This window comes from Hymenobacter taeanensis, assembly GCF_013137895.1.
GTDB classification, from domain to species: domain Bacteria; phylum Bacteroidota; class Bacteroidia; order Cytophagales; family Hymenobacteraceae; genus Hymenobacter; species Hymenobacter taeanensis.
The window spans coordinates 4227385-4342727 of record NZ_CP053538.1 but is presented as its reverse complement, the minus strand read 5'-3'; the positions used below and the strand labels follow the sequence as shown (position 1 = coordinate 4342727).

Annotated in this window: 98 protein-coding genes, 1 tRNA gene, 1 pseudogene and 1 riboswitch (2 of these 101 only partly in view); of the genes and pseudogenes, 37 read left to right on the top strand and 63 right to left on the bottom strand. The window is 56.2% G+C overall.

Features of this window, described 5'->3' with window-relative positions; genetic code table 11:
- From purE to HMJ29_RS18190, 6 genes are all read right to left on the bottom strand, one after another.
- Positions 1–139: the 5' portion of a 5-(carboxyamino)imidazole ribonucleotide mutase gene (gene purE, locus HMJ29_RS18215; protein ID WP_171592832.1), read on the bottom strand. The gene continues 374 nt to the left of window position 1, outside the view; only the first 139 of its 513 coding nucleotides appear in the window; it begins with the start codon at positions 137–139; its stop codon lies beyond the left edge, outside the window.
- Positions 140–395: 256 nt separating this feature from the next.
- A complete protein-coding gene (locus tag HMJ29_RS18210) occupies positions 396–758 on the bottom strand; it encodes a hypothetical protein (RefSeq protein ID WP_171592831.1) in 363 nt (120 codons plus the stop codon).
- A gap of 90 nt (positions 759–848) precedes the next feature.
- Positions 849–2126: a dihydroorotase gene (locus HMJ29_RS18205; protein WP_171592830.1), complete on the bottom strand. Its 1278-nt coding sequence runs from the start codon at positions 2124–2126 to the stop codon at positions 849–851.
- A 78-nt stretch (positions 2127–2204) separates the two neighbouring features.
- The gene (locus HMJ29_RS18200; RefSeq protein ID WP_171592829.1) at positions 2205–3188 is read right to left on the bottom strand and encodes an aspartate carbamoyltransferase catalytic subunit; all 984 of its coding nucleotides are present in this window, start codon (positions 3186–3188) and stop codon (positions 2205–2207) included.
- 873 nt (positions 3189–4061) lie between these two features.
- Entirely contained in the window at positions 4062–4754 is a 693-nt protein-coding gene (locus tag HMJ29_RS18195) for a spheroidene monooxygenase (RefSeq protein WP_244679063.1), read from the bottom strand.
- A 164-nt stretch (positions 4755–4918) separates the two neighbouring features.
- A complete protein-coding gene (locus HMJ29_RS18190; RefSeq protein ID WP_171592828.1) occupies positions 4919–5428 on the bottom strand; it encodes a pyridoxamine 5'-phosphate oxidase family protein in 510 nt (169 codons plus the stop codon).
- Positions 5429–5524: 96 nt separating this feature from the next.
- On the opposite strand from HMJ29_RS18190, the gene HMJ29_RS18185 reads away from it, so the two are divergent.
- Entirely contained in the window at positions 5525–6136 is a 612-nt protein-coding gene (locus tag HMJ29_RS18185; protein WP_171592827.1) for an acyl carrier protein phosphodiesterase, read from the top strand.
- A 13-nt stretch (positions 6137–6149) separates the two neighbouring features.
- Here the strand turns inward: HMJ29_RS18185 and HMJ29_RS18180 are convergent, their stop codons facing one another.
- Together HMJ29_RS18180 and HMJ29_RS18175 are read right to left on the bottom strand one after the other, a co-directional pair.
- Complete coding sequence (locus HMJ29_RS18180; protein WP_171592826.1) at positions 6150–6743, bottom strand: hypothetical protein; 594 nt, start codon at positions 6741–6743, stop codon at positions 6150–6152.
- 69 nt (positions 6744–6812) lie between these two features.
- The gene (locus tag HMJ29_RS18175) at positions 6813–7328 is read right to left on the bottom strand and encodes an FKBP-type peptidyl-prolyl cis-trans isomerase (protein WP_171592825.1); all 516 of its coding nucleotides are present in this window, start codon (positions 7326–7328) and stop codon (positions 6813–6815) included.
- Between the two features lie 240 nt (positions 7329–7568).
- Between HMJ29_RS18175 and HMJ29_RS18170 the strand changes: the two genes are divergently transcribed.
- The gene (locus tag HMJ29_RS18170; RefSeq protein WP_171592824.1) at positions 7569–8702 is read left to right on the top strand and encodes an SMP-30/gluconolactonase/LRE family protein; all 1134 of its coding nucleotides are present in this window, start codon (positions 7569–7571) and stop codon (positions 8700–8702) included.
- A gap of 192 nt (positions 8703–8894) precedes the next feature.
- On the opposite strand, the gene HMJ29_RS18165 is transcribed toward HMJ29_RS18170, so the two are convergent.
- From HMJ29_RS18165 to HMJ29_RS18150, 4 genes are all read right to left on the bottom strand, one after another.
- Positions 8895–9824 carry an isoaspartyl peptidase/L-asparaginase family protein gene (locus HMJ29_RS18165; RefSeq protein WP_171592823.1) on the bottom strand — a complete coding sequence of 310 codons (930 nt, stop codon included), beginning with the start codon at positions 9822–9824 and terminating at the stop codon, positions 8895–8897.
- 361 nt (positions 9825–10185) lie between these two features.
- Positions 10186–12168, bottom strand: a complete 1983-nt coding sequence (locus tag HMJ29_RS18160) for an AAA domain-containing protein (protein ID WP_171592822.1) — start codon at positions 12166–12168, stop codon at positions 10186–10188.
- Between the two features lie 99 nt (positions 12169–12267).
- Positions 12268–12810, bottom strand: a complete 543-nt coding sequence (locus HMJ29_RS18155) for a hypothetical protein (protein ID WP_171592821.1) — start codon at positions 12808–12810, stop codon at positions 12268–12270.
- 45 nt (positions 12811–12855) lie between these two features.
- Positions 12856–13221 (bottom strand): VOC family protein, encoded by a 366-nt coding sequence (locus HMJ29_RS18150; protein WP_171592820.1) that lies wholly within the window; start codon positions 13219–13221, stop codon positions 12856–12858.
- Between the two features lie 147 nt (positions 13222–13368).
- Here HMJ29_RS18150 and mgrA point away from each other — a divergent pair, with 147 nt between their 5' ends.
- On the top strand, positions 13369–14358 hold the full coding sequence (gene mgrA, locus HMJ29_RS18145) for an L-glyceraldehyde 3-phosphate reductase (RefSeq protein WP_171592819.1): 990 nt from the start codon (positions 13369–13371) through the stop codon (positions 14356–14358).
- Positions 14359–14720: 362 nt separating this feature from the next.
- Here the strand turns inward: mgrA and HMJ29_RS18140 are convergent, their stop codons facing one another.
- The 3 genes from HMJ29_RS18140 to HMJ29_RS18130 all read right to left on the bottom strand — a co-directional run bounded on the left by HMJ29_RS18140 (position 14721) and on the right by HMJ29_RS18130 (position 20953).
- Complete coding sequence (locus HMJ29_RS18140; protein ID WP_171592818.1) at positions 14721–18056, bottom strand: UTP--glucose-1-phosphate uridylyltransferase; 3336 nt, start codon at positions 18054–18056, stop codon at positions 14721–14723.
- 341 nt (positions 18057–18397) lie between these two features.
- Entirely contained in the window at positions 18398–19357 is a 960-nt protein-coding gene (locus HMJ29_RS18135) for a UTP--glucose-1-phosphate uridylyltransferase (protein WP_244679065.1), read from the bottom strand.
- 468 nt (positions 19358–19825) lie between these two features.
- Positions 19826–20953, bottom strand: a complete 1128-nt coding sequence (locus tag HMJ29_RS18130) for a VWA domain-containing protein (RefSeq protein ID WP_216634068.1) — start codon at positions 20951–20953, stop codon at positions 19826–19828.
- A 531-nt stretch (positions 20954–21484) separates the two neighbouring features.
- On the opposite strand from HMJ29_RS18130, the gene HMJ29_RS18125 reads away from it, so the two are divergent.
- Entirely contained in the window at positions 21485–23920 is a 2436-nt protein-coding gene (locus tag HMJ29_RS18125) for a zinc-dependent metalloprotease (protein ID WP_244679066.1), read from the top strand.
- Between the two features lie 210 nt (positions 23921–24130).
- On the opposite strand, the gene HMJ29_RS18120 is transcribed toward HMJ29_RS18125, so the two are convergent.
- The 8 genes from HMJ29_RS18120 to pxpB all read right to left on the bottom strand — a co-directional run bounded on the left by HMJ29_RS18120 (position 24131) and on the right by pxpB (position 32150).
- A complete protein-coding gene (locus HMJ29_RS18120) occupies positions 24131–25039 on the bottom strand; it encodes a DUF6089 family protein (protein ID WP_171592816.1) in 909 nt (302 codons plus the stop codon).
- 354 nt (positions 25040–25393) lie between these two features.
- Positions 25394–25756, bottom strand: a complete 363-nt coding sequence (locus HMJ29_RS18115; protein WP_171592815.1) for an Imm51 family immunity protein — start codon at positions 25754–25756, stop codon at positions 25394–25396.
- 281 nt (positions 25757–26037) lie between these two features.
- Positions 26038–26577, bottom strand: a complete 540-nt coding sequence (locus HMJ29_RS18110; protein WP_171592814.1) for a peptide deformylase — start codon at positions 26575–26577, stop codon at positions 26038–26040.
- Positions 26578–26620: 43 nt separating this feature from the next.
- Entirely contained in the window at positions 26621–28051 is a 1431-nt protein-coding gene (locus tag HMJ29_RS18105) for an amidohydrolase family protein (protein WP_171592813.1), read from the bottom strand.
- A gap of 395 nt (positions 28052–28446) precedes the next feature.
- Positions 28447–29637, bottom strand: coding sequence for an NRAMP family divalent metal transporter (locus HMJ29_RS18100; protein WP_244679067.1), 1191 nt, complete (start codon positions 29635–29637; stop codon positions 28447–28449).
- On the bottom strand, positions 29634–30413 hold the full coding sequence (locus HMJ29_RS18095) for a LamB/YcsF family protein (protein WP_171592812.1): 780 nt from the start codon (positions 30411–30413) through the stop codon (positions 29634–29636). The genes HMJ29_RS18100 and HMJ29_RS18095 overlap by 4 nt, the downstream gene beginning before the upstream one ends.
- The gene (locus HMJ29_RS18090; protein WP_171592811.1) at positions 30410–31417 is read right to left on the bottom strand and encodes a 5-oxoprolinase subunit C family protein; all 1008 of its coding nucleotides are present in this window, start codon (positions 31415–31417) and stop codon (positions 30410–30412) included. Before HMJ29_RS18090 ends, HMJ29_RS18095 begins: the two co-directional genes overlap by 4 nt.
- Positions 31407–32150: a 5-oxoprolinase subunit PxpB gene (gene pxpB / locus HMJ29_RS18085; protein WP_171592810.1), complete on the bottom strand. Its 744-nt coding sequence runs from the start codon at positions 32148–32150 to the stop codon at positions 31407–31409. Before pxpB ends, HMJ29_RS18090 begins: the two co-directional genes overlap by 11 nt.
- 50 nt (positions 32151–32200) lie before the next feature.
- Here pxpB and HMJ29_RS18080 point away from each other — a divergent pair, with 50 nt between their 5' ends.
- Positions 32201–34822 carry a M1 family metallopeptidase gene (locus HMJ29_RS18080; protein ID WP_410780005.1) on the top strand — a complete coding sequence of 874 codons (2622 nt, stop codon included), beginning with the start codon at positions 32201–32203 and terminating at the stop codon, positions 34820–34822.
- 102 nt (positions 34823–34924) lie between these two features.
- A complete protein-coding gene (locus HMJ29_RS18075; RefSeq protein ID WP_171592809.1) occupies positions 34925–35335 on the top strand; it encodes a response regulator in 411 nt (136 codons plus the stop codon).
- 167 nt (positions 35336–35502) lie between these two features.
- On the opposite strand, the gene HMJ29_RS18070 is transcribed toward HMJ29_RS18075, so the two are convergent.
- The 7 genes from HMJ29_RS18070 to HMJ29_RS18040 form a co-directional block, all read right to left on the bottom strand.
- Positions 35503–37869, bottom strand: a complete 2367-nt coding sequence (locus HMJ29_RS18070) for a DUF5682 family protein (RefSeq protein ID WP_171592808.1) — start codon at positions 37867–37869, stop codon at positions 35503–35505.
- 114 nt (positions 37870–37983) lie between these two features.
- Complete coding sequence (locus HMJ29_RS18065; protein WP_171592807.1) at positions 37984–38541, bottom strand: hypothetical protein; 558 nt, start codon at positions 38539–38541, stop codon at positions 37984–37986.
- Positions 38542–38589: 48 nt separating this feature from the next.
- Positions 38590–39687, bottom strand: coding sequence for an ATP-binding protein (locus HMJ29_RS18060; RefSeq protein WP_171592806.1), 1098 nt, complete (start codon positions 39685–39687; stop codon positions 38590–38592).
- 59 nt (positions 39688–39746) lie between these two features.
- Positions 39747–41351 (bottom strand): DUF5691 domain-containing protein, encoded by a 1605-nt coding sequence (locus HMJ29_RS18055; RefSeq protein WP_171592805.1) that lies wholly within the window; start codon positions 41349–41351, stop codon positions 39747–39749.
- Positions 41352–41353: 2 nt separating this feature from the next.
- Positions 41354–42811 carry an SWIM zinc finger family protein gene (locus tag HMJ29_RS18050; RefSeq protein WP_171592804.1) on the bottom strand — a complete coding sequence of 486 codons (1458 nt, stop codon included), beginning with the start codon at positions 42809–42811 and terminating at the stop codon, positions 41354–41356.
- A 58-nt stretch (positions 42812–42869) separates the two neighbouring features.
- Positions 42870–43220 (bottom strand): hypothetical protein, encoded by a 351-nt coding sequence (locus HMJ29_RS18045; protein ID WP_171592803.1) that lies wholly within the window; start codon positions 43218–43220, stop codon positions 42870–42872.
- A 403-nt stretch (positions 43221–43623) separates the two neighbouring features.
- Positions 43624–44205: a hypothetical protein gene (locus tag HMJ29_RS18040; RefSeq protein WP_171592802.1), complete on the bottom strand. Its 582-nt coding sequence runs from the start codon at positions 44203–44205 to the stop codon at positions 43624–43626.
- Positions 44206–44767: 562 nt separating this feature from the next.
- On the opposite strand from HMJ29_RS18040, the gene HMJ29_RS18035 reads away from it, so the two are divergent.
- Positions 44768–45010 carry a hypothetical protein gene (locus tag HMJ29_RS18035; RefSeq protein WP_171592801.1) on the top strand — a complete coding sequence of 81 codons (243 nt, stop codon included), beginning with the start codon at positions 44768–44770 and terminating at the stop codon, positions 45008–45010.
- Between the two features lie 436 nt (positions 45011–45446).
- A complete protein-coding gene (locus HMJ29_RS18030; RefSeq protein WP_171592800.1) occupies positions 45447–46244 on the top strand; it encodes an alpha/beta fold hydrolase in 798 nt (265 codons plus the stop codon).
- 416 nt (positions 46245–46660) lie between these two features.
- On the opposite strand, the gene HMJ29_RS18025 is transcribed toward HMJ29_RS18030, so the two are convergent.
- The gene (locus tag HMJ29_RS18025; RefSeq protein ID WP_171592799.1) at positions 46661–48961 is read right to left on the bottom strand and encodes an efflux RND transporter permease subunit; all 2301 of its coding nucleotides are present in this window, start codon (positions 48959–48961) and stop codon (positions 46661–46663) included.
- Positions 48962–49137: 176 nt separating this feature from the next.
- Between HMJ29_RS18025 and HMJ29_RS18020 the strand changes: the two genes are divergently transcribed.
- Together HMJ29_RS18020 and HMJ29_RS20745 are read left to right on the top strand one after the other, a co-directional pair.
- Positions 49138–49359, top strand: a complete 222-nt coding sequence (locus HMJ29_RS18020; protein ID WP_171592798.1) for a hypothetical protein — start codon at positions 49138–49140, stop codon at positions 49357–49359.
- 233 nt (positions 49360–49592) lie between these two features.
- Entirely contained in the window at positions 49593–50093 is a 501-nt protein-coding gene (locus HMJ29_RS20745) for an energy transducer TonB (RefSeq protein WP_366670727.1), read from the top strand.
- 44 nt (positions 50094–50137) lie between these two features.
- Here the strand turns inward: HMJ29_RS20745 and HMJ29_RS18010 are convergent, their stop codons facing one another.
- Positions 50138–50746, bottom strand: a complete 609-nt coding sequence (locus HMJ29_RS18010; RefSeq protein ID WP_171592796.1) for an HD domain-containing protein — start codon at positions 50744–50746, stop codon at positions 50138–50140.
- Positions 50747–50945: 199 nt separating this feature from the next.
- Here HMJ29_RS18010 and HMJ29_RS18005 point away from each other — a divergent pair, with 199 nt between their 5' ends.
- From HMJ29_RS18005 to HMJ29_RS17995, 3 genes are all read left to right on the top strand, one after another.
- Positions 50946–53174, top strand: coding sequence for a hypothetical protein (locus HMJ29_RS18005; RefSeq protein ID WP_171592795.1), 2229 nt, complete (start codon positions 50946–50948; stop codon positions 53172–53174).
- A 29-nt stretch (positions 53175–53203) separates the two neighbouring features.
- A complete protein-coding gene (locus HMJ29_RS18000; RefSeq protein WP_171592794.1) occupies positions 53204–53659 on the top strand; it encodes a Crp/Fnr family transcriptional regulator in 456 nt (151 codons plus the stop codon).
- A gap of 244 nt (positions 53660–53903) precedes the next feature.
- Positions 53904–54971: an SDR family oxidoreductase gene (locus tag HMJ29_RS17995; RefSeq protein WP_171592793.1), complete on the top strand. Its 1068-nt coding sequence runs from the start codon at positions 53904–53906 to the stop codon at positions 54969–54971.
- A gap of 84 nt (positions 54972–55055) precedes the next feature.
- On the opposite strand, the gene HMJ29_RS17990 is transcribed toward HMJ29_RS17995, so the two are convergent.
- The 4 genes from HMJ29_RS17990 to HMJ29_RS17975 all read right to left on the bottom strand — a co-directional run bounded on the left by HMJ29_RS17990 (position 55056) and on the right by HMJ29_RS17975 (position 58395).
- A complete protein-coding gene (locus HMJ29_RS17990; RefSeq protein ID WP_171592792.1) occupies positions 55056–56102 on the bottom strand; it encodes an adenylate/guanylate cyclase domain-containing protein in 1047 nt (348 codons plus the stop codon).
- Positions 56092–56487 (bottom strand): response regulator, encoded by a 396-nt coding sequence (locus tag HMJ29_RS17985; protein WP_171592791.1) that lies wholly within the window; start codon positions 56485–56487, stop codon positions 56092–56094. Before HMJ29_RS17985 ends, HMJ29_RS17990 begins: the two co-directional genes overlap by 11 nt.
- Positions 56488–56577: 90 nt before the next feature.
- A complete protein-coding gene (locus HMJ29_RS17980; RefSeq protein WP_244679075.1) occupies positions 56578–57975 on the bottom strand; it encodes an ATP-binding protein in 1398 nt (465 codons plus the stop codon).
- 105 nt (positions 57976–58080) lie between these two features.
- Positions 58081–58395 (bottom strand): hypothetical protein, encoded by a 315-nt coding sequence (locus HMJ29_RS17975; RefSeq protein WP_171592790.1) that lies wholly within the window; start codon positions 58393–58395, stop codon positions 58081–58083.
- Positions 58396–58632: 237 nt separating this feature from the next.
- Between HMJ29_RS17975 and HMJ29_RS17970 the strand changes: the two genes are divergently transcribed.
- Positions 58633–59427, top strand: a complete 795-nt coding sequence (locus HMJ29_RS17970; protein WP_171592789.1) for a thymidylate synthase — start codon at positions 58633–58635, stop codon at positions 59425–59427.
- 572 nt (positions 59428–59999) lie between these two features.
- On the top strand, positions 60000–60197 hold the full coding sequence (locus HMJ29_RS17965) for a hypothetical protein (protein WP_171592788.1): 198 nt from the start codon (positions 60000–60002) through the stop codon (positions 60195–60197).
- Between the two features lie 67 nt (positions 60198–60264).
- Here the strand turns inward: HMJ29_RS17965 and HMJ29_RS17960 are convergent, their stop codons facing one another.
- The 4 genes from HMJ29_RS17960 to HMJ29_RS17945 form a co-directional block, all read right to left on the bottom strand.
- The gene (locus tag HMJ29_RS17960; RefSeq protein WP_171592787.1) at positions 60265–61104 is read right to left on the bottom strand and encodes an aminotransferase class IV; all 840 of its coding nucleotides are present in this window, start codon (positions 61102–61104) and stop codon (positions 60265–60267) included.
- A 78-nt stretch (positions 61105–61182) separates the two neighbouring features.
- Positions 61183–62310 (bottom strand): DNA-processing protein DprA, encoded by a 1128-nt coding sequence (gene dprA, locus HMJ29_RS17955; protein ID WP_244679076.1) that lies wholly within the window; start codon positions 62308–62310, stop codon positions 61183–61185.
- Between the two features lie 329 nt (positions 62311–62639).
- The gene (locus tag HMJ29_RS17950; protein WP_171592786.1) at positions 62640–63002 is read right to left on the bottom strand and encodes a MerR family transcriptional regulator; all 363 of its coding nucleotides are present in this window, start codon (positions 63000–63002) and stop codon (positions 62640–62642) included.
- A 120-nt stretch (positions 63003–63122) separates the two neighbouring features.
- The gene (locus tag HMJ29_RS17945; protein ID WP_171592785.1) at positions 63123–64229 is read right to left on the bottom strand and encodes a glycoside hydrolase family 53 protein; all 1107 of its coding nucleotides are present in this window, start codon (positions 64227–64229) and stop codon (positions 63123–63125) included.
- A gap of 178 nt (positions 64230–64407) precedes the next feature.
- Here HMJ29_RS17945 and alaS point away from each other — a divergent pair, with 178 nt between their 5' ends.
- The 6 genes from alaS to HMJ29_RS17915 all read left to right on the top strand — a co-directional run bounded on the left by alaS (position 64408) and on the right by HMJ29_RS17915 (position 72787).
- The gene (alaS, locus tag HMJ29_RS17940) at positions 64408–67092 is read left to right on the top strand and encodes an alanine--tRNA ligase (RefSeq protein WP_171592784.1); all 2685 of its coding nucleotides are present in this window, start codon (positions 64408–64410) and stop codon (positions 67090–67092) included.
- Between the two features lie 201 nt (positions 67093–67293).
- Positions 67294–68157 (top strand): energy transducer TonB, encoded by an 864-nt coding sequence (locus HMJ29_RS17935; RefSeq protein WP_171592783.1) that lies wholly within the window; start codon positions 67294–67296, stop codon positions 68155–68157.
- 63 nt (positions 68158–68220) lie between these two features.
- Positions 68221–69189, top strand: coding sequence for an LIC11966 family surface protein (locus tag HMJ29_RS17930; RefSeq protein WP_171592782.1), 969 nt, complete (start codon positions 68221–68223; stop codon positions 69187–69189).
- Positions 69190–69357: 168 nt separating this feature from the next.
- Positions 69358–70815, top strand: coding sequence for an Asp-tRNA(Asn)/Glu-tRNA(Gln) amidotransferase subunit GatB (gatB, locus tag HMJ29_RS17925; RefSeq protein WP_171592781.1), 1458 nt, complete (start codon positions 69358–69360; stop codon positions 70813–70815).
- A gap of 103 nt (positions 70816–70918) precedes the next feature.
- Complete coding sequence (locus HMJ29_RS17920; RefSeq protein ID WP_244679077.1) at positions 70919–71437, top strand: TlpA family protein disulfide reductase; 519 nt, start codon at positions 70919–70921, stop codon at positions 71435–71437.
- A 198-nt stretch (positions 71438–71635) separates the two neighbouring features.
- Positions 71636–72787 (top strand): TlpA disulfide reductase family protein, encoded by a 1152-nt coding sequence (locus HMJ29_RS17915; RefSeq protein WP_171592779.1) that lies wholly within the window; start codon positions 71636–71638, stop codon positions 72785–72787.
- A 90-nt stretch (positions 72788–72877) separates the two neighbouring features.
- Here HMJ29_RS17915 and HMJ29_RS17910 read toward each other — a convergent pair whose 3' ends face one another.
- The 3 genes from HMJ29_RS17910 to HMJ29_RS17900 all read right to left on the bottom strand — a co-directional run bounded on the left by HMJ29_RS17910 (position 72878) and on the right by HMJ29_RS17900 (position 75171).
- Positions 72878–73714: a hypothetical protein gene (locus HMJ29_RS17910; protein ID WP_171592778.1), complete on the bottom strand. Its 837-nt coding sequence runs from the start codon at positions 73712–73714 to the stop codon at positions 72878–72880.
- Positions 73715–73780: 66 nt separating this feature from the next.
- The gene (locus HMJ29_RS17905; RefSeq protein WP_171592777.1) at positions 73781–74299 is read right to left on the bottom strand and encodes an acyl-CoA thioesterase; all 519 of its coding nucleotides are present in this window, start codon (positions 74297–74299) and stop codon (positions 73781–73783) included.
- Positions 74300–74517: 218 nt separating this feature from the next.
- Positions 74518–75171, bottom strand: a complete 654-nt coding sequence (locus tag HMJ29_RS17900) for a protein-L-isoaspartate(D-aspartate) O-methyltransferase (protein ID WP_171592776.1) — start codon at positions 75169–75171, stop codon at positions 74518–74520.
- Positions 75172–75285: 114 nt separating this feature from the next.
- On the opposite strand from HMJ29_RS17900, the gene HMJ29_RS17895 reads away from it, so the two are divergent.
- The 3 genes from HMJ29_RS17895 to HMJ29_RS17885 all read left to right on the top strand — a co-directional run bounded on the left by HMJ29_RS17895 (position 75286) and on the right by HMJ29_RS17885 (position 77770).
- The gene (locus HMJ29_RS17895; RefSeq protein ID WP_244679078.1) at positions 75286–76779 is read left to right on the top strand and encodes a sugar transferase; all 1494 of its coding nucleotides are present in this window, start codon (positions 75286–75288) and stop codon (positions 76777–76779) included.
- A 106-nt stretch (positions 76780–76885) separates the two neighbouring features.
- Positions 76886–77476 (top strand): riboflavin synthase, encoded by a 591-nt coding sequence (locus tag HMJ29_RS17890; protein WP_171592775.1) that lies wholly within the window; start codon positions 76886–76888, stop codon positions 77474–77476.
- An 87-nt stretch (positions 77477–77563) separates the two neighbouring features.
- Positions 77564–77770 (top strand): hypothetical protein, encoded by a 207-nt coding sequence (locus tag HMJ29_RS17885; protein ID WP_171592774.1) that lies wholly within the window; start codon positions 77564–77566, stop codon positions 77768–77770.
- A 70-nt stretch (positions 77771–77840) separates the two neighbouring features.
- Here HMJ29_RS17885 and HMJ29_RS17880 read toward each other — a convergent pair whose 3' ends face one another.
- The 4 genes from HMJ29_RS17880 to HMJ29_RS17865 form a co-directional block, all read right to left on the bottom strand.
- Positions 77841–78431: a phosphatase PAP2 family protein gene (locus HMJ29_RS17880; RefSeq protein ID WP_171592773.1), complete on the bottom strand. Its 591-nt coding sequence runs from the start codon at positions 78429–78431 to the stop codon at positions 77841–77843.
- Positions 78428–79387: an oxygen-dependent coproporphyrinogen oxidase gene (gene hemF / locus HMJ29_RS17875; protein ID WP_171592772.1), complete on the bottom strand. Its 960-nt coding sequence runs from the start codon at positions 79385–79387 to the stop codon at positions 78428–78430. Before hemF ends, HMJ29_RS17880 begins: the two co-directional genes overlap by 4 nt.
- A gap of 306 nt (positions 79388–79693) precedes the next feature.
- Positions 79694–80302 (bottom strand): outer membrane beta-barrel protein, encoded by a 609-nt coding sequence (locus HMJ29_RS17870; RefSeq protein WP_171592771.1) that lies wholly within the window; start codon positions 80300–80302, stop codon positions 79694–79696.
- Positions 80303–80388: 86 nt separating this feature from the next.
- Entirely contained in the window at positions 80389–80910 is a 522-nt protein-coding gene (locus tag HMJ29_RS17865) for a GNAT family N-acetyltransferase (protein ID WP_171592770.1), read from the bottom strand.
- Between the two features lie 212 nt (positions 80911–81122).
- On the opposite strand from HMJ29_RS17865, the gene HMJ29_RS17860 reads away from it, so the two are divergent.
- Positions 81123–83231, top strand: coding sequence for an alpha-ketoacid dehydrogenase subunit alpha/beta (locus HMJ29_RS17860; RefSeq protein ID WP_171592769.1), 2109 nt, complete (start codon positions 81123–81125; stop codon positions 83229–83231).
- 227 nt (positions 83232–83458) lie between these two features.
- Here the strand turns inward: HMJ29_RS17860 and tamL are convergent, their stop codons facing one another.
- A complete protein-coding gene (tamL, locus tag HMJ29_RS17855) occupies positions 83459–86080 on the bottom strand; it encodes a translocation and assembly module lipoprotein TamL (RefSeq protein ID WP_171592768.1) in 2622 nt (873 codons plus the stop codon).
- On the opposite strand from tamL, the gene HMJ29_RS17850 reads away from it, so the two are divergent.
- The gene (locus HMJ29_RS17850; RefSeq protein WP_171592767.1) at positions 86071–86817 is read left to right on the top strand and encodes an RNA methyltransferase; all 747 of its coding nucleotides are present in this window, start codon (positions 86071–86073) and stop codon (positions 86815–86817) included. The two genes, tamL and HMJ29_RS17850, sit on opposite strands and share 10 nt — an antisense overlap.
- Before the next feature lie 110 nt (positions 86818–86927).
- Here HMJ29_RS17850 and HMJ29_RS17845 read toward each other — a convergent pair whose 3' ends face one another.
- The 8 genes from HMJ29_RS17845 to HMJ29_RS17810 form a co-directional block, all read right to left on the bottom strand.
- Positions 86928–88073 (bottom strand): porin family protein, encoded by a 1146-nt coding sequence (locus HMJ29_RS17845; RefSeq protein WP_171592766.1) that lies wholly within the window; start codon positions 88071–88073, stop codon positions 86928–86930.
- Between the two features lie 24 nt (positions 88074–88097).
- Positions 88098–88949, bottom strand: a complete 852-nt coding sequence (locus tag HMJ29_RS17840; RefSeq protein WP_171592765.1) for a hypothetical protein — start codon at positions 88947–88949, stop codon at positions 88098–88100.
- Entirely contained in the window at positions 88930–89514 is a 585-nt protein-coding gene (locus HMJ29_RS17835) for an RNA polymerase sigma factor (RefSeq protein ID WP_171592764.1), read from the bottom strand. The genes HMJ29_RS17840 and HMJ29_RS17835 overlap by 20 nt, the downstream gene beginning before the upstream one ends.
- Positions 89515–89758: 244 nt before the next feature.
- The gene (locus tag HMJ29_RS17830) at positions 89759–90187 is read right to left on the bottom strand and encodes a hypothetical protein (RefSeq protein ID WP_171592763.1); all 429 of its coding nucleotides are present in this window, start codon (positions 90185–90187) and stop codon (positions 89759–89761) included.
- Positions 90188–90363: 176 nt separating this feature from the next.
- Positions 90364–90729: a CoA-binding protein gene (locus tag HMJ29_RS17825; RefSeq protein WP_171592762.1), complete on the bottom strand. Its 366-nt coding sequence runs from the start codon at positions 90727–90729 to the stop codon at positions 90364–90366.
- 110 nt (positions 90730–90839) lie between these two features.
- Positions 90840–92414 (bottom strand): NAD(P)/FAD-dependent oxidoreductase, encoded by a 1575-nt coding sequence (locus HMJ29_RS17820; protein ID WP_244679080.1) that lies wholly within the window; start codon positions 92412–92414, stop codon positions 90840–90842.
- 186 nt (positions 92415–92600) lie between these two features.
- The gene (locus HMJ29_RS17815) at positions 92601–92906 is read right to left on the bottom strand and encodes a hypothetical protein (RefSeq protein ID WP_171592761.1); all 306 of its coding nucleotides are present in this window, start codon (positions 92904–92906) and stop codon (positions 92601–92603) included.
- Between the two features lie 141 nt (positions 92907–93047).
- Positions 93048–93464, bottom strand: coding sequence for an acyl-CoA thioesterase (locus HMJ29_RS17810; RefSeq protein WP_171592760.1), 417 nt, complete (start codon positions 93462–93464; stop codon positions 93048–93050).
- A 188-nt stretch (positions 93465–93652) separates the two neighbouring features.
- A riboswitch (cobalamin riboswitch) is annotated at positions 93653–93845 on the bottom strand.
- Between the two features lie 240 nt (positions 93846–94085).
- Here HMJ29_RS17810 and HMJ29_RS17805 point away from each other — a divergent pair.
- Together HMJ29_RS17805 and HMJ29_RS17800 are read left to right on the top strand one after the other, a co-directional pair.
- Positions 94086–95387, top strand: coding sequence for an MFS transporter (locus HMJ29_RS17805; protein WP_171592759.1), 1302 nt, complete (start codon positions 94086–94088; stop codon positions 95385–95387).
- Positions 95388–95587: 200 nt separating this feature from the next.
- Entirely contained in the window at positions 95588–96142 is a 555-nt protein-coding gene (locus HMJ29_RS17800; RefSeq protein WP_171592758.1) for a DUF2911 domain-containing protein, read from the top strand.
- A gap of 99 nt (positions 96143–96241) precedes the next feature.
- On the opposite strand, the gene HMJ29_RS17795 is transcribed toward HMJ29_RS17800, so the two are convergent.
- From HMJ29_RS17795 to HMJ29_RS17785, 3 genes are read right to left on the bottom strand one after another with little or no spacing between them, the layout of a single operon-like run.
- A complete protein-coding gene (locus HMJ29_RS17795) occupies positions 96242–96982 on the bottom strand; it encodes a M23 family metallopeptidase (RefSeq protein ID WP_171592757.1) in 741 nt (246 codons plus the stop codon).
- 50 nt (positions 96983–97032) lie between these two features.
- Positions 97033–97788 (bottom strand): peptidoglycan DD-metalloendopeptidase family protein, encoded by a 756-nt coding sequence (locus tag HMJ29_RS17790; protein ID WP_171592756.1) that lies wholly within the window; start codon positions 97786–97788, stop codon positions 97033–97035.
- Between the two features lie 41 nt (positions 97789–97829).
- Positions 97830–98816, bottom strand: a complete 987-nt coding sequence (locus HMJ29_RS17785; protein WP_171592755.1) for a tryptophan 2,3-dioxygenase family protein — start codon at positions 98814–98816, stop codon at positions 97830–97832.
- Between the two features lie 271 nt (positions 98817–99087).
- Between HMJ29_RS17785 and sdaAB the strand changes: the two are divergent.
- From sdaAB to HMJ29_RS17755, 6 genes and pseudogenes are all read left to right on the top strand, one after another.
- Positions 99088–99767 (top strand): annotated as a pseudogene (gene sdaAB / locus HMJ29_RS17780) (L-serine ammonia-lyase, iron-sulfur-dependent subunit beta).
- Positions 99768–99930: 163 nt separating this feature from the next.
- Positions 99931–101439, top strand: coding sequence for a TolC family protein (locus HMJ29_RS17775; protein ID WP_171592754.1), 1509 nt, complete (start codon positions 99931–99933; stop codon positions 101437–101439).
- 144 nt (positions 101440–101583) lie between these two features.
- Positions 101584–102993, top strand: a complete 1410-nt coding sequence (locus HMJ29_RS17770; protein ID WP_171592753.1) for an efflux RND transporter periplasmic adaptor subunit — start codon at positions 101584–101586, stop codon at positions 102991–102993.
- Positions 102994–103230: 237 nt separating this feature from the next.
- Complete coding sequence (locus tag HMJ29_RS17765) at positions 103231–104220, top strand: NAD(P)H-dependent glycerol-3-phosphate dehydrogenase (RefSeq protein WP_317241770.1); 990 nt, start codon at positions 103231–103233, stop codon at positions 104218–104220.
- Between the two features lie 233 nt (positions 104221–104453).
- A complete protein-coding gene (locus HMJ29_RS17760; protein WP_171592752.1) occupies positions 104454–104846 on the top strand; it encodes a DUF4259 domain-containing protein in 393 nt (130 codons plus the stop codon).
- 10 nt (positions 104847–104856) lie between these two features.
- Positions 104857–105285, top strand: a complete 429-nt coding sequence (locus tag HMJ29_RS17755; protein WP_171592751.1) for an EamA family transporter — start codon at positions 104857–104859, stop codon at positions 105283–105285.
- Between the two features lie 385 nt (positions 105286–105670).
- On the opposite strand, the gene HMJ29_RS17750 is transcribed toward HMJ29_RS17755, so the two are convergent.
- Positions 105671–107437: an ATP-binding protein gene (locus tag HMJ29_RS17750; protein WP_171592750.1), complete on the bottom strand. Its 1767-nt coding sequence runs from the start codon at positions 107435–107437 to the stop codon at positions 105671–105673.
- Positions 107438–109231: 1794 nt separating this feature from the next.
- Between HMJ29_RS17750 and HMJ29_RS17745 the strand changes: the two genes are divergently transcribed.
- Positions 109232–109444: a hypothetical protein gene (locus tag HMJ29_RS17745; protein ID WP_171592749.1), complete on the top strand. Its 213-nt coding sequence runs from the start codon at positions 109232–109234 to the stop codon at positions 109442–109444.
- 102 nt (positions 109445–109546) lie between these two features.
- On the opposite strand, the gene HMJ29_RS17740 is transcribed toward HMJ29_RS17745, so the two are convergent.
- Entirely contained in the window at positions 109547–109984 is a 438-nt protein-coding gene (locus HMJ29_RS17740; RefSeq protein WP_171592748.1) for a VOC family protein, read from the bottom strand.
- Between the two features lie 1131 nt (positions 109985–111115).
- Here HMJ29_RS17740 and HMJ29_RS17735 point away from each other — a divergent pair.
- Positions 111116–112639, top strand: coding sequence for a hypothetical protein (locus HMJ29_RS17735; protein ID WP_171592747.1), 1524 nt, complete (start codon positions 111116–111118; stop codon positions 112637–112639).
- Positions 112640–112787: 148 nt separating this feature from the next.
- Positions 112788–113132: a hypothetical protein gene (locus HMJ29_RS17730; RefSeq protein ID WP_171592746.1), complete on the top strand. Its 345-nt coding sequence runs from the start codon at positions 112788–112790 to the stop codon at positions 113130–113132.
- Positions 113133–113380: 248 nt separating this feature from the next.
- Here the strand turns inward: HMJ29_RS17730 and HMJ29_RS17725 are convergent.
- Together HMJ29_RS17725 and HMJ29_RS17720 are read right to left on the bottom strand one after the other, a co-directional pair.
- A tRNA-Thr gene (locus HMJ29_RS17725) sits at positions 113381–113453 on the bottom strand.
- 267 nt (positions 113454–113720) lie between these two features.
- On the bottom strand, positions 113721–115343 hold the 3' portion of the coding sequence (locus HMJ29_RS17720; RefSeq protein WP_171592745.1) for a DUF349 domain-containing protein. 672 nt of this gene lie beyond the right edge of the window; 1623 of the gene's 2295 nt are visible here — the last part of the coding sequence; the start codon falls outside the window, past its right edge — the gene reads right to left on this strand; the stop codon is at positions 113721–113723.

The following is a 115343-nucleotide window of genomic DNA, read 5'->3' as shown; positions in this document are numbered from 1 at the left end:
ATACTACGCGCGCTTCGTGGGCCACGCCAAATTGCGTAAGAATCTGCACGGCATGCTGCATAGTATCCCAGTCGGTGCTGGAGCCCATAACCACACCGATTAGTGGCTGAGGATTGTTGGAGTTGGAAGAAATACTCATCGAAATTAGTTAATCGTCATGCTGAGCGTAGTCGAAGCATCTCTACCGCTTCGCTTGAGCTTGAGGAAAAGACGGGCATTAAACACCTCGTTTACTAAAACAAATACCTTGAAGGAGCATCGTATCAGATGTAAACGCAACTTCATAAGCCGTATCGTAGTCACAGTCAAGCACAGCTACATTCCACGGTGTAGCTTGGTCTACTGCATAGAGTGATGTGAAAGGCAAAATGGCGCCGGGTACCGTAAGAGCGGCGTCAAAAAAAACAAGTCCACCCTTTCAGCTTTATAGAGGCCTGAGTGTCAATATCACAATTGAAGGCTAGGCCGCTCAAAGGAATTGCCGCGTCTTCCTCTATGGATATAATTTCCGCAATCACCAGTTCGGCCCCATCCGTAGACCGGTATAAAGCAAAATTGCCGGTTTCGGTATTAAAAAAGCAGTGTGTTGCATCAAACTGAAAAAGCTGCATCTGCCCGATGCTTTGAATTACATCCCAATAAAGTGGTTGCTTGTATTCGGTGCCGCACCAAGCTTTTGCATCTTCCAGCGAGCAAATTCCGACCGGTGCTCCTGACGTTTCGCAATAAGCAAACAACTGGCACAAGCGTGTTTCCATGTTCGGGTCAGAATGCAAGCTCGAACGAAGCGGTAGAGATGCTTCGACTACGCTCAGCATGACGCTCTGTTTCTAGCTAGGCTCTAAATCTCAACGCTCCAGCAGGATTTCCGCACCTAAAATCACCAGGTCAACCCGGCCTTTCAGCGTCTGGTCGATGAAGGGTGTGTTCTGGGATTTTGATTTCATGAAGTCCTTCGTAAAAGTTGTTTCCGCCTCAGTGTTGAACAACACGCAATTGGCTTGCTGACCGACTTCGATGGCTGCTACCGGTAGGCCCATCAGGCGGCGTGGTTCCGCCGAGTAGCGTTTCACCACTAAGTCCCACCCAAATTTTCCGGGCTCAACGAAGAAGTGATGGAGCGTCACCAGGGCCGTATCCAGGCCAGTGATGCCATTGGGGGCGCTAATAAAATCCTGGGCCTTTTCGAACGGGGTGTGCGGCGCATGGTCGGTGGCAATGAGGTCGAAAACGCCTTCAATCAGTCCCTCAAGCAGGGCATCGCAATCGGCCTGCGTCCGCAGTGGCGGGTTCATCTTGTAGTTTGTGTCGTAGTCGCCGATGTGCTCGTCGGTGAATAGCAGGTGGTGCGGGGCCACTTCCGCCGTTACCTTCACATCACCGCGGGATTTCCACCAGCGGATGGTTTCCATACCCAGCTTGCTGGACACGTGCTGAATATGTACGTGCGCGCCCGCCGCCCGGGCCAGGCGAATGTCGCGGTCGATGATGATTTCCTCCGCGCAGGCTGGTGAGCCCTTGATACCGAGCCGGTAGCTCATCACCCCTTCGTTCACGGCGCGCGGCCCAGCCAGCTCCGGTACCTCGCAGTGGCTGGCGAAAAACATCCCAAACTCAGTGGCGTACTGCATTGCCCGCAACAGTACGGCCGGGTCGCTGGTAGTATCTCCGTCGTCGGTGAGCATTTTCACGCCTAGCTCGCGCATGCCCTCAATTTCCGCCAGTTCCTTGCCCTCACGGTTCTTGGTAACGCAGCCGGAGGTGTACACCGGAATGCGGGCCCGGTCCTTGGCATTCTCCAGCACTGTGGCCACCGAAGTTGCCGAGTCGAGGGCCGGGCGGGTGTTAGGCATCATGACCACGCCGGTAATGCCGCCGTTGATAGCTGCTTCGCTGCCGGTGGTAATGGTTTCCTTGTTCTCAAACCCAGGGGCGCGGAAATGGACGTGGGCATCAAACATACCCGGCATCAAAACGCGGCCACGCGCGTCGATAACGCGGGCGCCCTCGGGAATAGCCAGGTTGCTACCGATATCCTGAATTTTTCCTTCGACTATAAGGACATCGCCCTCGAGCAGTACGGGTGAGTTTTCGGAGGCGATGCGGGCGTTTTGAAGGAGAAGCATGAAGTGAGAATTGCTGTAAACCGGCTAGGGTTATGGAAGATATGAATGCGAAATAGAGTCAGCCGCCGTGTCAGGCGTTTAGGGTATGCTGACTGGCGAGCTAGCCCGCTGCCGCGCGGCATAGATTGATTCCTGCCGCGGAAATTCTCCACCCGGCGTGAGCCAGTCGAGTACGGCCATACGGACGGAAATCCCATTTTCTACCTGGTTGGTAATAAGGCTGCGCTCATAATCCATGACGGCGTCGCAGAGTTCAACCCCCCGGTTCACGGGGCCAGGGTGCATAATGTAGAGGCCTAGGTCGCTGATTTCCGCCAGCCGGGCGGTAGTAATGCCGTACACCCGGTGGTATTCCCGTACGCTGGGGAAGAACTGCACATCCTGGCGCTCCATCTGCACCCGGAGCAGGTACACTACATCGGGCGCCCAAGCCATGGCCGCCTCGTAATCGGTGAAGCGGCGGATGCTTTCCGGGACGTATTTGGGCACTAGTGAGCCCGGGCCCAGGTAAGCAACCTCAATACCCAGTTTTTGCAGCAGGGTGCTGGTAGAACGCGCAACGCGGGAGTGCAGAATATCCCCGATGATGAGGACTTTCTTCCCCTTGGGATCGGGGAATTTCTCCCGGATGGTGAAGGCATCCAGCAGGGCCTGGGTGGGGTGCTCGTGCGCTCCGTCGCCGGCATTGATGACCGCCGCCGTGGTTTGGCGGGCAATCATGCCGGGCAGGCCGGGGTGACTATGGCGCACGACGATGTAGTCGGTACGCATCGCCTGGAGCGTCTCAATGGTCTCGCGCACCGACTCGCCCTTGGTTATGGAGGAGTGGGCGACGTCGAAATTCGTTACCTCCGCCGAGAGGCGTTTGGCCGCAACCTCAAAGGAAGAGTGCGTGCGGGTGCTGGCCTCGTAGAACAGCATGAGCACCGACTTGCCCTCGAGGGCGGGGATTTTTTTCACCGAGTGGGTGAACAACTTTTTAAAAGACGTGGATTGGTCGAGCAGAAACTCGATTTCCTCACGGTGAAGGGATGCGATGTCGAGGAGGTCTTTACGTGCCATACCGGAGTTGAGGAAAAGTGAGGTTGTCGAGCTGAAATAATGAAGTTGAAGTCTTATCTGCCGCTACCCATGGCGGCGAAACGCTCTACCGTATGAGTAGGGGAGTAGCGTAGGAGTTATGAGGTAGGAACTAGCTGCGGGGCAGGAACCCACGAACTCAACGGACATAAAAAAACCGTTTCGGAAGCCGAAACGGTAACAGGGCAACACCTAGAAAAGACAACAGAAATAGCAGAGGCAAAATCGGGAGAACCGATGGCGACGAAGACCTTCCGGTCTACTCGCGGTTCCTTGCTGAGCAGGGCCCCACGCTTCATCAACAGGTTTTTTGGTTGAAGCATGCTGCAAAACTACGGCATTGTTACGTATCCTTTCAGCATGTGAAGCAAAAAATTCCGTTGAGGCGAACGTAGGTATCACCAAAAAACGAGCAAATGCTTTCGGTTTAATTCATTATGCTAAAGGCATTTGGGCCGATCAGTGGCCTGCATCTTAGTAAATAGAAGGGGCGTCGGCTTTCTACTAAACGGCTAAACTGAATGTGCATGTTGCTCCAGCAGCTCTAGGCCACAGCGGGCAGCGGGCACCTGTAGGATTGTGTTACGCTCCACTTCCAGCACCTGTGCGGACGATGAGCAAAACGGTACGTTGCCCTATTTTAGGCCGTTTTGCTGAGCTTGGCAAAGCATCTCTACCCCTGACTATTCAACCGCCCTAGCACCAGCCTAACGTAACGGAAGAGGTGCTTTAGCAAGCTCAGCAAAACGGACAATTTTGTCGGGGCTCTCACATACCCTGGTCAGCCGTTCAACGCCGAGACGCGAACCAAAGGTCGGCGTAACCAAGTATCGCGTCTCTACAGTGCAAACAAACTTATTCATCAGCCAGAAGTGTGCGGCCGTCCCAGGTTCCTTCGGCGCTTAGCACCCGGAAGCGGGCGAATAGCTCCTCGCCGTACCACTTCTCCTGGCGGGTGAGCTTGATGACTTCCTTGTGCTTCTCGCTGCGGTAGGCGTAGTCCTGCATGGCCTGCGCCGATTCCCAGAGGCTCACGGTTGCTTGCCGCACTACGGGCAGTTCGCCTAGGCCTATGGCAGCGCGCACGCCGGGGGCATCGGCCACGGTGGCGCTGGTGGGGGCCACGTAGCGCCAGAAACGGGGCGTTTTCTGCCACCGGATGGAGGCGCGGGTGAGCACGGCGACGGGGCCGTCAGGAGCCGTATCTTCCGTGGGGTAGTCGAAGGGGTTTACCCCATCCCAGAGCCCGTGCGATTTAATCGGTGCCAACTCGGCCGTCCAGATTTCCTCGGTGCGCTGCTGATACTCCTGCCACAGCGGGTGCGTGGTGAAAAAGGCTTCGGCGGCTTCGGGGGAGTCCCACACGGCCATAAAGCCGTAGCGGTGCAGGTTGGGCATAAAGCCAAAGCCGCCTGCGCCGCTGCCTAGTAGCTTCTGAAACCGCAGGCCCGGTACCCGCTGCAGTGGCCGTTGCGCCGTGCCCATCTGGGCCAGCCCCCAGCGGACGTTGCCCGGCTTCAGCGTAAGAATAGAAAGAGTAGTAAGCAAAAGAATACTAGTTAGAAAGAACGACTCTGCGTCCTCCGCGAAAACACTGCGTCTTCCGCGGGAACCATCGTCGGCACGAAGTAAGGAATGGCCGCCTGCCCGAAACAACAAAAAAGGGCCGGAATTGCTTCCGACCCTTACAGTTTACTGAAGTGGCCTACAGGCTACTTGGGGTTCACCTGAGCGTGCTCGTCGCCGGTGGGCTGGTACCGCTCGCCGGTAGCTACGGCTTTCACGTAGCCGAAGGCGCGCACCAGCACGTTGCTAGGCTGGTCCCAGTACTCACCACGGTCGATGTTAATCTTTAACAGGGCAATGTTGGGGTCATCGGAGCCCTTGGGGAACCAGGCGCGAAGGCCTTCCGTGTACAGTTCTTTGATTTTGGCCTGATCCGTTACGATAGAGGCAGTGCCTGAAATCGACACGTACAGGTTATCGTCGGGCTTGGAGTAGCCCAGGTTTACGTGCTGGTCTTTACGCACTTCGTAAATCTTAGCCGAGTCTTTCTCAGTGAAAAACCACAGCGTACCATCGGCCTCGGGCTTCTGGGTGTACATCGGGCGGCTATGGAGGCCACCGTCTGCATCGGCGGTGGTCAGCATGGCAATCTTAATATCTTTGATTCTATCGATCAGCTTAGTCACATCGTGACTTTGGGCAACTTGCTCAGCCATTGTCTTCGGGTTTTGGTGGTATAGGATGGAGGTAGGAAATACGGCCGAGGCGGCTGAAGGTTCAGCTACAGTATTTTTGCCGACCTTCCGCTGCCCATGAATTTTCTTGCTCATCTGCTGCTCTCCGGCACCCCCGCCACTACACCCGACTACGAAGATATTGTAGTGGGCAACTTTGCTGCCGAAGCCGTACGCGGCCGGGCCGGCCTACTGGCCTACCCACCCGCCGTGCAGCGCGGCATCCAACTGCACCGCTTCATCGATACCTTCACCGATGCCCACCCCGTGGTGCGGCGCACCACGGCCCGCCTCCGCGAAGCCGGCCTCGGCAAGTGGGCCGGTGTAGTATCCGATGTGGCCTACGACCACCTACTGGCCCGCGACTTTGCCCAGTACCACTACCACTCCGCCGAGCCGCTGCCTGCTTTCGCCCAACGTATGTACGCCCTGCTGCACGCTCGCCGCCACGAGCTGCCGGAGCGCCTGCAGCAGATGTTTCACTACATGCGCCAGGGCGACTGGCTCACCGGCTACGCCCACCCAACTGGCCTAGAGCAAGCCTTGCTAGGCCTCTCGCGCCGCGTGCCCACCGCCACGGTGTTAGCCACCGGAGCAGCGGCGTTCCTGAAGGAGCTGCCTGCGTATGAAGCAGATTTCGCGGAGTTCTGGCCGGAGCTGCATGCGGCTGTGGAGGCTAAGGATTATTGAAAGACATTTTCTTTTAGAAGTAAAGTATATTGGTATTTGTGCCCCAATTTCTATTCCTGTTGGTGCGCAAAACCTGGATAATCTGGTTCTTAGTTAAAGCATCGCTTCTTAAGTATCCAGTCCAGAAATCTTTAATAGAATTATTATCCATCTCGAAAAGAAGGACCCGCTCAGATAAACCAAATCCGCCTAAATAGTAGGCTATTATAATCGTTTTCTTGCCTACCCCTAGGTAAAGTAATTGTCGGTTTGAACGCTCCTCAATGATATTGTCGGTAGCATTAAATGGTTGGCCATAATCAGCTATAGAGAATGAAGGGCCACCGTAATGCTTTAAAAATGAGGAAATAATCGGAGGGATAGAACTCACCTTTCTGCTCTCAATTAAACTATCCTGTTCTATTTTCTTAAGTATTTCCTCTAAATGTAGGTTGGTTAAAATAGCGGTTGTATCAATAGAAAATACTTGAGGTGGTGATTTAGGAGAATCATTTACAAGTGTTAATTTATTATGCTTAGCACGTTGGACCGGCGCTTCTTGGGTAGATTCCTGACAAGCAGATAGCAAGAAAAGGCAGCCAATAGTTAGACGGTAATATTGATTCATAAAACAGGTTATAAGAATAAAAACGGGGCCATAATGGCCCCGTTTCACTACCAATAAAGCGCAATTAGCTTAGTGCTGATGTCCGCCTTCGCCGTGTACGTGGCCGTGGTCTAGCTCTTCGCGGGTGGCTTCGCGTACTTCGGCTACTTTGCCGTCGAAGTGCATTACCATGCCGGCAAGGGGGTGGTTGAAGTCCATTTTGATGGTGTCGGCGCCGATGTCGACGATTTTGCCCTGCATGTGGTGGCCCTGGTTGTCGGCCATTGGCAGAAAGTTGCCTACCTGCACCATCTCGTCATCGATTTTACCATCGATTTCGAATACGTTTTTGGGGATATCCACTACGGCTTGCTGGTCGTAGTCGCCGTAGGCCTGCTCGGGAGTGAGGGAGAAGTTGAACGTGTCGCCGGCCTGCTTGCCGTCGAGCTGGCGCTCAAACTCTTCGGGTAGGCCACTCTGGCCAAAGAGGAAGACCATCGGCGCATCTTCTTCGGCCGATTCTACGAGAACTTTCTCTTGGTTTTCGTCGGTCACACTTAGGTCGTAGGTGATGGTGACGACTTTGTTGGGGCTGATCTGGGCCATAATACTGGAAAGGACGCGGGCGTCCGGGGGATGGGTGAGAAATAGGTTCGGCTGGCTAGTTACGGAAATGACCGCTAAAAACGAGCCCCGAACCCTTTGTCATACTTCAACCCGGCCGGGGGAGTTGTGGCTAAGTAAAATTTTGGCATTGCCTAACAGGGTTATCCGCTGGCCGTTAAGCTCAAGAATACACTTGTATTAACCACGTTCGGCCTTTCTAGCCCTTCCCTCATCTTTCCCATGAAAACTATCTTTCCTGCGCTTCTAGTAAGCGGCGCCTTGCTGGCTAGCTGCCAGTCTAACTCCACCAACTCCGAGAATAGCACCCCCGCCACCCAGCCCGGTGACTCCACCGCCACTGCGCCTGCCTCGGCTGATACTGTAGCCAACATCGGTAGCCCCAAGCTGCTACACACCCTCGACGAGGCCCACAACACTCCTGATGGCCTGGCGCTGGCGCCCAACGGCAGCCTCATTCTGTCGGTGCCCAACCTGGCCAACAACTCCTACCCGGCGGTGCTCATGGAGATGACCGACACTGAACTCAAGCCCTACCTCACCAACCTGCCCGTAGAACCCACCACCAAAAAGGCCGCGCCTATGGACCTGGCCTTCGGGCCCGATGGCAACCTCTACTACGCCGAAAACCAGTACGAAAACAGCAAGGATTTTAAGTCTCGGCTGATGCGGGTGCAGGTGCAGAACGGCAAGCCCGGCAAGGTGGAAACGGTGGTCGATAACTTTGCCCTGGCCAATGCGGTGGTCTGGAAGGGCAACACGCTCTACGTGACCGACAGCCAGTGGGACATGCCCGACAACGACAAGGGCAGCGCCATCCTGCACTTCACGCTGGCCGAGCTCAGCAAAGGCCCCATCCACCTGAAGCCTAAAACCAAGGACCCGCACGTGCTGGCCATGTTCACGACCACCGTGAACGAAACCGGCGTCGATAACGGCGCCGATGGCATGGACTACGACAGCCAGGGCCGCCTTTACACTGGCTCCTTCGGCGACGGTAAGTTCTACCGCGTCACGCTCAAGCCCGATGGCAGCCTGGATAAGCAGGAAACTCTCACGCTCACCGGCAAGCAAATCCCCTGCATCGACGGCCTCATCATCGACCGCAAAACCGATAAGGCCTATGTGTGTAACTCGCGCGAAAACGCCATTGAGGTAATCAACCTCAAAGACAACTCCGTGACCACCCTCGCCCAAAACGGCGACACCGACGGGGCAGGAGGCCTACTAGACCAGCCCGCCGAAGTACTGCTGAAGGGCAACCGCTTGTACATTTCTGATTTCGATAAGCCGGAGAAAAACTTCGTCAATAAGAAGTCCGACGCCCCGCATACTATGTCGGTGATTGACCTGTAATAGTGAACGAAGAAGCTTATCACCTAAGCGCAAAGAGTTTTGCTTCTAAGGGTAGAGACGCAACATTTTGCGTCTCGTCGTTCGTTGCTGACATTGTTTAGCCATTGCCTCTAGGCCGGTCTACACCAGTCGTTCAACGACGAGACGCAAAATATTGCGTCTCTACACCTATGCTTCAGCCCTGAGAATGTTCTAGGCCTGTTTATCCAGCTCCTCGTGCCATACAGCCACAAAGGGCTCTGCTTCGCCGATGCGGTAGGCGCAGCGCATGATGTTGGTGTTGCTCTCGATGGCCACGTGGCCGTCTTTGTCGATGGCGATGAAGCCTTTGTCGCCTTTGAGGTCCTCGTCGCGGAGCTTTAGGGCTTCGCGGCAGGCTTCTGGGGCTGAGAGGCCTTTGTACTTAACGAGGGCATACACCTCATGGGCCAAGGCGCCGCGCATGATAACCTCACCGTCGCCGGTGCAGGAAACGGCGCAGGCCTCGTTGACCGCGTAGGAACCGCCGCCAATGATAGGACTGTCGCCGACGCGGCCTTTGAGCTGGCCCTCAATGCCGCCCGTGCTGGTGGCCACGGCCAGGTTGCCGTCCTGGTCGAGGGCTACGGCCCCAACGGTGTCGTGCCCCTGCGGTTCTTTTTCTTCCTGCTGAATGATTTCCAGCCACTCCTTACGGGCCTTTTCCGTCTCGAAGTAGTGCACAGCCTCCATCTCTAAGCCATGTTGCAGGGCAAACTCAACGGCACCTTCGGCGGAAATGTACACGTGCTTGCACTTTTCCATTACGGTCCGGGCCAGGGTGATGGGGTTTCTCACGTACCGCACGCTGTTGACCGCGCCGGCGCGTAACGTCCGGCCATCCATTATAGAGGCATCCATCTCTACCTCGCCCTGTATGTTGAGGCTGCTGCCGCGGCCGGCGTTAAAGTGCTCGTTGTTTTCGAGGGTGCGCACGGTGGCTTCCACGGCATTGAGGGCGCTGCCGCCACCGTTCAGCACTTCCCAGCCGGCTTGTAGGGCTTGCTGAAGGCCTTCCCGAATGACGGCTTCCAGATCGGGCGTCATCTTGCTAGGGTCCATGGTTACGGCCCCGCCGTGGATTACAATGGAATAGGTAGGCATGGGTGGAACTGCTAGGTGAAATTGTGCTAGCAGGTACGTGCAAAAAGAAGCCTCGTTCCTTGGAATAGGGCTTTTTAGTGTTCGTACGAAGGGCTGAATAGATACGGAGGGGCAGGTGGTGATTGAGTGAAGTGGCCTAGGCCTGTTGTCATTGCGAGGAGGCACGACGAAGCAATCTTTTTTATTCAACGCGCGAATCCTTCTAAATCGAAAAGCCCTTACCTCCAGCGTGGACGTAAGGGCTTTTCTCATCTTAGGGTAACATGTGCAGAGGGCTAAGGAAGGATTGCTTCGTCCTTCGTCCTCGCAATGACAACAGGCCTAGGCCACTTCACTCAATCACCACCTCACCACTTCACCGCTACTGCAGTTCCCAAGCGGTGCGGTAGGCTCCAATGCTTTCCACATAATCTAGGAAGGCTTTGTAGAAAGGGTGGGAGCCCAGCGTGCTGGAATCACCCACCAGCAGCAACTTGCGGCGGGCGCGAGTCATGCCCACGTTCATGCGGCGGATGTCCGACAAGAAGCCGATTTCGCCCTGCGTATTGCTGCGCGTGAGACTGATGGCAATGATGTCGCGCTCCTGGCCCTGGAACGAGTCGACGGTGCCGATGCTCAGCATGCGGTGCTCCAGGAGGCCTACCAACTCATCGTTTTCCTCTACAGCATCCTTCAAATAGTTGATTTGGGCGCGGTAGGGAGCAATGACGCCGATGGTGAGCAGATCGGCTTCGTGCTCGGCCTGGTCGTAGGGCTCTAGCAGCTGCGAGAGGCGCTTGAGCAGCAGGTCGGCTTCCTCGGGGTTGGCGGTAGAGCGGCTTTCCTCGATGGTGATTTCCTGGAAGCCGAAACCAGCCGTATCCAGAAACTCCACGGCCATGTCGGGGGCGAAGCGCAGGTCGTAGTCGGGCAGGTCGGCGTGGGCCACGCTGGGCGCGGCTTTCAGGCGACCTTCGTAGAACTGCTCCGAGCTGAACTCCATAATCTGCTCGTGCATGCGGTACTGCACCTCCAGCATGCGGGCCGTATCGGGCTGGCGCTTGATGCACTTCTCGAACAGCGTCTCGCGTAGGCCACCTTGGGCGGCTTTCTCGCTCTTCACCGTAGGAGGCAGCTGCTGATGGTCGCCGGCCAGCACCACGCGGTTGGCCTTGGTAATCGGAATCCAGCAGCCGGGCTCCAGCGCCTGGGCCGCTTCGTCGATGAACACGGTTTCGTAGTTCAGGTGGCGGATGGCACGGTTGCTAGCGCCCACCAGCGTGCAGGTAATCACCTGCACCTGCTCCAGCAGATCCTCCGTGATGTAGCGCTCCAGCTGATCGGACTCCTGCAGCAGCAAGTGGGCCTGCTCCTTCAGGTGGCGGCGCTGCTCACGCTCTTCCCAGCCAAAGTGGCGCTTGAATTTGCCGGCTTGCTCGCGGTACTGCTCCGCCGTCTGGCGCAGGCTTTTCAGCTCCGCATAGCTCTTATGGTTCATGATCTGCGCATCCAGCGTGTGCTGCAGCAGCAAATCCGACACCCGCGAAGGGTTGCCCATCCGAATCACGTTCACGTTACGCTCAGCCAGTTTTTCCGTCAGCAAATCCACGGCCGTGTTGCTGGGGGCACACACCAGCACCCGCCGCTCCCGCCGAATGGTTTCCAGAATGGCCTGCACTAGCGTAGTGGTTTTGCCGGTGCCGGGCGGGCCGTGAATGATGGCTACATCCTGCGCCGCTAGCACGTGGCGCACTGCGGCCAGCTGGGAGTCGTTGAGGGGAGAAGGGTAGTAGAGCTGTATTTCTGACTCGTGCTTGTAGCGAGCTGGCTTGGCGCCGAGCAGCACGTCGCGCAGCTCCGCCAGGCGGCCATCGTAGGCCCCCATTACTTTGCCCAGGGCGTACTCCATCTCGCGGTAGCTGACCTCATCGAAGGTCAGATCCACGCCTAGCTTGCCCTCGTCTACCCAGTCGGGGAGGTCTTCCTTGGTGGTGGCCAGCAGGATTTTGTTGCGCTTTACGCTGGTAATAACGCCGTTGAGCGTAGGCCTGTCGGAGCCCGAGCGGCCCGGAATATTCCCGAACAGGGCCGCGTTTTTGCCCACCTGAAACAGGTGTAGGCCTCCTAAATTAGCGGGGCGCTCCAGCTCAATGACGAGCTTACCGCCGAAGCCGATATCTTCCTTGGTTATTTTGACGGGATACCACGTCAGGCCGCGCTGCTGGCGTTCCGCAATGGAGGCCTTGGCGCTCTTGATTTTGAATTGTTCCAGGTCCTCCTGCTGCTCGAGCTTCATGAGGCCTTCCACCTTGCGCAGCTCTTTCTCTAGCGCGTAAGGGTCGGTATAGGTAGGTTGTTCAGACAAAAGAAGGGAGTATTTGTAGATTCGTTGATAACAACGAAACAGGCAAAAGAGTGGCCGAAGGTCGGGGAGATTTTCGAGAAAGAGCCAGGAGGTGGTAGGCTAGTTATAGCTTAGAATCTTCGTGTAATGCTGCTGCACCTTTCCATCTGCGCCAAATACTATCAGGTATAAGAGTGACTGATCAAACGTGGAAATAATATGATTTCGACCTGTGCCATCTTCCCCATTGTCGCTGACTTCAGCTAATAGCATGTTATTGTGCAGCCTCGAGAACATGATAACCATGCAGCCTTTTTGGCTACCAGAAGCCCTAGTTAACGAGGCAGTTACTGCGGAATAGTATGGCTTGTGGTACGTTAACCGATCAACCGTCTCCAGCGAGTCCAGCAAGCGGTTCTCCTTTTTATAGCCTGTGTACCCCCATTGTTTGCCCAGCTCATCCAGAAATATTAACTGGTTCTGATGAACAATACTGTCAAATACAGCCACGCAGTTGCTATTGCCTCGCATCCTGAGATATTCAGAATCGGACTTGATGTATTGGAAAGCCTTCAGATATACATTTTCTGGCCTAGGCCTAGGCGATTGACCAGAAGCTAAGATGGGAAACAGTGCCAGTGCAAAAGCAAATAATAATTTCATGTGCAACAGGCTAAACAGATATAAGTAGCATAGGAGAGCTATGCTTTAGTTAAACTCGCCGATATGCCAAAGCACGCCGGAGGGGTCGTGCACGAAGCCTTCCTTACCCCAGTCCTCGTGCCGGATGGGCAGAACCCGCACCCCAGCGTAGCGGCCGGGCAAATCCAGCGCCATTAGCTCAACCCAGTACTGCTCTACGTCTTTAACTTCCAGAAACAGCATGGTGTTGCCTACCCATTCGGGCGCATAGTAATCCTGCAGGTAAAAGCTTACGCCCTCGCGAGAAAAGACAGACATGGCCGGCGACAGCACCGTTTCAGCGAAACCCCAGGCTTGGTAAAAGCTGCGCGAAACGGCAAAATCTTTGGCACCAATGAAAGGACGGAGGGAGCGGATTTGAGGGGTAGTCATTACGTCAAGAAATGGGTAGATCGTATCACTAGTAAAGGTTTCGCGGAGAAAGATAGGGGACCCTTCGCAAAAAAATGGCTGCTGCTGAGCTGGCATTGTTCTGGTTCCTGCGTACTTACTGCCTTGATCCTACCATATACTTTCTAGATGCCCTACAAACCCAACCCCTCCCGTTATTCTTCCATGCTCTACCGGCGCTGCGGCCGGAGTGGCCTCAAGCTGCCGGCTGTATCGCTAGGCCTCTGGCACAACTTCGGCGACGTGGATGTACTTAGTAACTTCCGCGCCATCCTGCACCGGGCCTTCGACAGCGGCGTGACGCACTTTGACCTGGCCAACAACTACGGTCCGCCGCCCGGCTCTGCCGAAACCAACTTCGGCCGCATCCTGAAGGAAGATTTCCGCGGCTACCGCGACGAGCTCATCATCTCCACCAAGGCCGGCTACCACATGTGGGAGGGGCCCTACGGCGAGTGGGGCTCCCGCAAATACCTCATATCCAGCCTCGACCAGAGCCTCAAGCGCATGAAGCTGGACTACGTGGACATCTTCTACTCGCACCGCCCCGACCCAGACACGCCCCTGGAAGAAACCATGGGCGCCCTCGACCATGTGGTGCGCCAAGGCAAAGCGCTGTACGTGGGCATCAGCAACTACCAGCCCGAGGAAGCGGCCCGGGCCATGCAGATTCTCAAGGAGCTGGGCACGCCCTGCCTCATTCACCAGCCCAAGTACTCCATGTTTGAGCGCTGGGTAGAAGGCGGCCTGCTGGACCTGCTAGGCCAGGAAGGCGTGGGCTGCATCCCATTCTCTCCCTTGGCCCAAGGCCTGCTCACCGACAAATACCTCCACGGCATCCCCGACGACTCGCGCGTGGCGAAAGGCGTGGGCTTCCTCACCGAAAACCAGCTTACCCCAGAGCGCCTCCAGCAAATTCAGCAGCTGAACGCGCTGGCCCAAGAGCGCGGTCAAAGCCTGGCCCAAATGGCGCTGTCGTGGATTCTGCGCGATGAGCGGGTAACGTCGGTGCTCATTGGAGCCAGCAAACCCGAGCAACTCACGGATTCTTTGCGCTGCCTGGAGAATATCCAGTTTAGCGAAGAAGAGTTAGGTCGGATTGAGCACATATTGGGTTGATAGGGTAGTTAGCTTCTTTTCTTCAACCAGTCCTGCTTGATCTGGCGTCCGCGGAGTCGAAGCATCTCTACCGCTTCATTACTGTGCTAGGCCAGTTGATTAGCCAGAGGGAGAGATGCTTCGGCTGCGCGGACGCCAGATCAAGCAGGACAGTGAGCGTTGCCGCGTCTACACGCGAGATGCCTCGGCATGCTTGACATGACGTTTTAAACAGGTAGTTGCAAACAGCTAGGCCAGGTGAGTACCAAACGTTGGTATTCAACTGGCCTAGCTATTTGTCATTCTAAGCTAAGCGAGGAATCTGAGTTCACCATACGGCTGACTCAAATTCCTCGCTTAGCTCAGAATGATAATTCTATCATCTATTCAAACGAACCCAACGACTCCACGTGGGCTTTGCTGCCATCCGTTACCCAGGAGTCAAGCTGGGCGGGGTCTTTCATCTGCTGGCCGCGGCTGCGGGGCACTACCAGGTAGCCACACTTCACATCCGGCAGGGCCGACATGTCGCTCCAGAGCTTCTCGATTTGTGCTACGGGGTAGATGTCCTCCTGACCGTGACCCCAGCGGTACTTCACGTCTTTGATGGTGACGTAGGTAGGAATGCGCTGGGCGACGCTGCGCACGGCGCGGGCCAGCTGGGCCTCGTCGCCAGTTTGTAGGTCTTGGCGGGTGAGGCCGAAGAGCGCCAGCAGCGGGTCTACCTGAATCCAGGTGGTCATGGAGTTGTAGTAGCTCAGGGCTAGCTCGTCTTCCTCATGAGGTTGGGCAAGGCCTTCCAGCAGGCGTACCTGGCCGTTTACGCGGGCTAGTCCGCCGCCGCGGTCCTCAATGCGGCGCGGTATCACCTCAAAGGTGAGCACGTTACGCGAGGCCAGGTGGTAGCCCAGTGCCGCCGCGTGCACGTCGGCGCCCAGCGTATCAATGTTGTGAAGCATGAGGGTTTCCACCTGCGGGTTTTCGCGCAGCAGCTGGGCCAAGGTGCCGTTGCGTAGCAGGTTCGATACCTCGTACCAGTGGCCTAGGGGCGAAAACCGCTGGGCCGCAATGTTGTCGACGTAGTCGGTGCCTTCGCCCTTGCCTTTGGCCCAGTTGATCATGCTGCCGCGCACGGCGTCGCGCACTTTCTGCTTGTTCTCGTCGAGGGTCTCCTGAGGCATTTCCTCCCACATAAAGCGCAAATCCCGCTCGGTGGGTACGAAACGCTGCCCAATGCTGCGGCCCTCAGAGAGGTACACCGGCCCCGAATACCCGAAGTTGCTGGTAGAGGCCAGCTGCTTGCGGATGGGCTCGTGGGTGAGGTAGCTAGTGGCCACCACGTGTGGAATAACCGCGCCGTATTGCTGGGCCACGCGGCGCGTTTTGGCCATGTGAATCTCCAGGAAGCTGCGGTGGCGGCCGTTGAACTCCACAAAGGGGTTCAGGGCCTTGATAACGCCGGCACCTTTGGTCCAGCGGCTGCCCACGCCGGCGGCCAGGCTGAGTACGGCCACTTTGCCCCCGCGTATGGCTTCTTCGCCAGCGGCTTCATACTGGCCTAGCGTATCAAACTGCACTACGTCGGGCGTTTGTACGTCCTCAATGGTTGTGTCTTCGGAAAGGCGGTTGCGGGAGAGGCCAATGCGGCCCTTTTGCAGCTCCTCCCGAATGTCTTCGTGCTGAATGTAGTCGAAGCCGTTTTCCTGCTTGATGCGCTCCGCCTTCTCGTTCTCCACGCTACGGTTGCCCTGGGCTGTGGGGTCTGATACCTTGAACAGGTTGCTGACGATGGTGCGCAGCAGGGGGTAGGCCAGGTTATTCTGCTCGCAATGGGTGGTGAAGAAGTCGATTTCCGCCCGCCGGATGTAGGCAATGGTTTCGGGCTCCTGTTTCACCAGCTGCGACACGTGAATAGCATAGTACTGCTCCGGCATCAGCGCCTCCGCGCCCTGGTGCAAAGCAGCCCAGGTGCCGCGCTTGTTGATGCTCCAGTTGTAGACTACCGGCTCCATGGCAAACGGCAGCGAGGCCGACAGCTCCTGCTTGGTCTGGCGCAACAGTTCCAGCACCCGCACCTTATAGTGCTCGTACTTGTCGGGGTTTACGAACATGCCCATGCCGCCGCCCGACATACCGCCCAGCATCAGGAAGCCGTAATAATCGGCCCCAAACTCCTTTTTTGCCTTGGCAATCAGCTGCTCGGTAAAGTACGTAGTAGCCCAGGGAATGATGGTTTTAATGGGCCCCTCGAAGTTGCGGGCTGTGTTGGCGCCCAGCTTCTGAATATCACCCTCCCGGATGGCGGCCAGGATGTTGTCGAACACCTCGTTGGTTTGCTGACGGGCGGCGGTTTCCTGCTCGCCGCGCAGCAGGTACTTCTCGGTCACCATCTCCAGAATGGGACCCACGTTGGAGGCCATGCCGCCGTGCATGAGCACCAGCGACTTCATAATGCGCTCCTCCATTTCGGGGTGCACTTCCTCGCCCTCCAGCACCCGGTGGCGCGGCAGCAGCGTGCCCCGACTGATGTCATACTCCGGGTCGCCGGGCTGGGCGAAGGTGCCCTGAATGGCCTTGATGCCCGGCCACACGCCGCCGGAATCCTGCCAGCCGCCGCCCGAGCCGCCAATCCATTCGCCCAGAATAGCGCGCGAGGCCACCAGGCGCCGCTCGCTTTCCTGTAGGCCACCCGTCAGCTGCTGGGTCTGGCCGGTGGCGCGCATCAGCAAACTGATGATAGAGCCCAGCAGGTTGGTAGATACGGCAAAGCGGGAGCCTTTCGGAATGTCGTTGACCTTGGTTACCAGCTCAATACCCATGCCCGGCGCCACCATGCGGGCCAGAATATCGGGCAGGCTCTGGTTGGTGCCTTCGAAAGACGGTGGAATCAGGCCAGCGGCAATAACGCCGGCCTTCACCAGACTCAGGTAGTCGTTGCCGAAGTTGAACAGGTCGGCCAGGTCGTGGATGTCCTTGGTGGTGTTCAGGTCGATGCTGGTTAGGCGCAGCACGGGGTCCGGAATCACGCGCACATAGGCGTGCAGGGGCGGCAGAATGTCTTTGTCGCGCCCAAACATGCCCAGGTCGATGGAAAGGTTCACCACGCGGGCCCCCTCGGGATAGTCCATGCCCAGAAAGAAAATATCCGACCAGCCGCTGTGCGTGAGGTCCATGCGCACGGAGGTGCTCTCGTGCAGGACGGGGTAGAACAAGCTGCCTTCCTGGCGCTGCAGCAGCTGCGGATGAATCCGGATGGGATGCTCTTCCTGGTGGCCTACCCGGAACATCCACTGGTTGCCCTTGCTGGAGCGCACACTCTTGCGCACCTGGTCGGCCAGAATCTGGAAGGAGAGGTGGTGGTAGCTCTCGGCCAGAGCGCTGAACAGCGTGGCGTTGGAGCCATGCGTGTCAAGTTCCTTCAGGAAGGTACTAATGGCGTGCTCAAACCGGCGGCCGAGCAAATCCTCAAAACCCGCATACGGAATGTTGCCCACCGGCGAGATTTCCGGCGACTCCTGCAAAAAAAATCGAAAGCCGGCGTACAGAAACAGAATGGCCCGCACCTTGTCGTAGAGGTTGGGCGTGGCCTTCCGGAACTCGTCCAGCTCCCGCAGATGCTGCAGCAGCGCCCGGGCCGGCAGCCCGCGGCTCAGGTCGTAAAACGACCGGTTCCGCACCGCCGGGTCGGTGGAGGTAATAGTATCTATGAATGCATTCATGAAGAAGCGTAAAGTTTATAGCGTAAATTCTCAGGTAGGAGTGGCCTAGAAGTAGAGTTAGGGTCCCTGCCTTAGATGGAGCATATCGAGCAAGAGAGGCTGTGGGGTGGTTGATGCTAGTGGAGCAACACTCGAGTTCGTTATGCTTGATCTGGCGTCCGCTTGTCGAAGTATCTCTACCACTTCGTTGTAGTGGCCTAGGCCAGTTGGTTAGCCAGAGGTAGAGATGCTTCGGCTCCGCTCAGCATGACGGCCTGAATAAGCAACGATTAGTCAACCACTCCCAGCCCCTCCTTGCTTGATGCGCAACATTACCTGAGGAGGAAGCTGATGCTTCGACTCTAGCTCTGCTGAGGCTTGCGGGCATTGGCTTCGGCCAGCAACTCTACTAGGGTAGTGAGAGTTTCGTCGTGGGCTTCGCCGGCCAGGCCGAGCGCGATTTGGGCCCGGAGCAGGCCCTGCTTACGGCTGAGGTCGTAGCGGCTGCCTTTCACTTCCAGGGCCAGGTACTTATCGGAAGCGGCCAGCTCCTGCAGGGCAGGCGTGAGCAGCACGTTGGCGTTATCCTGGGTTAGCTGCGACTCCAGGATGGTGAAAATGGCGGGCGTAAGTACGTGCATCCCGAAGAAGCATAGGTAGTACCCAGCGCGTAGGCCAGGGGTTTGCAGCTCCAACTCAGCCAGGCTCAAGGAAGGCTTCTCGATGATTTTATCAATCTGATAAATACCTACTTGGCCTGCCAAGTGCTTGCCCGTAACGGTGCCATAGCGGCTTACCTGGTGCTCAATAGTGGGGTTTACGGCCGATACGGCGCATTCTTCCTGTCCGGCCAACTCTAGTAGCTGAGCGGCGCAACGCTGCCGGGGTACATCGGAAACGTAGAGATAATCACCCAGCATCAATAGGAAAGGCTCGCCGTTTACGAAATCCTTGGCGCAGTACACGGCGTGGCCGTAGCCACGGGACTCCTGCTGCTCCGCGAACTGCGTGCGGCTGAGCAGGTGGTCAATTTTCTCGGCTTCCTGCTTCGCCCAATCAATACCTTGGTACGACTTCAGCAGGTTGTTGCGCAGGGAGTGGAAGGCGGCCAGGTACCGCTCCCCGTCGCCGGGGGCGCATACAATGCACAACTCCTCAATACCGCTGCTAAAGGCCTCCTCCGCAATTATCTGAATGACCGGCTTGTGCAGGCCATCCACATCCACCACGGGCAGCATAGATTTTTGGATGGTATCAGCAACTGGGTAGAGCCGCACGCCGCGGGCTGCCGCCGTAATCACGGCCTTCTTTATCTTCATCATAAGGAGTTTGTAGTCAAAGCGTCGGTGACCTAGCTTCCTGAAATCAATCGTTTAGGAGATTTCAGACGGGCAGATTTCCTCCGAAAGAGAGGTAGATCAACTGGTTGTAGGGCACAAATAAACGGTGAAAATGGAAGCTATTCTCACGCGCACAGCATCTTATTGCCGCCCAAACCCCAAATCATATAGCGCAAAGAATAAGCTACTTGCTATCGTAAACGTTACCGGTAGCAAGCTTGCGTAGGAGGTTGGCTTCGGCTGCATACTGGACCAATTGCACAGCAGCTATTCTCAAAGTTGAGCCATTGATAATAGAGGCATAGCACCCAGAAATACGCCCGCGAAATATTGGCGCATACTGCCAATAAGCTCTTTTGTGGGAGGGGCTAGCTCTTACTACAGCAGTTGCCCGTTACGTTATCCAGGGCCGCGTGGCATCTCTCTCTTACACACGCGCATCAGGCCACGTCAGGCTTGCCCATAGCTGCCTTTGAGCTCCTGCCCCTGAATGGCAGCCGCCATCAGTTCCGGAAATTGCGCTGGGGTGCAGGCAAAGCTAGGAAGGCCTAACGCAGCTAGTTTCTCCGCCATCCGCCGGTCAAAGCTCGGGGCGCCGTCGTCGGAGAGGGCTAGTAGAGCTACTACCGTTACGCCGGTCGCTTTTAGGGAGGCGGCGCGCTTGAGCATTTCCCGCTCGTTGCCGCCCTCATACAAGTCGCTGATGAGTACCAAGATGGTGTCGGTGGGGCGGGTGATGAGCTGCTGGCAGTAGGTAAGGGCCAGGTTGATATCGGTGCCCCCACCGAGCTGCACTCCGAATAACAGATCTACGGGGTCCTGCAGGTTCTCGGAGAGGTTAGCTACAGCCGTGTCAAACACTACCATATGGGTTTTCACGGCTTTGATGGAGGCCAGCACCGCGCCAAATACGCCCGCGTACACCACTGAGGAGGCCATGGAGCCGCTTTGGTCTACGCACAGCACAATTTCCTTGAGGGCCTGGCCGCGCCGTCCATAGCCGATGAGCTTTTCCGGGACCACCGTTTTGTAAGCGGGTTGGTAATGCTTGAGGTTAGCCCGAATGGTAGCGGCCCAGTTTATTTCGGCGTAGCGGGGGCGTGGGTTGCGCACCGCCCGGCTCAAGGCACCCTGCACTGCCTGGCGTAACGGGTTGGCCAGTTTCTGCTCCAGCTCGTGCACTACCTTGCCCACCACCTCACGGGCCGTATGCTTGACCTTCTGCGGCATCACGCGGCTCAACGCCATCAAGGTGCCTACCAAATGCACATCGGCCTGCACCGTGCGCAGAATCTCGGGCTCCAGCAGCAGTTGCTGCAGGCCCAGGCGGTCCATGGCATCCTGCTGCATAACGGCTACAACCGAAGAGGAGAAATAGGTGCGGATGTCGCCCAGCCAACGGCTCACCCTGGGCGCCGAGCCGCCTAGGCCTGCTTTTCGCTCGCCGTCGCCTGTGCCATAAAGCGCCGTCAGCACCTCATCCATGCGCCCATAGTCCGGCGATAGTGGAATTTCATTGGCCGCATCAGCAGGCGAGCCTAACACAAGTTTCCAGCGAGCAGCAGAGGAAGATGACAAAGAGACTAGAATAATGTAGCGGGAGTAATTCCAAGTAACAAGATTATCCGCAATTACCCGCATTTTACCGCTAGAAGCGAGAGCTAGTTCCCCTCCTCAGATGATTCCGCACATCCAGCGGCGGGGGGGTAGGGGTGGTTGATGTGGCCTAGAAAGACACTCTTATAGCGTCATGCTTGATCTGGCGTCCGCTTGCCGAAGCATCTCTCCCTCTGACTAACTACTAGCCTAGGCCTATTGCAACAAAGCAGTAGAGATGCTTCGGCAAGCGGACGCCAGATCAAGCATGACAGTTACGTTAGTAACGTTAGCACGCGAGATGTCTCTCGACCAGCTCGACATGACGTTCTCTGTCAGCCACGAATGATCAAGCACACCTGGCGCCTTGTTCATTGATTAGTACTTCCAGAACACACTCCTCTCCCGGAGGTAATGCGCATTAAGCATTTGCGGGGCCGGGGGTGGGGTTTTTCGCAAAAATTATCGCTTCCCTTTCTACCTTAAGCCGATTTCATTCTATCCTTCCATTGCATGAAGAAACTGTACTATCTACTGGTTGGCTCCCTGCTGGTCAGCTCGCATCTTGTCTCAGCCCAGACCCTAGCCGAGAAAACGAAAGGAATGCAGAAGTTCTCGGGCTTCTTTCCGTTTTACTGGGATGAGAAAGGCGGACGCATTCTGCTGGAAATTGACAAGCTCGACCAGGAAATCCTCTACGTCAGCACGCTGCCGAACGGGGTAGGCTCCAACGACCTGGGCCTGGACCGCGGCCAGATTGGGCAGCAGCGCATCGTGAAGTTCGTGAAGAGCGGCCCCAAGATTCTGATGCTGCAGCCCAACTACGACTTCCGGGCGGTGAGCCAGAATGCCGACGAGCGAAAATCAGTGGAGCAGGCGTTTGCGCAGTCTGTTATCTGGGGCTTCAAGGCCGAGGCGCAGGAGGGAGGCAAAGTATTGGTAGACCTTACGCCCTTCCTGATGCGCGACTCGCACCAGATCGGCGACAAGTTGGAAGACCTCAAGCAAGGGGCCTACAAGGCCGATGAAAGCCGCTCGGCGGTGTTCATGCCCAATACCAAAGCCTTCCCCGAAAACTCGGAGTTCGAGGCCGTGATTACTCTGACGGGCAAAGCCAAAGGCCGTGAAATCAGTTCTGTTACACCCGACCCGAACGCCGTGACGGTGCACATGCACCACTCGTTCATTCAGCTACCCGACGGCAAGTACCAGCCTCGCGCGTTTGACCCACGAGCCGGCTACTACGCCAACGAGTACATGGATTACGCCACGCCCATCGACCAGCCCATCATGAAGCGGCAGCTGGTGCGGCATCGGCTCCAGAAGAAAGACCCCACCGCAGCCGTGAGTGACCCAGTAGAGCCCATTATCTACTACCTCGACCGGGGCGCGCCCGAACCCGTGCGCTCGGCCCTGATGGAAGGTGCCGCGTGGTGGAACCAGGCATTTGAGGCGGCCGGCTACCGCAACGCCTTCCAGGTGAAGCTGCTGCCCGAGGATGCCGACCCCATGGACATCCGCTACAACCTAATTCAGTGGGTGCACCGCTCCACCCGCGGCTGGTCGTACGGCGCCTCCATCACCGACCCGCGCACAGGCGAAATCATCAAGGGGCAGGTGTCGCTGGGCTCCTTGCGGGTGCGGCAAGATTTCCTGATTGCCGAAGGCCTCCTGCAGCCTTACGAGGACGGCAAGCCCACCAGCCCCGAAATGCTGCAAATGGGCGTGGCGCGCCTGCGCCAGCTGGCCGCCCATGAGGTAGGCCACACCCTAGGCCTCTACCACAACTACTCGGCCAGCACCAAAGACCGCTCTTCGGTGATGGACTACCCCATGCCCCGTATCAAGACGCGCTCAGACGGCAGCATTGACCTGAGCGATGCCTACGCCGTGGGCATCGGCAGCTGGGACAAACGGGCCATCCTCTACGGCTACCAGGATTTTGGTCCGCAGGCCGATGAGAAAGCCGCACTGCAAGGCATGATGAAGCAGACCTTGGCCGATGGGTACGTGTTTATATCCGACGCCGATGCCCGTGCCCCCGGAGGCGCCCACCCTGCCGCTCACCTCTGGGATGAGGGCTCCAATGCTGCCGATGAGCTCAACCGCCTGATGGATGTGCGCAAACAGCTGCTGGCCCGCTTCTCCGAGAAAGCCCTAGCCCCCGGTCAGCCCATGGCCATGCTGGAGGAAGTGCTGGTGCCCATGTACCTGCTGCAGCGTTACCAGGTAGAAGCCGCGTCTAAGGAACTAGGCGGGCTCTACTACACCTACGCCGTAAAAGGCGACGGCCAGACCATCACCAAGTTTGTGGAGCCCGCGGAGCAGTGGAAGGCCTTCGATGCTCTCATGCGCACGATTTCGCCCCAGGAGCTAGCCCTCTCCGAAGAGCTACTGGCCAAAATTCCGCCGCGCCCCGTGAACTACGGCCGCTCCCGCGAAACTTTCCCCAGCCGCACCGGCCTCACCTTCGACCCCACCAGCGCCGCTGAATCGGCGGCGGCAACCACCCTGGAGTTTCTGCTGAACCCCCAGCGCGCCGCCCGCCTCGAAGAGTACCACGCCCGCCACGCTGAGCAGCCTGGCCTAGCCGCCGTGCTCGACAAGCTGCTGGCCCAAACCTGGGGTGCTAAGCCCGAAAACGGTTACCCCGGCGAGCTGCAGCGCTTAGTAAACACCCTTACCCTGCAGAAGCTGCTTGCCCTGGCCGCCGCTCCGCAGGCCCCCGTTAATGTGAAAGCGCTGGCTGCCCTAAAAGTAGAAGAGCTGAAGAAGGACCTGCGCAAAGAGCAGAAGTCGGGCAAGGATGAAGGCCGCCGCGCCACCGCCTTTGCCGCCTTGCGCACCATCGGGCAATTCGAGGAAGCTCCCGAGAAATTCCAGCCCGCCCCCACACTCCCCATGCCTGACGGCGCCCCAATTGGGGATGATGGGTGCGAGGCTTTTTGAAACAGGCCTAGCGCTAGAATTGCTCGGCGCTTACATGTGGCATAAAATTATTGTGAGTGAGAAGCCGTAATTAGTTCAATACCCTTACGCTGTAGGATACGCATTGGCATCTCTACAACGTAAGGGTATTGTGTGGGGTGTGAAGGAGATTGAAAGAATTAAATTTCTCTGACTCCGACCTCCTTCAACATTTATTGGCAGTGGGGTATACTAGCGAAATTTCGACCCTTCAACGTTGGTAGGCAGAATGTAGTTGAGGGTAATGCCTGTGATAATATACCAATCTTGGTGGTCACGGTTGCCACGGGCGCTTCCTGGGGCATTGAAATTCGGAAAGCGGTTGGGGTCATTGTCCAAACGCGTAACATCATGGCCGAAGTAGCGTGCTGCATCCGATTTCAAGTTGGTTACGCTTGTATAATTGCCGCTAACGTCGTCAAGATAATCTGTGAAAGTCTTACGCCAGCCGAGTTCCAAGTTAGCGTCTAACTGCTTATTAATACGGTAACGAAGTCCCGCGCCAAAGGGTAACGCGAATTGCGTCCGGTTGTAGGGTTGCTGCTGGCCTTCTGTGCGTAGAGGTTGCAGAGCCACATAGCTGCCTTCTTCTAATGATGCCGGAATAGTACCTCCTTCAACCAGGCCCTTGGGATTGTGGTGAAAAACCGCAACTCCTCCAAACAGATAAGGCACAAAGTTAGGGCGCTGCATAAAAGCGTAGTGATTCGGAATAAGATCAAGAATACCTACGGCGGAGAGTTCTAATAAATCATTCCGGAAAGTAAAATTACGGTGGTGCCGGTATGACTCGTTTGGGTCGGTACTGGAAGCTTGGTTGTCTGAACCGACTACCCGACCATACGTCAGGCCAGCCCGTACGGAAATACGGGAGCTTAGCCGTCGAGTAGCACTAAGGCCCAGCCCAGCCCGTGAAGCTCCCAGGCGCATACTACTAACGTTGGCTTCCGGAACAATATCGCCGAAATAGTTAGTTGCATTCAGGCTGGCGCCCAAAGATGTATATCGGTACTTCGCCTTAAAGCTCTGTGCATTAGCTTCTGCTGAGAGAAGGCAGGTTGCTGCACATGTCAATAAAGACAGGGTAAAAGTTGGTTTCATACAGAGTCAAAAATGGTCAAACACACACACAGTTCGTGACAGCACGGTGACACAGAGCAAAAATACACGCTAATCGTTTCACTTTTATAACTAAAAAAACTTTCCTAATATGGGAAAAGGGGGAATATATAGGCTAAAATCTCGTTTTAACGCCTTATTTTTTTTGTAAGTACTTGTATATTAGTACTTTAACAGATATGACAGGCGGGTGTGCTAAGTAGATTAAGAAATTGTGATTTATCTTATTTTGCCATAGTGAAAATTTCCGCCTGCACGTGAAGTGCAAACCAATCTTGGTAGGATCGTAGGAACACATATCTCTCGTTGTTGGGCAGCAGTTAGTTCTTCAAGGGCCTACTCGAAAAAGTCGCCGGGGTCTGCTTGGCTGAGGTACTTGCTTAGGCTGCCTAGGTCGGCGAAAATGGGATGAACGAGGCTCAGGAACTGCTGGGCACTGGCACGGCTGTCAGTGTAGGCGCTGAAGACTTCGCTTTCGCCCGCTAGCTCAATATGTTCCAGCAGCTCGGGGGCGTGCTCTTCCACAATGGTTTCGATGTGCTCAGCCCAGGAAGCTCCGCTGCCGCTAAAGCCGTACCGCTCGAATACCGTGTAATAGTCGTCCATGTCGGATAAATCTACCACAATGCGGTACTGGCGCTCGGGCGTAGCCTGCTGCTGCAGATCAAAAACAACAAAGGGGTAATAGACATTAGCCATTAGTCCAAAGGTACAGGTACTAATTGGGTAAACGCTTACCACCCCAGAGAGTCATGCTGAGCTTGCTGATTGGCGCTCGAACTGTAGTAGAGGCACCTATTTTGTGTCTCCTAGTTGCTGATGTTCTTCAATTGTTGTTCTAGGCCAGTCGTTCAATGAGTAGACACAAAATAGGTGTCTCCACAACCAGCCGCATCAGCACGAAAGGTACTTCAGCAAGCTCAGCATGACGGGCTTGTTTGGGATAAAACCACAAAACACCACTTCACAACCTCACAATTTCACTTTTGGGCATAGGGGCTATCGGCGCGGTGCTGACGTTCGAATTCTTCGCGGGAGCAAAGGCTTTTCACGTCCACCATCCGGTCAATGGAGAGGGTGCCGTCGAGGTGGTCGATTTCGTGTTGGAGTAGCTCGGCGAGGTCGTCTTCGCGGCCGGCGCGGGTTTCGTGCCACTGGCCTAGCAGGTCCTGGTAGCGCACGGTAATCCACTCATAGCGCTCCACTTGCATGAAGATGGAGAGGAAAGACAGGCAGGCATCCCACACAACCAGCTTTTCGGGGCTGTAATCAATGATGCTGGGGTTGATGAGCGGCCACACCGGCTGGCCCGGCAGGCGCAGCAGAATCACGCGCTGCAGCTCGCCAATTTGGGGTGCCGCAATGGCGCGGCCGTAGCCGGTAGTGTCGCGCCAGTGGCCTACGGTGTCTGCAAGGTCCGTTACGAGGTCAGCCACGGCTGGCGCGGTGGGGTCGGGTACGGGCTGGGCTATCTGGCGTAGCACGGGGTGGCCGAGCTGAAGAATTTCGCGGATGGGCATATTTCTGTTGTTTGACAGTGGGTAACTACCTGCTGCGTTACATTTAGTGCTTTACCGCCAGCATCATCTGGCGTAAGTCGGCGGCGGTGTAAACCTGACCGTGGGCAATAACCGTGTTGATCTGGCGCAGGCTGCGGATGTCAGTTAAGGGGTTTTGGTCTAGCAGTACCAAATCAGCTTCTTTGCCAGCCTGTATGGTGCCGGAGCGTTGGTCGGCTTTTAAAAAACGGGCACCGTTGATGGTGGCGGCTTGCAGAGCCTGGGCTGGCGTTAGGCCGGCTTGCACCAAGAGCTCCAGCTCACCCAGCAAGGAAGTGCCAGGGTACACGTAGGAGTTGGAGGCACCGCTGTCGGAGCCAGCCAGCAGCGTAACGCCCGCCTTCTGCATGGCGGGTACCAGGGTCATAAACTTCGCGCCGAGCTGTTTATTAAAGGCTTGGGTAGCGGCTGACTGGCGGCGGGCCCCGTTCAGTCGGCCGGCGTAGGTGCGCTGAATTTTGGGGTCGATGTAGGCCAGGAGTGTATCGCGGGAGTGGTCAGTTACGGGAAGTTCGGCCAGTAGCTTCTGAATGTAGAGCGTAGGCACCACGGCCGTTTTGTTTTTCACCAGCGTCTGGTAAATGCGGGCCTCGGCGGCCGGGTCGAAGGTGCGGTAAATGGCCGGCAGCGCCGCAAACAGGCCCAGGGGCTTAGGGGTGCCCAGGCTGCGCTGCACGGCCGTGGTGATGCTGTCTTCCTTGCTGGAGCAGGCTTTGAACACGTAATACAAGTGCTCCGAGGCATCCAGGCCCCGGTCCGATGCCTCGCGCAAGGTGGCGGTGTAGGGCATGTGGCCGGTGGTGGTCAAGCCCCGCTTCTCGGCGGCTGAAATAGTATTCAGGAAGGCATCCCGCGAGATGGTGCTCTCATAGATCTTGACATAATCAACCTTTAAGGCCTGTAGAGAGTCCAGGGCCTTGTCAATATCTGCTTGCGTCACGACTGGCAAAGAGCCTGCCCAGGTGGGGTTGGGGCCATCAATTTTAGGTCCCGAAGTATAGATGGTAGGCCCTGCCAGCTTGCCAGCCCGAATTTGCTTGCGCCATTCAAAAACCGCCGGAGTCAGGTCGCCGCCCGCGTCGCGGACGGTGGTGATGCCGTGGGCCAGGTAGAGCGGGAGCAGGTTGCGGTTGGCCGTAATCAGGGAGTCGCCGCCGCGAAAGTGCACGTGCATGTCCCAGAGCCCCGGAATCAGGTACTTGCCGTGGGCATCAATGGTGCGCTTAGCAGTTAATGCTAGGCCACTCGCCTTGCTTACCTGCCGGATCTGGCCGTCGGTAATGGCTAGAGTTTGGTCGGGCCGGATATGGCCGGTTTCTATGTCCACCACGTTAGCGTGAGTGATGACGAGGTCGTAGGCCTGTTGGGGAGGTTGGGTGGCGCAGCCTGCCAAGATGGGGAAGGAGCAGGCAAGTAAGCGGGAGAGAAGCTTCATATTAGTACAAGGTAAAGCCTTGAAGACTAACTCCCCTCCTTAGGTAAGGAGGGGCTGGGGGTGGTTGAGGTGGCCTAGAACGACTAGGTGAACAGACTCATACTAGACTGTCATGCTTGATCTGGCGTCCGCTTGTTGAAGCATTTCTACCTCTTACTGATTACTGGCGTAGGCCTCCGCAACGAAGCGGTAGAGATACTTCGGCAAGCGGACGCCAGATCAAGCATGACAGTTAGCATTGCAATGTCAGCACGCGAGATGTCTCGGCAAGCTCGACATGACGCACTGGTATGGTCGTTCTTTCAGCAGTCAACCACCCCAACCTCACGCCGCTTGATGCGCAGAATCATCTGAGGAGGGGAGCTAGTATTTAGCCTTCTAGACACAGAGAGTTATTATCCTAATAGCGCCATTACCTGTTGCATTAGCACCTTTCCGCTCATGAAGGTCATCACCAGAACTACCAGAATGCCAAAGGCCGTCAGCCAAATTGGGTGGCGGTAGGTGCCGACTACGCTAGGACGGTAAGCAGCCACTAGCAGCGTGCCAAGGGTGATGGGTAGGATAAAACCATTCAGCGCGCCGGCCCACACCAACAGGCTCACCGGTTTCCCAACCCCGACAAATACTAGGGTAGATAGAACGATGAACCCGATGATCCAGCGGTTTTCGTGCCGGGCCACGCTCGGCACCATCGACTTCAGGAAGGATATGGAGGTGTAAGCCGAGCCGATAATGGACGTGACTGCCGCCGCAAACATCACTACGCCAAATAGCTTATAGCCCACTTGCCCGGCGGCCAGCTGAAAAACTGAAGCGGGCGGGTTGCTGGCGTCAATGGCGAGGCCTCGGCTGACTACTCCCAGCGTAGCCAGAAACAGAAACACCCGAATCAGGGAGGCTACTGAAATGCCCATCACGGCGCTTTGGGTCACTTGGGGCAAGGCGGCGGAGCCTTTCACGCCGGCATCGAGCAGGCGGTGGCCGCCGGCGAAGGTGATGTAGCCGCCCACCGTACCGCCCACCAGGGTGATGATGGCCGTGGGGTCGATGCGGGAAGGCGCGAAGGTGCGTAAGGCTGCCTCGGCTACTGGCGGGCCCGTAGTGACGGCCACGTAGATGATGACCACAATCATGACGAGTCCCATGAACTGGGCAAAGCGGTCCATGACGGGGCCGGCCTCCCGCACCAGAAACACCGTGAGAGCCACGGCCGCCGCCAGCACCGCGCAGAGCGTGACCGGTAGGCCCGTGAGTACCTGCAGGCCCAGGCCGGCGCCGCCCACGTTCCCGATGTTGAAGGCTAGGCCACCCAGTACAATCAAGGCCGAAATAAAGCCGCCCAGGCCCGGCAGCACCCGGTTAGCAATATCCGGGGCCCGCAGCTCCGACACGGCAATAACCCGCCAAATGTTCAGCTGCACCCCAATATCAATCAAGATGGAGGTAAGAATAACGAAGCCGAAGCTGGCACCCAGCGACTGGGTGAAGACGGTGGTTTGGGTCAGGAAGCCGGGGCCAACCGCGGAGGTAGCCATCAGGAAGGCGGCGCCCAGCAGCACGCCCCAGTTGCGAGCCGGCCTCACGCGGTGTGCAGCTGACGAGCCCGCACCGTAATGCCCTCTTGCTGGAGCGTACCCCTGATTTGCTGAGCAAACTCCAGGGCGTGCGCTCCGTCGCCGTGAATACACACGGTATCCGCCTGAATTGCCACCTCTTCGCCAGACAAAGCCTGCACGCGGCCTTCTTTCACCATGCGCACCACTTGGGCAATGGCCCCCAGTGGATCCGTGATGAGGGCGTTGGGCTGGCGGCGAGGCGTGAGAGTACCGTTGGGCTGGTAGGTGCGGTCGGCGAAAACCTCGTGGGCGGTGGACAGGCCTAGCTTCTGGCCGGCGCTGATGAGGGCGCTGCCGGCCAGGCCGTACAGGCAGGCTTCGGGCTGCACCCGGTACACCGCTTCGGCAATAGCCTCGGCGAGGGCTGGGTTTATGGCGGCCATATTGTAGAGGGCGCCGTGGGGCTTTACGTGGTGCACGGTGCCGCCCTCCACCAGCACAAACGCGGCCAGAGCGCCCAGTTGGTACACCGTCATGTCGTAGGCCTCTTCCGGGGAAACGGCCATTTCGCGGCGGCCGAAACCAACCAGGTCCGGCAGGCCGGGGTGGGCCCCAATGGCGACGCCGTGCTGCAGAGCTAGGCGCACGGTGCGCTTTATCACGGCCGGGTCGCCGGCGTGGTAGCCGCAGGCAATATTGGCGGAGGTGATGAAGGGCAGAATGGCTTCGTCGTGGCCCAGGGAGTAGGCGCCGAAGCTTTCTCCCATATCACAGTTTAGGTCGACGGCGTAGGGGTGGTTCATGGATAGTGGAGCAGGGCAAGGGCCCGTTGAAGTTGCTGAAATTTTTTTTCCTGGCGCAGATACCAGTACTGCGCCTCGGTAAGCCCGATCTCCTGAAAACGCAGCCGTGCGCCCGGCGGCACTTGGGCCAGCAGGGGAAAATCGGCTGAGATGACTTGGCCAATCCGAGGGTAGCCGCCGGTGGTTTGGTGGTCGGCCATGAGCACGATGGGGTGGCCGCCGGCTGGTACCTGCACCGTGCCGAAGGTAACGGCCGTGGAGAGAATTTCCCGCTCGGTGTGGTGGTGTAGCTCCGGCCCCGCCAGGCGGTAGCCCATGCGGTCAGAGTGTGGGGTTACGGTGAAATCCTGCTGCCAAAAGTCCTGCTGGCTCTCGTCGGTAAACAGTGCATACTCCGGCCCCCGAATGGCGCGCACAGTAGTAACTGTACCGGAAGCAGGAGCAGGTGCTACTTCCGGATACCACGGCGCAGCAACCCAGCGCTGGTCAGGCGAGTGCGCTAAAAGGCGCTGGTGCAGCTGCTGCCCGGCAGGAGTGGGGCCAACTGCCGGAACTACATCTCCCGCCTGCAGGGATCGGCCCTCCAGGCCACCCAACTGCGCCCGCAAGTACGTAGATTGACTGCCGAGCACTGTTGGCACCGCGAATCCGCCGGAAAGGGCCAGGTAAGCCCGGCAGCCCGAGCGCGCGGCGCCAAAGGCCAACGTGCTGCCTTGCCGCACCGCCATGGCCCGGTTCAGGGGTAGCTTCTGGTCATCAAGCGTGGCGGATAAGTCAGCGCCGCTTATGCAGATCAGATGGTCGGCTTCAAAGCGAATGGTGGGGCCCAGCAGCGTTATTTCCAGCCCGGCGGTGCCGGCCGGGTTGCCCACTAGCAGGTTGGTCAGGCGCTGGGCCCACGGGTCCATGGGGCCGCTTACAATAACGCCAGCCTGCTGGTAGCCGTAGCGGCCGGCATCTTGAATGGTTGTGAGCAGGCCGGGGCGAAGGATGCTACAGCTCATGCTCCAGCAGGTGTTCGTACTGCTCCTCGGAAATAGCCACGAACCGCAGCCGCTGGCCCGCCCGTAGCAAACTGGGCGAAGCGGCTGCGGGCGTAAACAGGCGGCGGGGCGTGCGGCCGATCAGTTGCCAGCCCCCGGGCGTAGGCAATGAATACACACCGGTTTGGCCGCCGGCAATGCCCACCGAGCCGGCGGGTACCAGCGGGCGAGGCTGCGCTTTGCGTGGGGTGGCAAGCTGCTCGGGCATGCCGCCCAAGTACGGAAAGCCAGGGGCGAAACCAATCATGTACACCAGGTATTCCGGCTCGGTGTGCAGCCGTATCACCTCGGCGGGTGCTAGGCCAGTGTGCTCCGCCACCACGGCCAGATCGGGGCCGAAGCGGCCTCCGTAGCACACCGGTATTTCTACGACGGGTTGGGGCTGGGTTTCAGCAGTAGCGGGTAGCTCACGTAGAAGTGAGTGAAGCCGGTCAGCTACGGCGTTGTAGGGGTTGCGTTTACCATTCCGGCTTACTATCCACGGGTCGTAGTACACGGTGAGGGTGGTGAAAGCTGGCACGAACTCTCGTAAGCCGGGGAAAGGGGCCTGATCGAGGGAATGGCCTAGGGCCTGGATGGCGCGGTGGGTGGCCTCACTGATTGTATGGCCGAGCTGCAGCACCACGGCCGCATCGCCGAGGGGGTACAGCTGCGCGGTTGTCCGCAGATCGTTGGGGGGTGAAGGCTGTTCCATCGGTGGGTTTGCTTTACCTTGGGTGTTCGACCTGAAGGAACTCCTCTCGAATGATGCTTCAATATAGTAATGGTGCGCGCACCAGTGTATTTCTGCTCAGCCTAGGCCTGTTGGGCTGCTCCAAAAAGCTTATGGTTTCTGATACGGCTGCTCTACCCGCCTCGCCCGCCGCTACTCCCGTAGCCGTAGTGCCCGGCGTCAGCCAGCAGTTGGCTCAGGACCGCGCTAGCCGCATCTCCCGTCTGGCCTACAACCTGCACCTAACTATCCCAGCCCGCAAAGCCGACCCCATTGCCGCCACTGAAACCGTGCGCTTTCAGCTCTCTTCCGCCAGTCAACCCGTGCAGCTTGACTTCAAGGAGCAAACGAACAATCTGAAAAGCGTAGCGGTGAACGGCCAGCCAGTCGCCATCGACCATCATGATGAGCACCTAGTGCTGCCGGCCGCTAGTCTGAAAACTGGCCTGAATGAAGTCCAGATTGCGTTTGTGGCTGGTAACCAGAGTCTCAATCGCAACGAGGACTATCTGTACACGCTGCTAGTGCCCGACCGCGCCCGCACAGTATTCCCGGTCTTCGACCAGCCCAACCTCAAGGCTTCCTTTGGGCTGACCCTCACGCTACCGAAGACCTGGCAGGCAATGGCCAACGGGCCGCTGCAGGATTCTACCCTGACGGCCGACAACAAGACATACCGCTTCGCACCCTCAGACACCATTAGCACCTACCTATTCTCGTTTGCGGCGGGCAAGTTCACGCGGCTCTCGCGCACACTAGCTGGCCGGGAAATGCAGTTTCTTCATCGGGAAACGGATAAGGACAAGCTGCGCCTGAGCCTGGACCCCATCTTTCAGATTCACGCTGATGCGCTGAAGTTTCTGGAGAGTTACACCGGCATTCCGTACCCGTTTCGTAAGTTCGATTTTGTGGCCCTACCCGATTTCCAGTACGGCGGCATGGAGCACGTGGGCGCCATCGACTATAAAGCCAGCACCCTGTTTCTGGACGAAGGCGCCACGCAGGACCAGAAGATCAGCCGATCTAACCTGATTGCCCACGAAACCGCCCATATGTGGTTCGGGGATTTGGTGACCATGCAGTGGTTCAACGACGTGTGGATGAAGGAGGTGTTTGCCAACTTCATGGCTGATAAAATCACGCAGGTGGCCGTAGCCAACTCCAACTACGACCTCAAGTTCGTTATCGACCACTACCCGGCGGCCTACGGCGTTGACCGCACTACCGGCGCCAACCCCATCCGGCAGGAGCTGGATAACCTCAAGGATGCCGGCTCGCTCTACGGCAACATCATCTACGACAAAGCGCCCATTATGATGCGGCAGCTGGAGCGCCTTATGGGAGAGGAGCCCTTCCGCCAGGGCCTGCAGGAGTACCTCAAAAAGTACAGCTTTGGCAACGCCACCTGGCCCGACCTCATCCAGATTCTCGACGCCCGCACCCCCGCCGACCTGCAGGCCTGGAACCAGGTGTGGGTGAACCAGCCCGGTCGCCCCATCTTCGACTATCAATTGCTCACCAAAGACGGCCGCAGCACCGAGGTGGTTATTACCCAGCAGGCCGAGGATAAATCGGACCGGCTGTGGCCTCAGCTGTTTGAGGTGCTGCTGGTGTACCCCGATGGTCGAACGAAGGAGGTGACCGTGAATATGAACCAGCGCCAGGTGGAGCTGCCCCAGCCGGAAGGCAAGGTGGCCCCAGCGTTTATCCTGTACAACTCTAGCGGCCTGGGCTACGGAGTTTTTCCGGTTGATAAGCAGCTGACGACTGGCCTAGGCCAGTTGCGCAACCCTGTGGCGCGGGCCGCAGCCTACGTAAACCTCTACGAGAACATGCTGATTGGCCGCAGTCTGGCGCCCCGGCAGCTGCTAGACGTGTACCGCAAGGCACTGCCGCAGGAGAAAGAGGAGCTGAACCTCAAGCTGCTGACGGGCCAGCTGACCGATATTTACTGGAAGCTGCTGAAGCCCGCCGACCGCCTGGCCCTGGCGCCGGCCCTAGAGCGAGAGCTGTGGCATGCTATGCAGCAAAACCCGGCCGCCAATTCCAAAAAGCTGCTATTCAAAGCATATCAGTCGGTGGCGCTGACCAAGGATGCCCAAACGCGCCTCTACCAGATCTGGGACAAGGAGCAGGCCCCCGCGGGCGTGAAACTTACCGAAGACGACTACACCGCCCTGGCGCTGGCCCTAGCCGTGCGCGACTACCCCGCTAGCACGCCCATTCTGCCCAAGCAGCTCACCCGCATCCAAAACCCCGACCGTAAAAAGCGGATGGAGTTCCTGATGCCGGCCCTCTCGCCCGACGTGCAAACCCGCGACGCCTTCTTTGCTTCCCTCTCCGATGAAAAGAACCGGGAGAAAGAAGCCTGGGTGACGGCGGCACTGGCCTACCTGCACCACCCGCTACGGGCCGCCACCTCCGAGAAGTACCTGCCCCAGAGCCTAGCCCTGCTCGAAGAAATTCAGCAGACCGGCGACATTTTCTTCCCATACTTCTGGCTGCAGGCTACGCTGGGCTCTTACCAAACGCCCACCGCCGCCCGCACCGTGCGGGATTTTCTGGCGGCTCACCCCGGCTACAATCCTAAACTGCGAGCTAAGCTGTTGCAGGCGGCCGATGATGTGTTTCGAGCCGAGAAGCTAGTACCATAAAAGTGGCTCTAAGCTCGACAGGAAGCTTTTTGAGTAGGTAAGCATACCTTTGAGAGGGCGTGATTTTCATGTCTGCCTGAAGAAATATCCCGCTTATTTTAGATGGAGAAGCTTTCCAGCATTCTATTAATTGATGATGACAAGACGACTAATTTTCTCAACCGCCTGTTGCTGGAAGACTTACAAGTAGCGCATCAGGTTTTAGTGGCCGAGAATGGGCAGCAGGCCCTGCACATTATGACACAGGGCCAGCAGCAGAGCCGTCCGGCCCTCATTCTGCTTGATGTGAACATGCCGGTCATGAATGGCTTCGAGTTTTTGGAAGCCTACGCCACCTTGGAAGAGGCCTACCGGCAATCCATCATCTTGGTTATGCTCACTACCTCATTGCATCCGCGCGATATTGCCCGCCTCCAGGAGCTGCCCATTCAGGGTTTCTTAAGCAAGCCCCTCACCAAGCAAATGGTGCAAGAGTTATTGCAGACGCATTTTCAGCGGGTGTTACCAGATTAGTAGTCAATAGCAGAATAAGCAATACACAGAGGGCAACAGCAACAAAGGGAGACGCGACACTTCGCGTCTCCCTTTGTTGCTGTTGTTCGATTGACCTCTCCGGGCCAGGCGCTCCAACGTAGTCGTTTAGCGCCAAGACGCGAAGTGTTGCGTCTCTACATTGTATGCTAGGTCAATATACCCAGCAACTCCCGTAGTACGGGCAGCACCCGCAGGCCACGTTCCAGGTCGAAATCGGCTTCCAGTGCGGCTTGGGGCGCGGCTCCACCTACGGCCAGGGCTAGTACCTGCTGGCGCTCAGGTTGGCTGAAGTCGGCGAAGGAGCGGCGGAGCAGGGGCACTGTTTCTTGGAAAACCGCTTCATCAAGGCCAGAAAGCCACTCGTCCAGCAAGTCAAACAGCACCCGGTTGTGGATGAGCAGCAGGCCGCTGCCTCGCAGGAAACCTTCAATCCATGCGGTGGCGTAGTCGGTGGGTTGGGCTGGGGCCAGCGCTAGGCCTAGCAGGGTGGCTGTTTCCTCGGGTGCTAATTGTTGGGTGTCGAAGAGCAGGCGAGCTGCCACGCCGGCTAGTAGGCCACTGCTGGCCGGCTGCCGGCTAATGATATGCAGGGCCGCGTACCAATGAGCCTGCTGGTCTTCGTTGGGGAGCAGGCGAATGGCTTGGTGGGCGGCTTCGAGGCGCTCCAGCAACTGACTGGCGGCATCACGGTCGAGGCCGGTGCAAGCCAGGGGGAGCGAAATGCACAGGCGCGGCACCAAGTGGTGAACCACGTGCGCCACTTGGGCCGTTTCGGTACGACGCACGTTGCCGTAGCGCAGCACGTTTACCAGCGGGGGCAGGGCTGAAAGTAGGTGGGCTACGTCGCGGGTGCCGGCGCTGAGGGCTTCGAGGCGGGCCACCAGTGCGGGCAGGGCCGGGGCCAGGTCGGCGCGGAGGGCTTCTTCCAGCAACTGGCTGACCTGGCCTAGGTCGGTGGCCTGCTCGGCGCGATGATTGGCTGCGCCGCTAGCGGCACTCAAAATGGTGTTGCCCCAGCGGCCGGCTTCCAGTATGCCCAGGACCATTTCGGGGCGCCACTGCAGTTCCCATACCTCATGGAAGGTGCCACTCTTGCCCTGCACTTGTTGGGGCTTGCCCCACCGGATGCTGAGTAGCTGCAGGCGGTGCAGCAAGTGGCTGCGGCTTAGGTCGAGGTCTTTGCGCAGGTCGAGGGCCAGGGTTTTGGACGTGGCTTCGGGCTTCAGGCGTAGCGCCTTTTGCTGCTGGGCTAGGTCTTGCTGCAGGGGCGAGGCTGGCAGCTCTTCAGGCACTTCGCCCAGGGCTTCCCCCACCACCAGCTGCTGATGCACCAGCTCCAGGGCCTCGGCGTAGCCACCCCCGAAGATGCTCACCGCGGCTTCCTCCAGCTCCTCAATACCGGGCAGGGCTAGCCCGCGCACGGCGGCCAGCGTCTCCGCCAGGCGCACCCCCTCAATAGCATGCGCCGACGAGGCATCCATCTGCTGGGCACGCAGCAGGTGGGCGGCGCGCACCATCCAGTGCGTTACCACCCGGTCGTGGGGCTCCGCGAACAGCAGCTCGTACCAGGCCGGCGAGAGTACCCCCGCGCCGTACCCCGATTGGAAAGCCAGGCGCTCATAGGTCCAAGGCACCCAGGTGGCTTCAGTGGGCGCTTTCTTCAACCCCTTCAGGCGAGCTTTGTCTTCCTTGGCGTAGCGCGGCAACTCCTCCAGGCGCAGCACCGGTGCGTGCCAGGCCCCGCACACCACCGCCACCCGCTGGTAGCCCTGCTTGAGGGAGGCGCGCATGGTTTCGCGCATGTAGGCCTCCCGCAGTAAGGTTTCTTCCGATTCAGGCTGGGCCAGCTCTTCCCGCAGGGCCGTCATCGTGTGCAGTACCACCTCAAATGTATCGGCGTGGCCGGCGCTGTGCTCAATGCGAGCTTCCCACCACCGCTCCCCATCGGTGTACCCATCGAGGCGGGCGAGGTGGGCAATGGGGTCGTGGCGGAGGGGAACCTCACCCCCTAGCCCCCTCTCCTCAGGGAGAGGGGGGACTTGTTCTAGGGTTTCTAGATCAGCTTCTGGCTTTTCTGGACCAGTCGGGTTATCGGCAACTTGGTCGTCTGCTTTAGAACTAGTGGCTGGTTCCCCCTCTCCCTGAGGAGAGGGGGCTAGGGGGTGAGGTTGCATTTCAACGGTATCCGGCAAGGCAAACCGCAGCGTCATTGGCAGATCGAAGCAGCGCAGGTGGGCGCCATGCTGCTGGCACCACTGCGCCGCCTGCCACTCCGGCGAGAAGTGCGCAAAAGGAAAGAAGCTGGCCTGGGCATGCTGCTTGGGGTTATAAATCAGCAATGCCACGGGCGGCTTCAGCTCCGGATTGGAAGCCAGCGCCAGGGCTTTCTCCCCATCAGCGGGGCACTCCATCAGTACCAAATCGGGCTGAAACGCATCCAGCGCCTTCAAGAGGCTGGCGGTGCTGCCAGGGCCGTGGTGGCGGATGCCGTATAGGCGCAGGTCAGTGGGCATAGGTTAAAATAGGCTTATTATAGGAGCTTTGGTATTCGCGCCTTTCTGATAGCAGCCGCTGATATCACTTGGTATCTGTTGCCATATATGTTCAGGAATTCTGGGAATAATCACCTAAAACAAGAGCAGCTGTTCCAAATAATAAGCTGCTATCAGCAGCATCAACCAAAAAAGCCACTGGTAAGATTGGCGCGATGGGGCTGACGGAGAAACTGTGCTAAGCTTAGGTGGGGCCTGCACCTCCATTGCTGCCCGAATGGCCTTGAGCCTTTCCGCCATATTACCAGCATCATCATCGTACTGCCGCCGGTATTCTAGCAATTCATCAATGCTGACAGCTTCCAACTCATCTGTGTCATTCCAGAAATAGCTATGCCAGCCAGGAATATAAAAGAAGGAACCCTCCTCCCCGCTGATGTACGTGTTCAGGCACTGCGCTATCTGCATGCCTTTTAGGTGTCGGCTCATTTCAAGGTCTTCTTGGCCGAAATAATGCAGGGCATTGCTGTGGGCGCAACCTCGTTCATCGAGCCAGAACAATGGCTCCCAATGCTGATGGTTCTCGTTGTAGAACTCTATCTCTCGGTTGCTAGGCTTACCACTGAGGCGGGTGCCTTCTAGTTTGCGCACACACGCTTCCCATTCAGCAGCTTTAATAGGTAACTCGTGCATTAGGTCGGCACCTAACCGGCTTAATGTGATAGAATAAGACATCGTTCTTTACTCTACCACCTCCCGGCAGGCCCGGTACAAGTCCTTCCACCCGTCGCGCTCTTTTACTACGGTTTCCAGGTACTCCAGCCATACCACGCGGTCTTGCACGGGGTCTTTGATGACGGCGCCGGTGAGGCCGGCGGCGAGGTCGGCGGCTTGCAGGGTGCCGTCGCCGAAGTAGGCGGCCAGGGCTAGGCCACTGTTGAGCACCGAAATGGCCTCACCGGTGCTGAGGGTGCCGCTCGGGCTCTTGAGCTTGGTTTTGCCGTTCTCCGTCACACCGGAGCGCAACTCCCGGAAGACGGTCACGAGGCGGCTGATTTGCTCCAGGGCCGTGATGGTGGGTGGCAGCTGTAGGGCCCGGCCGGTTTTCTCCACGCGGGAGTGGACAATCTGCACTTCCTCGGCCACGGAGGTAGGTAGGGGCAGCACCACGGTGTTGAAACGGCGGCGCAGGGCGCTGCTCAGCTCGTTTACGCCCTTGTCGCGGTCGTTGGCAGTGGCAATTACGTTGAAGCCGCGGGTGGCTTGGATTTCGGTAGCCAGCTCGGGCACGGGCAATACCTTTTCGGAGAGGACGGTGATGAGCGTGTCCTGCACGTCGGAGGGGATGCGGGTGAGCTCTTCTACCCGGACCAGGGCGCCTTCCTGCATGCCTTTGAGCAGGGGTGAGGGCACAAGGGCCGCCGCGGAGGGGCCTTCGGCAATGAGGCGGGCGTAATTCCAGGAGTAGCGGATGGCATCTTCACTGGTGCCGGCCGTGCCCTGAATCAGCAGGTTGGAGTGCCCACTGATGGCGGCAGTCAGGTGCTCCGAAACCCAGCTTTTGGCCGTGCCGGGTACGCCCAGCAGCAGCAGGGCGCGGTCGGTGGCCAGGGTAGCCACGGCAATTTCCATTAGGCGCCGCTGCCCAATGTACTTGGGCTCAATCTCGAATCCATTGTCCAGCTTGCCACCCAGCAGGTAGGTGACCACGGCCCAGGGCGAGAGCTGCCAGTTCGGCGGCTTCGGGCGGTCGTCAATGGAAGCCAGAGCGGCGAGTTCATCGGCGTATTGCACCTCTACGTGGGGGCGCAGCACTTCGGAGGTAGACTTGTGTGACATAGGAGCACGTAAGCTAGGCGGGTGAGAGCAAGAAATGAAGGAAGAAACCTGGCGGGAGGTTAGTCTAGGCCAGGTGGCTCAGTAAGGGCCTCCGTAAGCTGCTGGCGGAAATGGAGCGTGCTGAGCAGACGGGAAAGACTGTTATGGACGTAAGGCACGTCATGCAGGAGTGGCTCCAGGCTACGGGCGCAAAGGACGTACTGGCTAGCCGGCACCACCTGGGCCATATGCTCGAATAGCTGACTGGCGGCGTAATGCATGCGGTGCAACTGCTCAGGCCGAACGAGTGCCTCAAGCAGCACTTCTACAACCCGGCGCGTCAGGGTTTCCGACCACGGAGCGGAGCCCTGCAGAAGCACGGGTAGCCAGCGCACCTCAGGGCTGAAGTTTGGAGCAGCTGCCAGTAGGGGCAAAAGCAGGCTGGTGAATTGGGCAGGGGAGAGTTGGGCCATCAGCCTCCCAAGAGCCTGTAGAGGGGGCAGCTTCCGGGGCTTCTCGTAAAGCCATTCTAATAGGGCAGCGGCCCAGCTGGCATCCTGGTGCAAAATGGCCGCCTCGGCCCAGCCACTAATGAGCAGCGCCCCCCACTCTGTATTGGCTGCCAGGTCTAGCAGTTTAGGAGTAGTGAGCCGGAAGTGGGTTGTCCAGCGCTGGGGCGGAATGAGGGACAGCATCTGGCCTAGCAAAGTAGCCCGGTCGCCTTGAAAACGGCTGTCGTGCTGCTCAAGACCATCGGCCAACCAGGTTTTTTCCCAGGGCTGGTCTGGAAGCTCTACCACCAGCTTCTTGGTGAGGAGAGAGGTTTTTAACCGAATAAGTGGCTCAGCGCGCTGCCACACCCGCTCAAGCAGCCTACTGCCCGGCACCTTCGCCAACAGGGGGCGCACCACGAGTCGCACATCCTTGTTTTTTGACGCGAGATACTGCTCCAGCAACGGCATGTCGTTGGCCGACAGCCCTGTACGCAGGGTTTCCAGCAAGTGGACCTGGTTTTTGGCGGGTTCCTGTGGAAGAACTGCCGCCAGCAGCTCCCGCGCCTGAACTGGCGCGGTGCTCCGGAGCTGACTCAGAAAGGAAGCTCGCTCGGCGGTGGTGCCCGTTTCCCAGGTGGTACTAGCAGGCGTAGCGTTAGTGCTTACCAGCATAGGCAGCCAACCCGGGTGCTGCTTTGCCAGCCAGGTACCCCGCTCACCCAGCACCTGCGCGGCGGGACCGTGCAGCTCGCGGCGGGTGCGGGCCAGCTCCAGCAAAGGCACCAGCAGCGCATGCGGTACCCGCCGGCCCTGGGTATACATGTCTTCTAGAAAGCCAACAAGCAACGTTTGGTGCGTGCCCTCTAGCAGCTGCTGTAGCAACTGCGCGCCCTGGGTACCAAGCGGCGGGGCAGTATCGGGGGGGGCTGGTGCTGCGCCCGGAGTTGCTACTGGGGCCGGCACAAAGTGGTAGCCTGCTTTGCGCACCAGTGATAAGGCCCCAGCCGCCGCCAGAGCCTGTTTTTCTCGGTGGTCGGGGTCGGTGGGTGCGGCGGGCAACGTCAGGCCACCAGTCGGCAGAGCATCGGGAATCTGGCGGGTTCCTAGCAAGGCCACGCGCAGCAGCCGCTGCCAGTCGGCGCTGGGTTGCACGGTTGGGCCTGGGGAAGTGGTGGAATGAGGCTCCGGCATAATCAGGCAGAGAAAGGAGCGGTAAGGGGACTAGGCCAGTGGGCAAGCGGACGCAGGGCGGCCCCCGTCCATTCGCCAAATACCGTGAGCGGATAGCCACCACTCACCGCGCGCAACTGCCAGCCATGAAGCTCATCGCAGGCCAGAGGCATGAGGATGTCGTTGAGCTTAGGGGGCGCGGTAGGGGCCGGTAGGCCAGTAGGAACGCTGGAGGCATCAGGAATGACAGATGCAGAGGCTTTAGCAGGTGCAGCGGCGGCCGGAAACTGAAGTGCCCAGGCACCGGTGGTGGTTTGTAGTGGCACCCCGCCGCTCAGCAGCACTGGCAGCTCTTGCAGCCACGGCAGCTGGGCTAGCCCGGCCGCGTAAGCCTCCAGCAACTCATCGGGCGTGGTGCTGCCTACTGGGGCCAGGGTGCTGGTGCCCACAAAAGTGAGCTCACCGGGTACTGCCCGCAGCGGAAACAGGCTTGGGTAAAATGTTACGCTGCCAGCAAAGCGGCCCTCTGGTACCAGGGACGTAGTGAAAGCCTGACCTCCAAAGGAAAACTCTACCACCAGGGCATAGCGGCTGGTTGTTTGGCCCTGCAACCAGGAACGGCGCACCAGCAGGCGCTCCTCCTGCGTGGTAGTCTGACTTAATACCAGCCACTGATCAGTAACGGCGGGCTGCGTGGCGAGAACTTCTTCTTTTTTGCTAGTCACGCCAAGTTGCTGCAGCACTTCTCGGCGGGTTTCAGCAGGCAACTGCCCTAGGTTGCGGGTGGTGCGGGTTAGCAGGTACAGTTCCCCTACCTGGCCTAGCAGTAGCTCCGGCCAGGTGGGGCCTTGGTGGCGCAGACTGGGCAGCTCGCGCAGTACGGCGGCTAGCCCCGGCAATTGATTATCAACCAGCCGCGCCGCCTGGTTTTCCCAGAAGCTGAGCGGCTGACTTTCGGCCGTAGCTAGCCCGGCCCGCATAAGATCTGCTAGCCAGGTTTCCAGCTCTTCAGCGCCCTGCTGCATTCGGCTCAGGCGTTGTGCCTCTCGTTTCTGGCGTGCTAGCTCAGCATCGGCGGTGGTGGCAGGAGCCAGGCTGGGTGCAGCCAGTAAAGTCTCTTCCGGCGCAGTTTGTACGGCCTTTTTGCCTTGCGTTTGCTGGCGCTTATGTAGCCACTCCTGCAGCCAGGGCGGTGGAGTGGTACCGCTGAGCAGCTGGGGCTGGCGAGCCAGCAGCAGGAGCAGGGCGGCGCCGTGCTTGCACGGAAATACCCGGCTGGGGCAGGAGCACTTAAAAGCAGGCTCCGTGAGGTCGAGGCCGGTTTGATAGGGCTTGCTGCCGCTGCCTTTGCACTCACCCCATGCAGCAGTGGCGGTCTGGCCCAGGTGGCTCCAGTTCGTGGGGGCGGCAAGCTCCTGGCCGCGTTTAAGCGTGCCAGCATCAGTAATAAGGGCGCGGGCCTGTGCTTCGGTCCAGGTCAATTGCTTACAACATTACGCCTGTGATATAGCAGGCCGGATACCGCGGCAAAGTAGTAGTTCAGGCCGGAAATTCCTTACCGCAATCGGCACATTTGTGGAGAGTAGTGCCGGCGTAAAACACGCGTTTCCACCAGGGCAACTGCCGCAGCAGGAGGTGGTTTTGCGAGTCGCACCTGGGGCAGCGCAAGGCTGGCGGCGCGGCTCGCTGCTTCGCAAAGGCCTGCAGCAGCTCCTGAGCATCATTCACGGCATATTCCTCAATCAGAAGCTGGTAATACATGCCGTCGCCGAAAGGAAAAGTAGGCGGGCCACAGGTTTTTACCAGGGCCTCAATTTCAAGCGCCCGGAGTTGGGAATAGAGCACAACTGCCTCGCGGTAAGTCAGAAATTCGGCAGCGGTAACTAGCATTACTGATTAATTTTCAGGTCACAATTGAAGCATAAATCTACTGGCGTACGCCAAGCGTGCTAAGTGAAATGGCGTCCTTTTCGAATTCAACAATAAATATTCGATAGACTTTATGTTTGTGAACTGGCCTACTGCCGGGGCGTTGGCATGTCACAAATGCGAAGGGTTCTTCCTTTACACCTACGCTCAAAAGTTGTCTCTTTGAAAAGAGTTCTTAACTTCTGCCTCCCGTGCTAAAGCTACGCTGTGTCACCTGGCAGTTGCTACTCTTGCACTTTTTTGGAGACCTAGCTGAGTGACTGGTTCTTCATCTCAAAAAGCCCCTTTCTGCAAAAAGGGGCTTTTTAATGACCTCTGGTGTAGATAGCAGCCACATTTTAGAACCAGGCTGACTGTAAGCATATTACTTGCGGCGCCGGGGGGGCGGGGTTGCCAATCTGCTACGGAGCTTAAGCACATAAGCCAGCAGGGCAATAGACAGTACGGCCAAGCCGGCGGCCAGCAGCTCGCGACTGGTGCGGGCCTGCGTGGCTTCAGCGGCAGATGCTTGTACGTCCTGAAGCTTTTTCTCCCGCTGCTTGTCGCGCAGCTGCAGGTTGGCAATTTCGTTCTCCAGGTCGTAGAAGCGCTGGCGGGTACTGGTTTGGTCTGTTTGAGCCACTGTTACTTGCTGCTTGGCCTGCTGGTTCTCGGCCACAATGGCGGCCGTGCGGCGCTGCGTGGCGTCCTGTACGGCCCGCACAATTTCAGTATCCTTCCTGATAATGCCTTTCAGAGCATCTACCACCTCCTGGAGGTCTTTTTTGCTGGGCTTATTGGCCAGGAATGCATTTCGCTGGGCATTAGCCGCTTCGTACTGACGGATCAGGGTTTCACGTTCCTGAATCAGCCGGGGCAGCGGATCGGGGCTGGGGGCCGGGGTTTGGGCACCACTGAGGAAAGGCAGAAACAGGAAAGCGGCAGCAAGCAGGCGGGAGTGCATCATAGTCGCAAAGAAACGATGAAGTAGCCGAGCAGGATACATTTCCCTGTGGCTGCAGCCCTATCGGCAGCCCTAGGCCACTCCGGCTCAATGGCTGCGCAGAATAGGCGAGTATCAGCCGCAGAGGCGGCACAACCAGAGCCATTCACCAATTGGTGCGGGCTGTCTTAGAAATCGGCAGTTTATCATTCACCTGGCCTATTTCCGGTTGCATGGTAGCAAACCCTGCGGCACTTGCTTCTTAAGCTAGCTTGGAGCAACAGCCAGAGTGGCCTGAAAAGTCGGGTATGTTAGTACATGAAATGCAACAAGGTTAGAATTAGTTGAAGTATTTGGATAATAGGAGGTTAGGTGAAGCAAGGGCTAACTCGTGATAATAAAACTAAATGCGGTTGTTTAAAAGTTTAGCTCTATATTTTGCCATGCCTATCTGCTGTAAATCAGCTATATAACAAGTTTTTCATCGCTGAATCATAATTGCGTTTTGACGTTATGAGTGAGCCAGGAAAAAATTGAATATAACAAGGTGGATGGTCAGTTCATTAACTCACTTACTTGCACGCTTATGTCCATTTCTACCAAGCACCACGACGTAATTAATGTTGAAGTAGTCAGACAGCTTTTGCACCACAATCAGGAGGAGCAGTTGCTGACGGGCTTGTATCAGAAATTGCAGGGAATTAGCTGCCCTGAGCACGGCACGCTGCCGCAGCTGCAGCTTATTCCCGAACCAGGAGGCTACTCCGTTGATTTAGTAAATGACTGCTGTCCGGCCTTTACGGATATGTGCTCAGCCAAAATTCAGTAAACCCAAGCCATACTCAAACCAGCCCCACCTCTCAGGTTGGGGCTGGTTTGCGTTTATACCCTATCCATTGCCCTGCTATTTTCGGCAGCTGGTGGGTAATGTTGATGGTAACGGCCACTGCGCTGGGCAGTGGAGCAGCATGGTGCATGTTCGGTCTGCGTGTCCCATATCAGGAAAGCCCTTGCAGTGTTATTCGGGCCTCGGCTTGACAGTAGCAGCTTAAAGCCGGGTAGGGGTGCCTGTCAGGGAGGCTTCCTATACCGCCGACTCAGATTAGCAGTGCCGCCCCAGAAAAGGAGGGAGGTGCTATGTTGGGAAATACTTGCTCAGGCTCCTGAATATGACCAGCTTACTCTTAAGCTAGGTTACAACGAGGGCGGAGGCCTCCAGAGTAGCAGGCTCAATTAGTTGTGCGGGTTGCTTAGCTCAGAGTTATATGGATATTCTTCGTCGTCATTGTGTTTCTACGTACGGTGCTGCCGGGCCGCCCCTGCTTTTTGGCCATGGCTTTGGCACTGACCAGCAAGCCTGGCGCTACGTAGCACCAGCATTTGCCGCCCGGCACCAGGTAGTACTGTTTGATTTGGTAGGGGCCGGCCGCTCCGATGTCTCGGCATATGATTTTGCCCGCTACCAAACCCTTGATGGCTACGTGGGGGATTTACTGGAGCTAATCCGCACGTTGAAGCTCCCTAAAGTGGTGTATGTAGGCCACTCAGTGAGTGGCATAATCGGGGTGCTGGCGGCCATTCAGGAGCCTGAGCTGTTTGAGCGGCTGGTGCTGGTGGCGGCTTCTCCGTGCTACCTGAACGATGGCGACTACCGGGGCGGCTATGACGCTGCGGACTTAGAAGAGGTGCTGGGATTCCTCGACCGGGACTACCGCGGGTGGTCACACGCCATGGTTCCCAATCTAGTGGGTGGAGATATGCGGGCGGAGCTGGTTGAGGAAGTGCTCCAGAGCTTTGTGGAGGTTAAGCCAACCATTGCCCGGCAATTTGCGCGTGCCGCCTTCCTCTCTGACTATCGCGCCGAGCTCTCAAAGGTGCAGGTGCCAGCGCTGGTGGTGCAGTGCGCGCAGGATACCGTGGCCCCTTCTGAGGTAGGCCAGTACCTGCATGCGCACCTTGCCGGAAGCCAATTGGAAATTCTGAACACCACGGGGCATTACCCGCACCTGAACGCGCCGGTAGCCACTATTTCCTCGTTAGAGCGGTACTTGGCTTCTGCCTAGGCCACTCTGGCGGCGTCCTGCGTCGCCCGGGTAAATTCTGTGTCTTTGCGGATAATGTGTAAGTAACAGCATCCTGTTTGCATTGGGGACAAAACCAACCCTAAAAGCAGGAATGTGTTTGGCTATCTGAATGCTTCGAGGGGACCCCAAGGTCAGGATATCAGTTACCGGAGATTGGGAAGCTGCTTGTCCATTCCAGACCCCTAATGGCACTGTAGAAGGTATGGCTGTACTAAATGTCTAGGAAATTACGTGGGCTGACAACCCCCAGTTGATGATTGTATATATCGATAACTGCGATAAAGGCACTCTCGCTGCCCCTCCAGGGCTTACACTTAATACGTCTTAATCAAGCAAATTAACAGCGAAAACCGGCCATTACTTACTAATACATAATGGGTCGTTCGTTTGTATGCCTACCCGCCGAGGGCTGGCACTGGCTGCCGGATTTCCTTGGGGCGGTGCTTATAGAAGGCAAGAATCAGGATGGGCAGCAGGGTGAGTTCGGCTACTACGCCAAAGAGCAGCGTGAGCCCGATGAGCAAGCCAACGTAGAAGGTGCCATCGAAGGAAGAGAAGATGAGCGTGGAGAAACCGCCTACCAGAATGAGGGAGGTGACAATAACGGCTTTACCAGCCATGAGATAGGTTTTGCGTACTGCTTTAAACAGGCTGCGTTCCTTCAAAAGCGTGAGTTTGAGTTTGCTGATGAAGTGGATAGTATCATCAACGGCAATACCAAAGGCAATGGTAAAGATGATACTGGTACTCACCTTCATGTGCACGCCCGCCAGGCCCATCACGCCCGCCACAATCAGAATGGGCACCAGGTTGGGAATAAGCACTACCAGCGTCATGCGCAGGCTCCGGAACAGGGCCAGCACAATGAGCGTGACCATTACGATATCAATGCTCATCCCGGTAATCATATTCAGGGTGAGGTTCTCATTGTTCTTGTCGATGAGGTTGGCCGAGCCGGTGAGGCGGGTTTGCAGTACGGTAGAGTCGGAGTGCTGGCGCAGGAACTGGCGCAGGTCGGCGTTGAGCTTATCGGCTCTGATGCTGCCTACGTCGGGCATGCGGCCGGTTAGGCGGCCCTCGGAGGCATCAGGCAGCACGAGGGCCCGAAACTCTGGCTTCTTGCGGAACAGCTTAATTCGGGAAACCAGGCGTTTCAGCTCCGCATCGGAGTCGGGTAGGCGGTATTCTTCGAGTAAGCCACCATTGAAGGCCTTGCGCACTGATTTCACCAGCGTAACCGGTGAGGCCACGAAGCTGAGGCCGTACTCCTGGGTGAGGTAGCTCTCAATCTGCTCGGTCTGGCGCAGCACCTGCAGGTCGTAGATAGAGCGGCCGGGAGCGGGTTTAAGGTCGAGCTCGAAGGGGCGCACGCCGGCGAAGTGGTCTTCGAAAAACCGGAAATCCAGCTTCACGGGGTCGTTTTTGGAGAGGTCGTCGAGCAGGGCCGAGTTGATGCGTATGCGCGAGGCCGAGGCCACCGAACCAATCAGGAGCAGGGCACTAATGGCCACTACCCACTGGCGGCGGGCCAGCACCGTCCGGAACATGCGGCCCAGCACCCCGTCCCAGCTGTGGCCCTCCTCGCGCGGAATCCGCAGCTGAGGCTTGCGCAGCAGCATGAGCATGGCCGGCAGCAGCGTAAAGCTCAGCACGAAGGTGAGCAGTACCGAGATACCCGTAAACAGCCCGAAGTTGTAAATCGGGCGGATGGTGCTGGTCATCAGGGTGAAAAAGCCAATGCTTGTGGTAAGGGCCGAAAGCCCCGAACCAAAGCCCGACTCTTTGAGCGTAATCAGCAGCGAATCGCGCTTGGAAGTGCCGTAGCCCAGCTCCGTAACGTAGCGCGTAATGATGTGGATGGTATCCGACATGCCCACCACAAACAGCATCACCGGCAGCAGGGCCGTCATCAGGTCAATGCTTACCCCGCACGCCGACATCAGCCCCAGACCCCATAGAATTGCGCCCAGCACTACCACCAACGGCAGCACCACGCCCCACCACGTCCGGAAGGTAAACCACAAGAGCCCCGTCACGAGCACCACCGACAGCGACATAAACACCATCAGCTCCCGCTGCAGCCGATCCACGAACACCGACTGTGCCACCAGCTTACCGGCCAAATGATAATCGGCTTCGGCAACGCCCTGACGGCTTAGCTCAGTGCGCACCGCGGTCAAGAGCGAGTCGCCGGGGGGCTTGCTGAGGTTGGGGGAAGTTTGCAGCAGGATGGTAACGGCGCGGGCATCCTGGGCGATGAGGTTGCCCACGAGGCCCAGCGTGCGGTACACCAGCGCCGAATCCTGGGCGCGGCGCGCGGGTTCCTCGGGGTGGAGGTAGGGGATGTTGAATACGCCCAGTCCCTCAACCACAGGGTTGGTAGCGTTAGTGGGTGAGGTAACGTGCACCACGTGCGGCCGGGCCTGAATGAAGCGCGTGAGAGAGTCAACGCGGGTCAGGAACTGCGGCTCAAATACGGTGCGCCCGGCCGGGGCCTCCAGGCCTAGCAGCACGTAATCGTTGTCGTTGCCGAACCGGCCGGAGTACTGCTGGTAATAGTCCAGATCAGGGTCGCCGGCGGGGTAGAAATCGTTGAAGTTGTAGTTGAAGCGCAGCTGCGCCACGAAGTACACGCTCACGGCCGATAGCAGGGCCAGGACGAGCAGAATACTATAACTGAGTTTGCGGAGGGGCATAAGCGGGGGCGCGGGTCCGGCGGGGCGCAATGGAAAAGTGGCCTAGGCCAGGTGTAACAACCGGGGCTTCTCGTCAGATTAGTAGGCCGTGGTTCAGGCCAAGAATGTTATCTTAGAGTCGGCCGTAAGCCAACCCTCAATTTCCCGCTTTTGTTTCCCCTTATTCCTGTACTAATATGAAAAACGTACTGCTCGCCCTGTCGCTGTTTGCTTTTGTAGGTTCTGCCGCGGCCCATGAGGGACACAACGGTGACAAAACCAAGAAAGGCAAGAAAGAAGTCAGCTCTACCGGCTGCTCAATGGACAAGAAAATGGCGGCTGGCGGCTCCTGCTGCATGAAGAAAGGCGCCAAAACCGCTGCCGTAACTCCCTCACCAGCGCCCGTGAAGTCTTTGTAAATATCAGATAAACGCATAGCAGAGCCACCCTTCATCTAGGAGGGTGGCTCTGCTATTACTGCCTGTTCTTTTACTGTAGGTACAAGTGCCAAGCTTCGACGTAGTTACTCACATCTAAGCTCTACCAAGAGTATGTATACACTGGCGCTAACTACTTGAGAGTGACACATAGCGAGAAGTACTGTAAACTAATGTGCCAATGACCTGCATAGAGGCTATTCCATTATCTTGATATGAGAAATTGCTTCTCTTTGCTTCTGGTAGCCTTTTCATGTATTGTGAAACGAGGAATGGCGCAAACGACCTATAACCGTTGGGAGGCCCGACCGGTGGCTCGGGCCAAGCCTCAGCAGACTAAGATGCAGCAGGACTCTATGCGAGCTGCTTTATTTTGGTCAAAAACGCCATTGCTCAAGCGAGGTATAGGCCAGCGCTTTGAGCGTAAGCAGCTTATTCCAGAAGACAATACTTATTTTAGTTACATAGCACGCATGATTAGCTTTCCTGTGGAAGCCATGCGTGCTATGACGGAGGGTACGGTTACCATGCGTTTGACAATAGATGCTGCAGGCAGGGTAGTGGATAGCAAACTCGTGGAAAGCACAATCCCCACGGGAGCAGCGGGTGAGGCCAGTATGGTGCAACAGGCTCAATGTGTTCTACGGCAAGTACGCTTTGAACCTTCTACAGGAGGTAGTGAGGAGGTGTTGAGAGTTTCGTACGCTGTAAACTAAAATTCGCTACGAGAACTCATGGGCGTTTTGGCCCAATCCTACGACTAGGCCACTCCATCGCCTCCCAACTGCGCCAGCCGCACCTTAATCTCTGCTAGGCGAGCCTGTGTTTCAGCTTCGCGGCGGGCAATGGCGGTGCGCGTCCAGAAGCGATGGGCGCTGAGGAACTTCACCTGAATCTCGTACCAGTGCTGCTCGTCGCGCACCATGTCGCGGGCTTGCCACTCCTCGCGCAGGGTTTGGCTGATAGTCCAGAAATCGGGGCGGCCCAGGTAATCTAGGTCGGCGTCGCAGAGGATTTGGGCCAGGTGCAGGTCGTCGGGGTTCTGGGGTACTTGGGTAGCCATAATCATGCGGCAGATCAGCTCAACCTCGCTGGGTGAGTAGTCCATGTCAGGCAATATTTCCCGGGCCAGTTCGCAGCTGGCGGACTCGTGGCCCTGGTAGGTGGTCATGAAGCCGGCATCGTGGTAGAGGGCGGCCGTGCGGAGCAGCGCAAGGTCGTCGGGGTCAGTTACGCCCTCAGCGGCGGCCAGCGACTCGGCCTGGGCTACTACATCAAGGGTGTGATGTACGCCGTGGTAGGCCAGGGTGGGCGAGAGGTGCTGGCGCAGCTGGTCAAGCACGTAGGTTTCGGCGCGTTGAGAGTCCATGGGGTGGGCAGATTGAGTAGGGAGGTGTAATTACAGGAAAAAACCCGTGCCATGCCGGGCTAGGCCACTATCTTGCGTCTTCTCATTTTAGTTGTTGAGGGGTGAGGGCTGCTTGTTATTGGTTGGTTGCTAGTTTTCAAACCATCTCCAGCACCAGCAAACCATTTCCCCCTCCGCAACCAGCAATCAATTACTAAGAATGACACTACTTGAACGCTGGCAGCAACTGCTGGGCATTCGGCCCGATGAGGGGCGCACGGTGGGGCTGTTCTTCCTGCACAACTTCCTGCTGGGTATCGGCACCATTCTGGTCTACGTATCAGCCAACGTAATTCTGCTCGAAAACAACCCGGAGCGCAACCTGCCCCTGGCCTACGGTGTGGCGGCGCTGCTCATGATTGGGGCCGGCAAGGTGTATGCCCATTATGAGCATCACCTGGGCCTGCAGCGGGTGGCAGTACGGGTGTTGCTGGCCGTGGTAGCCCTCACGGGCGTGCTGGGGGTGCTAGTAGCAGTAGGCCACTCCGTGGCGGCGGCCGTGGCCATTATGGCCGGCTACCGAGTTATTTATCTGCTAACTAACCTAGAGTTCTGGGGCGTGTCGGCGGTGGTGTTTGATGTGCGCCAAAGCCGCCGCCTGTTCAGCGTAATCAGCTCCGGCGACATGCCCGCCAAGGCCCTGGGTGCCGTGCTGGCCATCCTGATTCATCATCACACTGATTTACTTTGGCTGCTGCTCACCGCGTTTGGGGCTTACCTGGGCGCTCTGCTGGTGCTGCAGGCTACTGGCCGTTCCCACGTAGTGGAGGCCCGCTCAGCCGCCCGGGCCCAGCGTACCACGGCCGTAACACCGGGCTTGCAGCGCTGGTTTGGCAGCAGCCGCTTGGTGCTGACCATGTGTTTGAGCATGCTGGCCATTGCAGCCGTTACAACGGGTATTGAGTTTTCCTTCTTCGTCAACGTTAAGCACCGCTTTCACGACCAATCAGAGGTGATGCGCTACGTGGGCAGCGTGCTAGCTCTCACGTATTTGCTGGCCCTGGTATTTAAGCTGCTGCTCACCAGCCAAACGCTCGACCGCATGGGGTTCCGGGGTACGCTGCTGGCGTTGCCTGGTACGGTGCTGGTAGGCCTAGGCCTGTATGCCGTACTGCAAACCACCGGCTCCGACGACAGCCTGATGCTATATTTCTGCGGCCTGTTTCTGGCCCTGGAGGTGCTGCGCCGGGCCGTGTTTGACCCGGTTTTCCTGATTCTGTTTCAGCCGCTGCCCGCTACTGAGCGCCTGCAGGCCCATACCCTGGCAAAAGGCGTGTATGAACCCCTGGGTATGGCGCTGGCCGGCCTGCTGCTGTTTGCTTTGCACACCCGGCCTGAGTTCAGTGAGCAGCTTACCTTCGGCTGGATGGCTGTGCTGGCGCTGTTGGCTCTGGTGCTGCTTTACCGCACCTACGGGCATTACCTGGCGGAGCTGCAGCACGCAGTGAGCCGCCGCTTTGCGCCCGTTGAAGAGCCCGGCACTCCGGTAAACGGCCACGCGGCGGCCGGTAGCGCAAAGGACCAGGTAGTGCCTGACTCAGCAGGAATACAGGCCCTGATCATGGGGTTAACGGATAAAGCCACCCGGCCCCACGCCACTGATCAGCTCCTGCAACTGGGAGCAGCTGCCCTGCCGGAGCTCACCAGCACCCTGCGCACCAGCCCTGATGAAGCGCTGATTCGGCGGGTGGCTCAGCTCTGCGGCCACGTGCCGCAACCCGCAAGCCGGGAGGCTCTGGTGGAGCTGGCCCGGCAACCTAACCTGTTCCGGCGCGAGGCAGCCCTGCGGGCGTTGCGCAACTTTGAGCCACGGCCTGCCGATGCGGCCGTGTTTCAGGGGCTGGTGCAGGAGGAGATGCGGCTGGCCCAGCAGCTATTGCTAGGCCAGGCCGCCACGGCTAACCCGGGGTTGCAGGCTAGCCTGGAGTATGAGCTGACGCGGGTACAGCAGCGCCTGTTTGGGCTGTTGCTGCAGCTCTATCCGCCCCAGATTATTGCCGATGCCCAGCGGGGTGTTGCACACGCCGCCCGGGAGCGGCAGGCCAACGCCCTCGAAATGCTCGATAACCTGATTCCCAGGCCACTGTACCAAGGCTTGCAAACCTTGCTTGATGTGGTGCCAGTAGCCGAAAAGGTGCGCCGGTTTGATGCCCTGCTGGGGCCAGTTGCCGGTGGCGCCTCCATAGTACCCAGCATTGTGGAGCGCGGCGAGGTGGCCTACACCGATTGGACCATCAGTAGGGCCCTAGACCAGTGGCGGCCCACGCCCTACACCGTAGGCCAGGTGTTGCCGCTGCTGCACAGTGCTAACCCCCTCATTCAGCAAAGTGCCACCGCTACCTTAGAGCGCTTTGGCCATAATGCCCCGAAGATTATCAGCATCTGCTAGAAGCACATCCTCACGTACTTTCCCTACTTATGAGCCACCACGCCACCACGTCCCGCATCTCGGCCACGGAGCGGGTTGCCCTCCTGAAAAACACCGCTCTGTTTGCTGAAACCCCCGAAAACGTGCTCAGCAGCATTGTGCCCATCATGAAGGAGGTGGCCTTTCAGGAGGGGGAGCAAATCTTCGCCAAGGGCGACCTAGGTACTTCCTTGTTTATTGTGCAGGAAGGGGAAGTTCACATCTTCAGCGGCACGCAGCAGCTAGCCACCTTCCGCCCCGGCGACTTCTTCGGCGAGCTGGCCCTGCTGGATGCTGAGCCCCGCTCGGCCTCGGCAGTGGCTCACGGCGCTGTAGTTACTTTCCGCCTCGACCAGGAAGATTTCTATGACGTGATGGAAGAACGGGGCGAGGTGCTGCGCAATATTTTGCGCGTGCTTTGCCAACGCCTGCGCCGCCAAAATGAAAAAATGCAGCTGCCTCAATAGGGAAGCCTGTGCCTTGGTGTGCAGCGGGCAGACAGGCCTGATAGCTTGGTGTTTATCCTTTCTGCGGCCCCGGTTTCCGGGGTAGTTAAGCTCAACAGGCAACCAACAGCTGCTAAACAAAGCGGGGGCTGGTTGCTTGTTTGGCGTATAGCCAGGTTCCTGGATGCCTACAAGGCTAGTTGGGAACCACCGTTAGCAACCCTACCGGCAGGGCTACACAAGCGCACTAAACACCAGAATTTATATGAATAAGATTGCATTAGTAGTAGGCGCTAGCGGCATTATTGGAAGCAACCTGGCTCAGGAGCTACTTGCCAATGGCTGGACCACCTATGGCCTCGCCCGCAGACCCAGCACCGATATTCCCGGCCTCCAGCCCGTAGCCGCCGACTTGCTTGAGGTTGCCGGTCTGGAAACCGCTCTGCAAGACCTGGCCCCGACCCACGTGTTTATCACGAGCTGGATGCGCAACGACACCGAGGCGGAAAATATCCGGGTGAACAGTGCCATGGTGCGCAACCTGCTCACGGTGCTGGCTCCTAAACATTCCGTGCAGCACGTGGCGCTGGTAACCGGGCTTAAGCACTACCTGGGGCCATTTGAGGCCTATGCGAAGGAAGGAGTGCTGCCCCCCACGCCCTTGCGCGAGGAGCAGCCCCGCCTGCCCGTTGAGAACTTCTACTACGCTCAGGAAGATGAAGTGTACGCCGCCGCTGAGCGTGATGGGTTTACCTGGAGCATTCACCGCCCCCACACCATTATCGGTAAAGCCGTTGGCAATCAGATGAACCTGGGTACCACCCTGGCCGTGTACGCCAGTATCTGCAAGGAAACCGGCCGGCCGTTCCGCTGGCCCGGTTCAAAAGCGCAGTGGGAAGGCCTCTCCGATGTAACTGATGCCCGCGTAATTGCCAAGCAGCTTGTGTGGGCCGCTACCACCGAGGCCGCCAAGAATGAAGCCTATAACATTGTAAACGGCGACGTATTTCGCTGGAGCTGGCTGTGGGGCAAGATTGCCGACTGGTTTGGCGTAGAGGCTGTGGGCTTTGATGGAACTATTCACCCACTGGAAGCGGAGATGGCGCAGTATTCTGATGTGTGGCGCGATATTGCCACCCGCCACCAGCTAACGGAACCCAACCTGGACCGCCTGGCTTCTCCCTGGCACACTGATCTTGACCTGGGCCGGCCCATTGAAGTAATGACCGACATGGCCAACAGCCGCCAGCGGGGCTTCGCCGTGTATCAGCGCACCGAGGAATCCTTCTTTGATCTGTTTAAGCAGTTGCGCCACGACCGACTACTACCCTAGATTACGTACTATACAACGCCAAAAAGCCCCTCAGCCTGTGCATCTGCATAGCTGAGGGGCTTTTGGGTACTGGCTGCACAGCGGCTAGGCCACTACTTCATAAATCATAACGGGCTGCACCTTATTCTTCAGCGTGACTTCCTTGATTGGGCGACACTGAAACGACTCTTTTACCCGCTCATAGGTGGCCTCCGTGATGATGATCTGACCGGGCAGAGCGGCCGCCTGCAGGCGCTGGCTCACGTTTACGGTGTCGCCAATAACGGTGTAGTCGAGGCGCTTGAGGGAGGCCGAGCCAATATTACCGGATACCATTTCACCAGTGTTTACCCCAATGCTCACCTGGGGCTGATAGGGTTTCCCATCGGGCAGGGTGTGCTGGTTGCTGTGCACCACGTTGCGCACCGCCAGCGCCGCATCAATGGCGCGGTCGAGGTGGAAGTCGCCCCGGAACACGGCCATTACGGCGTCGCCCATAAACTTGTCTACGTAGCCGCCCTGGGCAATTATCTCTTTCACCATCTGGTCGAAGTAGGTGTTGAGCATACCCACCACTTCAGCCGGCGGCAGCACCTCCGACAGCGACGTAAACCCGCAGATATCCATAAAGACCACGGTGGCCTCTACGGTTTCGCTGGCCATGAGCTTGTTCTCAAAGCCGGGCCGACCCATGAAATTGAGCACCGTTTCATCCACGTACATCTTCAGGATGTTGTTTTCCTGAATGGCCTGCAGCGTTTCGCGCAGCTGGCGCACCTGCTTGGCAGTTTTCTCCATGGTCAGCTCCAGATCCTGAAAATCTACGGGCTTGCACACGAAGTCAAATGCCCCCCGGTTCATGGCCGTCCGGATGTTCTCCATGTCACCGTAGGCTGATACCATTACGGTTTTCACAATGGGGTTGGCCTCCGGCATTTTGCTGAGCAGGGTCAGGCCATCCATCACCGGCATATTAATGTCGGAGAGTATGATGTCCAGGTCGGGGTTGGCCTGCACCGAATCCAGCGCCTCCTGGCCGTTGCTGGCAAACACAAATTCGTACACGTTTTCCCGGATCTTGCGCCGGAACTTCTGCTTGATGAGCAGCTCCAGGTCTGCTTCATCATCCACTACCAGTATTTTAGTTTTCATAGCTCGAGAGCGAGGTCAGTTTTTCTTTGAGGGCCGCAAAGTCAACGGGCTTGGTCAGGAAATCATTCGCCCCAAGCTGCATGGCCTGCTGATAGCTCTCCTCGTCGCCGTAGGCCGTGATCATCATCACCTGCGGCGGGGCGGGCGGAGGAGAGGTGTATTGCTGTTTAATGTGCTTGAGGAGCTCTAGGCCACTCATGCCCGGCATGTTGATGTCTGACAGAATCAGTACTACCTCCGAGGCATGATCATGCAGGTAGGCCAGGGCATCCTCGCCGGAGTAGGCGAAGGAAAAGGAGAATTGCCCACTCCGTATTTCCCGACGGAAGCGCTGCTCAAACAACGTACGCACGTCGGTTTCATCATCTACAACCAATATCTTCATCGTTTACAAATCTAGGTGAAATAGGATGTGGAGAAGGAAAAACCAGAAACAAGCCTGAGCCACCCGCCACTGCTGCGCTTATCTGTCGGCTCAGGCCGACTCCGGGCTATCGGCGCGGGGAAGCGTGATGACAAATTCAGTGCCTTCACCCTCCGTGGTTTCTACGGTAAGCGTGCCGTTATGGCCCTTCGTTACAATGTCGTAGCTCAGGGAGAGGCCTAGGCCTGTGCCCTCACCGGTAGGCTTGGTGGTAAAGAAGGGTTGGAAAATTTTCTTCTGCACGGCCTCTGGTATACCCGTGCCGTTATCGCGCACCCGCACCTGCACATCGCCGTCGGGCTGGTGGTGGGTGGTTACGCTCACGGTGGGGGTGTAGCCATCAGGGCAGTGCTCTTTCCGCTTCTGCACGGCGTAAAAGGCATTGGTAAACAGGTTGAGGAGCACGCGGCCCAGATCCTGCGAAACCGCCTGAATGGTACCCAGCTCCGGATCGAAGTTGGTGACGAGGGTGGCGTTGAATGATTTGTCTTTGGCCCGCAGGCCATGGTAGGCCAGGCGCAGGTACTCATCGGCCAGCACGTTAAGGTCTACGGGTTGCCGCTCGCCGGTACTGGCCCGGCTATGCTCCAGCATGCCCCGCACAATGCTGGCGGCCCGCTGCCCGTGGTGGGTAATTTTCTGCAGGTTCTGTTTTAGATCTATCAGCAGCTCAGCTTCCAGCTCCGGGTCGCGGTCGGGGCGTTGGCGCTCCTCTTCCAGCTCATCAATCAGCTCCGCCGATACATCGGAGAAGTTGGTGACGAAGTTGAGCGGGTTTTGAATTTCGTGAGCAATGCCCGCCGTCAGCTCTCCCAAAGAGGCCATTTTCTCGCTCTGGATGAGCTGGGTCTGCGTAATCCGGAGCTCTGTGAGGGCCTCGCGCAGCTCCTCCGCTTGCTGGGTGAGCGTGGCCGTACGCTCGCTCACCAGCCGTTCCAGCTCTACATTCTGGGCCTCAATGAGGCGTTTGGCCTTTTCTTCTTGCTCGCGCAGCAGGCGCTCTTTTTCTAGCTGCTTCTTCTGGTTGCGGGCAATCAGCAGAAACGTAAACAGCCAGATGAGGGCAAAGCCTTGTGAGGTGCCAAAGGCATCATCGTACTCCTTCAGCCAGGCACTATTAGTAAGGGCCAGCTCCAGCTCAAGGGCTGAGTACAACGTGTAAGGCAACAGGGCCAGCAGCACCGTGCGCGCCGGGCGGTACTGCTGCAGCCGCAGCAGTACCACTACTATGGCTCCTAGTACCAGCAGCAGGTATATCTCATCCAGCTGATCAGTCTGCCACTTCAGCACCAACGCCACCAGATATAGAATCACGCCGGGCACCCAGATCATGTTCAGCGCCCTATTACTATGGGGCAGCCGGGTATCAAGGTCAAAAAAGCGCCGCATCGCTCGCACAATCAGCATAGCGATGGGGATAGTAAAGAAAATGGTAGTGTTAACGCTCATAAGCAGAAGCTAGTCAGGCGCGGCGGGAATAGGGAGTGGGAGACTTGATGCCATTCGGGCAACTAGCTGGCTTAGGTCAGCTAGTTGCCTTGGAGAGACAGAAAATTAGTTTTTTTCAGCACCCTTTTCACCTTTCTTGCTTCCCCAACCTTTGGGCAGGTCAATGGTGAATTCAACGGTAGGGTTGCTGGTGCGCGTCTTGCGCCCTGAAGTCAGGGTTTTGAGCTTATCGGGGTGGCTGGAAAAGAGGGCTCGGGCGTAATCACTCATTACCGCTACCGCCGTGGGTAGCGTAACCTGCACCGTTAGCTGCTGCTGGGCAGGTGCCGCTGGCGCCCTCCCTGGTGGTGACTGCGCATGGCCGCTGCTGGCCATAAACAGTAGCACTGTAAGCAGGAACGTAGATTTAGAAATATTCATCGAATAATAATTAATGGCCTAAAGATGCCATTATAAAGTAGTTTCTAAAAAGCTTTTGTCCAGCTTGTGAGGCTAGGTCACCAGAATACCTCATGGCATAAGGCCCCCGGGGCTCTGCTAGCCGGCCCTCTGCCGCCGGGCCAGCTGGTGCAGCCGCCAGGTTTTCCTATTTTTGGGCTACTACTAGTGAGAACTGGCGGTTGCCGGCAGTTTCCATTGCTTTTCTAGTTTACACCCATGCGCCAATACCTCGACCTCGTTCGCCATATTCTTGACCACGGCACGCAGAAAACTGACCGCACCGGCACGGGCACGCTTTCAGTATTTGGCCACCAGATGCGGTTTAATCTGCAGGAGGGCTTTCCGCTGGTTACTACCAAAAAAGTACACCTGCGTAGTATTATTCACGAGTTGCTGTGGTTCCTGCGCGGCGATACCAACATTGCCTACCTCAAGGAGCACGGCGTGAGCATCTGGGATGAGTGGGCGGATGAAAACGGCGAGCTGGGGCCCGTGTACGGCCGGCAGTGGCGCGCCTGGCCCGACGGCCACGGTGGCACCATTGACCAAATCAGCGAGGTGGTGCGCCAGCTGCGGGAACAGCCTGACTCGCGCCGCATCCTCATCTCGGCTTGGAATGTGGCCGACTTGCCCCTGATGAAGCTGCAGCCTTGCCACGCGCTGGTGCAGTTTTACGTAGCCGATGGGCGGTTGTCGTGCCAGCTGTACCAGCGCTCCGCCGACGTGTTTTTGGGCGTGCCTTTCAATATTGCCAGCTACGCCCTGCTCACGCTCATGCTAGCGCAGGTAAGTGGCCTAGAGCCCGGTGAGTTCATCTGGACCGGCGGCGACACCCATCTGTACAGCAACCACCTGGAGCAGGCCCGCCTGCAATTGACCCGGGAGCCGCGCCCATTGCCCCAGATGCGCCTAAACCCTGCTGTGCAAGACATTTTCCGCTTTCAGTACGAAGATTTTACCCTGGAGAATTACGAACCCCATCCTGGTATTAAGGCCCCCGTGGCCGTATAAAGCAGGCTCAGTTTCTTTCAACGCCCCGCGCCCACTACGCACGCCTTCCGGACACGTAGTGGGTGCGGGGCGTTGGCATTACACTAACTACCTAACAACAGGAAAGACTAAGCCAATAGCAACTGAAACTGGATTGGCAGCGCTATGAAGTAACCAGCCGGTAGGTTTTGCTGCTTATGGAGTAAGACACGGCTTATAAAGCCTCGTTTGCTAAAGCAGACTGATATGTGAAAGGACTTACACATACTACAGACTGTTCAGGTAGCTTAGTAATATGTACCAACATGCTTGTATGGGGGTTTTTGTCTTTTCTAAAGATCACCGCAAGTGACGTTAATGCATGCATCGATGAAGATGCCCGGAAATTTGCTATTAGCAGTTGCAGCGGGATGCTGTATGTTAGATATAATAAAGTTAAAATTGTATTATTAATAAAATTTAGCTGAATTTAACATGGCGTATTTGGTTTCATAACGCTGTAATGCAAATAGTTATATGTATTAATCGACTAACGGTAAAATTAAATTATCAAGCAAAAATCTAATTTATACTGTAGCTTCGTATAAGCTGCCATGATAACTGTTACCGCAAAAAAGCCTGCTTCTACTCAATTACCCCTGCGCCACAGGGCCTGGATTGCCCTGTACTCTATTGCCAATAATCCTGTTAATCGCGCTGAAATTATGCGTATTAATAATGTAACAGAAACTGATTTAGAGGAATATGAAGAAAGCTGGCGCCGGATGCGGCGGCGGGTGCCACCAGGTTAAGCTGGTTACCACTAATGCACTGTATGGCTAAAGGCGTAACTACTGTAGTAGATACGCCTTTCGGTTTTTAGCCTAGCGCTTCAGCGGCGCGTAGCTGCTGCAATACGGGGTGTTGCTCTGAAGTAAACCGCACACCTGCTACTTCCTCCACAGGCCTGATGCCGGCAATATTGGCGGTAAACACGGCCTCCGCGGCCAACAGCTGCTGGGGAAAATATAAGCCTTCATGCCAAGGGAGCCCTAGTGTTTGGCTTACCTGGTGCAAGTGAGCCAGCCGCACGCCAGCAACACAACCGGTACCGAGTGCCGGCGCATAAATAGCACCTTCCCAAATCCAGGCTACCGCCGAGGAAACGGCTTCGGCCACATAGCCCTCCGCGCTGGTTAGCAGTATTTCCTTGAGTTGGCGCTGCTCTCGCTCCTGGGCGGCCAGCACGTAGGTGAGGGCGTTAGGGCCTTTACAAAAGGAGTAGACTGAGAAGTTTGTATGTACAGCTTGCGCAAAGTCGGCGCGGGTGATGGGCGTCTCGAGCGGGGAAAACGGCTGGCTTGTAGCTACCCACGCGCAGCCCGCAGTAGTGGGTGAGTACAATCCGCCACCTTCGCGCCAGAGTTGTAAGCGCAGCCGCGCCACTGGCAGCTCATTAACGGCTGCCAACTGGCCTAGCGTTTGGCTCAGGGCCGTGGCCGTGGCTACTTCAGGAGGCAACTCTAAGCTTAACACTGCCGCCGCCCGCTGCAACCGTGCTAGGTGCTGAGGCAGGTAGCGCAGGCCAGATTCGTCCCACACCATGGTCTCGAAGAAGCCATCATTGAAATACAGCCCGCGGTTAGGCAACGGGAGCATGAAATCCGCCGCCGGAAGCAGCTGACCGTTAGAGAGCAAATAAGCGGAGCCGGAAATCATTATGTGCACAGATGAGAGAAGGCAAATTAACGGTAGCAACGCTCGTTGCAGGCGGCTGCAGTGCGCCACCAAGCCGCATCAGCCAAGCAAAAACCGTTTGCCAGGCAACGCTTTCACCACTCCCCGAAACTCAAGGCCGAGCAGGAGAGAAGCCACCTGATGGACCGGCAATTGCGCTTTCCAGGCAATAGTATCCATGTGCTCTTCCTTGGCAACCTGCAGCACCTCCAGAATACTGAACTCTTCAACGCTGAAATCTGCGGGGTCAAAGCTAGTCGGGCCTTTGAACTTGCCGGTGAGCTGCAGGGCCGCATCCCAATTCAGGAGCTGCTCCAGGTCCTTGGGCTCAGAGTACAGCGCGGCCCGGTTGGTCTTAATGAGCTCGTGGCAGCCCTCGGAGGCCACCGAGCCCAGCGGGCCGGGTATGGCCAGCACATCCCGGTCGTAGCCGTGGGCTAGGTCGGCGGTAATCAGGGCGCCCCCTTTGCGGGCCGCTTCCACTACCACGGTGCCGTCGGAGAGGCCTGCAATTATTCGGTTACGGGAGGGGAAGTTGTACTTGTCAGGTTGGGTGCCGAAGGGAAATTCCGTGAGTAGGCCACCTTGCGTGAGCATTTTCTCGGCGGTTTTGCGGTGGGCGGCGGGGTAGAGCACGTCTAGGCCAGTAGCCATAACGCCCACCGTCTCCAGGCCCTCCTGCAAAGCGGCGCGGTGAGCGGCAATATCAATTCCGTAGGCCAGTCCGCTTACTACCAAGGGCCGGTGCGCCACAAATCCTTTCACCAGCCGCTCCGTTTGCTCGCGGCCATAGTCAGTGGCTTGGCGGGTGCCCACAATGGCCACCGTTTTGGGGTGGTTCAGGTCGGAGGTGCCTTGGTAGTAGAGCAGCACGGGTGCGTCGGGGAGCTGCTTAAGCCGCGCGGGGAACCGTTTACTGGTGTAAAACAGAATCTGCACGCTTTCCTTTTCGGCTTTCCGCAGGCTTTCCTCGGCCTGTTTTAGGGCTTTGGTGCGCTCCAGGCCAGTCAGGATAGCCACGGTGGCCGGCCCCACGCCCGGAATCTTGCGCAGCTTGCCCGGCGGCAGGTGCAGCACGTTCCGGGCCGAGCCTCCGTAGCTCATCAGCTGCCGCGTGAGCTGCGGCCCAATATTGGGGAAAAGGGTAAGGGCTACTTCGTAGTAAAGATCTTGGTTAGCTACTTCCACTACCGTACTTTGTTATTAGCGTAGAGACTTAACTACAAAGCAGCCAAGAAGCCACAGCATGGGTAATCCGCCTAGAGCAATGCCAACAAGTCGGCTTTTAGGCCGTTGATTACGTTGCCAATACAGGCCTAGCAGCACTAGAATCAGGAGGTAGCTAGCCAAGATAACCTTGGTTATCAGTTCCTCAGAAGAGTAGTTGCCGTTTGTCTTATCTCCCAGAATAGGGAGGACCGACACGAAAACAATAACCACATCTGCCAACAGTATACACGCCGTTGTAATTAGGGCTTCACCAATAGAGTTGAAAGGTTGGGGGAAAAGCTGGCTCATTACCCCTGCTGCGCCTTGCCTATGACATCCAGCTCTTTCTTCATCTGCACCAGAAAGCCGCGCACTTTTTCCAGGCTCTGGATTACATCGATTTTCTCCTTGAGCTGCGGGCCTTTTTGCTTCAGCATGTCGCGGGCACCGGGGATGGTGTAGCCGCGCTCCTTCACCAGGTGGTAAATGGTGCGGAACGTGTCAATATCCTGGGGAGTATAAAGCCGGTTACCCTTTTTGCTTTTGCGCGGGCGCAGCTCCTCAAACTCCGTCTCCCAGAACCGGATCAGGGAGGGGGCTACATTAAATTGGGCCGCCACCTCGCCAATGGTGAAGTACTGCTTCTCGATGTCGCGCTCTTTATAGGGCATAGTTAAGTAGAGTAGAACCTGAGAGGCCGCGCTACTTGAGGTAGGATACGGCTAGCATAAGGTGCAAGCTAAGGCTTGGGAGTCAATTCAGAGGAGGTATTTGCCCTCACGCTTGAAAATCTACTTCACCTTAAACTTTTTGTGTATTTCATCATATACGCCTAGCAGCTCATTGGCCTTGCCTTCCTTGTCAAATACCTGCTCCCAGGTATTAAGCGGCTCCCAGATAAAGGTGCCCTTGCCCTTATGGTTAGGCAGGGTGAAGGCGATGTTATTTACCTCCCGCTTCAGCTCAGAGTATTCCACCACCACAATATCCTGGGGGTAACGGCGGGCTAAGCTGGTGAGGTTGCGCTGCAGGTCAGGGAGGGTACGGTGCCACCTGGGGTAGTACGACTGGCCTATGACGTCGCAGGTAACTCCGCGCGCAAACATATTATCGAGCCAGTACACTGACTGTTCATTCTGCCCGCCCAGGGCAATGTGCATTATAATCAGGCTTTGCGGAGCAGTTTCCCGTACGGCCGCAACGCCTGCTTTTAGTAGTCCGGCCAGGTTATCAAGGCGGGCCACGCTATCGGCGCTGTGAATATCACCATCTGGCCAAAGCAAGCCATGGTTAATCTCGTTGCCTACCTGCACCATATCGGGCAGGGTGCCCTGGGCCTTGAGGGCCAGCAGTACGTCGCGGGTATAGTTGTGCACGGCTTGCTCTAGCTGGGCTCCGTGCAGATCTTTCCAGGCTTCGGGCTTAAACTGCTTCTGCGGGTCGGCCCAGGTGTCGCTGTAGTGAAAGTCGAGGAGGAACTTCAGGCCCGCCTGCTTAACGCGAGTGGCCATCTGCTGGGTGTGGGCCAGGTCGCAGAAGCCCTTATCAGGGGAGTAACCGCTGTCGGCCGCCGGGTTATGAAACAGGCGCAGCCGCACGTAGTTGAAGCCATGGTCTTTCAGGATCTGGATGGCATCCTTCTGCTTTCCCTTATCTGAAAACGTAATCCCCCGGGCTTCCAGCTGTGGCAAAAACGAAATATCAGCCCCCAGCATCTTCCCTGGTTTTGCCTGGTCTGCGGCTGAGCGTACTGGCAGCGAGGAGTGAGCCGGCTGTTTAGCAGATTGGGCCTGGCCTGAGAAAGCCCCAAGCCACAGCAAAACAAACAGCGAGCAGAATACTCGGGTGGCTGGCCATGACGGGGTAGTACGGGAGCGTGGCAGCAGAGTTGACTTCATGGGAGCAGAGCAAGGGCTGGGGCCGGGCTTCTGCTGCCCAGGCAGTGCTTCGACTTCCGAGCGAAGTGGCTACCTTTGCAGAAATGCCTTTTAGCCCGGTTATTTGGGGTTCTGAAGTTGCAAAATAGCCAATTTTGCTGCCGTCGCCAATCTGGCGGCGCGGTCTTACATATCCTACATGTCACTCCCTACCGCCAGCCACGTCCGCCAGCAGTTCCTGGATTTCTTCGCTTCTAAAGGCCACCACATTGTGCCCTCGGCACCTATCGTGGTGAAGGACGACCCCACGCTGCTCTTTATTAACTCGGGCATGGCTCCGTTCAAGGACTACTTCCTTGGTAACAAGCCCGCCCCGTTTAAGCGCATTGCCGACACCCAGAAGTGTCTGCGCGTATCGGGCAAGCACAACGACCTGGAAGAGGTAGGGTATGACACCTATCACCACACCATGTTCGAGATGCTCGGCAACTGGTCGTTTGGTGATTACTTCAAGAAGGACGCCATTGCCTGGGCCTGGGAGTTACTTACCGATGTGTTTAAGCTGCCCAAGGACCGCCTCTACGTAACGTATTTTGAAGGCGACAAGGGCGACGGCCTGGGCCCCGACACCGAAACCCAGAACCTGTGGCGCCAGTACGTGGCCGAGGAGCGCATTTTGCCCGGCAACAAGAAGGATAACTTCTGGGAGATGGGTGACACCGGCCCCTGCGGACCCTGCACGGAAATCCACATTGACCTGCGCGACGAAGCCGAAGTAGCCCAGAAAGGCGGTGCCGGACTGGTAAACGCCGACCACCCCCAGGTAGTGGAAATCTGGAACAACGTGTTCATGGAGTTCGAGCGCCGCGCCGACAAGTCGCTGCTAAAACTGCCTCAGCAGAACGTAGATACGGGCATGGGCTTCGAGCGTTTGATGATGGCCGTGTCGGGCGTGAAGTCGAACTACGACACCGACGTATTCCAGCCGCTTATTCAGTTCATTGCCTCGCAGGTAGGCCTGCAGTACCACGGCACGGCCCCGGCCACCGTGAACGACCAGCCCGCCACCGAGAACGAGAAGACCGACATTGCCATCCGCGTTATTGCGGACCACATCCGGACCATCAGCTTCACCATTGCCGACGGCCAGCTGCCCAGCAACGTGAAGGCCGGCTACGTGATTCGCCGCATTCTGCGCCGTGCCGTGCGCTACGCCTTCTCGTCGCTGAACCAGAAGCAGCCCTTCCTGTATAAGCTGGTACCCGTACTAGCCGACCAGATGGCGAACATTTTCCCCGAGCTTAAGCAGCAGCAGCAGTTTGTGCAGCGCGTAATTGAGGAAGAGGAAATTGCTTTCTTAAAAACGCTGGAGAACGGTCTGCGTCGGCTTGATGCCTTGGAGGAATCTGCCCGCGCTAACGGCAACCGCATTGACGGTAAAACCGCTTTCGAGCTGTCGGATACGTTTGGTTTCCCGCTAGACCTTACCGCCCTTATTGCCCGAGAGAAGGGCCTGACGGTGGACGAGGAAGGCTTCAAGAAAGAACTGGAGGCCCAGAAAAACCGCTCCCGCAACGCCCAGGAGGCTGAGCAGAGCGACTGGACCATCGTAACCGAATCAGAAGAGCAGCCCGTATTTGTGGGCTACGACCAGGAGCAGGCCCCAGCCCGTATCCTGCGCTACCGCCGCACCGACCGCAAGGGCAAAACCGAATACCAAGTGGTGCTCGACCAGACGCCGTTCTACGCCGAATCAGGTGGACAGATTGGGGACACCGGTTACCTGGTATCGCCGCTGAGCAAAGTGCGCGTGCTCGACACGAAGAAGGAGAATGACCTCATTGTGCACACCGTGCTGGAGCTGCCCCAGGACCTAGATGCTGACTTTAGCGCCGAGGTGGACCACGCTCGCCGCGACCAGATCCGTCGTAACCACACGGCCACGCACTTGCTGCAGGCGGCCCTGCGCGAGGTTGTGGGTACGCACGTGGCGCAGAAAGGCTCGTTGGTGAACGAGAAGCTGCTCCGCTTCGACTTCAGCCACTTCACTAAGGTAACCGACGACCAGCTGCGGCAGGTGGAAAACCTGGTGAACCAGCGCATCAGGCAGCAAATTCCGCTAGACGAGCGCCGCAACGTGCCCATCGACGAGGCCAAAGCCCTGGGCGCAACTGCGTTGTTTGGTGAGAAGTACGGCGAGTTTGTGCGCGTTATCACCTTCGACCGGGAGTTCTCGGTGGAGCTTTGCGGCGGCACCCACGTACGCACCACCGGCGACATTGGCTTCTTCAAAATTACCTCAGAAAGCGCAGTAGGCGCCGGCGTACGCCGCATCGAGGCCGTAACGGCTGAGGCGGCCGAAGCCTTCGTAAACCAGCAGCTAGATCTGCTAGGCCAGGTGCGCGAAGCTCTGGGCAACCCCCAGCACCTCATCCCCAGCATTGAAAAGCAAACCGAGGAAATTGCCAACCTGCGCAAGCAAATTGACCAGTTTGCCCAGCAGAGTATCAACCAGCAGAAAGACCAACTGGTAGGCCAGGTAAAGCCGCTCAACGGTGTGAGCTTCATTGCTGCGCAAGTACAGGCGACTTCAGCCGATGGCCTCAAAACCCTGGCCTTCAACCTGCGCCAGTCGGTGCCTAACCTGGTGGCCGTGCTCGGCGCCGAAATCGACGGTAAGCCCCAGCTGGCTGTTATGCTCGATGATGAACTAGCCAAAGGCGGCAAGCTCAACGCTAGCACACTGGTGCGCGAACTGGCCAAGGAAATTCAGGGCGGCGGCGGCGGCCAGCCGTTCTTTGCTACGGCCGGTGGCAAGAACGTAGGTGGCCTAGGGGCCGCCATTGGCAAAGCGGAGGACTTGATCAGCAAGTCACTGGCCTAGGCTTACACAGCTTTGCCATTAGGCCAATAAAGGGCCTGCATAATATCAACATTTGATATTATGCAGGCCCTTTATTCTTTTTAGATTCACTTCTCCCAAAAACAGGGAAGTATAGCAAACCTGTAATTAATTCATCTAAGCGCCTCTGGGTTTACTTGTTATATTTATATTTGAGGAGATATTTTTATTTACGTGAATACAATGAAAAAACATCTGCTGTTTTTTGGCCTTGTGCTAAGCAGTATTGTCGCTCAAGCTCAGGAGCCTACTAGTAAATATTTCAACAAAGTAGGAGAGGAGCAGCCCACCGCTGAAGGAGCTTATTACAGGAAGGAAGTTGAGTCTAAGGGCGGAACTGCCGCAATAGTTCGCACCTTTTACATTAGCGGTAAACCTCGCTCAGTGGCCTTCTATGAAGATTTTGTCCGTAATACGGAGCATGGCATTAGCGAGGGCTGGCACGAAAACGGCAACTTGAGCTGGCGTTCGGCATATGAGCATGGTAAGTCTGTGGGGACTCACGAAAGTTTTTTTCCTGATGGTAAGCTGAAGTATCGCCAGCAGTACTCCGCCGGTAAGCGAGAAGGAGAACTACTACTTTATTATGCCGATGGTCAACTGAAACGCAGAGAAATGTACGTGGCAAATGAGCGCACTACAGGCATTTGTTACAGCGCACAAGGTCAGGAAATACCATTTTTTGAGTACGAAAAAATGCCGGTTTTTCCAGGTGACCAACAAGCTCTTCTGCAATACATAGGTCAGAATGTCCGGTACCCCGGTAAGGCACTTCGGCGGGGTGTGCAAGGCAAGGTGCTTATTAAGTTTATTGTAGACACAACAGGTGTTGTCAGCCATGTACGTGTAGCCAAAGGCTTAGATCCACTGCTTGATGCAGAGGCTTTACATGTGGTAGAAAATCTGCCGCGTTTTGAGCCAGGTAGACAGGATGGTTGTCCGGTGCCAGTGTACTTTACGGTTCCTATAACCTTCGCTATTAATAACGAACCGTTGTTTAAGCCGCGCTCCGCCACTAAGCGTCTTTCTCCACCAATCCCTTATTAGAGCCAAACTTAGCGCCTCTGCCTCTCAATTTATAGCTGTTCATTTCACCTTTACCCATATTCTATGCGCATTTCTACCTTTCTACTTACCGCAGCCCTGCTGACTGGCCTAGCCACCACCGCCTCGGCCCAGACTTTTACTGACCCTGGTGCTTACAACAACTTTATCGTGGCCGAGCAGCGGGCCATGCTCAAGAAGAATCTGCGCTACATCAGCAAAGCCGCCCACTCCGACAACGAGAAGAAGATTGACTCAAAGCGCCAGGACCTGATCAAACAGACGGAGCTTTCCCTGAACAAGGTGGCTAAGATGCCGGCTTTCCAGGATGATAAAGGCTTCAAGGAGCAAACTACTGAAGCCTTATATCAGCTCCTGAAAGTGTACTCAGAGGACTATAAGGCCGTGGACATGCTGGCCGCCACTCGCACGGCTACCGTCGAGAACATGGAGCAGTACTTTCGGCTGCAGGAAATCGCCGAAGCGAAGATGCAGGTAGTAAACGACTCAGTGGACGCAGCCCAGAAGCGGTTTGCCCAGCGCCATAAAATGACCATTTCCGAAGACCCGGAGGGCAAGCGCCTGGCCAACTACATGCGCCAGGTATCGGAGGTGAACAGCTACCAGCACAAGGTGTATCTGGCGCAGTTTCGCATGGAGAAGGCCTCGGCGCGCCTTTTGGATGCGCTGAATGCCCAGGATGCTGCTGCCTTTGAGGCCGCCCGCCAGCAGTTGGTGCTAGATACCCAAACGGCTACCAAGGAGCTAAGCGCCATTGCGCCGTTCCGGGGCAAGGATGCCCAGTACCGCGACGCCGCCCGCAACTTGGTGAAGTTCTACGGGGCCTTTGCCACCAACCAGGCCACGCAAATGCAGGGCCTGATGGAGCACAAAGACCGCCTCACCAAAGTGGAAGCCGACAAGTTTAATGGGTTTATCAAGGGGTATAATACCCAGAACCAGAAGCTGGTAGCCGCCTACAATCAAGCCGGTAGCAACTTCCAGGCAACCTACATTCCGGTATTTAACGACTAAGCTACGCGGGAAGTACGCGGGCTTCGGTTCGTAGCGAATGGTACCGGGCCTTGGGGCTGCGAGCACCTATCCGCTACGGGCCGAAGCCCGCTTGCGTAAAAGCCTTCACATAAAAGGTGCCATTGCCGTATCTTGCAGCCCCGGCGGCCTACCCGCCCGATTTTTTCTATGGACGAAAGCATCAAAGCCAAATACCAGCCCGTAATCGGCCTCGAAGTGCACGCGCAGCTGCTCACCCGCAGCAAGATGTACTCTTCTGATGAGAATGAATACGGCGCGCTTCCTAATAACAATCTCAGCGTGATTACGCTAGGCCACCCCGGCACGCTGCCGCGCGTGAACTACACGGCCGTGGAGTACGCCATGAAAATGGGCCTGGCTACCAACTGCCAGATTCGGCGCGACAACCTCTTTGCGCGCAAGAATTACTTCTATCCTGACCTTCCCAAAGGGTACCAGATTACCCAGGACAAAACGCCCATTTGCACGAATGGCCACGTAGAAATCCGCTTGGCAGATGGCTCAACCAAGAAAATTGGCATCACCCGCATTCACATGGAGGAAGACGCGGGTAAGTCGATGCACTTGGCGGGTGAGGTGGAAACCCTCGTGGACCTGAACCGCGCCGGCGTGCCTCTGATTGAGATTGTATCGGAGCCCGACATTCGGACCGCTGAAGAGGCCTACGCGTATCTCTCCGAAATTAAGAAGCTGGTGCAGTACCTCGATATCTGCGACGGCAACATGGAAGAAGGCTCACTACGCTGCGACGCCAACATTTCGGTGATGCTGAAAGGCGCCGATAAGTTTGGCACCAAGGTGGAGGTGAAGAACATGAACTCCTTCCGCAATGTGCAGCGCGCCATTGAGTATGAGATTGAGCGGCAGATTGCCATGGCGGAAGCCGGCGAGGTGATTGATAGCGAAACCCGTGGCTTTGATGCGCAAACCGGCACCACCAACGGGCAGCGCAGCAAGGAAACCATGAACGATTACCGGTACTTCCCGGAGCCCGACCTGCCCCCGGTAGTAATTGACGATGAGTGGCTGCACCGTGTGCAGGCGGAGCTGCCGGCCCTGCCGCAGCAACTTTACGCCCGCTTTACCGGCGAGCTAGGCCTCTCAGACTATGATGCCAACGTGCTAACGGCCGATAAAGAAGTAGCTCTGTATTTCGATGAGCTTACCCGCCTGACCGCCAACTCGAAGGCTGCGGCTAACTGGGTAACTGGCCCCGTAAAAGCGTACCTGAATGAGCGCGCCCTCACACTCGACCAGTTTCCGCTCACGCCCCAGCACCTCGCCGATATCATTGCTCTCATTGATGAAAACAAGGTAGGCCACTCGGTAGCCAGCAAGCAGCTGTTTCCCTACCTGCTGGATAACCCCACGCAGACGGCCGCTGCCGCAGCGGAGGCCCAAGGACTATTGCAGCAATCTGATGCTGGCGAGCTGGAAGCCAAAATTCAGCAGGTGCTGGAGGCCAACCCAGCCAAAGTAGCCGAGTATCGCGCCGGTAAGAAGTCCCTGACGGGCATGTTTATGGGTGAGCTGATGAAGCTTACCGGCGGCAAAGCCGACCCCAAACTGGCCAACCAGCTACTCCGCCAGCAGCTAGAGGCGTAGTTACTGTCACGTTAAACAAAAAACCACCGGCGGGTTTGCCGGTGGTTTTTTGTTGCAGGATGGTCGCTCTCTTTTGATGACACGCCAGTTCTACTTTCATACGATGCGCCACCTCCTGCTCCTACCTCTTTCGTTACTGAGTGGGGTAAGCTGCCAGCGTTCTGCTGGCGGCCTCACAGCTCCAACCACAGGTGCTAGCTCAAGCATAAAGGCAGCGCCCGACCTCAATCTGCCCCAGCCTGATGGGAGCAAGCTGGCTCTAAGCAGCCTGCGCGGCAAATATGTGCTCGTTGATTTCTGGGCCTCCTGGTGCGGTCCGTGCCGAGCCGAAAGCCCTAACCTGCGTAAACTTTATAGGCAGTTTCACAGCCGTGGGCTGGAAATCTATAGCGTATCGTTGGATGTAAATCAGGCCCGGTGGCACGAAGCTATTGCGGCCGATGAATTAACATGGCACCATGTCTCGGATCTGCGTGGCTGGCAGAGCGCTGGGGCCCAAGCCTATGGCGTCCGTTCTATTCCGTACTCCGTGTTGCTAGACCCCGAAGGCTACATACTGGCCCTCAATTTGCGCGGCCGGGCCCTGGGGCAAAAGATTTCTGAATACATTCCCCTGGATTAACTGTTGGTGTGCGTGCCCACTGGAACTGAAGCGGCAGCGGGGGGTGTATACGATGTATAGAAAGCCGGCGGGCAGGTACAGAATCTGGTGCGGGGCCCGCAAATACGCAGGGAAATAGGCAACTTGCAACCTCAACGCTTGTCTTTAGCCAAACGGTACGCTGGCCCGCAGCCGGCACGCACTTCGAAGATGCATAAAATGAAGAGTTTTCTGTTTATGGGCGCCCTGCTAGGCATGGTGAATGCCTGCAACAAAAATACAACTCCCACTACCAGCACGGCCGGATCGGCGGCCGGTACCTACCAGATTAACGGTCAGCTGCAGAACGCCCCGGCCGGTACCAAGATATACTTAGCTGAGCTAGGCGAAACCCAATTTGTGTCACGTGATACGGCTACCGTTGGGGAAAATGGCAAGTTCACCTTCTCTGGTACGGTGCCCGAAGCCGGTATTTATCAGGTAAAAACTACCGACAAAAACCAGGTGCTGCTGGCCCTGAGCAATGGCAGCCGCGTGGAGCTGACCGGCGATGCGGAGAAGCTAGGCGACACCTACAGCGTAAAGGGCTCTCCCGACTCTGAGCTGTGGCATCGCTACAGCCAGGCGCTGCAGAGCACCCAGCAGCAGATGCAGCAGGCAATGCCGCGTTTAGAGGAGCGCTACAGCCGCGCCGCCCAAGCCGGCCGCACCGACTCCATGCGGGCGATTCAGAGCCAGGCCGAACTGCTGCAAAAAACCAGCCAGCGCCCAGTGCAGCAACTGGTTCGCCAAAACCCCAACTCCATTGTGACGGCTTTTGTGGTGACCAGCATTCTGAACCCCGAGGAGAACTTCACCCTCGCCGATTCAGTGGCCACGCAACTAAAGACGTCGCAGCCAAACTCACGCTACACGAAAAGTCTGGTAGCCCGGCTAGATCCGCTGCGGGCAACCGCACTGGGCGTACAGGCCCCAGAAATCAGCCTGCTGGCTCCCGACGGTAAACCCGTAACCCTGACCAGCCTGCGCGGTAAATACGTGCTGATTGACTTCTGGGCCTCGTGGTGCCGTCCTTGCCGACAGGAGAACCCCAACGTGGTAAAGGCTTACAATAAGTTCAAGGACAAAGGCTTCGAGATTTACAGCGTAAGCTTCGACCAGGACCGCGACAAGTGGCTGAAAGCTATTCAGGCCGATGGCCTTACCTGGACCCACGTTTCTGACCTGAAAGGGTGGGAGAGTGCAGCCGGCCAGACCTACGGTATCAAATCGATTCCTGCTTCCTTCCTGCTTGATCCGCAGGGGCGCATCATTGGCAAAAACCTGCGTGGTGATGCCTTGGCCGCCAAACTGGCTACTGTTTTGAAGTAGAAGTGGCCTAGCCCCTTCCTCCCAGACATACAAAGGCCGCTACTCTAAGCAGGGTAGCGGCCTTTGTATGTCTGGGAGGTAAAAGAAGACTTACATAAACATGCGCTGCATGGCTTGCCAGAGCTGCTTTTTGCGGCCCGCATCATACTCCAACATGCTGATTTCGCCGGCCCCGAGGAAGGCGGTATCACCGAAGAGCAGCACGGGCTCATACGGCTGGGTAGTGTACACGGCCACATCAAGCAGATTTTTGCCGAACGCTAAGAACTGGCGTGCGCCCAGCGTTTGCCGCAGCGTGCACAGGGCCACGGGGTAGGTGGGGTGTTCTACATTCACCAATACCACGTCTTCCACAATCAGGCGGATGGCCTTGAGAATATTATTGAGGAATACATTGCGCGGAAGCTTGCGGAACTCAGTCTCGGGCAAACGCACCAGAATAATGAGGCCATTGGGGTTGCTGCCCAACGTGGAGAACGGAATGTGTGCTACCGGCGACTGAGTAGGCGTGGGCTGCACGCGCCCCGCGGGAGCGGCAGCCGCAGCGGGCAACTCGGCCAACACGGGCACAATTGGCTCCCGGGCGCTGCCCGCTGCCGCCGGTGGCGCTTGTTCTGACTGCAAGTTGGCTAATGAGGGCAACTTAACCGCCGCAACGGGTGCCACTGGAGTGCCAGGAGACGCTGCGCTCTGGCTTGCGGCCGCTGTATTAGCGGTGACGATAGGTGCTGCTGCCACTGGCGGGACGGGTACTGGCCTGGCCTGCGCCGTTACTGGTGCTGGTGCACTACTGGTAGGCAGCTCGGCGGGTAGTAAGGCTGGGCTCATACTGGTAGGGCTCTCGCTGGGCGTTGGCTCAGCCACAACATACAGCGAAACCCCATCGTACAGGTTCTGAAAAAAAGCAAGATCAGCAGCAGGGTTCATAGCGCGCGAAACGGAATAGCCAGTACTGGAAATTAGGCAAAAAGGAAGCCTGTTGCGCTAGGCCACTTAAACTAAATCGAAGAGCGCTTTTAGCTCCGTAGCTTCTGCGGGCTTAAGACGGCCAGCAAGTACCAAGCGCAGTTGGCGGCGGCGCAACGCCCCATGGTACAATTCCTGCTCTACGGCCGTTTCGGGTAAGGCATCAGGCACGTCAATAGGCCGCCCCGACTGATCTACCGCCACAAAGGTGAAGAAGGCCTCGTTCGACTTTACTTTGGTGCCGCTGGGAATGTCTTCTGCCCACACATCAATGTGCACCTCCATCGAGGAGCTGAAGGCCCGCGTTACTTTGGCTTCCAGCGTTACTACGCTGCCCAGGCGAATGCCTTCCCTGAATGAAACGTTGTCAACGGAAGCCGTTACCACAATGCGGTTGCTATGGCGCTGCGCCGATACAGCCGCGGCAATGTCCATGAGGTGCATCATGCGGCCGCCCATCAGGTTGTTGAGCGTATTAGTATCGTTGGGCAGCACCAATTCGGTCATGCTGACGAAGGATTCTTGAACGGGCTTTTGTTTGCGCATTGTGCAGCAGAGTATGATTGGGTACAGGGCCGCAAAGATAGCACCGAGCCGCCCGGTAAGCATTATACCCACCAAAGCTGCATTTAAGAGGAGGTAAGAAGGCTTTTGACCTTTTCCTCAATGGGCGACAGCTGCGAGGTCATGACGAGCAGCGGGCCTTGCTTATCAAACCGTATGTTAAAGGTTAGTATACTGCAGGCCTACTCCATTAAAAAAACCTATTCATTCCAGCCGGCCTGGCCTAGCAACGGCACAAAGCGAAACTCCTCAAACACTTGCCGGGAAAACTCCTCCTCACTTTCACGCACTACTCGCATCATGCGTTGTGTATGAGCATCGCCCACGGGTATGACCAGTGACCCGCCCACGCGCAGTTGCCGCAGTAGGGGCCGAGGAATGGTAGGAGAGCCCGCCGTAACCAGAATCTTATCAAAGGGAGCATGTTGGGGGAGGCCCAGGGAACCGTCGCCGCAGAACAGGTGCGCCGCCCGATGCAGCGCCGCCATACGTTTGCGGGTGCGCTCAAACAGCACCGGTTGGTACTCTATGCTAAACACATGTGAGGTAAGCTCCAATAACACGCAGCACTGGTAACCTGAGCCGGTACCAATTTCCAGTACCTGATCATGTGGGCGCAGTTGCAGCAGCTCCGTTTGATAGGCTACGGTGTACGGCTGCGATATAGTTTGGCCTTCTCCAATGGGGAAGGCTTTATCTTGGTAGGCGTGGGCTTGAAAGGCCGGGTCGAAAAACAGGTGGCGCGGCACAGTGCCTATGGCCGCTAGCACCCGCTCATCGCGGATGCCTTTGCGGCGGAGCTCCTCCACAAGGGTGCGGCGCAAGCCACGGTGCCGATAGCTATCAGTGTGCATGAGCGTAAGAAAGGTAGTAGGGGGCTAGTGCAAAGCGCACACTTCTGCGAAATGCCGCTAATCCCTACCTTTGCTCAGCTTTAAATTAAGCCCGTAGGGGCTTTTAAAGCCAAAATGAAGCACGAAACTACAGTTTCGTCGCCACAAAACCGTCCTTCCTCCCCCGGCAACCAGTCAGCTAGTACCCTCTTGATTCGCACCTTCCAAAAACTGAAGCTGATAGCTGCCGACTTTCTGGCCGCTTTATTGGCGTGGGTTTGTTTTTTCTTAGTGCGCAAATACTTGCTCCAGGAAATTACTGAAGGCTACCACTTCACCGAAGGCGCCCTCTTCTTTTTAACGGGCTCTGCCCTGATGATTGCAGCTTTCTGGACGGTGCTCTACACATTGTTTGGGGAGTATCGGGATATTTTCCGCAAGTCCCGGCTGGCTGAGATTATCCGGCTGGGTCGTGTTTCCTTCTTGGGGGCCGTAGTCATTTTCTTTGCCCTGCTGCTGGATGATGAAGGAGTTCGGAACTACCAGGCCTACTACCTCACGTTCCCGGCATACTGCATTATTCACTTCACCATTACGGCGGTGCTCAGAACCTGGGCCGTAACCAGTGTGCAGCGCCTGGTCCGGGGTGGCGTAATTACCTTTAATACCTTACTGGTAGGCTCTAACGCCCTCGCCCGCGACACGTACCAGGAGCTACGCCGTACGGGCCGCCACCTGGGCCTCAAGATTGTGGGGTTTGTGCCCACCAGCGAAACGGTAGACCCGCAATTAGCCGCCGAACTACCCGCCCGCGGCACGTACCGCCGTTTGCCAGCCCTGATTCGGGCCATGCACATAGAGCAGGTAATCATTGCTATTGAGCCCGCTGAGCACCGCCTGACGGAGGAAATTCTGGCGCTTCTGGAGGGTACGCCCTCTAGGGTCAGCATCCTACCCGACCTATATCAGATGCTGCTGGGCTCCGTGAAAGTCACCCACGTATTCGGAACTCCGTTAATTGAAATCAAGCAGGATTTGCTGCCCGTGTGGCAGCAGATATCGAAGCGGGTGGTAGATGTGGTGGCCTCCGTGTTGTTTTTGCTACTGGCCTGGCCCGTATATCTGGTTACGGCCGTAATGGTCAGGCTCTCTTCACCGGGACCCATTTTTTACTCTCAGGAGCGCATTGGGCGTTATGGGCACCCGTTCCGGATTTATAAATTTCGCTCTATGTATGTAGATGCGGAAAAGCAGGGCCCAGCCCTCAGCTCCGACTATGACCCCCGCATTACGCCCTGGGGCCGCTTTATGCGCAAAGTGCGCCTTGATGAGCTACCTCAGTTCTGGAACGTCATCAAGGGCGATATGAGCATTGTGGGCCCGCGCCCGGAGCGGCAATTTTTCATTGACCAGATTATGCGGGTAGCGCCCCACTACCGGCATTTGCACCGCGTGCGCCCCGGCCTCACCAGCCTGGGCCAGGTGAAATATGGCTACGCCGAAACGGTATCCCAAATGGTAGAACGACTCAAGTTTGATATCCTCTATATTGAAAACATGAGCCTTTCCATGGACTTCCGGGTGCTGCTGTACACCCTCAAAATCATTATTGAAGGCCGGGGGAAGTAAGATTTAACCGACAAGTGCGGCGGGGGAATAAAGAAAAGTAGGCTGGGCCGCTACCTGAATACCTTTGCACTTGTTTACTGCTAACTTTTCATTGCTCCCTGACACTATGTTCACCGGAATTATAGAAACCCTGGGTACCATCCAGGATGTGCGCCGCGAAGGCTCTAACATTCACTTCACCGTTTCTTCTGCTTTTGCGCAGGAGCTTAAAATAGACCAGAGTGTGGCCCACGACGGCGTATGCCTCACCGTAGTGGCCATGGATGGCCACGCGAATACTCACGTGGTTACGGCCATTGATGAAACGCTGCAAAAAACCAACCTAGGCCAGTGGCAGCCGGGCCGGCGCGTGAATCTTGAGCGGTGCCTAGCGGCCAACGGGCGCTTTGATGGGCACATTGTGCAGGGCCACGTAGATCTTACGGCCGTGTGTGAGTCGGTGGAAGACCAGAACGGCTCCTGGCTATACCGGTTTCGGCATGAGCCTGGGCCCGGCCGCGTAACGGTAGAAAAGGGCTCCATTTGCATCAACGGCACCAGCCTTACCTGCTTCAACAGCACCGATGATGGCTTCTCCGTTGCCATCATTCCGTACACCTACGAGCACACCACTTTCCAAGACCTGCGCCCCGGCGACCAAGTGAATCTGGAATTTGATATTGTGGGCAAGTACGTAGCTAAGCTGCTGGGTCGCTAGCAGGTAGGGTATTGAAGAGAGAGGCCTGGAGCAACGCGTTGTCGGCAAACATCGTAGCAGAAGAATCCACCACTCTGTCTCTGAGTTATGTCTAAACGCGAATTAATAGAACCCACTGAAGGCGATAAACGCTACGTGCGCCGCAACGAAAAAGGGGAGTTCACGAAATCTGATGACTTGCACCGTTCTCTCTCCCGCGACGACCGTAAAAACTCTAAAACCACCAGCTCGCCCGGGCAGGGCGACCGTGGAGATGGGCATACGGGCAACCGGGCCCCTGCCGGTGACGAATAATAACGCACACAACCAGAACGGGCCCTGGCATCAGCCAAGGCCCGTTCTGGTTATAAGGGCTGTGCCCAGCCTAGCTAGGCGTACCCACCGCTATGGTAGGCCACCAGCGCGCAGTGCCCTTTTCATAAAGCGTGGCGCAGCCCCAAGCCAGCAGGCTCCCCAGCAAAGCTCCGGCTACCACATCAGAGGGAAAGTGTGCGGCCAGGTATATGCGGCTGTAGCTAACAATGGCCGCCCATATGAACAGCAGAATCTTTGCTAATCGAAACCGGCGGGGTAGTACCAAGGCAATAAATACGGCCAGGGCAAAGGCATTGGCTGCGTGAGAGGAAATAAACCCAAACTGCCCACCGCACCCATTAGCCAGGTTTAACACCGCCGAAAGGCGAGAGTCGTGGCAGGGGCGCAGGCGGGCAAAGTACGGTTTGAAGAAGCGGCTCGATACGCTATCGGCCAGTGCTACGCTTAAGCCCAGCAACGGCAGCAGCAAAAAGGCCCGGCGCCGGAAGAGGTAGCCAAGCACAAGCAAGAGCACGAAGTAAGCCGGAAACCACACGAAGCGCTCGGAGAAGAATACCATCCAGGCATCGAGGCCGCGCGTATGGTGCGCATTAGCCGCTACCAGCAGCTCACGGTCGAGGGTTTGTAAGTATTCGATCAAGAGGGAACAGCCGGAGCAGCAACCCAGTCAACGCCCTTGCGCAGCCACTGCTGAGTGGCTGCTTCGGGCGAGCCGGGCTCGGGTTGGAGGTTATAGTGCCACTCCGCCTGGGGCGGGAGGCTCATCAGAATGCTTTCGGTGCGGCCATTTGTTTCAAGGCCAAAGCGGGTACCCCGGTCAATGGCGAGGTTGAACTCGGCGTAGCGCCCGCGGCGCACGAGCTGCCACTGCTTCTCCCGCTCGGTAAAGGGCAGGTCAGCGTTCTGGCGCATCAGGTGCGTGTAGGTGCGGCCATATACTTCGCCCACGGCACGCACAAAGGCAAACAAGCTGTTACGGTCGCCATCTTTGCCTACCGTGAGGCGGTCGAAGAAGATGCCGCCTACGCCCCGCGTCTCCTGCCGATGGGGGATATAGAAGTAGTCATCAGCCCACTGCTTGAAGCGCGTGTAGTAGGTGGCATCGTGCCGGGCGCATACATCCGCAATCTGTTCATGAAACCAACGGGCCTGCGCCTCATCTACATAAATGGGGGTCAGGTCTAGGCCACCGCCAAACCACGCCTCCCCGTTGCCCGCCTCAAAATAGCGCACGTTCATGTGCGAGATGGGCACGTGCGGGTTGCGCGGATGTTGCACCACCGACACGCCCGTGGCAAAATAATTAGGGTTGGGCATGAGCAGCACGCGGGCCGCTTGCTCACTCATGGTGCCCTCTACGGCCGAGAAGTTTACGCCACCCTTTTCAATAACCCGTCCGCCAGTAAGGATGCGGCTGCGGCCACCGCCACCGCTGTGGTGCTGCCAAGCATCTTCCTGGAACTGGCCCAGGCCATCGGCGGCTTCAATTTGCTGGCACAGCCACTCCTGAAATTGGCGCATCCAGGCCTCTACGCTAGCGCGAAAGGTAGGAGCAGGGGCGGCGGCAGGGAAAAGAGTAGGTTCAGAAACGGACATATACAGTAGAACAGCGGAGGAAATGAACAGGGCAAATTGCCATAAGAAGGCGCCCAGAGTGACTGATGAAATTCTTGCCGCTGCTGTTTTTGCTATAGCAAAGGTAGGGGTTTGGTAAGTTTTAGGAACATGATAGTGGGTGGAGTGAGTATCCTGCCAATAGATCCTAATTAGTCGGTTTTGCCAAATAAGTAGGCTGCTGACAGATGAACACCTCTGTTCGAATAGGATTTTGGGCTGCTGGACTGATATACCAGGAGAGCGTTAGAACCTGAGTTGGCAGGAACCAGATTCACCAGCCCCACACTATACCCCCCCCTGAATCAGCACGCGCGAAAATCGGTACCCAATACCTGCCTGCAGGCCTGCATCAACGCGGCGAGAATAAATGTAGTAATCGAGGCCAGATGCCGCCGTTGTAGGCTGTTTCGGACTTGGCAGTATGTCTTTGTCGTGGCCTAGATAGGAAGACCTGAATACCTCCCCGTTGGGCTGGGGTGTCAAAAAACTATCATTGTATTCCCAGTGACCCTTCAGCAGCATGCTAACGTAGCCACCAGCGAAGACCTGAAACCCCTGTCCGTTCGGGCGCTGAGTATAGGCCAGATTGACAGGTAGGCTTAGGTAAGAGAGCTGATACGTTTCGTTGATAAGATAGGAAGTACCTTCGGGGGTACCAACTGGCTGGTATTCATCCTGCAGTCGAAAGCCTCTTTGTGCATACAGGCCAGAAATTTGTAACGCCCATTGTTTCTGTTGCGCCTGAATAGTGCCGCCCAGTGCAACGCCTAGTACGGAACGTGGCGTAAACCTGTGCTTGTCATAGGCGGCGTACGCCGCCGTAGTTGCAACCCCTCCAACATGAGGGCCAAAGTGAATGGTGGTTTGCGAGTAAGCAACGCTAACTTCTGCCAAGGCAAAGAATAGAGTTAGTATACATTTCATGCTGTTGATATATGTTATCACCGGCGTAGCCTGGCAGGAATCTGGTAACGGATTGGTTAGAAGATTTTTCGTAGTAATAGTAGCTCCAACTCCTGCTTGGGAATGCCAAAACGAGTATCGGTTGGAAACTGCACAGTTTCTCCCGTGCGCTGAAAGCCGTGCCGTTCGTACCAAGCCAGCAACTCCTGGCGCACTGAAATCACTGAAATAAGCAGGCCTGAACAGTCAAGTTGCCGGGCTTGCGCCTCGGCGGCGGCAATAAACTGCTTGCCCAGACCACGGGCTTGGTGTTCTGGCGAAACTGAGAGCATACCGAGGTACAAATCGGGCGCCTGATTTTTCAGGTACACGCTGCCCAGCAACGTACCAGCGGAGGTACGAGCCAGCAGAAAGGTTGCGCCGGGGGTGGTGAGTAGGTCGCGGATATCGTCCGCATCGGTGCGCTGCCCATCGAGCAGGTGAGCTTCGGTGGTCCAGCCCTGGCGGGAGGAGTCGCCCCGGTAGGCGCTGTTAACGAGGGCCACTAGTTCAGGAATGTCCGCCTCAGTGGCCTTGGTAATTGAAAGGTCTGAAATCATAGGGCAAAAATAGAAGGCCCCGAACCGCTGTGGAGCATGTACTGTTAAAAATGAGGGTCTCCGCCAATAACTCTTCTGGTTTGTATACTGCCCTCGGAGCCTCTAGCAAGGTCTGGCTTCGCGGAGTTGACACAAGCCTAGTAATTTAAATCTTCAGGAACCCGCCATTCCGCGGGAACCCGTAATTTCGCCCTACAACCCACCGCCCCTGCATGTCAACTTACTCCACCCCAACGACGACGCTGGAAACCGAGTTTACCACCCCTACACCCACCCGAGCGATGCTCCAACGTGCCTATCGCCTGATGCGTACCGCCGCTGAGCTTGCTCGTATCTACGAAGAAAATAAAGCGGTAACGGCCAAATACGTGCACGCAACAGCTCGTGGGCACGAGGCTATTCAGTTGGCCGCAGCCTTTCACCTGCGCCCCACTGACTACGCCGCACCGTATTACCGCGACGATGCCATGCTGCTGGGCTTCGGCCTGACGCCCTACGAGCTGATGCTTCAGCTCATGGCCAAGCGCGACGACCCGTTCTCCGGTGGGCGTACCTACTACAGTCACCCTTCGCTGCGGCGAGCGGGTTTCCCCGTTATCCCGCACCAAAGCTCCGCTACGGGTATGCAGGCCATTCCGGCCACCGGCATGGCGCACGCCATTAAGTACCTGGAAGGTCAACATCTGCTTCCCGACGCTGAGGAGCAGCCCGTGGTGCTGTGCTCCATTGGTGATGGGGCCATGACGGAGGGCGAAGTAGCCGAGGCCCTGCAGATGGCCGTGCTGCATCAGCTACCTATTATCTACCTGGTGCAAGACAACGACTGGGGTATTTCGGCTACGGGGCGGGAGATGCGCGCTATGGATGCGTTTGAATTTGCCGCCGGTTTCAAGGGCCTGCACCGTTTGCAATTTGACGGCGCCGACTTCCTGGCCAGCCACGCTGGTATGGAAGAGGCCTTCGACTACGCCCGTCGTACCCGTGGGCCGGTTCTGGTGCATGCCAAGTGCCCGTTGCTAGGCCACCACACCAGCGGCGTGCGCCGCGAGTGGTACCGCGGCGACAACCTGGCCGCGCACACTCTCAACGACCCGCTGCCACGCTTCCACCAGCAGTTGCTGGAGCTAGGTTACTCCGAAGAAATGCTGGCCGAGCTTGGGGAAGAGGCCAAGGCTACCGTTGAGGCCGACTATCAGCGCGCCCTGGCTGCTCCGGCTCCTGACCCTGCTACTTACACTGAACACGAGTTTGCCCCACCGGCCATAACGGAAGAAGCAGGGGAAAGAAGCCCCGCCGGCGCCGATAAGGTTCTCATGGTAGATGCTGCTCTGCACGCCGTGGATGATATTTTGCAGGAGTTTCCCGAAGCGCTGTTTTACGGCCAAGACGTAGGCGGGGAGCTTGGGGGCGTGTTCCGCGAAGCAGCTTTGCTGGCCAAAAAGTACGGCGATGCCCGCGTGTTTAATACGCCCATTCAGGAGGCCTACATTGTTGGCAGCACGGCCGGTATGAGCGCAGTGGGTGCCAAAGCTATTGTGGAAATTCAGTTCGCCGACTACATCTGGCCTAGCCTTAACCAGCTGGTGGAGGAACTCAGTAAGTCATGCTACCTCTCCAATGGTAAGTTTCCGGTGCAAAGCCTCATTCGGGTGCCGGTAGGGGCCTATGGCGGGGGCGGGCCTTATCACTCGGGCTCCATAGAAAGCACCCTACTCACTATTCGCGGCATTAAAGTGGTATACCCCAGCAATGCCGCCGACATGAAAGGCTTGCTCCGGGCCGCCTTCCTCGATCCTAATCCCGTAGTGCTGCTTGAACATAAGGGGCTGTATTGGAGCAAAGTGCCGGGCACAGAAGATGCCAAAACCTTGGAGCCAGCCACTGGCTACGTGATTCCCTTGGGCAAAGCTGCCGTAGCTCAGGAAGCCGACTCTGGCAAGCTACGCAATGGAGAAACCTGCGTGGTTATTACCTACGGCATGGGCGTGCATTGGGCCAAAACGGCCAGCAAGCAGTTTCCGGGCCAGGTAGAGGTGCTAGACCTTCGTACCCTAAACCCCCTGGATTATGACGCGGTGGAAGCCGCCGTGCGCCGCCACGGCAAGGCCTTGGTTTTGACCGAAGAGCCTCTCATGAATTCATTTGCTGAGAGCCTGGCGGGTCGCATTCAGCGCACCTGCTTCCGTAACCTCGATGCGCCCGTGTTTACGTTAGGCGCCGCCAACCTGCCCGCCATTGCCCTAAATGTGGAGCTAGAGAAGCAAATGCTACCTAGCGCCGAGAAAGTAGGTGTGGCTTTAGCTGAGCTGTTAGGCTATTAGGTAGCACCCCCAAATAGTGACTGAGTATAAGGTGCCCTAGGCCTGTCTTCGCGAGATGGCTCTATTTAAAAGCCCTTACTTCCGTGCAGGAGGTAAGGGCTTTTACCTTATCAACGGCTTCAGGCCTAGAGAAGGTACGAGTAGTTGTGCTGTCCTGCGGGTGCTCCGCTCACAATAACAGAGCCGCTAGGCCACTTCACTTAGTCACCCTTTTAGCCTGTCATCACTTAGAATGGATAGCCGATGCCTAAGTTAAAGGCCGTTTGATCTTCTTTGAGGCTGAAGCGGCTAATTGCCCACTTGTTGTTAGGAGCATTAGGGTCGTATACCTTGGTAGCAATATCGAGGCGCAGAATCAGGAAGCTGAAGTCGAAACGGACGCCGAAGCCGGAGCCAACGGCGAACTGCCGGTAAAATTTGCTGAGCTGAAACTGTGCGCCCGGCCGCTGGGGCTCCTTCTGCAAGGACCACACATTGCCAAAATCGGTGAAGAGAGCACCCTTAACGAAGCTATAGATGGGGAAGCGGTATTCTACATTCCCTTCCAGCAAAAGCTCCCCCGGCTGTTCCAGATCGTAGTTGCGCTCAGTGGTTTCATTACCGTTGGCATCGCGCTTATAGAGCGTGTAGCTGCCGGTGCCAAGGCGGCGAGGCTTCCAGGCCCGCACGCTTGAGCTGCCACCAGCAAACAGATATTTATCGTAGGGCACTAAGAGCTGGCTGGTTCTGCTGCCAGGCACAATCTGGCCGTTTTCGCCGCGGGTTTCGGTAGTCGTTTTGGTCAGAGAGCGTACTGCCCCACCGGAAAGCCGATACACAAAGAATGTTTGAGGAGTGAGCTTGTAGTAGCGGCGGTAATCAGCGGTAAACTTTGCAAAGTCATAGGTTTTCAGCCGGTCATTCACGGTGGGTCTGAGGCTGATAATTACCGGCTGCTTTTGGTACAGATTTCGGGTGAGGCCCCCAACTTCGGCGAAGAGACGAAGGTACTGGCCTGCCCGGGTTTCGTTGAAGTCGTTGGAATTATACAGCGAGGTAGCACTAAAGCTCGGGACAAACAGGTTATCAAAACTGCGTAGAACGGGTGTGTTCTGAGTGAGCGATAACTGTTGTAATAAGTTGAAATAAGTGTCCGTAATAGCTGCCGTCCGAACGATGCTTAGGTCGAAGGGGGTAAGCACGTACTGATGGAAAGTGGAGCGTTGCCAGATATAGTCCAGCGTGCCCTCCACGTTGGTGCGGGTATACTGGGCGGGCCGCTTTACGTAGGTGTAGCTGGCGTTGAAACGCGTGCGGGGGTTATACTGATTCAGGTAGCGGTTGGGGCGCCACGGAATCAGGAACTGAGGCAGCACCAGGTTAACGTTTGCGCCTAGCTGCGTGGTAAGCAAGCTATTGTTCGTGTTGTCGCTGGTTTGACCGGCAATGTTGTACTGCCCTTCAAAGCCGGCCCGCACGCCGAATTCCAGTAATTCAGCGCCTCCAAATACATTCCTGACTTTTAAGCGCACATTGCCAAATGGCCCTACTTGCCGCGCTACGTAGGTGCCACCAAATTCAGAGGTTTCCTGGTATTTCTTGGCCGGCGAAGCATTAATAGTGGCATCCAGCAAGCCGCGGGTTGAGTCAGTGGGGGCATCGTCGCCGCGCAGGCGCCGGTATGTCACCGTACTGAAGCGGAACATATCCAGGTTGGCCAGCTGGCGTTGAGTAAGCTGAGTGTTGATCTGGCTGTACGGTTCGCCGGGCCGGACTTCCACTTTCCGGTCGAGGGTGCGGGTGCTGAATTTGTGCTTGTAGGCCAGGTAGTAGATGGAGTCGCGGATGAGTGTGTCGCGGTTCTGCCCAAAGCGCACCACGCCAGCATCAGTAATGAAGTTTACCCGCCTGATGGTGTAGAGGCGATGGTACTCGCCGCGGTTGGGCTTGCTGATGATGGTGCGTAGGCGCACGGTAGTAGGGGCAAAACTGGTATCAGCTTCCAGTGTTATGTATTGCTGGCGAAAATCATAGTACCCCTGGTTTTTCAGCAGGTCTTCAATGCGGTTACGCTCCGCCCCAATGACTTCCTCATCGTATTGGTCTCCTACGTGCAGCAGGCTCTGGGGCAAGCTGATCAGTACCCGCTCTGCCACCGCAGTGTCCTGTATGTCGTAGTCGAGCTGGCTGTAGTGGAAAGGCTCGTTTTCCGTAACGTGGTACACCACTGTTACGCGGCGGGGTTCCGTATGGAAGGGGCTGCGCAGGGTAAACACCCGGAACGGGGAGAAGAGCCGCGTGGGCACGGTGTCAGTGGCTGTAACTCCACTCCTAAAGAAGCCCTTAGACTTAAGGAACGTGGCCATTTGCTCAACGCTGGCCCGCGTGAGGGCCGAGTCGTAAATGACGGGCGCTTCCCCTATGCGCATAATGGCATTGCCCTTATCCAGGGCCAGCTGGTGGCGCCGCGTATGCCGCTCTCGCTTGGTTAGGAGCTTACCCACTTCCACAGAGTCGGTACCGGCTTCCTTAATGAGCTGGTCGTAATGGGTGCGGTCCTCATCAAGCTTGCGCTGAAGCTTTTCGGGGTTGTAAAATTTACGCCCTAGCTGATAGATTGCTAGCTTTGGCAGCGGAAACGTACTATTGGGCTTCTGCTGCGCCAGAGCCTGCAGGCGTTCAGGGTCGGCTTTCTTGACCCCCTCAATCTGCACGCGGCTCAGCAGGCGCTGCCCCGGCTGGAGCAGGCGCAGCGGTGAGCAGCCCGCTAGGCCACTAAGTAGCAGCAGGCTGCCCAGGGCCGCCCGCGTTTTCTTTCCTGAAAAAAGCCCTCTGGTGGGGGCCTCGTTAAATAGCGAATATGGTTTCAAAAGCAGTAGCGAAATACGTGCACGCGCTGCACCTGAAGAAGTATCGACTTCGGCACGCCGCTTTCCTGGTAGAAGGCGGCAAAAGCGTAAAAGAGCTGCTAAGTTCCGGACTTCTAACGGAACGGGTGATTGTTACGTCTGATTTTGCTGAGAAAATTCAGGCGCAGCTGCCATCCTCCGTGCCCGTTGACATTGTCACGGAGGACGAACTTACGAAACTCGGCACGCTGGCCAATAATACCACCGCGTTAGCCATTGCCCGCCTGCCCCAGGAGCAGCCCCTGCAGCCCAGCCCAGGTAGCCTGCTGCTGGCCCTAGATCAGGTGCGTGACCCCGGCAATGTGGGTACGCTTATTCGGCTCGCCGACTGGTATGGCCTGGCCGGGGTAATCTGCTCCGAAACCTGCGCCGACCCATGGGCTCCTAAAACAGTAGCAGCTACTATGGGCTCGTTCACGCGTGTGCCTGTGTGGCAGCGGGAGCTACCGGCCTGGCTCCAAAGCGTAGCCCCTGAGTTACCTATTTATGGGGCCGACTTGCACGGCGAGAACGTGCACCGGCTTACTCTGCGCCCCACCGGCGTACTCATCATGGGCAGCGAATCGCACGGTCTCACTCCGGAAGTAGAAGCCTGCCTGACCCAGCGCCTGCATATTCCTGGTCGGGGGCAGGCCGAAAGCCTCAACGTGGCAGTATCGGCAGCAATTCTACTTGACAACTTCTATCGGAATGAGTAGAAATTCCACTGGCGTTGGACAGAATTCTCTGCATACGCTGGTTAGCTTGGATAAAAAACAGGCCTAGCACATTCGCTAGGCCTGTTTTTTATCTATTCACTGAAAAAATACTAGTGCAGCAGCGTGATACCGAAGCTCAGGGCCTGGGCCTGAGGGCCGCGGTTTTCCTTGAACGTATCGTTGAGGTTATACTTGGCAAACAGGTCAAGGCCGCGGATGCCGATAACGCCCTGTAGGCCATATTGGAAGTCAGAGAGGTTATAGCTGCCACGGTCTTTGTCTTTGCGGGTGCGGCCCTCTTCCTCATACTTCAGCTTGGTGTGTGAACCCAGGCGGTAGCCGGCAAAGCCACCAGCGCCAATGTGGAACCCATCGTGGCCGTTCTTACCCTTGAACTGCAACGAAGCCATAAGGGGCAGGTTCAGGGTGGTCATGACAAGCTTGCTCTTCTCCAGATTGCGGGGGTCGGCCTCAACCCGCGTGATGTTATTGTCATCCACGAAGCGGTAGTTCTTATCCAGCATGAAGTTGTTGAAGGCTAGCTCCGGGCCTGTAATGAAATGGAATGGCGAGCCTTTGCTACCTACCCGAATGTTGTAGTGGTAGTTCAGGCTCAGGTAGCGGGAGCCAATGGGGCGCAAATCGGGGTTGATTTCACCTTGCGCCACTGATTTGTTGACCAAAGTATTCAGGCCCAGGTCTATATCGAAGCTGGTGTGCACGGCCCGGTTGGCGCGCTCTTCCTGCTTGGCCTTGCGCTCCGCCTGCTTCACGGAGTCGGGGGTGGAGCTGATGCGCACGGAAACGTGGTCGTGGTCCTTATCATCCTGGTCGTCGTACACTGTCATCCCAAACACACGGCCCAGTACCACGTCAGTGCGGCTCATTGTTTTGGAACTGGTTTTGCCATCCTCGGAGCGCACCGTGATGCGAATCTGCTCAGGTACTTTCTTGCCGGGCTGGTCTTTAGCGGGGTAGAACTCCATGGTTACCTGGTCCGACTTCGAGCTCTTGCCGGCGGCCTCAGCCTGAGTGATGTAGCCGTCCAGCAGTACCAGCAACGAGTCGAGCTTGTAGTTGCGCATCTCGCGCAGCTGGGCCTTGTTCTTCACGAACAGCGTCATGGTGGCCTGGTTAGGCAGCTTCACAATGATGGTGTCGTCGGGGTGAGAGGCAGGCCGGGCGGTGGCATGCAGGCGGCCGGGCAGCAGGAGTACCAGGGCCAGGAGAGCGAGGAGAGAGGATATACGTTTCATGACGTAAAGGAGAAAAAGGCAGCGTTAGAGTTGGATTACTTTGGTAAGCGTGCGGTTGCCCAGACGGGCCTGCACCGTTACCATTTCCGGCAGGCCGGCTTCTGTCAGGCTCACTTTGTCGCCCCGCACGGCGTTGCGGGCCTGCTGCAGCAAGGCTCCAAGGCGTGGGCGGTGACTGTTTTCCGAAGCCTCCGCCATAGCCATAGCAGTAGTAGCCGGGGCGGGGCGTACTTCCACCTCAATAGCACCAATAGGAGCCGATGTGGTGGGAGTAGAGGAAGCTAGGGTGTTGGTGGGGAGCTCCGGCAGAGGCTGTGCTACCGTACCCACCCGCCGCTCCGGAGCAGCTGAACTAGGTGAGGTGACAGCCAATGTCTGGCTAGAAGAAGCGGCAGCTGGTATAGGTTTCAGGGAGTAGCTGGCAGCAGTGCGCGGGGCCGAAGTGCGAGCTAAAGCAGCAGGTTGGGCTTCTGGAGCGGGGTCCGGTTGTACACCCACGGACCGAGATTCAGAAGTTTCAGAGGTGGCCACCTCTACCGGCGTTGCCTTGTCCGGGGCTTCTGTGGTGGTAGATGGTGAAGGAGTAGTGGGGGTTGCCTGAGCAATGCTGGATTTTTTTTCGGGGCTCGGGTTAGCAGCTGAAGCCACGGTGCCGGTACTTAGGCCACTGCTTGGGCCCTGTTGCAACAGCAGCAACCAGGCGCCTCCCAGCAGCGTGAGCAAAGCCACGGCTGCGGCAGCCAGCCACATAACGGGGCGGCGCTTGCGCTTGGGCTGAATTTCGGCCTCCAGTTGGTCCCAGAGGTAGGCGGGCGGCGTGGGTGCATGGCCCTCCAGTCGGTCCCGAAACAGCTTATCAATATCTTCCGGTTGCATATACTTCTTTCGTTGAGGAGGTGGAGGAGGGCCGGGCTTGGGCTCCTGCTACCGCGAGGCGGCGCTGGAGCATGGCCCGGGCCTTACTGAGCTGCGACTTGCTCGTGCCTTCCGAAATACCGAGCAGCTCGCCAATTTCGGGGTGGGTGTAGCCCTCCAGGGCATACAGGTTAAACACCGTGCGGTAGCCTGCGGGCAGCTCGGCCAATACGGCCAGCATATCATCGGCGTTAAGCTGGCTCTCGGCCGTGGCCGCTGTGGCGGGCACGTCGTAGGTCAAATCGTCGATGGCCATGTGCAGGGGCTCCTTACGGCGCAGGAGGCCTAGCGCTTCGTTTACCATAATCCGGCGAATCCAGCCTTCAAACGAGCCATCGTGGCGGTACTGGTCCAGGGCCCGGAATACTTTGGTGAAGCCCACAATCAGGGCTTCCTCAGCGTCTTCGCGGCGCCGCAGGTAGCGCATGCACACTGACAGCATCAGGCCCGCAAACCGCTCATAGAGCAGCTTTTGGGCACGGCTGCTGCCTTGGCGGCAGGCGGCTATGAGGTCAGCATCAGTCACGGAAGGAAGAGTAAAGGTTGAGTCAGGAGCAAGTCGTTTGGAGGGCTAGATGCACCCTGCCGGGGTGGGGTTGCCTAAGCTGCAGAAAAAAATAGCATGGGCTTACAGGCAATTCAGCGTAGCGCTGGAAAGGGCTGTAAATGTGCTGGATATCTTGAATGATAGTCTATAAAAAAATCAGCGCCAACTCAATTGAGTTGGCGCTGACTGGTACAGCTGTAAGAAGGTAAAAAGCAGACTTGCCCTAGAGGGAAGTACTAATGGTAGCCGTGCGCAGGCCTGCTGAATTCACAGGCGTGAGTCCAGAAATGGTTACCGTGTTCTTCACTTCTCCATCTACCTTGATGGTGGCCTGAATAGAACCAGATAGGGAAGCGCCCGGCTGGGGCATGAGGGGGTAGAACTGTACCTCTGCCTTGAAGGTGGTGCCGGCTGGTACCGGCCGCTCGTTATGATTGAAAGAACTGGAGCCAGTGCGCAGACTTTTTGAATACACCGTAGTAAGGTTCAGGCCCGTTTCCTTCTGCACCAACATGCGGCCTTCATAGTCGCTTGAGCTATTTTTTGCTTCAATACTTACGGTTACTTTGTGCGTAGGCGCCACATCTCCAGTTTGCTTGTTGCAGCTGGTCAGCGCCAACAGCGCCGCTGGTAAAAATAGTAGGTACTTCATGGGTATAGTCATTGGATTTGATAAAGATTAACTGGTCTGGGTAGTGCGCTATCCGAGCCCTGACTGCTAGTCAATACTCTTGTAAGTATAGTAAAAAAAACATTCTATAGATTTACCAGAGGAGCTAAACGACCAGTCGTTTAGCTCCTCTGGTAAATCTATAGAATGCTGAGGCCCTAATACTGGCCTATTGACAGCATGACCAAGGTGCAAGCCTCCTCCGTACGGATGCCGCGCTGCTGCGCCAGTTCTTCCAGCTCGGGGTTTTCGGTGCCGGGGTTAAAAATGATGCGCTTAGGGTTCAGGTCCAGAATATAGTCGTACCAGCCGGGTTGGTTTTGGGGGCCTACGTACAGCGTAACCGTATCCACGCCCTCTGACTGGGGCCGATCAGTGTGGATATCCATACCGGCCACCTGGCCCTTACGGATGCCCACGGGTACCACCTCGTGGCCATGGTTTTTCAGCTGATGCACGGCGCGGTAAGCATACCGGTTAGGATTATCGCTGGCGCCGAGAACGAGAGTCTTCTTGTGTGTCATGATAGGAGCAAAACTAGGGAACGTACTTCCGTACCGTATACGAAAGCAACCCGCTAATGGCCAGCAAGGCACCTTTAAGGCTGTTTCAAACCGGCACAAGCGAGAAAGTATCAGGCGCTGATAGCGGCCAGTACCGCTTCGGCGCACCGCTCGCCATCCATAGCCGCCGACACAATGCCCCCGGCATAGCCCGCGCCCTCACCGCACGGAAACAGCCCACGCACCTCGGGGTGCTGCAGGGTGTCCCGGTCCCGGGGGATGCGCACCGGGGAGGAGGTACGGCTTTCCACGCCCACAATTTGGGCGGCATTAGTAGCGTAGCCGGGTATCTTCTGCCCAAAATTCCGGAAACCCTGGCGCAGTCGTTCCGCTAGGCCAGTGCCCAGCACTTCTTCCATCTGAAGTGAAACCAGTCCCGGCTGGTAGCTGGTTTCCAGCAGCTCCGCCGACACTTTGCCCTTCAGGAAGTCGCCGAGGCGCTGGGCGGGCGCCAACTGGGTGTTACCGGCCAGCTGGCAGGCGCGCTGTTCAATATCCTGCTGCAGGCGCAATCCGGCCAACGCACCGTACTGGCGCAGGTCCATATCCTCGAGCTCAATGGCCGTAACAATGCCGGAGTTGGCAAAGCGCGAGTCGCGGCGGCTGGGGCTCATGCCGTTCACCACTACCTCGCCGGGGGCAGTGGCCGCCGGCACAATAAATCCCCCCGGGCACATGCAGAAGGAAAATACGCCCCGCTGCTTATTCTGCCACTGGGTTTGGTGCACCAGCGCATACGAGGCTGCCGGTAGGCCCCCCCGATCTTTGCGGCGGTACTGGGCTTGGTCAATCAGCTCCTGCGGGTGCTCTACGCGCACGCCCAGGGCAAAGGGCTTGGCCTCAATGAGCACCCCACGGCGGTGCAGCAACTCATATATATCACGGGCCGAGTGGCCGGTGGCCAGAATTACGGCATCGGCCTCCAACGCCTCGCCAGTTGCCGTTACTACGCCGCGCAGGTTATTTTGCTCCAGTACCAAATCCGTCACGCGGGTTTCAAACCGCACTTCGCCTCCGGCCTCCCGAATGGTGTCGCGAAGGGCCTGCACCACGTAGGGCAGCTTGTTGGTGCCAATGTGAGGGTGGGCATCAACGAGAATATCGGGGGTGGCGCCGTGCTGCACCAGCAGACGCAGGATGCGGCCTACGTCGCCGCGTTTGGTGGCGCGGGTGTAGAGCTTACCATCAGAATAGGTACCGGCCCCGCCTTCGCCAAAACAGTAGTTAGAGTCACTATCTACGATGTGCTCCTTATTAAGCGCGGCCAGGTCGCGGCGGCGGGTGCGCACATCTTTGCCGCGCTCCAGCACAATGGGTTTAATGCCTAGCTCAATAGCCCGCAAAGCCGCAAACAACCCGGCGGGGCCCGCACCCACAATGAGTACTGAGCGCCGGGCCTGACTTACGTTGGAATAGTGAAACCAGGGACCAAACAGGTTAGCGGGTGGTGGGGTCTGGTAAATATCGGCGCGCAGGCGCACCTGGGGCTGACGGCCACGCGCATCAATGGAGCGCTTGCGCAAGTGCACAAAATCGGCCTGACCGGGCACGAGGCCGGCCGCGTTGAGGAGGGCGCGGTAGCGCGCCATTTCATCGTAGGCCACTTCGGGGGGAAGCAGCACCTCGATTTCCTGGGGTATGGGCATAAAACAGGTGAAAGGGAGTTAGCCTTTGAACCAAAGGGTAAAAAGCAGGGACAAAACTACGAAAATGCCGCCTAGGCCACTCGTATGTTTGAGCAAGCAAAAGCCGGCCCTGCTTGGCAACTGCCGCAACCGCAGAGGCAGTGCGTATGCTGCTAAGCAGGGCCGGCTCTCAAACAGTAGGTTTTGCTAGTCGGTTCCGCTGCCGGTAATGGCCGATTTGCGGGGCCAGAACTTCTCCATGGAATGGTTAAAGCACTCCAGCACCTGAGAACGGACCTCCCCGGAAGGATGACGTAGTAAGTGGCCCAGCAGGTGGCGGTACATCTCCGTCGTAACTTCCAGGCCCTTGGCGCTTACCAGGCCGTGGTGTAACAGGTCGCAGTTGGCAGCCACAGAATTTGAGATGGAATCGGTAAGCTCCTCACGAGCTTTATCGGCTTCCTTGAACGACTGTTCCAAACGGGCTTTTTGATTAGGCAAGGTCTGCTCCATTTTCTACTGAGAGGAGAAAATCAGGTGATATGAATAGTTCGATAAACCTACGCTTGTGCCTGAAAGGTTCAGCCAGCGCTTTTTATTCCAAGAAAAAAGGAATGGATAAGGGTACTAGAGGATAACCACTCTGGTTGTAAGCTATTTAAACTGTTGAGTAGGTTCAGGGTGGCCTAGAATAGAAACCGGGCGTTTCTGCTCATCAATGGCTACGAAGGTGAACAAGCCCGAAACGGCCTTGACACGCTCTTCGGAGTACATCTGCTCCACAAACAGCTCTACGCGCACTTGCAGGCTGGTGTTTCCTACGCGGGCCACGCGCCCAATGAGCTCTACCAGCGTGCCGCCAGGTATGGGGTGGGTGAAGTCAACCTTATCTGAGGAGACTGTGACCATTTTGAGGCGGCTGAAGCGGGTGGCCGTGATAAAGGCTACCTCATCCATCATGTGCAGCGTGGTGCCGCCAAAGAGGGTGTCGTAGTGGTTGGTGGTGTTCGGGAATACCGCTTTAAAGATGCGGGTTTCGGCTCGGCTGATTTTTTCGTCTAGTGAAGACATAGGTAGAGGAGGAGGTGGTAAAGAGAAAACTCGCTCTGCCGGCCGCTTCTGCGGCCCTTTTTGCAACCTTCTCATTGCCGGCTACCTGGCCTACGCACATACTGCCCTTCGCCCGGCTATACTAGCCGGAAGGAGAGGGTCACAGCCCGCAGCAGCACCCGACAAGGACCTGGTTCGCGCAGGAGCCTCATCATTAAGAGCGGCGGGCAGGTCTCCTGACTTGTAACATGCTTTCCGCCCTTCTCGCCTTTATATGGGCAATGGGCCGTAGTTGGAAAGCACTGGCTGATGGTTACTTACAGTAGCGCGTCTGTCCGGGAGTTGCACCCGGTTCCCTTTTCATTCTGGCCGAAGCCAAACACCTGCCGCTCGTCTGACTGGAATAAGCAGACAAAGAACTATGGGCCAAAGGTAGCAGAATGCATCAGTGTCACTCCGAACGCGGTGAGGAATCTACTACTTGGCCGTAGGACGGATGTATGCACAACTTAAAACAGAACGCGAGCTAGTCACTCGCATCTAGAAGATACCTCAGATTCCTCACCTTCGGCTCGTAATGACAGCTGTGGCGTTAGTTCATGCTATTTTGCGGCTGTTCCCTTCCCCCTTCAATACTGGCCTATGGCACCCTCTACTACTCCCGCGCCGCGCACCATGGCCTCCCGTATTCGCTCCATCTTCAGCGGCTCGGTGGGCAACCTGGTAGAGTGGTACGACTGGTACGTGTACTCAGCCTTTGCCTTGTACTTTGCCCCGGCCTTCTTTCCTAAGGGCGACCTTACGGCCCAGCTGCTCAACTCGGCAGCCATTTTTGCGGTCGGCTTTCTGATGCGGCCCCTGGGCGGCTGGCTGATGGGTATTTACGCCGACCGGCACGGGCGGAAAGCAGCATTGCTGCTCTCGGTGCTGCTGATGTGTGGAGGCTCATTGCTGATTGCTCTTACGCCTTCGTATGGGCAAATTGGCGTGGCAGCACCCGTGCTCCTCGTAATAGCGCGCCTGCTGCAGGGCCTGAGCGTAGGCGGGGAATACGGCACCTCGGCTACGTACCTGAGCGAAATGGCTGATCAGCGTAACCGGGGGTTCTTCTCAAGCTTTCAGTACGTGACCCTGATTGCCGGGCAGTTGCTGGCGCTGCTGGTACAGCTAGGCCTACAGGCCGTGCTGAGCACCGAGGAGCTGTATGCCTGGGGTTGGCGCGTGCCGTTTGCCATTGGGGCGGGAGCAGCACTGGTAGCCCTGTACCTGCGCCGCACCATGGAAGAAACCGATGCCTTCACCAAGCAGACCAGCACCAGTACCGCTCAACCCAGCAAGCTCACACTGCTGCTAAGCTACCCGCGGGAGATACTTACGGTCGTGGGCCTGACACTGGGCGGCACGGTGGTTTTTTACACATTTACCACGTACGCGCAGAAGTTTTTGGTGAATACGGCCGGGTTTAGCAAGGCCGAGGCTACTATGGTATCGTTTGCGGCGCTGGGGGTAGCCATGCTGCTGCAGCCCGTGCTGGGCGCCATCTCCGACCGCGTAGGGCGGCGGCCGGTCCTCCTGTTCTTTGGGTTTGGAGCTACGCTCGGCACGTATCCGCTGCTCACGGCGCTAGGCCACTCGGCCGGGCCCGGTGCCGCGTTTGGGCTGCTGGTGCTGGCCTTGTTCATTGTGAGTGGGTATACCTCCATTAATGCGGTAGTGAAAGCCGAGCTGTTCCCCACGGAAATCAGGGCGTTGGGGGTGGGGCTACCGTATGCGCTTACCGTGGCAATTTTTGGCGGGTCGGCGGAGTATGTGGCGCTGCTGGCCAAAGACCGGGGCGTGGAAACCTGGTTTTACTGGTATGTAACGGCCTGTGCGGCCATCTCGCTGCTGGTATACCTGCGCATGAGCGATACCCGCGACACCTCCCGGATGCGAGAAGACTAACCTAGTACCAGTGGGCTAAGTGGGACCGAAGTGGTGTAGGCTAATCAAGTGAGAAAAGTATAGGCAACCTATTGAACCCTGGCGTTGTCCATTGGCTTGTCAAGTACCTGTTTTTAACCTCAGGCGTGCTGCTGTGAAAACAAAGTGCGTAAGTTGAGCTTTCTGTTCCAGTGTTCTCTCCTAAACCCCCCTTCATCAGTATGCGTACCCTCACCCCAAAATTCCTCTTTCTGTTCCTGTGCACCTTTCTGCTGGCGGCTACTTCCTTCGCGCAAGGCACCATGACCACAAAGGCTCCCGAGGATAAATCGAAGCGCCCCAGCCCGCCCGCAACCGTAACGGGCACTGCGCCCGGCGGAGTGGCCTACACCATTGACTACAGCCGCCCTTCGGTGAAAGGCCGCAAAATATTCGGTGGGCTGGAGCAGTATGGCAAAGTATGGCGCACTGGTGCCAACGAGGCTACTACGTTTGAAGTAAAACAGCCCGTAAAAATCAACGGCCAGGCCCTGCCAGCTGGCAAGTATGCGCTGTTTACCATCCCCGGCGAGCAGGAGTGGACCATTATCTTCAACAAGACGGCCAATCAGTGGGGTGCTTATGAGTACAAACAAGAGCAGGATGCCCTGCGTGTAACCGTAAAACCCAGCAAAACCCCTTCGCTGGTAGAGCAGTTCACCATTTCTTCCGATAAGAAAGGCAACGTAACTATGGCTTGGGAAAACACGCAGGCCAGCTTCACCGTGAGCAAGTAACAGCCCTAGGCCACTCAACAAAACGGCCCCCGTTCTTACTCAGCTGAGTAGGAGCGGGGGCCGTTCTGGTTATATCGGGTTAACTACATCAGAGTTAATTCACTCTTTTTTATCATTGAAAGTTACTGGTGCTGCCTCAAGTCCCAGCTTGGTCAGATATACCACCACGAACCAAAAATGAGGTTCATATTTGTTTCCACCAAAGTATCCCAGAAGCTCACCCTGTTTTACCTGTTGACCGACTTGTACAACGGCGCTGTTCTGCGTAATATTCTCGTACCTGCCTTGAGTGCCATCAGCATGGTAAACTAAAATCACGTTTCCGTTTTTGCGTACAAGTGCGTTTTTCTTGTCGTGGCGAACAAAGGCAACAATACCTTCCCGTGCTGCCACAATGGGAGTACCCACCGGAAGAGCAAATGGGTATTGATTCCGCAATTGCCGTCTGATCTTGATGGTATCTGTCTGGACCCGAAAGGGCAGTGCGTATACAAGGCTACTGTCGGGAGCGTGGCCGGTATAGACGCCCGGATCAATATTGTAAGTATAGCGGTAATAAGGGTCTAAGGCTTCTGGAACAAAGACCGTTAGCAACTGGGGGGATTCGGCTGGCGGCAAGGCAATTCTAGCAGGTAACGCAACGGTGCTGTGCATCAGTACTAGCTTCGCTTCTAAGAGAACAGATACTGGTACCACCCCGTGGTTCTCTCCCATAATCGACACAGTACCATTCTCGTTTTTTACCTGATATATCTTGTAGAGAGCGGCTTGGCATAGTGCCGGGATGCGTATAAACACGAGTAGACTGATGCCTAGAGCGAATGCTAGAAATTTGGGCATAGTTGAGTTTCTGTAGTATAAACGGATAGTATAGCCGATAAAATAATGGCTTATCGAGGCCGAACTAAACGGCTGCCTGTACGGAAAGTAACCGGTATGGCTTCTGATTCGGTGGCTCCTGAATGCTCCACAGAAAACCATAAATAAGGGTTTTGCTTCCTGTGCCCAAAGTAAGCAATGAGTTCACCTTGCTTTACCCATTGGCCAACCTGAACGGTTGCACTCCCTGTTTTAATATTTTCATAACAAGCATGAGTGCCATCGTTGTGGTAAACGTAAATCAAGTTACTATTTATGGCCGTACTATTCCGTTGACCATAATGTATAGCGGCTACAACCCCTTCGCGGGCGGCGAGTACAGGAGCATTTTCATGTAACCGGAAGGTATAAAGGTACTGGTTATCGGCTCGTCCTATCGTTAGAGAGTCGATGGCAGTGTTGCATGGAAGTGCATACACGGCGCTGGTATCCGGAGCTAGGCCAGTATAGGCCCCTAAGTCGAAATGGTAGGTATAGTTATAGTGGGATCCTGCACCTGTAGGAGTGAAAATGGCCAGTAGCTGCGGTTGCTCTGCAGGCGCCAATACAACTCTAGCGGGCAGTGGAGTGCTGCTCTGCATGTGCGTTAGCGTAGCCTCAAGCAGTACGGAATAAGGCACAACTTCCTGGTTTATCCCGAAAATGGCCACTCTACCATCTGTTTGTTCAACTTTGTAAACACGATGTAAACGTGTTTGACCGTAAGCCGATCCACACAAACACCATAATATGCTGGTGACTACAGTGATTAATACAGGTTTAAGCACGAACTAGGTAGGGCTAAGAGTAAATAAACATACTTTACTTTCTAACCGTCGTAGGCCACTTCCTCACCTAGCACGCTTTCTACCCAGCCTTTGCCCCAGTCCTCTAGCTCCTGCGGGCTCCAGATTTGGGGGTAGAAGATGCGGCGCTGGAACTTGGGCGGTAAGTATTTGCGCCAGTTGGTGCCGCCGGTAGCCGCAATGGCATCGGGGTGGCGTTCCAGGTAGCGCACCGCTGACTTGTAGTGCATCAGGGGCCAGTTAACGTTCACGTTTACATCCAGCTGCCGGAGTTGCCGGAGCAGGCGCGGGTGCTGGCGGTCTTCCTCGGGAAGGCGCTGTACCACGGCCCACAGGTTGCGGTCCTGAAAGTGGCGGGCGTGCTCCATGAGCTGCGCCGTGTATTTCTCCTCAAACTGCACCAGCGTGAGGGCTTTAGCGCCGGTATCTTCTACGGTAGCACCCGATTTCCAGTAAATGCAGCCCAGCAACTCGTCGTGGGCGGCGGCCTCGCCGAGCAGGCGGCGGCGCTCTTCGGGCACTAAGTTGGATAACGCCGTGCTGGCTAGCTCAATCATGCGGTACTGCACACTCTGAAACCCCGAGGCCGGCATCAGGCTCATCCGGAACTGCAGAAACTGCTGCTTGTCCATGCCATCCACCATCACATCAAACGAGTCAATCAGGTTCTCAAAGTAGCGGTTTACGCGGCCCACGCGTAGCACTACTTCCTGTAGCGTAGGCTCGCCCAGGTCGCCGAGCTGCTCGTACTCACACAGGCAGAGCTTGAAGTACAACTCCGTGATTTGGTGGTACATGATAAATATACGCTCATCCGGAATCTTGGTCAGGGGCTGCTGCAGGGAGAGCAGCGTATCCAGCTTAATATAGTCCCAGTAATTAACGTAGTCGGCGTAATAGAGGCCTTCCAGGTAAGCGGCCAGGTCTTGGCCATCGGCGGCATATTTGGTTTGGAGGCGGCGCAGCTGTTGCCAGACCTCCGGCGAAAATTCTTCCTCGGGGGTGGTCATAAGAGTAATTGCGGAAAGGAGGGAAAGGAAATGCGGGGTGGAGCACAAAGAACGAAAAAGCCGCTGAATCATGAACTGCTTGCCCGTTGAGTGTTGCTGAGCAGCATTCAGCAAGCACCTCTGGGTCGGCGCTGAGCCACTCTGGTAGGAACCAAGCTCTTGGAGCAGGGGCTTGAAAAAAAGCGGTTTTGTGTTTCGTAACCATCGATTTAACGGCCTCTGGGAATTGCTGCTGCGCTGAATCGGGTAAACTTCTACCTTTACCACGTTTATGGCCGAAAAAAGCAGCATTTTCGATATGATCGGGCCGGTAATGATCGGGCCGAGTTCTTCGCACACGGCGGGGGTGGTACGCATTGCGCGCGCCGCAATCCGCATTTTGGGCTCTGTGCCCACCCACGCGACCATCACGTTCTACAACTCCTTTGCCCGCACCTACGAAGGGCACGGCTCCGACCGCGCTATTGTGGCCGGCCTGTTGGGCATGCCCACCGATGATGTGCGCATTCGGGAGGCCTTTGACCATGCCAAGGAAGCGGGTTTGCAGTACACGTTTCAAAGTGTCGGCAACGCTTCTACCATGCACCCCAACACCATTAAGCTTCAGCTGCGTGATGAGCGCGCTGGCACCGCCGTTGAGGTTATTGGGCAGAGCCGCGGGGGGGAGTTATTCGCATTGTGGAAGTGGATGGCTTTCCGGCTGATTTTTCAGCCTCTCTGCACACGCTCATTATTGATGCCGATGACGTGCCGGGCTCCATTGCCTTTATTGCCTCAGTCATTGCCCACGATGAGTGCAACATTGCCACCATGTTTGTATCCCGGAAGGGTAAAAACGATGCCGCCCGGCAGTTCATCGAGATTGACTCTGGCCTGCGTGATATAACCCTGGAGTACCTCCGGCAGCTGCGGTGGGTACACCGGGTAACGTACATTCCAACCATTGAGTAAGGCAAGCAAGCTAATGGGTAAAATAGTCTGATTAGAGGCTGAATTGGGGCGGTTCGTTGATTTGCCCCCAGAGTGGCCTGGCGTTCCTATACCTTAGTGGCCTAGGCCACTGGCTACAATTATTTTAACCCTGTTTCCTGTAGGCAGGCAAGCATCACACTGTATGAAGCGTTTCTACTGGTTGTTACCCCTCTCGGCCGGCCTGCTAGCAACTCCGGCTGTAGCCCAGACTACTCCGCCCGCTCAGCCACCCGCGGGTAGCTTAGCGGCCACTGCGCCCACCGGCCCGTTTACCCTGCAACGCGCGATTGATTATGCCCTGCAGAACAACCTCACCGTTCGCCAGCAGCAGCTTACCTCGGAGCTACAGAATGCCACGTTGCGCCAAAGCCGGGCGGCGCTGCTGCCTTCCGCCAACCTATCCGGCACTCAAGCCTGGAACTACGGTACCAGCCTTGACCCCCTGACCAACGATTTCGTTAGTCAGACTATTCGGTCCAACAATTTCTCGGCAAATACCCAGGTAACGCTGTTTTCGGGCTTTCAGCTGCGCAACACCGTCAAGCGCAATGCCCTCGACTCGGAGGCCAGCAGCTTGGATATTGAGAAGTCGCGCAATGATCTGGCCCTAAACGTAGCCTCCGCCTTTTTGCAGCTGGTGCTGGCTGAGGAGCTGGTGCGTACCAATGAGGTGCGCGTAAACAGCACCGTGCAGCAGGTAGAGCGCACGCAAAAGCTGCTGAAGGCAGGCGCCATACCCGAAAGCAACCTGCTCGACATTCAGGCGCAGCAGGCCTCCGATGAGGTTAACCTGATTACCTCGCAGAACCAGCGTGATCTGGCCCGGCTTACGCTCGCCCAACTACTCAACCTGCCCTCACCCACAGGCCTAGCGATTGATGTGCCCGTGCTGGCCGATCCTGATGATCAGCCCCTGGTGGAGGCCGACCCCGATGGCACATTCCAAACGGCGCAGGGCCTGCTACCAGAAATCAAGGCTGCCGAGTTGCGCGTGCGCTCTGCTCAACGCAGCCTGGATATTGCCCGCGGAGGGTACTATCCGCGTCTGGCCTTCGGAGCTGGTATTTTCACTGGTTTCTCTTCGTCTCGCCTGGCTCGCGTATTCAACGGCGACTCAACCTCGGCCGTGCAGGTGCCCGTATTTCAATCAGGGCTAGGAGGACAGCCCATTCCATCACAGTATTTCCTGCTGCAGCCTAAGCAGGCTATTCCGGAGCTGCTGCCCTCCAGGTTTTCTCAGCAGCTGAAAGACAACCTGGGTAAGAGCCTGCAGTTCTCCTTGCAGGTTCCCATTCTCAATGGCCTCCAGACGCGAACGAGCGTGCAGCGGGCCCAGATAAACATTCAGCAACAGGAGCTGCGAGCTGAACAGGCTCGTCTCACGCTCCGGCAAAATATTCAACAGGCCTACGCGGATGCCATTGCGGCTCAGCGCCGCTACCTTTCATCTCGCCGCCAGACGGAAGCCCTCACCGCGGCCTACCGCAACGCCGAGATACGGTTTAACAATGGCTTGCTGAATGGCACAGAGTTTAACATCGCGAAAAATAACCTTACCGCCGCCGAGTCTACCATGATTCAGGCCAAGTACGAGTTCATCTTCCGCCGCAAAGTGCTCGACTTCTACCAAGGCCGCCCCATTGCCTTGTAAGGTCACGGGCTACACTTTCGGTCGGGAATAAAGCGGCTTGAAGTACGATTTTACTCTGGTAGCTCAGAACGGAGATACCAGACGACATTACTAAAGCGAAGCTTTGGTTTTGATAACGTAAGTCTCTACTAGATTAGCAGATAAATGAAAAATAACCGCGTACTGTACATTTTGCTGGGGATAGTGGTGCTGCTGCTGGTTGGCTATATTGTGGCGAAAAAGCAGGGCCTGATCGGTAAGCCTGCCGGCACGGAAGTACTAGCCGTTAAAGCCAGTCCGAACACTATTGTTGAAACGGTAAGCGCCTCGGGTAAGGTGCAGCCGGAAACGGAAGTGAAAATCTCACCCGACGTATCAGGTGAAATTATTGAGCTTAACGTGGAGGAGGGTGATTCGGTAAAGAAAGGCCAGCTGCTGCTGCGCATCCGCCCCGATAACTATCAGGCCATGGTGAACATGCAAACCGCTTCCGTGGGTACGCAGCGGGCTAACGTAGCCCAAACCCAGGCCCGGCTGCAGCAGTTGCTGGCAAATGCCAAGCAAACGGAGCTAACCTACCGGCGCAATGCTTCCCTCTATAAGCAGAAAGTAATTTCTCAGGCTGATTTTGAAGCCAGCAAAGCGGCCTACGAGGCTTCACAGGAAGAAATCAATTCGGCCCGGCAGAGCATTCGGGCGGCTCAAAGCAACGTGCAGAGCGCGCAGGCTTCCCTTGATGAAGCCCGCAAAAACCTAGACAAGACCACCATCTACGCGCCCGTTAGTGGCACCGTGAGCAAGCTCAACGTGAAGAAGGGCGAGCGGGTAGTTGGTACTTCGCAGATGGCAGGTACCGAAATTATGCGCATTGCCAACCTCAACAACATGGAGGTGCGCGTAAGTGTGAATGAGAATGACATTATCAACGTCAGCCTCGGCGACTCAGCCGACGTAGAGGTGGACAGCTATGCCAGCAAAAACCAGAAGTTTCGGGGCGTGGTGACTAGCATTGCCAACACGGCGAAAGATGCCCTCACGGCAGAAGCCGTTACGGAGTTTGAGGTGCGCATCCGTTTGCTGCCGGCTTCTTATCAGCAGCTGCTGCGCTCAGAGAAGGGGCGCGCGGTAGTGCCTTTCCGCCCGGGCATGACGGCCTCCGTTGATATCATCACGGAGCGCAAAGCCAACGTGCTAAGTGTGCCCCTAATGGCCGTGACTACCCGTTCCGACAGCGCCACTACTTCTGCTGAGGGCAAAGGCACCCCAGCCGTGCGTGTGAGCCGCGGCGGAGCAGGTACTTCCGCAGCAGACCAAACCAGTGTAAATGAGGAGCCGGTGGAACAGGTCGTATTCCTGATCCGGAATGGTAAAGCCGTTATGACGCCAGTGAAAACCGGCATCAGCGACCGGAACAACATGGAGGTTCTGAGCGGCATTCAGGCCGGCGACCAATTAGTGAGTGGCCCTTACCGCGCCGTGTCTAAAACCCTGAAAGATGGGGCCCCGGTGGTCATTAAGGATCTAAAGTCCCTAGATAAGTCAGCGCTGAAAGAAGATCAGGAGGAAGAAAATTAAGCCTTACCTAATACTGGCATTTGCCTGAGTAATTGCGCGCTAGGCCTATGCGAGAGGCCGCCAGTGCATCTAGCACTGGCGGCCTCTCGTTTTTTTTGGCTAAGATTGAAGGATTAGCAGATGCAGGCTGGCCTAGCGTAGGCTCGGCAGCTATGCCGTACTCTGTCAGGAGTTAGCTGAGCAGACACTGCTGGCGGTTTCTCTGCTTTTGTGACCACTTTATTATCCGAACTCAGCTTGGAAAAAATTGCCATGCTTGGCGGCGGCTCTTGGGCTACTGCACTCACCAAAATACTATCAGAAAACGGAGCACGCGTGGGCTGGTGGATGCGCAGTAAAGACGACGTGCAGCACCTGCTACGCACGCGCCACAATCCCCGCTACTTGTCCTCGGTAGCGCTTGATTTGGCGCGGGTGCATCCTACAACTGATTTAGAAGACGCCGTGCAGGAGGCTGATTGGCTGGTGCTGGCTGTTCCTGCGGCCTTCGTGCAGAGCACCCTTGATAAGCTGGACCGCGACTCTCTCAAGCACAAGCGAGTTATCTCGGCCATAAAAGGCATGATACCGGGGAAGAATGTGCTCGTGACCGATTACGTGGCCGAGCGGTTTCGCCTGCCGCATACCCGGTTGGGCGTGGTGGCCGGGCCTTGTCATGCCGAGGAGGTAGCGCTGGAGAAACAAAGCTACCTCACCATAGGCTCGCCCGATGCCGAGCTGGCAGAGGAATTCAGCTGCCTTTTGCGCAACCGGTATGTGAAAGCAAACCCCGCCCAGGACCTCGACGGTATTGAGTACTGTGCCGTTATGAAAAACATTATTGCGCTTACCTGTGGCATTGCCCACGGCCTGGGCTACGGTGATAATTTTCAGGCGGTACTAGTGTCGAATGCCGTGCAGGAAATGCGCCGCTTTGTACATGCCCTCAACCCACAGCCCCGCGACTTATCGGCTTCGGCCTATCTGGGTGACCTGCTGGTAACTGCCTACTCGCAATTCTCGCGCAACCGCACGTTCGGGAATATGATAGGCCGGGGCTACAGCGTAAAATCGGCGCAAATGGAGATGAACATGGTGGCAGAGGGGTACTATGCCGTTAAGAGCATTTATGAGCTGAATAAGAAGCTACAGGTGCCCATGCCCATTACTTCTGCCGCTTATCATGTACTGTATGAGAAAATCTCGCCGGCAGTAGAAATTGAGTTGCTCAAGGAAAGGCTGCGGTAAATGCTGCCAGGTTAGTTTATTGCGGGGTGTAGGCGTCTCTGCCAGCTTGCTGGTTTAGTACACGTTGCTGGCAGTGGCCTAAGACTGGCTCTCATATTCAGGTTAAGGTGTACAGCTATGCCTAGGCTGAAAGCAGGTTAGCTACTCTGCTGGTAACCAGGTAAACACCCGGTACGGAACAAAATGGCTGTTATCTCGTCTGGTATTACTACCACTCACTTACCGAAGACCGTATGGCAACCTGGGGCTACCACAATTTTGATAACGATGCGGCAGCTGATTTTTCTGCCAAATTTCGCGCAACGCATAGCCTGGCTCTGCTTTCAGAAGCACTAGCCGCCGCTGACTCTTCTGCTCCGCTGGAGGCTGAAATTGCCCAGGAAGCTTTAGCCGCCGCCGAAATTGTTGCGGCCCTAGTGGGTAAGCCCGGCCGCGACCTGCCCGCCGATCTGCTCCCCCTCACGGTGCAGCTTACTCCCGCTGAAGCCCCCAGCTTTAAGCGAATGGCCCGGGCGGCGGTGCAAACCATAGCCAAGCAGTCGGCGCTGCAGCAGCATTGGGCGAACAGCGATGATGCTCAAGCCTGGCAGGAGCTGCAGAAGGAAGTACTTGAGCGTTTGCAGTAAACCACGTTCTATGCATTGGCTTATTCTTGCGCTCCTCACGGCGCTTTTCCTGGCACTCTATAATTTCTTTATCAAGCTGGCGGCCGGCCATATTTCAGCGGCGGCGGGCGCAGTTATTTTACAGCTGGTAGCGGCTGGTTTGGGTAGCGTATGGCTGTTATGGCTGCGGTATAAAGGGCAGCCACTTGAAGTGAGTAGTACGGGAGTGGGCCTGGCCATGCTAGCGGGTGCAGGGGTGGGCTTAGCCGAAATTCTAACGTTCGTGGTTTTTGGCAGAGGGGTGCCCTCATCCGTAGGCACCCCAGTAATTGTGGGTGGCTCAGTGCTGCTTACGGCAGTCTTGGGCCTGGTTGTGTTGCGGGAAGCACTTACCTGGTCGCAAGCGCTGGGTTTAGTTAGTATTGTACTCGGTATAGGCCTGTTAGCGCGTGGGCACTAGGCTGAGCAGCTACTTGGCTGCGTTGTGAAGCGAGGAAGTATGTATACGCACCCATGCGCAAGCCGGAAAATCTCTTTTCCGGCTTGCGCATTTGGTTGTGGAAAGGGGACGGTCGAGGCTAAGTGGCGATGTGCTCCTTAGCCGGAGGGTGATACAAAAGTGCACCTATCCACAGGGGTAACCAAGGCCTAAATCCCGCAATTCGTGACATGCTATTCCAGCTGGTTTTAACAGCAGCCTGGCGATGTAAAAGGCGTTGAAGAGTAAAGAAACGCTACTTGAAGGCTGTATAATTTAGCCTTATTCACTTTTATCGTGACATAAGCATAACCCAACGTCACACTATTTTATCGGAATAATCTGGTTGAGTAAATTGCCAACTGAATTAGCTCAATAGAGGCAAGGACAGATAAATCAAATACTCGGTGTACTCATTCTCGAATGACACCATAGAAAGTTTGCCGCGGTAGCTCTTTGTTAGCAGGTCGTTACTCAGCGCTAGGCCTAGTGTGGCATCTGAAATACTATCCGTCGTTGGAAAGCGCTTGAATAAGGCCTGCTGTGTGGCTTCGGAATATCCAGCCCCATTATCACGCACGCAAATCTCCACTTCTGAATCAATTCGTTTAGTGGTGAGGGAGACCTGCGGAACATATTCTTCATCACCCTGGAGCAAACGCTGCTGAATGGAGGCAAAAGCCGTGGTATACACACCTGCCAAAGCTCGCCCCAAGTCCTGCCGAACTATATCCACCCAGCCTACTGCCGGATCAGGGTAGAGAAGCAAGGCCACGTTAAACAAGTGGCTTTTAGCTCGCATATCGTGGTACGTTAAGCGCAAATATTCCTCCGCAAGCTGGTTCAGGTTAGTAGCTTGCCTGGGTTGATTGCCTGCGTGCGAGTACTCCAACATGCCCCGCACAATTGACTCGGCCCGCTGGCTATGGTGCATAATCTTCTCCTGATTACGCCCAAGGTTCTGAAGCATCTCGTCGACTAGCTCTTTGTCATCGAGTGGTAAAACGGTTTGCGTGAGCTCCGTCTTTATTTCCTGGCACAGGTCAACGCTAATGGCGGCGTACTTTCGTACGCAACTAACCGGATTTTGAATCTCGTAGGCCACCCCAGCCATCAATTCCCCTAACGAGGCCATTCTTTCGCGTAGCACTAGCTGGCCTTGCGTAATCTTTAGCTCTTGGAGGGTGCGGGTTACACTATCGCGTTGCGCCAGGAGTTCTTCGGCCTGGTGGGTTACCTGTTCATTAAGGGCTCGCAGCCGTTGGTTGGCATGCTGCTGTTGTCGGTTGTTGCGCCAGAGTATGGTAACCAATAGGAGCAACCCACTAACCCCCGCAATGGCCGCTAGTAAGCGCACTCTGGCAGCATAGGCCACTTGCTCATCTTCCAACTGGCGCAGCCGTTGCTGTTCCGCAAAGCCAATTGCATCCAGCTGTTTGATACGCTGAGGGTTATACAGGCTATCCTGTGCCACTAGCATGATGCTCATATACTTGAGCGTACTATCCCCTTTATCTAGCTTCTTGAAGCTGTCCGTCAGCAAATTACTGCTACGCACTACGCCCAGCACATAGGGTAATGATTGGCTTAGCACCAGGGCCTTGCGGGCATAAATAATGCAGGAATCAAGCTGTCCGTTCTGTTGGTACAGCTCTGAAATATACTGATAGGAGCGGCAGGCACTGCGCAAGTCATTTTCGGGGCCCGCTACTTTCGCGCTTTGGCGGTAATAGGAAAGGGCTTCATGGGAGCGCTTGCGGGAAGCTTCTAACAGACCTAGCTCCCGTAACACGTAAGGGGCGGGGTTACCCCAGCAACTCCGGTGCACAGCGGGGGAGGTGCGCGTAAGCAGCCAGGCTTTATTAAGAAAGTAAGCCGCAGAGTCTAATTGACCCGTGCCCATATAGCTTGCTCCAATGTTTGTGAGCACGCTTACCACCTGAGATGGGTCACTGTTCGGGGCCGTGTCATACAAGTGCAGGGCCCTGAAATAGTAGCGCAGGGAAGGCTGATAATCTTCTAGAGCATAGTAAAGTAACCCTGTTTGATTGAGCGTGCGAGCTGTGCCCTCGGTATCATGCGAGGCTTCATTTAAGCTCAGAGCCTGTAAATCTACGCGCAGGGCTTGAGGCAAATTGCCACGTTCACTATGTAAAATGCCAAGACGAGACAAGCAACGCCCTTCACCTTTGGGGTAATCAATGCGTCGGGCCAGCGCCAACCCTTGCCGAGCATAGAACAACACAGAGTCGAACCGGGAGTAACGATAGGTGGCGCTTAGATCAGCCAGTAGTAGTACGCGGCTGGTATCAGCAGTAGCTGTGGATAAGGCAACGCGTATCCTTTTGGTCTGCGGGCTCTGGGCCTGTACAACATGGCTAAACCCTATTAGCAGGTTGATTACTAAAACTCTACATCCACATCGTATCATAAATGTGAATATAGCGCCTGCCCAGTGCTGATTGATAAATGTCTAGCCTAAAGTTTGTTCTCGTGATTCACAGGCACGTAAAGGTTGGTATTCTATATACTTGCTTATTTAATAGAAGGAATACCTTCTCCCGTCATGAGTAAGATAGCAAGCACAGAAAGTGCCGGTAACTGTGATAAGGTAGCGGGGCGGCAGACAGTAGGGAGCATAATTAAAGGCTTTATGATACAAAACTCTTCTTTATTCATTACTTCATAAAGGCACTGTTTAGCTGAATTGTGACAAGTAGTATTTTATCAATAAGTATAATTTATTTTATATTAAAGAGTGAGAGCTCTTCTGTTGAGAAACAGTAATAACTAATGCTGTGTTAAAGGCTGTAAATTTGTGACATGTAGTTTAACGATTATGCATAAGTAGATTATCATCTTTTTATCATGTTGACGGAGTATATTTGCTTATACCTATGCTTATTACTTAAAGCTCTCAGTATAGGTATTGCATGCCTATTGAAACAGAAAAAGCCTCGCTAACACCGGGGTTTTTTCGTATTCTATTATCTAGTAGCCAATTAGTACCTTGTTTTATATAATATATTGTTGTTTAGAGAGTTATGCTGATAAACTTTTGCCTATAAGCTTGTAGTTCGTAGCATTACGTAACCTATTATAAACGAACGAGGCGGCTCTGAAAAGAGCCGCCTCGTTTACATTTCTCTTCCAGTGACTAACCATTTCCAATGGAGACAGAGAAAGTAACGTTTAACTACCAGTTTTTAGCCTGATTAATTTCAAGTTAAAACAGCAGTCCAAGGAAGATAAGAGCGGTAGCGCCCCCTGTATTAGGCTCTACCGCTCCAGACTGTCATTTTCTCACAAAATCGAGTCCTTATCTAAATGCAATATTAGTGGAAAATTACAAGAAAGTAGTGGTTTGGATAACATGAATATTACAAGTTTGCTAAAAAAACCTCCGGTTCTTACATAACCAATAGAAGTTGTCTTTACGTACCACTTTAAGCAACATAGAAGCCAGGAAAGAGTGTAACGCCAACGCTAAGAGTAAGAACGCTAAGAGTAAGAATGAAATGCCTGATGCTAGCATAGCCTGACGCATCTCTCGTCCCAGTGTACCATACAGACATACAGGTTGTGCTGTTGAGGTACGTGAGTACGACACACAGGTATGCGTTAATAGTTCGAAAGGCAAGAACCAGTTGCGACCTGAGCCGGATCAATGAACCAGATATACGGCTCCGCTAGATTAGTACAATAAACTCTTGGGCTTAGGTGTAGTATGCCGGAGAATGGGCATGTACGCATGACAATAGCGGGGAAGGCATAACTCTAATTAAGTTGGGTTTGTGCGCACCAACATATGGCTGCACCACCTAAAATCGGAGTTGCCAACTGTTGTAGTTAATACTTATTCGTCAGCTTTCTGGGACTTGAAGAGTGATTGTGCACTTATTTGTTGTCTCCTTACGTTAGCCCTGGTATGTCGACTTCAGTTAAACGCTCCCGTCCCCGTAAAGCCAGCGAAGAAGCTGCGCCGGTACTATCTCATGCCGATCAACTCCAGGCTTTGCAAAAGCGGGAGGAAGGCAAAACGGTAATGTACAAGCAAGATGCGTGGGGCCACATTGAAACGCGCTTCGTGCGCACCCAAAATGTTAAAGCTTGGGAAGAGAAAGGATTTTTCGTGCGATAAGCGAATGCCTAGTCTACTGGCCTAGCAAAACCACAGCCCCGACCTACCAGAGGCCGGGGCTGTTTCTTATTAGTAAACTTGCTTCTACCGGAACATCCGCTGTTACTGGGTGGCAACTTCGGGGCGGGCTGTCTGCTGAGCTAAGTTCAGGTCCATGTACAGGATGTTCCAAAGGTGGCCATCGAGGTCCTGGAAGTTGCGGTCGTACATGAATTCCATTTCGTTTTGCGACTGCTGCGGCACAGGTTTTCCCCCGGCTGCTACGGCCGCATTGGCAATTCGGTCTACTTCCGCGCGGCTGTCAGTTGATAAACAGAGAATAGCTTCGTTGGCCTGGTGGGCATTTACCAGCGGCTTGCCCGTAAATGTCTGGAAAAAGGACTCCACTAGTAGCATTACGGAGATAGTGTCGCTAATTATCATGCAAGTGCCCTGTTCGTTGGTATACTCTGCATTGAAGCTAAACCCCAACTGGGTGAAGAAAGCTACTGAAGCGTTTAGATTTTTGACGGGCAAGTTGATAAAAATACTAGTTGCCATGTGAGTAATGAGGTAGTGGGTACACAGCAAAAGTAGCAGCCAAATAGGCCATAGAACGACGCTGAATGCGTCAACTTGCGGGGGGTATTACGACAAGTTCTTCGGCAACCTAACAGTGGCCTAGCGCAGCAACCTTTGCTTCTGTTGCTTGAGCCCTTAGGCAGTGAGTACGCCCTGCTCGTGAAAGCGCTGCAGCTTGCTCAGCTCGTCGGCTACCGAGAGAGGTGCCGTTCTCCCCTTTTGTGGACAAAACCAGCGCCATAGTTGTGAAGACCCCATTGCGCTTGTTACCATTCTTGCCGTTCAGTTTGACTTCTTCTACCAGCCAGGTGCAGAGCTCTTCCAGTGGGTGGCAGCGGCCATGAGCATCGGGCTGAAACTCCTGTGGTAGGCGGTTTATTAAGCCCTGTTAATTGCTGAGCGTTTTGGCTGCTAGGCGCGCCCGATAGGCAGAGTTCTAGTCGGCATAGACCGGCCAGAGTACGGGCCGTAGCGGGAGCGTCTACTAGCTTCGGGGCAGCAGGCTTGCCGCTTGGTAGGCTCGACGAGTTGCAGTTGAGAAAGTAGCCCGTCCGCGGTGATAATAGTGCCGTCGAGTTCAGCCTGCTCAATTATGCGGCCAGCATTGCGCTCCAGATCAGCTAGCTTATTGTTGGCCTTAGCATGTCCGGTTTCAGCGGATTTGATCCGCTGCTTATCCTCGTTTCAGTTACGGGGATGGCAACTCTGTCTCGAGGAGGTGCGCAGGCGCGATTCAGGCTCCCTTGCCGCCGCTCCGCGACTTCAGCGAATATCCACGCAAATGAGCCGATTGCCAACAGTGCGCGCGTAGGTGTGCAGATAAAAACGAATTGGTATAGTAAGGTAACAAAGGTAACAAAATGGATAGCCAAGGTAGCAAATTGCTAATAGTTGTAGTTAGTGGTTAAAGCAAAATATAAAGGAATAGGATAAAAATACGTGCTGACACTGATTGATTTAATATTAAAGCGCGTGAATATTTGCTTGGTCTTTCATTATCCCAGCTTACACCAAGACAAGCTGCTTCGCCATGGTGTAAGGTTTTAGTCACTGTAACCTTACATAGTTATGAAAACAAGATACTTACTGCTCGTGCTTCTACTTAGTTGCATGCCTGCTTACGCGCAAAATACGGATGTAGGGTTAAGGCGGGTACTAACGGATTTGGACAAGCTTAATGCCACAGCTAAACGAGATATTGAGAAGTTGGATAAGTTGGCTGAAAACCCATTTGCAAAGCAGATGGTTACAAGTCGGGCTTTTTCCAAATTGATCTATAAAGACCAGCAGTCCATTGGAGGCAGTATTATCCGGGAAGGAAAAGTCATTGGCTTCAATGCCACCGTAGAAGAAAGTGCTGTGACAGTAAATGGAGGCACTCCGGTGTACTGGAAAAAGGTGGCATTTCAGGCCAACCTACGGGGTAGTTCTGAGGACGGGTTCGTCAACGTGTTTTCCGATGGTGATTACCAGAAAACCTTGAGTATAGGGGGAACCGTGCTGCTGTTTTTGCCCTGGAACAAATCCCGTTACATGGAAGCCGAACGGCTGCGTTTACATAGCGAATTACGCACCAAGCGCTTCCAGAACGAGGGACAATTCGCGGCGCAATTTCCCGGACAAACCGGTAATAGCAAGAAGTGGGCAACGCCTACGGTACCTAATGACGAGGCTACATGGAAAGTGACCCAAAGTGCTTTGATCACTGATTTTATTAACAAACGTACCGCGTTTCACATGACCGGTTTGCGAGGTGATGCGGATTGGATAAAGCGATTCTATAAGGATGAGCTAACTGATGCCGAAGCCAAAGATCCCGTTGCGAGGAGCAGTTACAGGGCATATCTGCTTGCTGAGCAGCAAATAAAGCAGATCCTTTCGGCTAACTGGCCTGCGTGGGGCAAAAAGAAAGAAGATGAGTATATCAGAGACAGCCTGCAGACGAATTTAGATAGATATCTACAGGTCCGCTACCGGCAGGATACCTACCGAAAGTATAAGCAGAGTCTGGCCCTGTATGATACCGTTCAAGCGAAGTCAACGTGGTCGCACCGGTACCGAAACTGGTTTAGCCTGAAGGCTTCTTACAATAATGCCAAGCAGCCCCTATTCGATCCTACGCTACCTGATAAGGCTTACAAGCGCACATATGATGATGAGTATGGAGAATTTCAAGTAGCCTTTAACCACTTAGCAATTCACACGAAAAGCAAAAACTACGTGTCGGCGGGAGTGGGTATTAGCAATAAGCTGGACTTTATAAAAGACAACCAGCGCACGTACCAGGTCACCACGCAGCAGCCCAACGGTACGGGATTCATCGAAGTCGTCAAGCAAAGCACGGCGTACCCGGAACTACCTAAGGAGGTTACCGTCAAAACGGTGCAGTTGCAGGCTGCTACATACTGGACGAAGACAATTGGTGTTGACCTGAGCTACAAGGGCAAATTTGCGAAGGACTACACAGATAAGAATGAAGCCTACCTGGGCGTGTTTTTCCCAATCAATGCTGGCGAATCTACTCTTTTATTTATGCCCCAGCTGAAGTGGGCGGATGTGAAGGAACCGAAGCCTTGGTCATTTGGCTTCAACCTCTCGGCATCCCTACCCGGTTTCGTGACTAAGGACAAGTAAGCGCAACTTGATTTATATCATCGCCAAAGTTTAACTCAGTACCGAGATAGAAGTAGAAATACGTGCTGGCACGGATGGCACTGGAGCGAGATTAATGAGAGCTTTAACCTAGATACGGAACCAGCCTTCTTAACTTACTTCGTTGCTTATGCCTACTTCGCCCACTAGAGTCACCAATAGCTTGTACATGCAATGCATAGTTGATCAAAATGTTCCAGCAGCATACGTTCCGGTGTTGCAGAACCAAGTGGCGGCAATCTGTCAGGCGAGTGGTATGCCGGGCTTACAGAGTCAGATCGTAGCCAATCCACTCGTATTTGCGATCCAGGAGATTCGCTACACGGTGCATCCGCAGGGCGTGTTGGTACAACTAGGGTTGAATGTAGTGTACCGCCCTGATAGCGGCACAAGTAAGAGTGAGGCTTCTGCCATTGTGTTGCCCAGCCCGGAGAAATCACTGGACCCTGCTGATGCGTCGTCGGATACACCATAATCCATCTCCTTTGGCCTAGATGTACTATGCGTGCACTAACAAGCTGCTCCGACCTTCTGACGTGACGGTCGGAGCAGCTTGTTAGTGCTTACAAACGGGTTGACTTTAGCGCAGCAACCGCTGTTTCTGTTGCTGGGACTCTCACGCAGTTGGTGAAGCTTACTTAGTTCACAGGATACTTAGAAGAAATCTATTCAACAAAAAACGCCTTGCAAATCAATGATTTACAAGGCGTTAATTTACCTATGAGCCTCCTGTCGGGATCGAACCAACGACCTACTGATTACAAGTCAGTTGCTCTACCAGCTGAGCTAAGGAGGCGTTTAAGTGGTGCAAAACTACATACGGAATTGATATTCTCAAGCGCTTCCTGAAAAAAAGTGTCCCTACTTTATCCTTTCAAGGTTTAAAAATGATGGAAGCTTCTGATTATTTGGCAAGTGCGTTTATCCTTGCAGGCGTAATTTTTTTCTATTTGTTTGACATAGCCTATGAATGCATAGACTCTAGGCATTCACCACGTGCACTCAAAAAGCAAAGCCGGCTGAAACAGATGTTTCAGCCGGCTTTGCTTTTTAGCTATGCTCTTTAACTACGCACCATGCGAAGCTGCTTTTTCAAAGTGTCAATTCGAGCCTGCGCCTCGTCGATACGGCCCTGATATTCTTCCCGGAGCTGGCCGGCGTTTTTAGAACGCGCAAAAAACTCAAGGTTTGTTCTCAGCGTGGAAATATCATTTTCAAGCTCATTGATTTCGCGCCGTAGTAACTGCTCCTTTTTGTAGAGTTGTTGTTGGGCATCAGGGGCCAGTTTGAGGCGCTCTATTTGTAAAGTAAAGAGCAGCTCAGTGCGCTCAGCGTAGGATAACCCCGGTACTGCGTCCAGGTATTTGGCCATTAACGCCTGGAATTTCTCTTCGGTGCGCTCACTTCCCCGCGAGGTGCCGCTATCAAAGTTACGCCACTCAGTCACGAGCTGCCGGAAGCCCTCCAGGGTACCGGGGGTGTCGGCTGAAAGTGCTGCTACCGTTTCGGCCACTGAATCTAAGTGCTGCACCTGCTCACGGCTAGCCTGTTGCACTTGCTGCTCCCGCTGCCGAACCTCTTCCTTCTTACGATCAAAAAAGGAGTCACAGGCCGTGCGGAAACGGTTCCAGACTTTGTCTGACTGCTTCTCTGGTACGCGACCGATAAGTTTCCACTCTTTCTGCAAACGGATTACGGTCTCCCGCGCATCCTCCCAGTTGGGGCTTTGCAGAGCGGCCTCGGCTTGCTCACACAAGTCAAGCTTGCGCTTGAGGTTGGCATTCTTCTCCTCATCAAGTGCCTTAAAGAACTGATTTTTGCGCTGGAAAAATCCTTTATAGGCTCCCCAGAACTGCTTGTTCATCTGCTCGGCTTTCTCGCGAGGAACCAGCCCAGCAGCGTCCCATTCTTCTTTCAGCTTCTGCAGCTCATCGGTTTTGGAACGCCATTCGTTCACCCGATCCGTTTGAAACTCCCCGAATGGCTGCAACTGTGCTAAAAGGGCAGTTTTACGTTCCAGGTTGGCATTTTCCTGAGCAGAGCGGGTTGAAAGAAACTCCTTCTTACGGTCATGTACTTTCTCGGAGGCTAGCAAAAAGCGCTGCCAAAGAGTTTCGCGGTGCTCATTTGGCACGGGGCCAATGTGCTTCCATTCTTCGTGTAGTTGACGGAGCTCCTGCAGGGCCTTATTAATACTTGGCTGCTGCTGTAATGCCTCCGCCCGCGTGATTAAGACTTCCTTGGCTTCCTGGTTGCGCCGCCGGTCCAGTTCTTTCATCTCGAAGAACAGACCCCGGTTATTGTAAAAAATATCTAGCAGGGCGTGGTAGTTATTCCACAGCTCCTGCGTGTCTTTCTGTGGCACTGGGCCTGTTGCCTTCCAGTCGTTTTGCAGGGCTTTAATGCGAGTAGAGCTGTCCTTGGTTTCAGCTGATTCTACTAATTGACGAAGCTGAGAGAGGAGATATTGCTTGTGAGCCAGGTTTTTGGCGCGCTGCTCATCCTCCGCCTTGGCATCGCGCACGCGGCTGTCTCGGAACTCCTGAAAGGACTTGGTTAGCTCCTGGTAGCCGCTAGGCCCGGTATAGGCAACATCATCCGTATCGTTGCTCGCGGGTTGGCTTGCGCGCTGACGCGCAGCAGCCCGGTCATTCTGAATATTAGTATCGTACTGGCGATACAAGTC

Bases quoted from the DNA above. Each gene is read 5' to 3' on its own strand.
- HMJ29_RS18105 (WP_171592813.1), bottom strand. From the start codon at position 28,051: ATGAAGCTTCTCTCCCGCTTACTTGCCTGCTCCTTCCCCATCTTGGCA.
- HMJ29_RS17930 (WP_171592782.1), top strand. From the start codon at position 68,221: ATGCGCATTTCTACCTTTCTACTTACCGCAGCCCTGCTGACTGGCCTA.
- HMJ29_RS18090 (WP_171592811.1), bottom strand. From the start codon at position 31,417: ATGAGCTGTAGCATCCTTCGCCCCGGCCTGCTCACAACCATTCAAGAT.
- HMJ29_RS17845 (WP_171592766.1), bottom strand. From the start codon at position 88,073: ATGAAACGTATATCCTCTCTCCTCGCTCTCCTGGCCCTGGTACTCCTG.
- HMJ29_RS18055 (WP_171592805.1), bottom strand. From the start codon at position 41,351: ATGCCGGAGCCTCATTCCACCACTTCCCCAGGCCCAACCGTGCAACCC.
- HMJ29_RS18080 (WP_410780005.1), top strand. From the start codon at position 32,201: ATGATGCTTCAATATAGTAATGGTGCGCGCACCAGTGTATTTCTGCTC.
- HMJ29_RS17745 (WP_171592749.1), top strand. From the start codon at position 109,232: ATGTCGACTTCAGTTAAACGCTCCCGTCCCCGTAAAGCCAGCGAAGAA.
- HMJ29_RS17905 (WP_171592777.1), bottom strand. From the start codon at position 74,299: ATGCGCAAACAAAAGCCCGTTCAAGAATCCTTCGTCAGCATGACCGAA.
- HMJ29_RS20745 (WP_366670727.1), top strand. From the start codon at position 49,593: ATGAGAAATTGCTTCTCTTTGCTTCTGGTAGCCTTTTCATGTATTGTG.
- HMJ29_RS18000 (WP_171592794.1), top strand. From the start codon at position 53,204: ATGAGCCACCACGCCACCACGTCCCGCATCTCGGCCACGGAGCGGGTT.
- HMJ29_RS18010 (WP_171592796.1), bottom strand. From the start codon at position 50,746: ATGGACTCTCAACGCGCCGAAACCTACGTGCTTGACCAGCTGCGCCAG.
- HMJ29_RS17770 (WP_171592753.1), top strand. From the start codon at position 101,584: ATGAAAAATAACCGCGTACTGTACATTTTGCTGGGGATAGTGGTGCTG.
- HMJ29_RS17915 (WP_171592779.1), top strand. From the start codon at position 71,636: ATGAAGAGTTTTCTGTTTATGGGCGCCCTGCTAGGCATGGTGAATGCC.
- HMJ29_RS18060 (WP_171592806.1), bottom strand. From the start codon at position 39,687: ATGTCACACAAGTCTACCTCCGAAGTGCTGCGCCCCCACGTAGAGGTG.
- HMJ29_RS18025 (WP_171592799.1), bottom strand. From the start codon at position 48,961: ATGCCCCTCCGCAAACTCAGTTATAGTATTCTGCTCGTCCTGGCCCTG.
- HMJ29_RS17795 (WP_171592757.1), bottom strand. From the start codon at position 96,982: ATGCCCAAATTTCTAGCATTCGCTCTAGGCATCAGTCTACTCGTGTTT.
- HMJ29_RS18200 (WP_171592829.1), bottom strand. From the start codon at position 3,188: ATGGCACGTAAAGACCTCCTCGACATCGCATCCCTTCACCGTGAGGAA.
- HMJ29_RS18095 (WP_171592812.1), bottom strand. From the start codon at position 30,413: ATGAACCACCCCTACGCCGTCGACCTAAACTGTGATATGGGAGAAAGC.
- HMJ29_RS18135 (WP_244679065.1), bottom strand. From the start codon at position 19,357: ATGATGAAGATAAAGAAGGCCGTGATTACGGCGGCAGCCCGCGGCGTG.
- HMJ29_RS18070 (WP_171592808.1), bottom strand. From the start codon at position 37,869: ATGCCCACTGACCTGCGCCTATACGGCATCCGCCACCACGGCCCTGGC.
- HMJ29_RS18065 (WP_171592807.1), bottom strand. From the start codon at position 38,541: ATGCACGAGTTACCTATTAAAGCTGCTGAATGGGAAGCGTGTGTGCGC.
- HMJ29_RS18210 (WP_171592831.1), bottom strand. From the start codon at position 758: ATGGAAACACGCTTGTGCCAGTTGTTTGCTTATTGCGAAACGTCAGGA.
- HMJ29_RS17785 (WP_171592755.1), bottom strand. From the start codon at position 98,816: ATGACCACCCCCGAGGAAGAATTTTCGCCGGAGGTCTGGCAACAGCTG.
- HMJ29_RS17830 (WP_171592763.1), bottom strand. From the start codon at position 90,187: ATGAAGTACCTACTATTTTTACCAGCGGCGCTGTTGGCGCTGACCAGC.
- HMJ29_RS17775 (WP_171592754.1), top strand. From the start codon at position 99,931: ATGAAGCGTTTCTACTGGTTGTTACCCCTCTCGGCCGGCCTGCTAGCA.
- HMJ29_RS17910 (WP_171592778.1), bottom strand. From the start codon at position 73,714: ATGAACCCTGCTGCTGATCTTGCTTTTTTTCAGAACCTGTACGATGGG.
- HMJ29_RS18040 (WP_171592802.1), bottom strand. From the start codon at position 44,205: ATGATGCACTCCCGCCTGCTTGCTGCCGCTTTCCTGTTTCTGCCTTTC.
- HMJ29_RS17975 (WP_171592790.1), bottom strand. From the start codon at position 58,395: ATGAATATTTCTAAATCTACGTTCCTGCTTACAGTGCTACTGTTTATG.
- HMJ29_RS17900 (WP_171592776.1), bottom strand. From the start codon at position 75,171: ATGCACACTGATAGCTATCGGCACCGTGGCTTGCGCCGCACCCTTGTG.
- HMJ29_RS17990 (WP_171592792.1), bottom strand. From the start codon at position 56,102: ATGAAAACTAAAATACTGGTAGTGGATGATGAAGCAGACCTGGAGCTG.
- HMJ29_RS18175 (WP_171592825.1), bottom strand. From the start codon at position 7,328: ATGGCCCAGATCAGCCCCAACAAAGTCGTCACCATCACCTACGACCTA.
- HMJ29_RS17860 (WP_171592769.1), top strand. From the start codon at position 81,123: ATGTCAACTTACTCCACCCCAACGACGACGCTGGAAACCGAGTTTACC.
- HMJ29_RS17840 (WP_171592765.1), bottom strand. From the start codon at position 88,949: ATGCAACCGGAAGATATTGATAAGCTGTTTCGGGACCGACTGGAGGGC.
- pxpB (WP_171592810.1), bottom strand. From the start codon at position 32,150: ATGGAACAGCCTTCACCCCCCAACGATCTGCGGACAACCGCGCAGCTG.
- HMJ29_RS18030 (WP_171592800.1), top strand. From the start codon at position 45,447: ATGGATATTCTTCGTCGTCATTGTGTTTCTACGTACGGTGCTGCCGGG.
- HMJ29_RS18180 (WP_171592826.1), bottom strand. From the start codon at position 6,743: ATGAATCAATATTACCGTCTAACTATTGGCTGCCTTTTCTTGCTATCT.
- HMJ29_RS17815 (WP_171592761.1), bottom strand. From the start codon at position 92,906: ATGGAGCAGACCTTGCCTAATCAAAAAGCCCGTTTGGAACAGTCGTTC.
- HMJ29_RS17740 (WP_171592748.1), bottom strand. From the start codon at position 109,984: ATGGCAACTAGTATTTTTATCAACTTGCCCGTCAAAAATCTAAACGCT.
- HMJ29_RS17800 (WP_171592758.1), top strand. From the start codon at position 95,588: ATGCGTACCCTCACCCCAAAATTCCTCTTTCTGTTCCTGTGCACCTTT.
- HMJ29_RS17945 (WP_171592785.1), bottom strand. From the start codon at position 64,229: ATGAAGTCAACTCTGCTGCCACGCTCCCGTACTACCCCGTCATGGCCA.
- HMJ29_RS17730 (WP_171592746.1), top strand. From the start codon at position 112,788: ATGCCTACTTCGCCCACTAGAGTCACCAATAGCTTGTACATGCAATGC.
- HMJ29_RS18190 (WP_171592828.1), bottom strand. From the start codon at position 5,428: ATGGCTGAGCAAGTTGCCCAAAGTCACGATGTGACTAAGCTGATCGAT.
- HMJ29_RS17895 (WP_244679078.1), top strand. From the start codon at position 75,286: ATGAAGCACGAAACTACAGTTTCGTCGCCACAAAACCGTCCTTCCTCC.
- HMJ29_RS17825 (WP_171592762.1), bottom strand. From the start codon at position 90,729: ATGACACACAAGAAGACTCTCGTTCTCGGCGCCAGCGATAATCCTAAC.
- HMJ29_RS18150 (WP_171592820.1), bottom strand. From the start codon at position 13,221: ATGACTACCCCTCAAATCCGCTCCCTCCGTCCTTTCATTGGTGCCAAA.
- HMJ29_RS18005 (WP_171592795.1), top strand. From the start codon at position 50,946: ATGACACTACTTGAACGCTGGCAGCAACTGCTGGGCATTCGGCCCGAT.
- HMJ29_RS18155 (WP_171592821.1), bottom strand. From the start codon at position 12,810: ATGAAATTATTATTTGCTTTTGCACTGGCACTGTTTCCCATCTTAGCT.
- HMJ29_RS17960 (WP_171592787.1), bottom strand. From the start codon at position 61,104: ATGATTTCCGGCTCCGCTTATTTGCTCTCTAACGGTCAGCTGCTTCCG.
- HMJ29_RS17885 (WP_171592774.1), top strand. From the start codon at position 77,564: ATGTCTAAACGCGAATTAATAGAACCCACTGAAGGCGATAAACGCTAC.
- HMJ29_RS18120 (WP_171592816.1), bottom strand. From the start codon at position 25,039: ATGAAACCAACTTTTACCCTGTCTTTATTGACATGTGCAGCAACCTGC.
- HMJ29_RS18170 (WP_171592824.1), top strand. From the start codon at position 7,569: ATGAAAACTATCTTTCCTGCGCTTCTAGTAAGCGGCGCCTTGCTGGCT.
- HMJ29_RS17995 (WP_171592793.1), top strand. From the start codon at position 53,904: ATGAATAAGATTGCATTAGTAGTAGGCGCTAGCGGCATTATTGGAAGC.
- HMJ29_RS17985 (WP_171592791.1), bottom strand. From the start codon at position 56,487: ATGAAGATATTGGTTGTAGATGATGAAACCGACGTGCGTACGTTGTTT.
- HMJ29_RS18165 (WP_171592823.1), bottom strand. From the start codon at position 9,824: ATGCCTACCTATTCCATTGTAATCCACGGCGGGGCCGTAACCATGGAC.
- alaS (WP_171592784.1), top strand. From the start codon at position 64,408: ATGTCACTCCCTACCGCCAGCCACGTCCGCCAGCAGTTCCTGGATTTC.
- HMJ29_RS17760 (WP_171592752.1), top strand. From the start codon at position 104,454: ATGGCAACCTGGGGCTACCACAATTTTGATAACGATGCGGCAGCTGAT.
- HMJ29_RS17980 (WP_244679075.1), bottom strand. From the start codon at position 57,975: ATGAGCGTTAACACTACCATTTTCTTTACTATCCCCATCGCTATGCTG.
- HMJ29_RS17810 (WP_171592760.1), bottom strand. From the start codon at position 93,464: ATGTCTTCACTAGACGAAAAAATCAGCCGAGCCGAAACCCGCATCTTT.
- HMJ29_RS17850 (WP_171592767.1), top strand. From the start codon at position 86,071: ATGGTTTCAAAAGCAGTAGCGAAATACGTGCACGCGCTGCACCTGAAG.
- gatB (WP_171592781.1), top strand. From the start codon at position 69,358: ATGGACGAAAGCATCAAAGCCAAATACCAGCCCGTAATCGGCCTCGAA.
- HMJ29_RS17865 (WP_171592770.1), bottom strand. From the start codon at position 80,910: ATGATTTCAGACCTTTCAATTACCAAGGCCACTGAGGCGGACATTCCT.
- HMJ29_RS18110 (WP_171592814.1), bottom strand. From the start codon at position 26,577: ATGCCCATCCGCGAAATTCTTCAGCTCGGCCACCCCGTGCTACGCCAG.
- HMJ29_RS17970 (WP_171592789.1), top strand. From the start codon at position 58,633: ATGCGCCAATACCTCGACCTCGTTCGCCATATTCTTGACCACGGCACG.
- HMJ29_RS18115 (WP_171592815.1), bottom strand. From the start codon at position 25,756: ATGGCTAATGTCTATTACCCCTTTGTTGTTTTTGATCTGCAGCAGCAG.
- HMJ29_RS18185 (WP_171592827.1), top strand. From the start codon at position 5,525: ATGAATTTTCTTGCTCATCTGCTGCTCTCCGGCACCCCCGCCACTACA.
- HMJ29_RS18045 (WP_171592803.1), bottom strand. From the start codon at position 43,220: ATGCTAGTTACCGCTGCCGAATTTCTGACTTACCGCGAGGCAGTTGTG.
- HMJ29_RS18020 (WP_171592798.1), top strand. From the start codon at position 49,138: ATGAAAAACGTACTGCTCGCCCTGTCGCTGTTTGCTTTTGTAGGTTCT.
- HMJ29_RS18035 (WP_171592801.1), top strand. From the start codon at position 44,768: ATGTCCATTTCTACCAAGCACCACGACGTAATTAATGTTGAAGTAGTC.
- HMJ29_RS17755 (WP_171592751.1), top strand. From the start codon at position 104,857: ATGCATTGGCTTATTCTTGCGCTCCTCACGGCGCTTTTCCTGGCACTC.
- HMJ29_RS17935 (WP_171592783.1), top strand. From the start codon at position 67,294: ATGAAAAAACATCTGCTGTTTTTTGGCCTTGTGCTAAGCAGTATTGTC.
- mgrA (WP_171592819.1), top strand. From the start codon at position 13,369: ATGCCCTACAAACCCAACCCCTCCCGTTATTCTTCCATGCTCTACCGG.
- HMJ29_RS17920 (WP_244679077.1), top strand. From the start codon at position 70,919: ATGCGCCACCTCCTGCTCCTACCTCTTTCGTTACTGAGTGGGGTAAGC.
- HMJ29_RS17890 (WP_171592775.1), top strand. From the start codon at position 76,886: ATGTTCACCGGAATTATAGAAACCCTGGGTACCATCCAGGATGTGCGC.
- HMJ29_RS17965 (WP_171592788.1), top strand. From the start codon at position 60,000: ATGATAACTGTTACCGCAAAAAAGCCTGCTTCTACTCAATTACCCCTG.
- HMJ29_RS17820 (WP_244679080.1), bottom strand. From the start codon at position 92,414: ATGCCCATACCCCAGGAAATCGAGGTGCTGCTTCCCCCCGAAGTGGCC.
- HMJ29_RS18140 (WP_171592818.1), bottom strand. From the start codon at position 18,056: ATGAATGCATTCATAGATACTATTACCTCCACCGACCCGGCGGTGCGG.
- HMJ29_RS18125 (WP_244679066.1), top strand. From the start codon at position 21,485: ATGAAGAAACTGTACTATCTACTGGTTGGCTCCCTGCTGGTCAGCTCG.
- HMJ29_RS17735 (WP_171592747.1), top strand. From the start codon at position 111,116: ATGCCTGCTTACGCGCAAAATACGGATGTAGGGTTAAGGCGGGTACTA.
- HMJ29_RS18075 (WP_171592809.1), top strand. From the start codon at position 34,925: ATGGAGAAGCTTTCCAGCATTCTATTAATTGATGATGACAAGACGACT.
- hemF (WP_171592772.1), bottom strand. From the start codon at position 79,387: ATGTCCGTTTCTGAACCTACTCTTTTCCCTGCCGCCGCCCCTGCTCCT.
- HMJ29_RS17805 (WP_171592759.1), top strand. From the start codon at position 94,086: ATGGCACCCTCTACTACTCCCGCGCCGCGCACCATGGCCTCCCGTATT.
- HMJ29_RS17950 (WP_171592786.1), bottom strand. From the start codon at position 63,002: ATGCCCTATAAAGAGCGCGACATCGAGAAGCAGTACTTCACCATTGGC.
- HMJ29_RS18205 (WP_171592830.1), bottom strand. From the start codon at position 2,126: ATGCTTCTCCTTCAAAACGCCCGCATCGCCTCCGAAAACTCACCCGTA.